Below are 115,343 nucleotides of genomic sequence, written 5' to 3'. Positions count from 1 at the left end.
ACAAACTGTTGGAATCGATGTGACTACTATCAAAGATATCACACCACTTCCTCACAACGGTTGTCGTCCTCCAAAACGTAGAAGAGTTTAATTAGGTTAAAGATAAGATTCATTAGCTAAAGGCTAATAGATACTTTAAGAGAAAAAAAATGGCTAGATATACAGGACCTAAGTCCAAAATTGCCCGTAAATTTAGAGAGCCGATTTTCGGCCCAGATAAAGCGTTAGAAAAAAAGAATTATCCTCCTGGACAACATGGAGCATCTAAACGCAGAGGTAAACAATCTGAATACGCTATTCAGTTGTTAGAAAAGCAAAAAGCAAAATACACTTACGGGGTGTTAGAGCGTCAATTCGCTAATTTGTTTGTTAAAGCTGCCTCAAAACAAGGTATTACAGGGGAGATCTTCTTGAAATTATTAGAAGCTCGTTTAGATAACACGGTATACCGTTTAGGTATTGCCCCTACTCGTTCTGCTGCACGTCAGTTAGTATCGCACAAGCACATTACTGTTAACGGAGAATTAGTTAACATTCCATCATATAGCTTACGTCCAGGTGATGTAATCGCTGTTCGTGAGCGTTCTCAAACTCTTGAAACAATCACTGATTCAGTTGCTGGTAGAATCATCAACAAATACTCATGGTTGGAGTGGAATGCAAAAGAACTTACAGGTACTTTTTTAAGTTTCCCTGAGAGATCTGACATTCCTGAGAATATCAAAGAGAACTTAATCGTAGAGTTATACTCTAAATAATAAATAAAGTAGCAATATGCATAGTCCATTATGGATTATGCATATTCTATTGTATTGCAAGTATTATTACAAAAACTTTAAAAAGAAATAAATGGCAATTTTAGCATTTCAAAGACCGGATAAAGTTATCATGCAAAAATCTACAGATTTTGATGGTACGTTCGAATTTCGTCCATTGGAGCCTGGTTTTGGTGTAACCATTGGTAATGCTTTGCGCCGTATTTTATTGTCCTCATTAGAAGGATATGCAATTACGTCGATAAGGTTTTCAGGCGTTTCGCACGAATTTTCAACTATCAAAGGTGTAGTTGAAGACGTTACGGAGATCATTTTGAATTTGAAACAAGTTCGTTTTCAAAAAACTGGTGATCAAGGTGATAGCGAAAAGATATTTGTAGTAATCAATGGTCAAGAGCAATTCTCAGCTGGTGATATCACAAAATTCTCAAACAACTTTACAGTATTAAATCCTGATTTGGTTATCTGTAACATGGATAGCTCGGTTACAATTGAAGTAGAATTGAGCGTAGCTAAAGGTCGTGGTTATGTAAATGCTGATGAGAATAAAGTCGTTGATGGTCCTGTAGGATTAATCGCGATTGATTCGATCTTTACTCCGATTAAGAATGTTAAATTTACCATTGAGAACTACCGTGTAGAACAAAAAACTGACTACGAGAAATTGTTGTTAGATATTTCTACAGATGGTTCGATTCATCCAGAAGAAGCTTTAAAAGAAGCTGCTAAAATCTTAATTCAACACTTTATCTTATTCTCTGATGAGAATATGCTTCTTGAGTCTCAGACTAAAGAGGAAACTAAAGTTGTTGATGAAGAAATTTTACATATGCGTAAAATTTTGAAAATGGAATTAGTTGACTTAGATCTATCAGTTCGCGCATTGAACTGTTTGAAAGCTGCTGATATTCGCTCACTATCTGAATTAGTTACTTATGACGTAGCAGATATGTTGAAATTCAGAAACTTCGGTAAAAAATCATTAAGCGAAATCCAAGAATTGGTTAAATCGAAAGGTTTATCATTTGGAATGAACTTGTCTAAATATAAGTTAGACGAAGATTAATATATTAATAAGCGGCTTGTATATAATTCCCTCTGTGAAGAGACGGTATATACATTAAAATTAAATTAAAAATGAGACACGGAAAAAAAGTAAATCACTTAGGTCGTACTGACAGCCATAGAAAGGCAATGTTAGCTAACATGGCAACGTCATTAGTAAAACATAAACGTATTACAACAACTTTAGCAAAAGCTAAAGCGTTACGTAAATATGTTGAGCCTTTGATTACTAAATCTAAAAACGATACGACTCACTCTCGTCGTACTGTTTTCGCTTACTTAAAAGATAAAGAGGCTGTTACTATCTTGTTCCGTGAAATTTCGGAAAAAGTAGCTAATCGTCCAGGTGGTTATACACGTATTATCAAAATGGAAAATCGTTTAGGTGATAACGCTGAAATGGCATTTATCGAATTGGTAGACTATAATGAAATTTACGGTGCTAAAGCTGCTACTGAGAAAAAAGCAACTCGTCGTCGTGGTACTTCTAAGAAGAAAGCTGATACAACTGAAGAAGCTCCAGCTGAAACGGATGTTACTACTGCGTCTACAGAAGAAGAAAACAAAGACTAGTTCTTTAATTTTTTTAGATATAAAGCCTATCATGAAAATGATAGGCTTTTTTATTTTTAACGGATTTTTAGGAAGACTTAGCTATATTTGCAATGCATATCGGACTTATGTTTCTCATTTAATTATTTATTCATTATCAATGGACTTATTTAACGTTTATCCCATTAATCCAATCAATATTGTAAGAGCACAGGGCTCAACGGTGTGGGATGCCGAAGAAAATCCTTACTTGGATTTATATGGTGGTCATGCTGTGATTTCAATTGGTCATACGCATCCAAATTATGTTCAACGTATCACAGAACAATTAAATCAAATTGGATTTTATTCGAATTCTGTGGAGATTCCTATTCAGCGTGAATTAGCTCAATTATTAGGTAAAGTTTCTGGGAAAGAGGATTATCATTTGTTTTTATGTAATTCAGGTGCAGAGGCAAATGAAAATGCGTTAAAGTTGGCTTCTTTTTATAATTCAAGAAAAAAAGTGATTGCTTTTTCAAAGGCATTTCACGGTCGTACATCTTTGGCAGTAGCTTGTACTGATAATCCAAATATTATTGCTCCTGTCAATGAGACTGATAACGTCATTTTCTTACCTTTTAATGATGAAGATGCTATATCTAATGCTTTCAAAAATTATGGCGAGGAAATTTCATCGGTGATTATTGAAGGTATACAGGGTGTTGGTGGCATAAGGGAAGCGTCTGTTTCATTTCTTCGTCTGATACGCACACTCTGCGATCAATATGCTTCTGTATTTATCGCTGATTCAGTACAGTGTGGTTATGGCCGTTCTGGTTTGTTTTATTCTCATGATTATTCTGGGATAGAAGCTGATATTTATACTATGGCAAAAGGTATGGGTAATGGTTTTCCTATCGGTGCAATTAGCATCGCTCCAAAATTTGTGGCATCATACGGTATGCTGGGAACTACTTTTGGGGGAAATCATTTGGCTTGTGCAGCCGCTGTTGCTGTCTTAGAAGTTATTCAACAGGATAGTTTAATTCAAAATGCAGCGACTGTTGGATCTTATTTAATTGAAGAATTACGCAAGTTTGATCAAATTTCTGAAGTAAGAGGAAGAGGACTGATGATAGGTATTGATTTACCTAGTGAATTAGCGCATGTAAGGAAAGATCTGTTGGAAAAGCATAGAATATTTACAGGTGAAGCAAAGCCTACTGTAATACGCTTATTGCCCGCATTAAATACAACAAAAGAAATGGCCGATCAATTTTTAACGGCTTTTACAGAAATTTTGGAAGGTTAGTTTTTTGAATAAGATAAATATATGAAAAAGTTTTTTTCAGTTAAAGATGTTGCTAGTGTTTCTGAAATAGTTAAAGAAGCAATGGAGTTGAAAGCTAACCCTAACACTTTGGAAAGTTTGGGCAAATACAAAACATTGGGTCTGGTATTTTTAAACCCAAGTTTGCGCACACGTTTAAGTACTCAAAAAGCAGCTATGAATTTAGGAATGAATGTCATGGTTATGAATATGGATAAAGATGGCTGGGCATTGGAGACTCAAGATGGTGTCGTAATGAACGGAACTACTGTTGAACATATCCGTGAGGCCGCAGCGGTAATGGGTGAGTATTGTGATATTTTGGGCTTACGTTCTTTTCCTAAATTGAAAAATAGGGATGAGGATTACTCTGAAGATTTATTTAATAAGTTTATCGAATATTGTGGTGTTCCAGTTGTGTCTTTGGAAAGTGCAACCCGCCATCCTTTACAGAGTTTAACTGATATTATAACAATAAGTGAATATAAAGTCACAGAAAAACCAAAGGTTGTTTTAGCGTGGGCACCACATGTAAAAGCTTTGCCACAAGCGGTACCAAATTCTTTTTCAGAGTGGATGTGTCAAGCGCAGGTTGAAGGCTTGGTCGATTTCACTATAGCACATCCAGAGGGATATCAATTGTCTGAAGAGTTTACTGAGGGTGCGAAGATTTCAAATGATCTAGATCAGAGTCTCAAAAATGCAGATTTTGTTTATGTTAAGAATTGGTCTTCTTATGAGGAATATGGTGAAGTATATCCAGTTATTGAAAATTGGTTAATTGATAATGAGAAATTAGCGTTAACAAATGACGCAAAGGTTATGCATTGCTTACCAGTAAGACGTGATTTAGAATTATCCGCAGAGGTACTTGATGGGCCTAATTCTTTGGTCATTAAGGAAGCTGGTAATCGTGTATGGGCTGCACAGGTTGTTTTAAAACGTATGCTTGAAAGCTTAGAAAAAAATAAATAGGTCTGTAAATAAATTATTTTGGAAGATTTAGAGAGAAAGATGTCAAATAGTGGCCTTAATATTATAAAAATTGGTGGCAATATTATCGATGATGAAGTATTGTTAGACTCATTTTTGGAAAAATTTGCGGCTTTGCCTGGCAAAAAAATCTTAGTGCATGGAGGAGGAAAGATTGCGACACGTATTGCAACAGATTTGGGAATTGAAGCTAAGATGGTGGAAGGCAGAAGAATTACAGATGAAGCAATGTTGCGGGTTGTTACAATGGTGTATGCGGGTTTAACTAATAAGAATATTGTTGCAAAGCTTCAAGTTTTACAATGTGATGCTATTGGTTTAAGTGGTGCAGATGGAGGTACAATTAAAGCAATAAAGCGACCTGTTAAAGATATTGATTACGGCTTTGTCGGGGATATTTTGCACGATTCTGTCAATACTGCTTCTATTAAGAAATTTTTGGAAGCGGGATTTGTTCCTGTATTTTCTGCAATAACTCATAATGGTTTAGGACAACTTTTAAATACCAATGCAGATACGATCGCATCAGCTTTAGCTGTTGGGCTGTCATCATTATATGATACATCTCTAGTATATTGTTTTGAAAAAAATGGTGTACTTAAAGATATCAATGATGAACAGTCTGTAATTAATTCAATCCGTGCCGACGAATTTTTACAGTTAAAGGAAGACGGTGTTATTCATGATGGAATGGTACCAAAATTGCAAAATGCATTCGATGCTATACAAAAAGGTGTTCGGAATGTGTATATTGGTCATGCCAATAATTTGCACTTATTCCAACAGGGCCAATTTGGCACTTGTTTGACCTTAAAATAGAATTTTAATCATGAAAAGAATTACCATTATCGGAACGGGGAATATTGGTTTGTCTCTTGCAAAAGGATTAGTAAAAAATCAGTTTTGTAATGCGGATCAAATCACTTTAACAAGACGTAATATTAAAGCCTTAAATCAAGAAAGGGAAGATGGTTTTGTTGTTACAGATAGTAATATCGAAGCAGTTAGAGATGCCGATATTATTGTCTTTGCAATTTTACCTCAACAATTACGAAAAGTTTTGGAAGAAATAGCTCCGATAGTTCAAGGTTCTAATCAGGTTTTTGTATCTGTTGTATCTGGGGTAAGTTGCGTTGATATAAAAGAAGTGCTTGGTGTAAATGCATTGGTCGTAAGGGCAATGCCAAATACAGCAATTGCAATTGGTCAGTCGATGACATGTATTGCAACTGATAATGCACCTTCAGATATTGTGAAGGATGTAGAAGTTATGTTTGAAACGGTGGGCGCAGTTGTAGTTATTAACGAAGATTTAATGACTTCTGCTACTGCATTATGTGCTTGTGGTATTGCTTTTTTCTTGAGAGCTATACGAGCAGCTTCACAGGGTGGAGTAGAAATTGGTTTTCATGCGCATGATGCTCTTAAAATGGCTGTTCAGACAGCAAAAGGTGCCGCAGATTTATTATTGCAAACTCAATCACATCCTGAAAGTGAAATTGATAAGGTGACTTCGCCTAAGGGGTGTACTATTGCAGGGCTTAATGAAATGGAACACCATGGTTTCAGTTCCGCATTTATTAAAGGAATAAAATTGTCTGCACAAAAAGCTGGAGGCCTCTACAATGAATAATCGAGTTGAGTTATTTGAAGAAAGTTTAGCCTTATTAAAGTCTTTAATACGTACCCCTTCTTTTAGTAGAGAGGAAGAAGAAACTGCAACGATAATAGCACAATTCTTTACTGCGAAAGGAATTGTTCCCTACAGAAAAGCAAATAATATTTGGGTTTATAATAAATGGTATAGTACCGATAAACCTACGATACTGTTGAACTCACATCATGACACTGTAAAACCAAACACTGGTTATACAAGAGATCCATTTTCTCCAGATATAGTAGATGGAAAGCTTTATGGATTAGGAAGTAATGATGCAGGTGGATGTTTGGTTTCTTTGATTGCAACTTTTCTACATTTTTATGAAGACAAAGATTTAAAATATAATTTTTGTTTAGCAGCTACTGCTGAAGAGGAAATCTCCGGTAAATGTGGAATTGAATCAATTGTTTCAGATTTAGGAACTTTAGATTTTGCTATAGTAGGAGAACCAACTTTAATGGATTTAGCGATCTCAGAAAAGGGCCTAATGGTATTAGATTGCACTGCTCATGGCATATCAGGCCATGCTGCACGAGATGAGGGAGAAAATGCTTTATATAATGCATTAGCAGATATCGAATGGTTTAGATCCTACCAGTTTGAGCGTGAATCAAATAAATTAGGACCCATTAAAATGTCCGTGACGATGATTCAGTGTGGTGTTCAACATAATGTTGTTCCCGCAACTTGCGATTATGTTGTCGATGTTAGAACAACAGATGCATACAGTAATGAAGAAACATTAGAAATAATAAAACTACATGTACAATCTGATGTCCATGCTCGTTCAACACGTTTAAATTCATCTTCTATTCCAGAAGATCATCCTCTTGTTTTGTCAGGTGTTAGTCTTGGAAAAAAGACTTATGGCTCTCCTACAATGAGTGATCAAGCATTGTTGCGGATACCTTCTGTGAAGTTAGGACCGGGCTTCTCCGGACGATCGCATATGGCCGATGAGTTTATTTTCTTGGATGAAATTAGGAAAGGCATTGACGATTATATTAATATTTTAGAAAAAATCGTATAAACAAAAAAGCACAAAATATATTTTGTGCTTTTTTGTTTATACGATTAATAATTTAGACTAGACTAAACTAATCTGTCTTTTTATACTCTCTTCAAGAGATATAATAGTCTCAGTACGCTGAATTCCTTGTACAGATTGTATATCTTCATTTAATACTTTACGCAGGTGTACAGTATCGCGACAGATTATTTTTGCAAAAATACTATATTGTCCCGTGCAGTAATGTAATTCAACGACTTCTTTAATTTCTTTTAATTGAGCAACAGCATCAGAGTATTGAGATCCTTTTTCAAGGTAAATCCCTAAGAAGGCAGTGATATCGAAACCAACTTTCTGAGGATTAATAATTAAGTTGGATCCTTTAATAATACCTAGTTCTTCCATTTTTTTCATGCGTACATGTATAGTGCCACCAGATACAATTAACTTTTTTGCTATTTCTGTATAAGGAATAGACGCATCATTCATCAAAATTGATAATATCTGAATATCAAGATTGTCTAAATCGTAATTAGAATAGTTGTTTTCCATTAAAAGTGCTGTTATTAATTAAGTTAACCCAAACCGATAATTTATTACCAAATAGTCGTATCGGATTAAATTTTTAAATTTTTCAAAAATACTAAGATTTGTTGGTTTATCTATGTAAATTTAGTAAAAATTTTATATACATATTGTTAATGTGATATTTAAATAACAAATTTTGTATAGATTTTTATTGCTATTGGCATTTGATTTTAAAAAGATATTTATGGAAATAGAAGATGTTAAAATTTCAAGGAAGAAACCCATTTTTGCAGTAGGAGAGGGATTACATAAATACTTGAGACTATATCAACGTGATGCAAAGCTTCCTATTACTTATAAGGATCTTTTATCTTTTACTGAAACTATACCTGTATTGGATAAATACGGTAACGACACTTTTTGGGAAACGCCATTATATCCACCATATCTGATTGATCATTTATATGAAGGTTTGAAAGTAATATATGCTAAATTAAAGGCATCGGGTAATACCCGTATTGTGCAACATAAGTATATTGATCGTGTTGAGTATTGTGCGTTTGGTAATACAAGGCCTTTTCGAATTCGTATTGTAAACCGACTGAATGATGTTTATGATTATTTTTATATTAAGCAAGCTGATGCATCTCGTATTTATGGCTTAGAATTGGAGGAAATCTTATCGCCAAATCAGGTAAATTATATGGTCGATAATGAAACTTTGGTTGAGGAACATATTGTTGGAATCCCTGGTGATACTTTTGCCAAGCAACGGATGTATACACCAGATTATAATCTAACACGTATTTCTAAGGAGTTTGTTAAATTTAACGAACGTTGCATAATTACTTTGTTAGGTGATATGCGCGCTTATAATTTCGTCGTACAAATAACTCCAGATTTTGACGATTTTCAATTCAGAATTCGAGCTATTGATTTTGACCAGCAATTTTATGAAGGCAATCCAAAAGTGTACATGCCACAATTTTTCAAAGAAAACTTTCCTTATGTGAAACTTTCAATGGAACATTTGACAGAAAAAACGGTTTCTCAATATCAACAAGAAGAGCGATCATCTATTGTACATCGTGTACGTAGTGAAAGGCATCGGATCGCTGACCTTAGGGACGCATCAAAAACCCAACAATTATCGACAGAGGAAAATATAAAACAATTGCGTGAAGCTTATGCAATTTCTCATTCAAGTGAACAGTATTTGAAGTGTAAATCGATGACTGATATTGTTGAATTAAATGTGAAAAATGTTATAAGGCAAGTACAGCTATAATTACTTGATTCTTTTTTCATTATCTTTTACAAATGCACTCCAACCACTGTAACTTTTGCCAGTTTCGGAGGTCGCATTTTTTTGAAAGGAATGACAAACAGCAACAGCTAATCCATCTGTTGCGTCTAAAAATTCAGGGCTTTCATTAAATTTTAATAATGATTTGAGCATGCCTGCTACTTGCTCTTTGGTTGCATTTCCATTTCCAGTTACTGATTGCTTTATTTTTCGTGGAGCATATTCAAATATAGGAATATCAAAATTTAATGCGGCGGCCATAGCGACACCTTGTGCTCTTCCTAGTTTCAACATTACTTGTATGTTTTTTCCATAAAATGGAGCTTCTAATGCAACACTGTCCGGTTTATATTCCTCTATTAAAGCAGTAGTTTTTTTAAATATACGTTGGAGTTTCAGAGCATGGTCATCAAGATGCCCCATTTTCACGACTCCCATAGTAATGAGACTGATATTGTTTCCTTGTTCACGTATGATTCCGTAACCTAGAACAGCTGTTCCGGGGTCAATACCTAAAATAATTCTCTCTTTTGCTTTCTCCTTCTGCATGTGCAATATTACATTTTTTATTTCGTAACGATTCAAAAATGAAGATGTAATGGATACTAATATTGCCATAAAATAACTTTAGCTTTGATTAATATTTAGTAACATTGTGTCCAAAATTGATAAATGCTAACAAAGGTTCAAAAAAAATATAGCGGGATATTGATAAAAATTGCGGTACTAGCTTTTGCTGGATGGTATATTTATCAACAATTATCCGATCCTAAAAATCTTCTGAAGTTTGAAACATTAATCGCAGGTATAGATCCTCATTATTTCTGGTTGACATTTAGCTTAATCGTGTTCTTGATGTTTGTTAATTGGATGCTTGAAGTTGTAAAATGGCAATATTTGGCTATTAGAATTGAAAGAATATCTTTTGAACGTGCATTTCAATCGGTATTTAGTGGATTAACATGGGCTATTTTTACTCCAAATAGGATTGGTGAATATGGAGGTCGTGTTTTGTTTTTGAAACCTGAAAATCGAGCAAAAGGTGCTATAGCAATGGGAGTTGGGTTATTTGCACAACTTGTATTAACCAGTATAGCTGGTGCTTTAAGTATTGCTTGGTTTGCATGTACTTATATGGATACTCCGGTTTCTATAGAGTTTGGAATTTGGTTATTAGCAATATTGTATGCGACAGGTTTTTTAGTACTTTATTTTAATGTGCATTGGATTGATTTATTGGTTGGTCGAATTAAATTTCTAGAACGTATCAAACCTTTCTTTTCTATTTTGGAAGAGTATACTTTTAAGGAATTGCTTGTTGTCATATTGATATCGTTGGCAAGATTTATCATTTTTACTTCTCAGTACATTATTTTAATGTTGGTCATTTTACCAGAATTACCATTCGTGGCAATGATTTTGATGATATTTATTCTTTTCTTTGTGCAGGCCGCATTACCGACATTGGATATTTTTGATTTTAGTGTAAGAAGTTTTGTTGCAGGTAATCTTTATAGTTATATCACAAATCAAGAACTAGCCGTGATGGCAATTGTTTCTTGTATTTGGTTCGTTAATTTGATACTTCCAGCTGTTTTAGGTTCTATTTTTGTTTTGAAAATAAATTTTTTTGGTGATTCTAAGTCTTAGTTTTATTACGATAATATTGGCGATTGTGTATATCGCTCTGGTTCTGTATATGCGGAAAGGTTGGTTTGAAATACCAACTGTAATATCGAACTGTTTACCGGTCAAACGTATTTCTATTATTATAGCCGCACGTAATGAAGAGAATGGTATAGCACGTACTATTGATGCTGTACTTAATCAAAAATTTCCACCTGAACAGTTTGAATTAATTGTAATCGATGACCATTCTACTGATCGGACAAGTGATGTTGTATTGTCCTACGCGCACAGAGGAGTACAATTAATTCAGTTGAATGAGAGCAATAAATTGAATTCATATAAAAAGCTTGCTATAGCGAAGGCTATTGATTTATGTACAGGAGAGATCATTGTTACAACTGACGCTGATTGTAGGATGGGTGAAAATTGGTTAATGACAATCATTAGCTATTTTGAAACTCAAGACTTATATCTTTTATCTTCTCCTGTAGTGTATTCAGAAGAGAAATCATTTTTTGAAAGACTTCAAACACTTGAGTTTTTATATTTAATAGGCTTAGGCGCAGCAGGTATTGGTAATAAAAATCCGACAACTTGCAACGGAGCAAATTTGGCATATCGAAAAGATATTTTTTATGAAATGGGTGGATTTGCCGGTATCGATGAATTAGCATCTGGTGATGATGAATTATTTTTGCATAAAGTTGCTGCAAAATATCCACATAAAATAGGATTCTGTAAATCTACAGATGCAGTGGTTTATACCGATGCTAAGCCTACAATTAGGTCATTTATAAGTCAGCGGAAGCGTTGGGCTTCTAAGAGTACAAAATATAAAAATAAAGCAATTGTGTTACTCGGAATCACAATTTGGTTATTCAACTTTTGTATGCTTACCTGTCTTATCGTAGGTTTATTTTATCATTATTCCTATCTTTTTACTTTTTTGGTAGTATTAATCGCTAAAATCATAGTTGAATATCTATTTATTCAACCCTTAACTCAGTTTTCTAAGAGAGAGGAGTTAATGCGGTATTTACCAATTCTTTCCTCGTTTCATATAATATACCTCGTGTATATTGGTATACTTGGTAATATCGGTAAATATGATTGGAAAGGTCGGCAGGTTAAATAATCTAACCATTTTTGACTTTTAAACGGATCTTCTGTTCAGCTTCTAATACTATTTCTTCCAAAGTTTTATCAGTTTTATCAATAGGATCTAAAACTTCCCAGCTCATTTTGACAAAGGGTGTAAGAGGAAATAAGCCATTTTTAGTCATTTCATATGAACCATTTATTGCGATAGGAACAATTAGTGCATCGGGATTTTTCTTTAATAATGTAGCTATTCCGCCAACATGAAAAGGCTTCATTTTACCATCTCGAGTGCGAGTACCTTCCGGGAAAATAAAAGCTGACCAGTTTTTGGTCTTCATATTATTTGCAAGTTTTAATATTTCACCGATAGACTGTTTTGAGTCCTTACGGTCAATATTTGCTGCCCCACCATGTTTCAAATTGAAGGAAATACTTGGAATTCCCTTCGCTAGTTCTATTTTTGAAATGAATTTTCCATGAAATCTTCGCAGAAAATAGATCATAGCCGGTATATCAAATGTACTTTGATGATTTGCAACGAAAATAATGGGCTGTCCGGTTGGAATGTTTTTATTATCAGTAAAAGATATCGTATTAAACAGCAAAATATTGCAATAGGTGAGAAAGAAATTAAGAATATCGACACTCTTTTTATGTGCTGTATATCCGCCAAACTTTAGGCTCAACCATTGTATAGGGTGAAAAACTAAAAGGCACAAGGCAAAAAAGAAATAAAAAATGGGTGTCAGAATAAATCCAATAATCTTCTTCATGTTTAAATCTAATAATTATTTACAGCAAATATAATTATTAATATACTTTACGAATAATTATTGATCGCTCATATTTTAAATTATGTTTAATAATACTTTTATAAAATTTATATTATTATTAATAATATTTATATTTATAGAAGAGATGAAAAAATTTCCAAACATATGCCCTAGCTGTGATACAAAATTAGAGGTCAGTAAATTAACTTGTTCTTCATGCAATACTGAGGTTAGCGGTAAATTTATGTTGCCAATTTGGACGCAATTAACTCTTGAGGAACAGGATTTTGTACTTGAGTTTTTATTAAAATCAGGAAGTCTGAAAGAGATGGCAAGTCAATTAGGCAAGAGTTATCCTACCGTAAGAAATAAGTTAGATGATCTTATTGATAAGTTATTGGGTTTAAAAAATAATGATTAGTATGGTTTTTAAAGAGAAACAGTCTTTTTGGAGTTGGTGGATGGTGATTTTGATCGTCTTTTTATTATTATCGACTTTAAATTATGAATGGAATGATATAAAAGATGGTAATTTCAAAGAATTAAGTGTAAATCCTGGGTTTTGGATTATTGCTGTTATTATTATTATATTTTCGTTCATTAAATTAAAAACAACAATAAACTCTCAAGGAATCATGATTCACTTCTTTCCCTTTCTATTGAAAAGTAAATTTATTCCTTGGTCAGAAGTAGCACAGGTTTCTGTAAAAGATTATAATCCTATATACGACTATGGAGGTTGGGGGGTATCGCATTGGAAGAAAAGGTAAAGCCTATAATACCAAAGGATCACATGGGTTGGAATTGATCTTTAAAAGCGGGTCTAGACTTTTGATAGGTACCCAAAAGAAATGCGAACTCAATACGATCATTTCTAAGGTTAATCAAGAAATTTTAAATAAGGACTATGAATAAAATACTTTTAAATCCATTTGATAATCTTTCGGAGACAAAACTTTTATCTATTGGTCTTATTTGATTTATAATCGGCACTTTTGTAGCTTGTTTTTAGGAGATTCCTTTCCTGGGATGATGAGTTTTAAATCCAACGAGGCTAGCTTTTTACAATTATTATATCACAATATCTTAACAACATCTTTATTTTCAATCATTATATTTCTACTTGGAAAAATATTGAATTCGAGTCTGAGATTTATAGATATGCTAATAACCGTATTGGTTGCAAGGTCTGTTATTTATGCTATGGCTTTATTAAATACAACTAAATGGCTAAACCCGATAGTAGATTTAATTTCCAGAATGTAGTAAATCCACTGGGTAACCAAAATGTTGATAAAGCAGATTGAATTATCCCTTTTTTGGTGTTATTCTCAGCCTTTGCTTGCTGATCTATTTCTTCTATTTACTTATTTAAAGGATTTCTTACTGTTATAAATAGAAAAAAATTATAATGGCTTGATTTTGGTACTTGTTGTAATGTTAATGGAAGCTTTATCTTCTTTATTCTCTTTTATTACATATAATGATTAAAAAAATAGTTGGTACATTTCTCCTGTTGTTTATAACAATAACTGCTTTTTCCCAAACTTTCGTAGGGGACTGGAAAGGTAATTTGCAAGTAGGACATTCCAGTTTGGTTTTTATAATTCATTTATCTCATGAAAATGGTGTATGGAAGGCAACAGCGGATAGTCCAGATCAGGGAGCCTTTGGCATTCCCGCGAAGGCAAACGTTAATGGTAACGGAATCGAAGTACTGATTGAAGGAGGAATTAGTTATATCGGGAAAATGGAACGGGATGATTTAATAGGTGGTGAGTTTCAACAAGGGACATTTCGAGCCAAGTTAGATCTTATGAAAATAAAGGTAACCCCTAATAATATCAAGACAATAAGATCTCAACGTGTTTTTCCTCCTTATTCATACGATACAGTAGATGTCAATTTTAGAAATAAATATGATGATGTCCTATTAAGTGGCACCTTAACCACACCTAGACAAAAAGGTAAATTCCCTGCAGTAGTTTTAGTGACAGGAAGCGGTCCCCAGGATCGCAATGAAACATTAATGGGACATGAACCTTTTCGAATATTATCAGATTTTTTAACAAAAAATAATATTGTTGTTCTTCGCTACGACGATCGGGGGGTCGGACTTTCAAAAGGAAGTTTTATAAATGCCTCAATTGAGAATTTCAGTAAAGACGCAATGGCAGCAATAGATTTTCTAAAGGAAAGACCAAATGTAGATCCCGGCAAAATTGGTATTATCGGGCATAGTGAGGGTGGTTTAATCGCAGAATTGTTGGCTGGACAAAAATTTCCGGCGCTTTCTTTTATTGTTTCTTTAGCAGGTCCAGCCATTCCTATCGACTCTCTAATGGTATCACAGCTATATCGCATTGGTAAAGTAGCAGGCATGTCAGAACTAGCATTATCACATGCCAAAGAGATTAATAAAAGGAATTTTGAGGTTGTTAAAAGTAATAGGCCGCATATGGAGGCTATGGCAATGATTCTTGATAATATGAAAATAGATCCAGCACAATTGAATTCATCGAGTAAATTGGAATTAGAGACACTCTTGTTGCCATCTTATAGATATTTCATGCGGATTGATCCCATTCCTTTTATTAAAAAAATTACAGTGCCGGTTTATGCCGCATTTGGGAATTTAGATGTTCAGGTTCCTGCTGACCAAAATCTAAAAAGTTTAAAGAATAATCTACCATATAATCCAAAAACAGTTCTAAAGAAATATGAAGGATTGAATCACTTATTTCAAAAATCGACAACTGGGGCTGTTTCAGAGTATGAGCATATTAGTGAAACCATGAATAGTGAAGTCTTGAATGATTTAGTTAAATGGATAAAAAGCTTATAATAGTAACCTGTAGTTAGTATTATTTAAGTGACATCATCTCTATTTTAGTAAAAGTACGATAACGTTGTAAATTGGTTTTCTGTGATGCAACAGCATTTTTTTGCTCAATATTAACTTCTATGTAGTTTTCTAGTAAAGTAAATTCTTCTTTGTAATACAATTAGGTTTATATCTTTGTTTTACACTCCATCATCATGTTTATGATGGATACTATTGAACAAAACCTTTATTTTATTATTATGAATTTCAAGGCAATCGTCACCTTATTTTTCTTAACAATTTTAACCTCAGTTTCCTTTTCTAGAGAAGTTATTTCTTTCAATCAAGATTGGGCTTTCAAAAAAGGCCCCTTTACTACAGATCTCTTACAGTATGGGAATGTTTTTTCTGGAACATGGAAATCTATAGCTGTTCCCCATACATGGAACTCAAAAGATATGCAAGTACGTAATGATCGATTTACATCTAATGAAAAATTTTATGTAGGAGATGCCTATTATCGTAAAACTTTTATTCCCGAATCTTCTTGGAATGGTAAGCGCATTTTTGTAAAATTTGAAGGTGTAAATACAAACACAGAAGTTTACATTAATAATTCACCGTTGCCTGCGAAGAAGGAAAAGGGAAATGTAGTTTATGATGCGTCAGCTATAAATGGTAATTATCAGATTGTGGGAAGACATCAAGGGGGCTATTCTGCATTCGTGTTGGAATTGACTAATATGTTGAAATTTGGAGTTGAGAATGAGATTCTTGTAAAAGTTAACAATGAAGCAACTCCACAAGTAATCCCAGTCAATCATACGCTATTCCCTATGTATGGTGGTATTTATCGTCCGGTTGAACTTATTGTGACGGATAAGATTAATATTGCAGTATCCGATTATGCTTCTTCAGGAGTATATATAAGTCAAAAGGACGTTAATAAAAAAAGTGCATCAATAAATTTAAAAGTGAAACTTGAAAATAAAAATCATGACGCAAGAGATTTACAGGTGGTGTCAACGATTTTTGAACAAAACGGTGCTGTGAAAGCCAAGAATATAAAAAAATATCGTTTACTTCCGCAGGGTAGACAAGAAGTAATGCAAGACTTTAATTTAACAAATCCACATTTATGGCAAGGTCTGGAGGACCCATATCTATATAAAGTAGTTACACAGCTTGTTGATGGAAATACTGTACTAGATGAAGTGATTCAGCCTCTAGGTTTACGAAAATTTGAATTAAGAACAGGAGAGGGATTCTTTTTGAATGATATTAAGTATCCAATGTATGGAGTAACAAGACATCAGGATCGATGGGGAAAGGGTTCCGCGTTATCAAATGCTGATCATGATGAAGATTTGGCTATCATCAAGGAAATTGGAGCAACTACTATTCGATTAGCTCACTATCAACAATCTGCATACTTCTATGAAAAATGCGATAGTATTGGATTTGTTGTTTGGGCAGAAATCCCATTTGTTAATCGTGTAACGACGTTAGAGGAAGCAAATGCAAAACAGCAATTGACAGAACTTATAAGACAAAACTATAATCATCCTTCTATTTATACATGGGGTCTCCATAATGAGGTTTATACGCCTAATGCGTACACAATCGAGTTAACGACAAAATTAAATGATTTAGCTAAAACCGAAGATCCATATCGCTATACGGTGCAAGTGAGCGGCTATAATGTCATTAACCATGCTGTAAATAATAATGCAGATATACAGGGGATCAATCATTATTTCGGATGGTATAATGGCGTTATTCGTGATGTTGATAAGTGGGCAGATCAAATCTCAAAAGATTTTAAAGATTATAAAATTATTTTTTCAGAGTATGGAGCCGAGGCTAATCCTAGTCATCAACAAGAGGTTGTTGGAGATGTAGGTAATCAATGGGCGAATCCAGCATTTTTTCCTGAAGAATTTTCAACAAAGTTCCATGAAATACATTGGGGAACGATAAAAAGACATCCGATCTTTTTAGCGTCTTATCTTTGGAACACATTTGACTTTGCGACTCCGATTACAGCACTCAATGTTGAGCCAAGGAATTATAAAGGATTGGTTACGTTTGATAGAAAACTCAAGAAAGATCCTTTTTATTGGTATAAAGCTAACTGGAGTAAAGAACCTGTATTATATCTGACACAAAGACGTGTTATTGAGAGAGTAAACGAGATTACTCCGGTGACAGTCTATTCTAATTTAGGTACACCTATTTTGTTGGTCAATGGTGTTGAAGAAAAGAACTTTGTTATCGGAGAAACTGATGTCCATTATATTTTTCAAAATGTTAAATTGAAAGAAGGGGATAATATTATCCAGGTAAAAGCATCAGGGAAAGGTCAACAATTTGAAGATAAGATTACTTGGCATTACTTGAAAGATAACCCAAAGGCAATCAGTAAAGATGGACCGAAATCCAATAAAAATGAACATATTGGTTTGTAAAAAAGCATCTTTGTGCAATGCCCCCGAAAAGTTAAACACTTTCTGGGGGCGCGCTACTTTTGAGACCTTTTTATTAAGGAGTTGTTAATGCTACAGGTAGAATTTTACCATTATAATATTGATGTCCATTTTGAGCAAATTCCGCAATATATCTTCCCATCTCAAAAGCGAGTTTACCAGCTTCTATTCCCGGAAAAGCTGCTTCAAACATTTCAGTTTGTGCAGATCCAAGAGCAAGACAATTTACGCGGATACCTTTATCCTTAAATTCTTCAGCCAAGCACTCTGTTAATACTGCCAAGGCTGCTTTACTAGAAGAATAAGCCGCTAAGCCACTAAACTTGGAAGAGCCTTGAAAACCGCCCATACTTCCTATATTGAGAATATGAGATCCTTCGGGCATTAAAGGGACGATATGTTGAATCATATTAGCATGTGCCAATACATTGGTTTGAAACATCGATGCAATTTCTTCCAATGAACTATCCATAAAAGGTTTATTGATAAGCACTCCTGCATTATTGATCAGGATATCTACCTGTTCAAATTTTGATTTGATAAATGGTAATAAAGTTTGATAATCATCATAAACAATATCAAACTGAGCTGGATATAAATTACCCCCGTCGAAATTCAAATCCTTAGCAATTTCGTGAAGGCGCTTTAGTTTATCTGCAGATCGAGCAAGTGCGATAACATTATTTTCTTTTTTTGCCGTGAGATCCAATACAGCTTCAAACCCAATTCCACTGCTTGCTCCTGTTATTATAATATTTGCCATGTTTATTTATTTAATCTTCCGTCTGAGATTCTTCTATTTCTTTAACAGATGGTAATTTTTCGGTCCCTAATGCAGAGGGATGAAATATGTAGTACGAACCAGTAAAGGCCATGAATGCCGATATAATATAAAATAGTAGACTAATCAAGACAGCTAAATGTGAATCAAGATGAAAAAAATTAGCTCCCCACATATAAACTAGCTCTCGCATACCCAATCCTCCAACGGAAAATGGAATTATTGCCACTAATGAAGAAGCGAGAAAGAGAAAGAGATAAGGAGAAAATTTTCCATCAAAGCCTAGGGCGTATAATATCATAATAGCAGCAATTACTTGCATTGACTGTACACCTATTGCTTTTAGATGTGTTTTGATGAAATTTGCCTTAAAATTATTGAAAAATTTGCCTACCAAAAAATAATAAAGCGTTGTACCCAAGATAAATCCTAAAATTGTTAAGTAATTAGGAATTCCAAGTTGAGGCATAAAAATGATTAATGCCGCAATTATTAAACATAGCGCCCACAGACCACTTAATCGGTCAAAGAATAATGCTCCAAGTAACTTTCGACCTTTAATACTATACTTTTTTCGAAGAAAGTATATTTTATATCCATCACCTCCAACACCTCCAGGCAAGAAAAGATTATAAAACAAGCCAAGCTGATAAAGTTTAAAATTATATCTCTCAGAAACATGAAGTCCGATTGCAGTTAAGAAGCTAAGTAAGCGAGAGGATGATATTAGAATTGAGATGGCATATGCTAAAAATGCGAATAAAAGGAACAGCGGATTTGATTTTAATAGAGCATCTTTTAGATCTTGGATAGAAACCTTACTAAATACCCAATAAAGAGCAGCAACGGTAACAACTACTTTCAGTATATTCTTAACAATTTTCCAAATTAGTTTTTTATTCATTAGATATTTAAGTCTATGTTTTGACTTTATTCATTAATTCTCAAAGATATTAATTTGATTAATGATATTGTATTTATTTGGATTATGCTATTAGGGGATATATACGGGAGTATAATAGAATTAAGTAGATCAATAGGAAAATCGTGCATAATGAGAATTGCCAATTAATATCGACTCTTAAATATTTGTTTTTTAACATGACAATCAGTAAAACTACAAAAATGATAAAGAGCAATGCAGGAGCAACTACTGCCATTTCATTTGGAAATGCAACGTGTTTAGCATCTAAATTAGACTGGGTTCCCTTATTCGATAATATAGGAACAGAAGCTAGTGCTAAAAGTAAAACGAAAAGACGCAATAGTGATTTTGCTACAATCTTACTAATGGTATGATTTTTGGATGTCTCAATCATGATTTGTTGTTATATTTACAGCAAAAATACAATAAGTAACTATAAAATTAATGAATATGAATCGAGTTCTTTTATCTATCACAACTCTCATGTTGAGTTTGTTTCTTTTTTCGGCTTGTAGTATGCAACCAAAAGGAACAGCATCTAGTTCTTCATCTACTGCGATGTCTACAGGGCCTAGTGCCTCTGACTGGAAAGGAGCTGTAAAAGGAACTTGGGTTTTAAACACTATTGATCGCGAGAATTTACCCGCATCTTATACCATTAAAAGTGTATTTGAAGAAGCACCTGCTGAATGCTTTATAGGAAGTACTTGGACATTGCCAGGTAATGGCAAAGGAAACATCTCATTTTCAGCAGACGGTAAATTATGTGCCCCTGGTGCTTCCAGAGATATTATATGGTCTATCTTCAATCCAGGAAAGAATAACGGACAGCCACAGTTTCAGTTTAAAAAGATTTATGCTGGCGATAAAGCTAAAAATGTTATTACAGGCTACCGTTTAGATTTATCATACTCAGACGCTAGTAAATTAGTTATGCGTATGCCGGTAACCATTACAAATGGCGAAGCATATTTAGTGTTCACTTTTTCAAGAGTAAATTAAGATATTCTTTTTGAAGATAGATAAAGCTATAGGAAACTATAGCTTTACTTGTTTAAAATTTTTTATTTAACAAATTTTCTAATTTTAGAAATAGTACTTTGATCGAAAAAAATATTGTACAAAAAATTATAAGGGAGGTGGTTCATATCGCTCTTGGTCTAGAAAATAGAATATATATCAAGGATTTATCTGCTCATTTATATTGGATGGAAAAATCTCAATTTAATTTTGGGGAGGAATATGTAGCCAAAGATATTACCATACGTGATTTAATAAGAATGAGCTTTGCCGAATTGGGGATAGAAATAGAATTCTGTGGAAGAGGAGAATTAGAGAAGGGTGTAATTATTGATATTGAGGAGGAACGATTGGACCTGTTGAAGATAGACAAAGAATATATAAAATTTGGACAAACTGTCGTTAAAATTGAAGATCAAACCTCTGTTTCAATTGATTTGAATGGAACAATAGAAAAACATTTAGTACAGCACTATATTGGTCATTTCGAAACGGAGATTCATTTTGATAGCTTTATTAAGGAATTGATTATGAGTAATTTAATGATTGTGAAAAAACAGTCCTAATTAAGCTTTGAGACGCTTTGAGCTTGAAATGTTCAAAAGTTGTCCTTAAGACTTAAGATATTATTCTTTTAATATTGTTAAAATTTAAATTTGGAATAATATTTGTTGTAGACATGTATCTACTATGACTTAATAAGTCAAATATAAATGGAATTCAAGGGTAATGGAAACTGAATTAGTAAAAGGTAATAAGCAGGAAGAGATTAAGAAAAATACATCAAAAGTTTATTTTTTTATAATAGCAATCGCGGCGCTTATTGTCACAAATGTTTATTTTTATGTTAAATTTAAGTCTTCAGGAGAGAAGGTCTATGCACTAACGGTTGAAAAAGAGAACCTTGAAGTGGAGATCGATCGTATTGAAGCAGAGCTCGATAAAATGAAAATTGAAAATATTCAATTATCTCCTCCTTTAATCGAGAAAGAACAAAATGCAAGAAAAAAAATCATAGACTTACGAACTAAATTAGCGCAGAAACAATTGTCACAGAGTGATATTGATCATGCACAGTCGACAATTACTTCGTTGAAAAGTGAAGTTGCATATTTTAGTTTGGATGTTAATAGACTTATTCAGGAAAATAAAATTCTAGCGGAGAAGAATAGCTTATTACAAAAGGAAGTCTCAGCTTCCTCCACTAAGATTAGTAATTTGGAAAGCTCAAATACAAATTTAGCGTCAAAGGTAAATGTCGCTGCAGCTATCAAAGTTTCTAATATTGCGGTTTATGGACTACAGGAAAAAAGAAACGATAAAGTTGAAGTAGAGGAAAGGGCAAAGAGAGTTGATAAATTAAGTATAAATTTTAATATCGCAGATAATACCCTTGCAAAAGTGGGGAAAAAAGATATTTTTGTACGTATTATTGATCCTCAAGGTAATCTTATTATCAATCAGGATGACAATACTTTTTATGCACATAGTGAAAAACTCCAATATACTTTTAAAAGCACAATAGACTTTACCAATCATGGTGAAGAATATTCATTATATTGGAAAGACGATAAAAAGTTCACTAAGGGAGCTTATACTGTTCTTTTGTATGCCGACAATGCAATCATGGGAAGATCAACTGTTGTATTAAAATAGTACTATATACATTGTTTATTACGAGCCATACGATAAAGAAATAAGGAGTTCAATTTGAACTCCTTATTTCTTTACCTCGCATTTTGTATATTGTTAATCTAAATTCCGCCCAATCATGACGAATATTTTGCTATGAACCTCTGTATTTCGGTACAGTAATTTGAAATGTCGTTCCCTGATCCTCTATAGAATCGAATTTTACAGTTCCACCCATGGCTTCAATTGTTTTCTTAACAAAAACTAACCCAAGTCCCGTTCCGGAGCTTTTAGTCGTAAAGTTAATTTCAAAGATTTTTGCCCGCATTTCTTGTGGAATACCTAGGCCGTTATCCTTTATTTTAATAATGTATGTATCATGTTCTCCATTTGAAATGCTGATATCAATTTTTATTTTCCTTTTTCCAAAACCTGCTTCAATAGCATTTTTCAGTAAGTTATTAAACGTTCTTAATAATTGATCCCGGTCAGCTTCTACAAATATAGAAGCCTGATTTGTTTGATTCATTAATTGAATCTGAGCATGCGGATTTTGACTATATACAGCAATTGATTTATTAATTTTTTCCACCAAATTGACCTTTTCATATTTAGTATCTGGTAATTTTGCAAAGGCTGAGAATTCTTTAGCTATATGGGTTAAACTATTGATTTGTTCAATAAAAGATGCAGTGATACGTTTAAAACGCTCCTCAAATTTTGCATCGTTATCATGATAAGATTTTGTCAATTGTTGGATCCCAAGTTTCATTGGTGTCAGTGGATTTTTGATCTCATGAGCAACTTGCTGTGCCATTTCTCGCCAAGTAGACTCCCTTTCATTATCCTTTATTTTATTTGCATAATCCTCAAGTTTTAATATCATTAAATTGTATTCTTTAATAAGCCCACCAATCTCATCATTGCGTTGCCAAAATAAAGGTTCATTTTGTTGTCCAAGATTTGTTTGGGCTATTTTTTTACTGATCAAATTTAATGGTTCTGTGATTTTATTGGCAACAAAAGCCGCGTAAAAACCAAATCCAATGATTATTAGAGAATAGATATTAATTAATGTGTTTAAAAGTAGGTTTTTATTTAAGTTATCATCTTTCTGTGCATTAAAATTTGGTATACCCAGATACGCTATAGTAGCATAGTTTTCATCTCTAATAGTTGCATAACTGGATTCGTACCTAAAATCACCAACGACCTCCTCTTCAATAGTCTCTGATTTTTTAAGAAGGGAGAGTTTTCTAAATGCACTCGGGTTAATAAACGTTGATAAAATATTTAAATCATAAATCTTGGGTTGTGAACTGAATAATAGACGGCCCGATTTTGAATAGAGTGAAAAATCTTTTGAAAGCGATTCTGATAATAATTTCAGATAATAGATCAATCTTTCTTCTTTTTCTTCAGCAGTAGACGCTGTACTAACTATACTTTCAAGTCTTTTACTAATATCTGTTACAGTCTTTTCTCTTTCCAAAGTATTATTATACGAAAGTTGCATACTTATACTTACGAAAGATATAATTCCAGAGATCAAAATTGCCAGCACGATGGAGGATATAAACAATGTTTGTATTCTGGAACTGTATTGTATACTATTTACTAAAAAAAGGAAATGGTACTTTATGCTTCTGATTTTGAATGATTTATTCTTTAAAATTTTAAAGCCATATCTAACACAGGAAGAGATAGAAAAAAAGATAAAAATAACCAGAAATAAAAATGATGCGGTAGCTAAATATTCCCATGGTGTCTCTTTTGGATAACTAACTAAAAAAGTAGTATAATTATTAGGCCTGTACATGATATGAAAATAATCATCCCTACTATCCAAATTAATATATTCTCCCAATTTCTTCGGATAACCATTGTCATGACTTGGGTAGTTATATTTTCCATATTGGGTCACTAAATTCCCATCTTTAAACAATGCGATGGAACTATTATTAAATGACTGTGCCTCCATTTTATTTAATCTGGAATCAACTAGTATGTCCGGATAAGGCAGGCTGTAATTAAATGATCTATTCTTTAGATTAAGGTATAGAGAGACAGTGTTTTGTTTATCAATTTGAATATTGATAATAGAAAAATACTCATGAGTTCCCAGTTCGCTGTTTAATCTGTAGAAATTATTACTAATCTTTAATGAGTTTTTAATAACTTTTTCTCTGTACTCATCTACTTTATTGTTTTTGTAAGGAGCAAGCTCCTTATTGTTATTGTAGTAAAATCCCAAAAATTCATATCTAGAAAGATACCCACTAAGATATTTTTTTTCAATGTATTCACTTATGGTTTGTGTATTGGTGTTTGGTAAACTTATTTTAAATAAATGTTTGAGTTGCTCGTCATTTAAAATATCTTTTTCAATTTCAGTATATAATGAAATAGCATTAATGTCATCTTCTGCTTCTAAATTGCTGATAAAAAGCTTCATGTTCTCCAGTTTTTTCATTTTGAAGAAATGTCCATGGTAAATGGAAAAGATTGTAGATAAAAGAATGATAACGATGATATGTGTAGCTAGTCTGAACTTCTTTTTTAGAAACGAATTGAATGATCTTATTAATATTATAAGTGCAAGTAGGATATTAACGAGCCCATTATTTTCACTTAATGAAGTCCCGATCAAAATAAATAAGATGAGACAACTCAAGTGTATATTAATTAATACCGTATCTGATATCTGTAATTTTTTTATATTAGAAATAACCAGATCGATATATAATATTAATGTGACGAGACTTACGCACATAATAAAAAGGTCGATCCATGTAAATATATTTAGCTCAACAAGTTTTGTGAAATCTACCACAGTTGTAGTGGAGTGTGTAATGAGTGTCCCTAAAGTTCTGTAAAGAATAGTAAAGAAGAAATAGACACTTAGGATGGAAAGAACTGCAAAGATTATTTTCGAGCCTTTCTTTTTCAGATACTTCTCAATTGAAAATGAGTCTTTGATATTATATAGAAATAATATGAAAAGAAATATGAAAAAGACTGTAATAAGTAGTCCCCAGATATTTGGAAAAAGGTAGTTATAGGCATAATTTTTAGGATTAAATATGCCCAAATTAGCATGGATATTCAACCAATTAGAATTAAGGTCTAGATAACGTAATACAATTAATGCTGTAAGATAGAGTAAAATTCCAGGTATTATTTTTTCCTTATTTACGAGTAGTTTCGCGAGATTATGTATTAAAGTGATAAAACATGTTGCAGCGAGTATCCAGCAGAGTGTTTGAAGGATACTAAAAATATTTTGTACCTGACCAGATTTTAGTTTAATAGAAAATAAGTAAGTTTTGTCTTTGCTGTAAATATTTTTGATGCTTACATTATCATCATAATCAGCAATTTCGATGTTTGTACTCTTTGTTATTAAAGGAGAAAATGCTTTAGTGAAATATTCGTTATTAATGTTGAAATACTTTTTAACCATAACATAGGCTAAAACTGTCGTATTTCCGATCTCCTTCTTTTTAACAACAAATGAGCGATCATTAGTCGCTATATAGTTGACCGGATTTTTGAGTCCAGCATCAGTTAGCGGTACAAATAGGTTTGTACTCCAGAGTAGAAGTTCATGGTTTTTAAAAATAAAAAGTGCGATTCCCTCATCTTTATTATACTTTTCAAGTATATGATATGACTGCTCAGGATATTTTTCTGCATTTTTGAATGTTTTTAAAATAATTGGATCCGCAAATAATTCATCAATTACTTCTTCTTTTTCATGAATTTTAGATTCTAGATTGGCGGTTTCAAAATTTAAGATATCTTTACTAGTAATAGACTTTTGTAAAGTAATAGCAGTAACGATAAAGCTTAGCGTCAGCAGTATAAGTAAAATTCTTATTTTGGAGGATATCGGCACTTTATTATCTATTTATTGAGATTGAATATATAAATATATAAAAAAAGTCCTTACAAAAAGATTGTAAGGACTTATCTATAAAGTGATGTTCTTTTATCCGTGGATATCCTCTTCTCTGAAAAGCTTAGCACCTAGGTACTCGCGATTCATTCGAGCGATATTAGTCAATTTGATACCTTTAGGACACTCCGCTTCGCAAGCGCCAGTATTAGTACAGTTACCAAATCCTTCCGCATCCATTTGATCAACCATCGCCTGAGCACGCTCATAACGTTCTGTTTGACCTTGAGGTAATAACGCGAATTGAGATATTTTAGCAGAAACAAAAAGCATTGCTGAAGCATTTTTACAAGCTGCAACACAAGCCCCACAACCGATACATGTCGCAGACTCGAAAGCCTCATCCGCAATACGTTTTGGAATCAAAATGTTATTTGCATCTTGTGCACCACCCGTATTTACGTTTGTATAACCACCCGCTTGTTGGATACGGTCAAATGATGTACGATCTACCGCTAAATCTTTTAAAACTGGAAAAGCAGCTGCTCTCCAAGGCTCAATAACAATTGTTTGTCCATCGTGGAATGAACGCATGTGTAATTGACAAGTAGTGATACCATATTTTGGTCCGTGTGGACGTCCGTTGATCACTAATGAACACATTCCGCAAATACCTTCGCGACAGTCATGATCAAAGTAAATAGGATCTTCTCCCTTGCGAGTCAATTCATCATTTACGATATCAAGCATTTCTAAGAATGACATATCATCGGCGATATCATTTGCTTGTACAGTTACGAATTGACCTTTAGATTTATCGTTTTTTTGACGCCAAACTTTTAGCGTTAAATTCATATGTGCACTCATAATAATAATATTGAGTCATCAATTGACTACTAATAAAGTAGTCAATTGATATTATTTATAACTTCTTTGTGTTAATTTAACGTTTTCGAAAACTAACTCTTCTTTATGAAGAACTTCTGGTTGATTTTCACCTTTGAATTCCCAAGCAGATACGTAAGTAAACTCTTCGTCAATACGTAAAGCTTCACCTTCTTCAGTTTGAGATTCTAAGCGGAAGTGACCACCACAAGATTCTCTGCGGTTCAATGCATCATCAACCATTAATTCGCCCAATTCGATGAAATCAGCAACACGGCCAGCTTTTTCAAGAGACATGTTTAACTCTTCATTTTCACCTAATACCTTGGCATTAGACCAGAATTCTTTTTTCAGGTTTTGGATCAATCCTTTAGCTTTAGTTAATCCTTCAGCTGTACGGGCCATACCACAGTATTCCCACATGATCAAACCTAATTCTTTATGAAGATCATCAACAGTTTTAGTACCATTCAAGGCTAATAGCGCATTGATTCTAGTTTCAACCTCTTTACGAGTTTCTTCGAAAGCAGGATGATTTTTATCAATAGGGGCAAAAGAACCTAAGTTTGCTAAGTAATCTCCAACAGTATAAGGAATAACAAAGTAACCATCCGATAATCCTTGCATTAAAGCAGAAGCTCCTAAACGGTTAGCTCCGTGATCAGAGAAATTACATTCTCCTAACGCATATAATCCAGGGACAGTTGTCATTAAGTTATAATCAACCCATACACCACCCATAGTGTAGTGAACAGCAGGGTAGATACGCATAGGTTGTTTGTACGGGTTTTCGTCTGTAATCTGGTAGTACATGTCGAATAAGTTACCATATTTTTCACGTACAGTATCTTCTCCCAAACGACCGATTGCTTCCGCAAAGTCTAAGAATACAGCAACACCTGTTTTACCAACACCACGTCCCTCATCCACTGCTTCTTTAGCATTACGAGAAGCCACATCACGAGGTACCAAGTTACCAAAAGATGGGTACTTACGCTCTAAGAAATAATCTCTATCTTCCTCTTTGATATCAACAGCTTTCAGTTCTCCTTTTTGAAGTTTTTGTGCCAATTCAACTGTTCTCGGAACCCATACACGACCATCATTACGCAATGATTCTGACATCAAAGTTAATTTTGATTGGTGATCACCGGTAACAGGAATACAAGTTGGGTGAATTTGAGTATAACAAGGATTTGCAAATAAAGCACCACGTTTGTGAGCTCTCCAAGCAGCAGTTACATTACATCCCATTGCATTAGTCGAAAGGAAGAAAACGTTACCGTATCCACCAGTACACAATAATACAGCATGACCTTCATGTGATTCGATTTTACCTGTAACTAGGTCACGAGTAATGATACCACGAGCTTGTCCATCAATTTTAACAAGGTCAAGCATTTCATGACGAGTGTATGATTTTACTTTACCTTTATGAATTTGACGGTTTAAAGCCGAATATGCGCCTAATAATAATTGTTGTCCTGTTTGACCACGCGCGTAGAATGTACGTGATACTTGGGCACCACCGAATGAGCGGTTATCTAATAAACCACCATATTCACGAGCAAAAGGAACACCTTGAGCCACACATTGATCGATGATGTTAGTCGATACTTCTGCTAAACGATAAACGTTTGCCTCACGAGCACGGTAATCACCACCTTTAATAGTATCATAAAATAAGCGGAAAACAGAGTCACCGTCATTTTGATAATCTTTTGCAGCATTAATACCACCTTGTGCCGCGATTGAGTGCGCACGACGAGGTGAATCTTGATAACAGAAAGTCTTTACATTGTAACCTAATTCTGCTAAAGAAGCAGCTGCAGAAGCTCCTGCCAATCCTGTCCCAACAACGATAATTGTGAATTTACGTTTGTTAGCAGGGTTAACCAGCTTCATTTCAAATTTATGTTTTGACCATTTTTGGGCCAATGGCCCCGCAGGTACTTTTGAATCTAACATATCTTATATTTTATTTATTAGATCGTGCCTTATAGCACCATCCTAAAATATTGTTAACGGAAATAGAAATATAATGGCATCGCTGCGAAAAGAATTGGAATAACTACTCCAAATACCCATACTCCAATAAATTGAACCAATCCAATGTATCTTTTGTGATTGAATCCAACTGTTTGGAAAGCAGATTGAAAACCGTGAATCAAGTGGAATGCTAAAGCAGCCATTGCAATTACGTATAATGCTACTAGAGCAACGTTTTTAAAAGCAAAGTCTACCTGCTTATACAAGTCACGTGCTTTTACGATTTCAACACCATTTTCAACAACGACTGAGTAATCATGAAAATCTGACGCTTGGATCTCTTGATGAGTCGTTACACCATTCGACAGATCGGTACGATATTCGATATAAGGTGTTTGATCATTATGGTATTTCCACCAAAAATTTGACATGTGCGTCGCCAAGAATACTAAGATAACAGTACCTAAAATACCCATATTACGTGAGTTCCATTTGCTGTTTGCGCTTCCATCATAAGATGCATATCCAATAGGACGAGCAGCCTTATTTTTTAATGAAATCACGATTGCATAGATCACGTGAATAATCACCGAAGCATACAATAAATAAGACACAACCTTGATAGGTGTAAAATGCGTCATGAAATAGGCGTACTTGTTGAACGCTAAACCCGCGTCATCTTTAAATAACTGCAAGTTTCCAATCAAGTGAACAATTAGGAACGTACATAAGAAAAGTCCCGTTAAGCTCATGATTAGCTTCTTCCCGATTGAAGAACTTAAAACTGGCTTTGATTTACTCATTATTCTTTGTAATTTAATTTAATTAGGCAAATCTACTATTTGATATTAAATATGATACAATTTTGACAAGAAAAAGAAGTAATTTAGAACTATTCTAAACCGCTAATGAAAAAGGCTCGCTATTTTTGATAACGAGCCTTTTATAATTTGATTGAAAAGTACTATAAACTAAATAAACGATAGCCTAATCCTATACTCCACATATTAATTTTTGGATTTGCTTGACTGCTGTTGTTGATTTTGCTTAGTCCCATTTCATAACGTAGATCAACACGAAGACTTGAAACATCAGCACCCACACCAAATGCCCAAGATGTACCGTTCTTTTTGTAGCTATTTGGATCTAAACTAGGAATTATCTTATCTTGTTTATCATCTACTTTAAAAGAAAATATTGGTCCAGTTTGGATTCTTGCTCCAATTGGTCCTAAACCAAAACGTTTTCCTAATAATACCGGGATGTCGATTGTGGTTAATTTTACATCTGTTGTTTCTCCTCCTTCAGCTTTAATCGTAGTATTTTTGCCTGTAAGGTAAATCTCCGGTTGCACATGGAAACCTAATACACCAACACGCCCATACAAACCTGCTTGATATCCTGCTTTGTTGTCTGAATTGAAATACTTACCATCACTTTTAAATTTAGAAAAGTTTAAGGCACCCTTTAAACCAATTTCTACTCCTGGTAACAATTGTGCATTTGCAGTAGCAACACTACCACAAATTAATAGTAATGCAGGTAAAATTTTTTTCATAACTTTTATTTTCTATATAAATTGTATCTTTAACTAAACTTTGAACAAGTTTCAAATATAACAGCAAATTTTATACCTAAAAAATGATGGGACTTAAAATAACAACATTTGATTGGATTACAGCAAAAGAAAAAATAAAAAGAAAATATAATCATCTAAGTGATGAAGATTTAGTTTTCGAAGAAAATCAAGAAGAAAAATTGATTAACCATTTGATGGCAAAATTACACCGCGATCGAGAATATGTTTTATTTACACTGGCCAAGTCATTAAGTAGTATCGAAAGTAATCGTTTGTAATGGAAGAAATATCTTGGAATGATTTTGAAAAAGTGGATATGCGTGTGGGTACAATACTAAATGTTGTCGATTTTCCAAAAGCAAGAAAACCAGCTTATCAGTTAACGATTGATTTTGGTGATGAATTGGGAATAAAACAAAGTAGTGCTCAGATCACGGTGCATTACAGTAAAGAAGAATTATTAGGTAAGCAAATTGTTGCTATTGTTAATTTCCCCAAGAAGCAGATCGCAAATTTTTTCTCGGAATGTTTAGTTACCGGTTTTGCTGATGACAACGGGGATATCATTTTAACAACTGTAGAAAAAAAAGTGCCTAATGGTGCAAAATTAATGTAAAATGCGGTATATCGATTTTGAAGGAACATCTGTAGACAATGCTGACGATTTTTTTATGCAGCAAGCATTGAAGGAAGCAAAATTAGCATTAGCCGCAGGGGAGGTGCCCATAGGGGCGGTAATTGTGCATAAAGGTAATATTATCGGTAGGGGGCACAATCTGACACAGCGTCTAAATGATGTAACAGCCCATGCCGAGATGCAAGCCTTTACGGCTGCTGCAAATCATTTGGGAGGTAAATATTTGGTCGACTGCACACTTTATGTGACTGTAGAACCATGCGTAATGTGTGCAGGTGCAGCTTATTGGACACATATCAGCCGAATTGTATATGGAGCTCAAGATGAAAAAAGAGGATATTCTCAATTTCATGATAAAATTTTACATCCCAAAACAATTGTAGAGCATGGTAAGTTGGGGGAAGAATGTGCTGAACTTGTTAAATCATTTTTTCGTCAAAAACGTTAAAAGCTTAGTGATTATTTAATCGCAAAACGAAACATAAAGGTATATTAAACGTTATATTTGCATAGAAACAATCTTTAAATAAACATAAAAAATAATAATTATGGCATTTGTATTAGAAGCGCTACCATACGCGTCAGACGCATTAGAACCACATATTGATAAAGCTACTATGGAAATCCACCATGATAGACATCATCAAGCATATGTAGATAATTTAAATAAGGCAATTGCTGGAACAGAAGCTGAGAACTTATCTTTAGAAGATATCGTTAAAAATATCAGTAAATATCCTGCAGCAGTACGTAATAATGGTGGTGGTCACTATAACCACAAATTATTTTGGACAGTATTAGGTCCAAATGCTGGTGGTGAGCCAACTGGTGAATTGGCAACGGCAATCAATGAAACATTTGGTTCTTTTGCAGAATTGAAAACACAATTGCAAAATGCAGGAGCTACACGTTTTGGTTCTGGCTGGTCTTGGTTAATTGTAAATGCAGAAGGTAAATTACAAGTAACATCGACACCTAATCAAGATAATCCATTGATGGATGTGGCTGAAGTTAAAGGTACACCTATTTTAGGTATTGATGTTTGGGAACATGCATATTACTTAAAATTTCAAAATAAACGTCCTGCATATTTAGAAGAGATCTTCAATGTCATCAACTGGGATGCAGTAGCGAAAAATTATGCTGCCGCTAAATAGTTTTTAATTTTAGTAGCGAAATAAAAGCGGTAGAATGATAACATTTTACCGCTTTTTTAATTTAAGGGTTATTGAGATGGTACATAAATATATCGCTATGCTTGTACTTTTGGTAACAAGCATAGCATTGTTATCCTGTAAATCTAATATTGCTAAAAAGGAACCGCAATCATTTGAACAGTTGCCAGATCATCAGAATGGTCTGGTAGATACTGCAACATTTGCAGCAGGTTGTTTTTGGTGTGTTGAAGCTCAATTTAAAACACTTGATGGTGTACAGCAAGTTATTTCAGGCTATGCTGGAGGAGAAACGAAGGATCCATCATATAGCCAAGTCAGTACAGGGAATACAGGACATGCTGAAGTGATCAATGTTTTGTATGACCCCAAGAAAATAACATTCGATACCTTGTTAGAAGCTTTTTTTATCGCACATGATCCTACACAATTGAATAGGCAAGGTAATGATATTGGTACGCAATACCGCTCTGCAATTTTTGTTCATGATCAAGAACAATTAGAAAAAGTTAATTTTTATCTAAAAAAAATGAAAGAAGAACGGTTGTATGACCGTCCTATCGTGACAGAAATTAATCCATTTACTACTTTCTATAAAGCTGAAGATTATCATCAAAATTACTATGCGAATAATAAGGAAGATCGATATTGTCAATACGTGATTAAACCAAAATTGGAAAAGTTTAAACATATTTTTACCAGTACTGTTAAAGACTAATCCAATAATTGGAACACGGATTAAAATCTTGTAAATTTATGTTGAATTCTATGAATTCATTGAAATTCAGCTTTTTGAAAATATAAAATTATTACTATGATAAAAGGATTTTTTAATGTACCGACACCTACAAATGAGCCAGTGTACTCATATGCTGTTGGAACAAAAGAACGCAAATTATTAAAAGCGGCGATTGATGAAGCTCGTGCTAAGCAAGTTGACATACCTATGTATATAGGCGGAAAGGAAGTCCGTACTGATAATAAAGTATCTATCAATCCTCCACACGATCACCAACATGTTTTGGGACAATATAGTCAAGGTACTAAAAGTCATGTCACTGATGCCATTAATGCCGCCTTGGCTGCTAAAGGTGATTGGGAGAATTTGACATGGGAAGACCGTGCAGCAATCTTCTTGAAAGCAGCAGAACTAGCATCGACCAAATATCGTTATAAGTTGAATGCTGCTACCATGTTAGCGCAGTCAAAAAACCCTTATCAGGCAGAAATTGATGCAGCTTGTGAGTTTACGGATTTCTTACGTTTCAACGTACAGTACATGACAGAAATCTATGCACAGCAACCACCAGTATCGGGAAAAGGTGTATGGAATCGCGTGGAGCAACGTCCTTTGGAAGGTTTTGTATTCGCTTTGACACCATTCAATTTTACAGCTATTGCTGGGAATTTACCATCATGTGTTGCTATGATGGGAAATGTTGTCGTATGGAAGCCATCTAATGCTCAGATTTATTCTGCGCAAGTGTTAATGGAGATTTTTATTGAAGCAGGTTTGCCGGCAGGTGTTATTAACTTAGTATATGTATCTGGACCGGATGCAGGTGATGTAATTTTTAAACATCCTGATTTTGCTGGTATCCACTTCACAGGTTCTACAGGAGTTTTCCAAGATATTTGGAAAACAATCGGAGAGAATATCCATCTTTACAAGACATATCCAAGAATAGTTGGTGAAACTGGAGGTAAAGATTTTATTTTAGTTCATCCAACAGCAGATTTGCAAGTAACTAATACAGCATTAGTTCGCGGTGCATTTGAATATCAAGGACAAAAATGTTCAGCTGCTTCACGTGCTTATGTTCCTGCATCGATGTGGCCAGCATTGAAAGATGCTATGACTACAGATGTGAATTCATTCAAAATTGGTGGAACAGAAGATTTTACAAATTTCATCAATGCAGTTATTGATGAGAAATCATTTGATAAGATTTCAAAATATATTGATCGTGCAAAAGAATCTGCTGATGCTGAAGTTGTAATCGGTGGAACATACGATAAATCTAAAGGTTACTTCATTTCTCCAACTGTTATTGTGGCTAAAAAATCAGATTATGAAACGATGTCAGAAGAATTGTTCGGGCCAGTTTTGACAATTTTTGTTTATGAAGATGAGAAATGGGAAGAAACATTAGAAATCGTTGATAAAACCTCTATTTATGCTTTAACAGGATCAGTTATCGCTAAAGATCGCTATGCAATCGCACAGGCAACACTTGCATTGCGTAATGCAGCAGGTAATTTCTATGTTAATGATAAGTGTACAGGTGCCGTAGTAGGGCAACAGCCATTCGGTGGTGCACGTGGTTCTGGTACAAATGATAAAGCCGGATCAATGATCAACTTATTGCGTTGGGTATCTCCACGTACGATTAAAGAAACCTTTAATCCAGATACAAACTATAAATACCCTTTCTTAGAAGAAGGAGAATAATCAGAGTGATTATTGCACATAAAAAAGGCGTTTACATAGTAAACGCCTTTTTTATGTGCAATAATTAGTAATAATTATGCCTTTTTAAGATGACCTAATACATCGCCATTATCTTTGATCATTTTTATATCTAACGATTTCTTATCACCATTCACATCTATTATTGTACGTTCTCCAACCTTTGGACCGCCACCGATGAAGATCGTATAATTATGATCTTTGTCAGGCGGATAATACCCATATTTGTGCGTATGTCCTGTAATCATCGCATCAATTTTATACTTTTGAAATAATGGATGAAAGCTTGAGCGGTTATGTAATGTTCCGTGCCAGTCATCAGAGTGAAAAATAGGAATGTGGCTGACAACAACGGTATGCTGAGAGGCCTTTCTTTCTTTCGATTGCAAAACTTTATCTAACCAAATAGCCTGTTCTTTACGGTAATTGTCATAATCTACAGTTCCTCCATACACCTCATGTGTATCTGGTTTATCCTCCCCACTGTCTAATAGAATCCAGTAAATAGGGCCCAATTTGAAGGATTGATAAAATTTATTTTCAGGATAGCCAAATAACTTTTTGAAAAGACGAGAAAATGAACCCCTTGTTTCGTGATTACCGCGATTCATGATAAAAGGCCTGCTGGTTTCAAAAAATGAAAAGGGTTGAAGCAGTTTTTCTGTTATATCTTTTTGGTTTGTAACATAATGAAAAGAATCGCCATTTAGAATAGAAAAATCATATGCTTCTATATTATGGCTTGGAACTAAATCCTTATATGTATCTTTCGCTTCGTGTACATCATTATATATCAAACATCTAATTTTATCCTGATCTTTTTCAGCTAATTTGGCCGAAAAAATGTTGGTTTTAATTTCCTCTCCATAAACAATTTTATAAGCTTCAAATTTAAGAACTTCTTTAGCTACTATTCTATATTTAAAGACCCTAGGCGCTTCCTGTATAGTAAATTTAAATAAGTCAGTATTAGCCTCTAACATACCATCTTCGCTTTGATATATCTTGTCAATTACCTCGTTGTTGTCGTCCAAGATCTCCAACCATGCAAATGCAGGTTTGCTTAAAATGGAAAAGATACTTATACTCTTATTGATTTGATTTTGCAAATATGCTGGTACGATAAAATCAAATTTTTCGTTGTCGCTAAGTTCTTTTTTTTCCTCAGCCAAACCGATGCTTGGTAATGTTATGCCCGCTAAGGTTAAGGCCTCTATAAATTTTCTTCTATTGATACTCATTAGCTATTATTGGGCATTAATTTCAACATATACAGGTCTATGATCACTTGCATAAGTTTCAGATAAAACACGATGATTTTTAAATTTAAACTGACTTCCTTTATTTATCATGATAAAATCAATTTCGCGATCAGGATTTACTTCAGGTATTGTAAATCCATTTTTGATTTGACTGCGTGTAAATATTTGCTCTAAATTACGGATTGGTTGTTCTGCAGGTGTTGCATTTAGATCACCGACTAGAATAACAAGGCTTTTATCATTCTTAAATTTGTCAATGATAAAAGCCGTTTGCGCAAGCCTATTTTCATTTTTCAAATCAAGGTGCGTATTAGCAAACTTGACTACTTTTCCTTTTATATTTATATGGATTATGCCTAAACTTCTCTTCTCACTTTCAATTGGTGATGGAAGTTCGAAACGTTCACTTTTAACAATAGGGTATTTCGAAAGGATCACAGTCCCATACTCACCCGCATCTAGATTAATTCCTTTAGAAAAGAAGTAGTGCAAACCTGTGAGTTGAGCTAATTTCTTTGCCTGATCAATATTTTGGGATCGATCTAAGTTAACATCAATTTCCTGTAGACCAACTAGATCTGCATTTGTTTTTTTGATAATGGATGCGATCGTATCTAGATTGATAACGTCGGCACTTTCACTAGGAGGGTTAGCATGATGGATATTGTATGTTAATATCTTTAATTGTTGTGCCGAAAGTAGAAGCGAGCTGCAACATAAAATCGAAAGAATAAAATAAGAAAGGATATACTTTTTCATTAGCATAGGTTTTAGTAAATAAATATAGCCATTCTTTTGGAATGGCTATATTAAAAATCTATATGTAACGAAAAAATTAACCTTCTTCTAAAACGAGATTTGGATCTACGCCAGCAACTTCAGCTCTGATTTTTGCTTCTAGTTCATCTGCCAAATCCGGGTTGTCAAGTAATAATGATTTTACAGCATCACGACCTTGTCCCAATTTTGTCTCTCCATAGCTAAACCATGAACCAGCTTTCTTAATTATATTGTATTCAACACCTAAGTCGATGATTTCACCAACTTTTGAAATACCCTCTCCGAACATGATATCAAATTCGGCGATTCGGAATGGAGGAGCTACTTTATTCTTAACAATTTTTACTTTTATGCGGTTACCAGATACTTCATCAGAATCTTTGATCTGAGAAGTACGACGGATATCAAGACGTACAGATGCATAGAATTTTAATGCATTACCACCTGTCGTTGTTTCAGGGTTACCAAACATAACACCGATTTTTTCACGGAGCTGGTTGATGAAAATACAACAGCAGTTTGTTTTGGAAATTGTACCTGTTAATTTACGTAAAGCTTGAGACATTAAACGTGCTTGAAGTCCCATTTTGGAATCCCCCATCTCACCTTCAATTTCTGCTTTAGGTACTAAAGCAGCGACGGAGTCAATGACAATAATATCAATAGCTCCAGAGCGGATTAGATTATCGGCAATTTCTAAAGCCTGTTCGCCATTATCGGGTTGTGCAATTAATAAGTTCTCAACATCAACACCTAATTTCTGCGCGTAGTATTTGTCAAAAGCATGTTCAGCATCAATAAAAGCAGCTATACCGCCTGATTTTTGAGCCTCAGCAATGATATGCGTTGCAAGGGTTGTTTTACCAGAAGACTCAGGACCGTAAATCTCAATGATACGACCTTTAGGAACGCCTCCGATACCTAATGCGATATCAAGACCTAAAGAACCTGTAGAGATTGATTCAATGGGATCAACAGTAGTATCTCCTAATTTCATAATGGCGCCTTTGCCATATGATTTCTCTAATTTATCTAATGTAAGCTGTAATGCTTTTAATTTATCTGGGTTGCTCATATTCTTAGTATTGTTAAGTCAAAAGTAAGGAATAGTTTTTAATTTGCAAAATATTTTTACTAAAAAAATTAGTCTACTGTTTTTAACTAACTTTTTCTTTGATTTCTTTCACTTGGTGCGTTTTTTCAAAATATTTACACATGTAAGTAATGGCACATTTGTCACATTGAGGTTTTCGGGCTAAGCAAATGTAGCGACCATGTAATATAAGCCAATGATGAGCAATAGCGATGGTTTCAACAGGCAGATATTTGACCAGTTGTTTTTCCACAGCAAGTGGAGTTGTAGCTTTACTCGTGAGACCAAGCCGGTTACTAACGCGAAATACATGTGTATCAACAGCCATTGCAGGTTGATTGTAAACCACTGAAGAGATGACGTTTGCCGTTTTCCTGCCGACACCGGGTAGTTTTATCAAATCTTCTATTTTTTCAGGAACTGTAGAATCAAATACATCAACCAGCATTTTGGCCATTCCAACCAAATGTTTTGCTTTATTATTCGGATAGCTCACTGAACGGATATACGTGAATATTTCCTCAGCACTACTATTCGCCAAAGTTTCGGCAGTTGGAAATTGTTGGAAAAGTTTAGGGGTCACCAGATTGATTCGTTTATCTGTGCATTGTGCAGACAATATTACAGCGACCAATAATTCATAAGGATTACTATAATTTAATTCTGTTTGTGCATCTGGGATATTTTTAGAAAAATATTCTACAAAGGCTTTATATCTATCTTTTTTCAACATATCTACCAAAGATAGTTAAGTTTTTAAAATATAGAAAAGGCTTAATCTCCCGACTAAGCCTTTTTGTTGACTACAGATTTTGAGTAATTCAAAATTCTATCAATACAGGAATCACTTGGATTCATCATGATTTTTGGTAGCTGAAGTTTTAATTGTTGTTCCACATCCTCATCAGAGATTTTTACTTCTGTTTCGATGTTTTTAACTTCATTTTCTGTTGTAAAGTTTTCGACCATACGCAATCTTTGTTGTTACTGTTAAATTTATTAGTAAAACGTAAAACAAGATGCAAATATTATGTCAATATTTTATTTTTTCTTTTTAATGAGATATTCATTTGCTTTTTGCACAGCCATGTAAGCATTAACTATACCGCCTGAAATAGAAATATCAGCTAATTTGACTGTCTTATAAGAACCATCTTCCAGTTTAATTCGAACCGAATCATCTAACTTTGTAACAGAGTTCATGATAATCTCTTTTGTTTCAAGAGCTGATAACTGCGGGTAGTAAGAACGTAACATACCAGCAAGACCGGCAACTACAGGTGCAGCCATACTTGTACCCTGCTCTTCTTTGTATTCAGAGTGTGGAGCAGTTGAATTGATATATAATCCTGGAGCAAATACATCCACGGAAGCTTTACCATAGTTTGAAAAACTTGCCAGCAGCTCATCATCTTTCCGAGGCCCTGTCGCACCAACAGTAATCCATGCATCTGCAACGCCTGTTATAGCACCTAAGCTATCTGTATAAAATTTATTCGGATAATTAGGTGAAATATCATTATCCTCACTGTCGTTACCTGCAGCATGAATAAGTAAAACGTCTTTTGACATAGCATATTTTACTGCCTCATCTACCGTATTTTTATTATAAGCGTATCCTTTTCCGAAACTCATGTTAATAACCTTAGCGCCATTATCAACAGCATAGCGGATGCCATTTGCGACATCTTTGTCACGCTCATCTCCATCTGGCACTAGGCGAACTGAAAGTATTTTTACATCGTTAGCGACCCCTTTAATGCCAATATTATTTTTGCGATCAGCTGCAATGATACCGGCTACGTGTGTTCCGTGAAGTGCATCAGGACCTGTAACATCCGAGTTTCCATAATGATATTCACGTGCATCATCGTAGTTATCACCAACAATAGAACGTGAATCATATTCTTTATTAAGATGATAGGCGACTTGATTTCCGAAGTAATTTGCGCCTTCAGTTAAATCATCATAAAACTTTTCAAATCCGCCTGCTTTCTCAATTTCTTCTTTCGCAATTCTAATCGCAATCTTTTGACGGTTGCCCGGAGGATTGAGACTATCTAGATCTGCTGTTGTTATCGCAGACTTATCTTTATTGATGCTTTTGACAAGATTATCGACGTTCTCTTTCAATGCAACATAATTTAGTGCACCATATTTTGCTTCATCCAATTTCTCATTATAGGCATCTACCATTTTTAAATAAGCATTGTAAGCACGTTTTTCTTGGTCGGTCATAACGGTCGAAGCCGTTACTCCATCATATTTTGGAGCATGTTTACGGATCAGTCTTGTTAATTCCAAATTATCAAAATGCACGTTTTCACCAGTTGCGTTACCAATGAAATTCCAGCCATATTTATCATTAATGAATCCATTTTTGTCGTTATCAACTCCATTCGAGATACTGTCTTTCAAATTAATCCAGACTATGTTTTTTAAATCCTCATGATTGACATCAACACCGCCATCCAGAACGGCTACAATAACAGGTGTAGATTTTTTACCTTTTAGTAAACTCTCGTAAGTTCTTTCTGTACTTATGCCCAGTACACCATCTTTTTCATAATCCAGATTAAACCAGTTTTCAGGTACACTTTTATTCTCCTGAGCGTAGCCCAAAATGGGGGTTAATCCAATAGCAAATACATACAGTAATCTTTTTAAATTCATCTTTTGATATTTTGATGTGGTTACGATCTGCAAATATAATGCTAGTATGATGCTTAAAATGTTAATTTTTACTAAATAATACTGATACATCCGTATTTTTACCTTTACATAATTCTGAATTCTTTGGTTAATTCAGTCTTTTGATCATTACGAAAATTAGAAATATGATTATTTTAAGCGCTATAATAGGAACAGCACGAGCAGAGCAATATACTTCAGAACAATTAAATACAAAAGGTATTCAAGCTCCCTTAGCGGTGATTAAACCACATAAGAGAGACATTCACAACGATCAAGTGATCGATGATTATTATTGGATGAATGATTTCTTTAAGGAGGGGCCTGACGCTGAATTGGTAATTGATTATTTAAAAAAAGAAAATGATTATACGAATGCTGTGCTAAAGCCAACGGAAAAATTGCAGGAGCAATTGTTTCAGGAAATGAAAGCACGGATTAGAGAAAAAGATGAATCTGTTCCTTATCTTAAAAATGGATATTATTACTATACCCGTACAGAAGATGGGCAGCAGTATTTTAAGTTTTGTAGAAAAAAGGATGAGCTTAATGCGAGCGAAGAGATTCTGCTCGATATTGATGCCATGGCAGTAGGTTATGCGTATTACGCTGCTACAGGGTTTTCGGTAAGCCCCGATAACAACTTAATGTCTTTTGGTGTCGACACCGTATCACGAAGAGAATATACCATTTTCATTAAAAATCTACTTACGGGTGAAATCTATAAAGACGAAATACCAAAAACATCAGGAAACTCTACTTGGGCTAAGGATAATAAAACGCTTTACTATACGGCAAAAAATCCAGTTACATTATTAAGTGAAAAAATTAATAGACATACATTAGGAACCCTTGTAGATGATGATGTAACCGTTTATGAAGAAATTGATAATACCAATTACATAGGTGTCGGAAAATCAAAGAATGGTGAATACATATTTATTGAATCAGAAGGAACGCTTTCATCAGAAGTTTTTTATCTGAAATCTGATGACCCAGCTGGAAATTTTCAGGTGTTTCAACCAAGAATGAAAAATGTGCTGTACCATGTTACAGCTTTGGAAGATCGCTTTCTCATTGTAACAAATGACGAAGCAAAAAATTTCAAGGTTATGCAGTGTCAGCTTGGTATGACTAGTAGAGAACATTGGAGAGCATTTATTCCACATCGAGAAGATGTATTAGTAAGTGAGGTAGATGAATTCAAAGACTATTTGGTCGTTACCGAAAGGAAAAATGGATTGTCTCAAATAGCTATACACAACTTACACAATGAAGAACAGTATTATCTTGATTTTGGAGAAGTAGCTTATACAGTTTATCCCAGTACTAATGTTGAATACGATACACAAAAATTACGTTTCGGCTATACCTCGCTTGTAACACCTTTATCGACTTATGAGTACGATATGGTGACTAGGGAAAAAATCTTATTGAAGCAACAAGAGGTTGTTGGGGGCTATGATACGCATGCATATAGTACGGAACGGATTTTTGCAAAAGCAAGTGATGGTACTGCTATTCCCATTTCTCTTGTCTATAAAAATGGTATTAAGAAAGATGGTTCGGCACCTTTGCTATTATATGCATATGGTTCGTACGGATACGCGATAGATCCTACATTTAATAGTGCTCGATTGAGTTTGTTAGATCGCGGTTTTGTATATGCAATAGCACATATCCGAGGAGGTGAGGAGATGGGGAGACAATGGTATGAAGAAGGTAAAATGATGAATAAGATCAATACATTTACAGATTTTATTTCTTGTGGTCATTATTTAATTGATCAGAAATTTACAAGCTTGGGACATCTTTATGCACAAGGAGGAAGTGCAGGTGGACTTTTAATGGGAGCGATAGCCAATATGGAACCAAATCTATGGAATGGTATTATTGCACAAGTTCCTTTTGTGGATGTCGTGAATACGATGTTGGACGAAGGCATTCCATTAACAACCAATGAATATGACGAATGGGGAAATCCTAATGAAAAGGAAGCTTACTATTATATGAAGAGCTATTCCCCATATGAAAATATAGAAGGAAAGGAATATCCAAATATATTAGTCACAACAGGATTGCACGATAGTCAGGTTCAATATTTTGAGCCGGCAAAGTGGGTCGCGAAATTAAGAAAGATGAAAACTGATAATCATGTGTTACTGCTTAAAACGGATATGGAGTACGGTCATGGTGGGGCATCCGGACGATTTGACTATCTCAAAGATATTGCTTTAAGCTATGCATTTCTATTTGCTTTAGAGCATATAGAGAAGTAAATCATAAATAAAAAAAGCGCCTTTCAGGCGCTTTTTTTATTTATGATTTAAACTATCGATTTTTTCATCATGTTCGATTTGTCTAGAATCAATTTGATGTTGTTGATAATTATCCATCGCAACCTTGCTCGCCTTTTGCGAAACATATATTGCGAGAACAGCAATTACTGTGATAAGTGCAATTCCCCAAGCATATTTTTGTTTATCTTGTTTAACTAACCAATACATAAAAATAAAGTAAGGGATCCCGAAAATGCAATAAAAAATGATACTAGGAGTGTCCATATGCTGTTGTGTACTAATGGCGAACTTTATAAGATCACCGATGAAGCACAAAATTATCTAATTTTAATGAGAATACTAAAAGTTTCTATTTCTTTATTTTTTTTAGTATTGATAGCAAGTTATTAATGATTCTAGACATTTGTTACCAGATTGGTTTTTTTATTCATCAGTTATTCATTAAAATAAAATGATTTAAGTGATTGATTTATAAGTTGTAAGTTGAGTGGTTTTAAGTTTTTGTGGTTTTTTGTCATTTTATAAAAAATGCGTGCTATTATTGCAGAAAAGAAAAAAATTATTTTATACATTTGCAACGTCCTTTAAGAAGACGATAACTAGAAATGAAGAATAACAATACATTAAAATTCTCTTTGCTACATGCTTTTAAAAAGTTTGTTGGTAAGAGGTATTGTTCTTTTATTTTTAGGCAGATTCCAGTTCTTCGCTTTCGACGACCCATACTACCTCGGGCTTGATATGAGGTAGTGATCTTTCTTTTCAGTAATATCATCAGGTCCGATGATGGCGCTCCACGATTTTATTAATTGTTTTTTCATAACAAAACGCAATTTCGGTTGTTAGTTTTATTATTTGGGTCGTAAGTCAATGACTATTTCAGAATTTTTAATTATTCCCGCAAAACCTGAGCATGTTGCATATGCTGAGCAGATTTGCAATGAAATGTTCGAGTCTGCAAAAGCTCGAGGTACTGGTATTGCACGTCGCAAGCCAGAATATGTTGCTAATAAAATGATTGAGGGTAAAGCCGTTATTGCTTTACACAAGGATGGAAGATGGGCTGGGTTTGTCTATATTGAAACCTGGGGGCATGGTGATTATGTTGCCAATTCTGGTTTAATTGTCAATCCTGAATTTCGTAAAGTAGGTTTAGCCAAAGCAATTAAAAAAAGAGTCTTCGATTTATCTCGCGAAAAGTATCCACATGCAAAGATTTTTGGTTTAACGACAGGTTTGGCGGTTATGAAAATTAATTCAGAACTAGGTTATGAACCTGTGACCTATTCCGAGCTCACACAAGATGAAGAATTTTGGAAAGGATGCCAAAGTTGTGTGAATTACGATATCCTATTAAGTAAGGATCGTAAAAACTGTATGTGTACAGCTATGCTTTGGGACCCTGTTGATAAGGAACGCGAATTGAAAGAAAAAATTCAGCGAAAAGCAGAAGCAAAAGAAAGATTAGAGCGTATTACGCAGAAACAATCGTTGTTGAAACGTATAGAAGCAAAATTATGGAAATCAGCAAAGAAGTTTGTTGCAGCTAATTTCCATAAGAGTAAAAAAGTAGTTAAGGAGTTTTAAGTTTTTTATATTTTTGTTTAAGTCTCATTCCGAGGTTTATCAATGAATTAATCCAAAAAAATGAAAAAAGTAGTTTTAGCATTCAGTGGTGGGTTAGATACATCATTTTGTTGTATTTATCTAACACAAGATTTAGGTTTAGAAGTTCACTCAGTAGTAGTTAACACAGGAGGTTTTTCCGATGAGGAATTAAAACAGATTGAAGAGCGAGCTTATGCTTTAGGCGTAAAGTCGCATACAGCTATTGATGAAACAGAAGACTATTACCGCGAAACTATTAAATATTTGATTTTTGGTAATGTATTGAAAAATGCAACTTATCCATTATCAGTATCTGCTGAGCGAGTTTGTCAAGCGACTGCTATTGCCAATTATGCTAAGAAAATTGGAGCAGAATGTGTAGCGCATGGATCTACAGGTGCCGGCAATGATCAGGTACGTTTTGATATGATTTTTCATACCTTAATTCCAGGAGTGGAAATTATTACGCCAATCCGTGATTTGCAATTATCACGCGAGGATGAAATAGAATATTTAAATAAACATGGTGTTGAATATTCAGCTGAGAAAGCTAAATACTCGATTAATAAAGGTCTTTGGGGTACTTCAGTAGGAGGAGCAGAGACATTAACATCCAATCAGTATTTACCAGAATCCGCTTGGCCAACACCAGTAACTTCTACAGAACCTCAGCAGATTACGATTGATTTTGTAAAAGGTGAACCAACAGCATTGAATGGAAAAGCATTAGATGCGGTACGTGTAATTCAAGAATTACAAGCATTGGCACAACCTTATGGTATCGGTCGTGATATCCACGTAGGAGATACCATTATTGGTATTAAAGGCCGTGTAGGATTTGAGGCAGCTGCATCCGTTATTTTGATAAAAGCACACCATGCTTTAGAAAAACATACGTTGACAAAATGGCAATTATCTTGGAAGGATCAGATTGCAGGGTTTTATGGCAATTATATGCACGAAGGACAAATGCACGACCCTGTAATGCGTGATATCGAGGCATTTTTACAATCTACTCAGGAAACTGTAACAGGAAAAGTGATTATCGAGTTACACCCTTACCGCTTTGTCGTTATTGGTATCGAATCGGAATATGATTTAATGTCTAATAAATTTGGAACATACGGTGAAATGAACGCTGGATATACAGGTGACGATGTAAAAGGATTCTCTAAAATATTTGGTAATCAAACCATTATTTGGCATAAAGTTAACGGAAAGTAAGCATTGTTGTAATTCGTTTAATTCGAATTCGGCACTTATTTCTTTGTTAAAATACAATGGATCCCATGCTCACCATTTGAGATAGGGATCCATTTTTTACATACATTGGATCGATAGATGTGTCACTGGATATTCTAAATTAGTAGTCCATCCATCGTATCGTAGTACAATTAAAATCTAAATACTAAAAAATGATAAAAGTAGGAATAGTAGGATCAGCAGGGTATACTGGAGGAGAATTATTACGCGTGTTGATTTATCATCCGGAAGTTGAAATTGTATTTGCCAATAGTGCCTCCAATGCAGGCAATAAAATCTATGAAGTACACAATGATCTATTTGGTGATACGGAATTAACATTCTCTTCAGATTTTCATTCAGATATAGATGTATTATTCTTATGTGTAGGTCACGGAGATGCTCGTAAGTTTTTGGATAAAAATCCAATTGATCCTTCTGTGAAGATAATTGATCTATCTCAAGATTACCGTTTGAAAGCGAATACGGCGTACAACGGTAAGAATTTTGTATATGGTTTACCTGAACTGAATAGAGATAAAATTAAAACAGCTCACTATATTGCAAACCCGGGTTGCTTTGCAACAAATATTCAATTGGCTCTTTTGCCATTGGCAGATAAGGGTTTATTACCGAGTCAGATTCACGTGAATGCAACGACAGGATCTACAGGAGCAGGACAGAAACCTGGCGCAACTACACACTTCTCGTGGCGCAATAATAACCTATCAGCTTATAAATCTTTTGAACACCAGCACTTGCAGGAAATATCGGAATCCTTAGCACAATTGCAGGATGGATTCCTTCCTCAGTCAGATCAATCCTTACTAGAAAGAGCTGCAGAGAGAATCAATTTTGTTCCGCAACGAGGTGATTTTGCAAGAGGGATATTTTCAGTTATATACGTCGATTCAGATTTATCTGAAGAACAGGCTTATGAACTTTACGAAGCTTATTATGAGGGACATCCCTTTACCCATGTGAGTCGTAAAAATATTGATTTAAAGCAAGTTGTCAATACAAATAAAAGTATTGTTCATATAGAAAAACACGGTAACAAATTATTAATCTTAAATGCAACAGATAATTTGTTGAAAGGCGCATCAGGACAAGCCGTACAAAATATGAATTTAATGTTTGATCTAGATGAAAGAGCAGGGTTAAATTTGAAGAGTGTAGGGTTTTAAACATAATATATTGTTCATAAAAAAGGCTTCAAGATTATTCTTGAAGCCTTTTTTATAATGCTATTAGCTTTTATTGTGCTAATAATTTGATATCTCTTTCTACAGAAACATTATCACCAGTGATGGCATTACCATCTTTATCCACTAGTGTCAATTTTACTTTCACATCCCCTAAAGGTAAGCCATTGATTTCATATGGTCCCCATTTATCCAATGTGAACTGTTTCCCATTCACATCCGCTAATACTTTATTGCCGTCAGCTGCTAAAGTCGTGTTGACCAAGAAAAAGTCTAACAATAATACTTTCGTATCTTCACCCTTATATTCACCTTTTGGACGGCTATAGAATAATGATGGAGCTGTAACTGCTGCATCTTGAACTACTTTTCCATCCTTGTCAATCTTAAATTTAACCAATTTAGAAGCCTCAGTTGTCTTAATTGATTCATGGTAGGAGCGAGATAAGAATGACATCAGATAATGCTCTGAATTCAGCGCTAAAGTAACCGTGTTTTCTGGTTTATATAGAGCTGCATAAGGTTTATTGTCTAGTATAAAGTGAATGTGTTGACCATCATGAGAATTTGCCATATGATGCTCATGGGCAGTTTGTTCAGTAAGTTTAAAATTACTAACAGCATACTTTACAGTTACTTTTGCCGAATCCGTTCCAACCTTTTCAGATGTAATAGAGGCAATTTTCAAGTCAGCACCAGGAAATGCTTTCGAGTCCGAGACTGGTGTTACCGTGATTTCAGTACCAGCAACTGTATCAGTAGAAACAGTAGAATCCTGTCCCGTTGTTGTTTTAGTTGCGGTATTTTGACAAGAAGCTAATGTTCCTGTGATAGCCAAAACAGCAGCAACAGACTTTAAGATATTTTTTTTCATAATTATTATTGATTGATCATTCAATAAATATAAACAGATTATTTATGAAAAAGTTCACGATTACCCGAAAACTAAATCCAATGCCGCGAAAATATGTCTTTTAGCCGTAATTAAATCTTCATCTGTATGCGCATGCGAGATAAAGCCGACCTCATAACCAGAAGGGCCAAAGTATATACCACGATTCAGCAATTCACGATGCATCAATTTATATAATTCCATCGAATTTGGATCAATTTCGCTCGCTTTCAAAATCGCCTCTTGATCTGTAAAAGCAAACCAGAAGATCGAAGCAATCGTAAAGATTTTTACTTCATAATCCTTTTCTTCAATATAGTTTCGTATTTCAGAAACGAATGACTCCGTTTTTGCATTCAGGTTTTTATAGAAATCGGGCTGTGTTAAGACTTTACATGTGGCGATTCCGGCAGCCATTGCAACTGGATTACCTGATAATGTTCCCGCTTGGTAAACAGAACCATCAGGAGAAATACAGCTCATCAATTCTTTAGATGCTCCGTAAGCTCCAACCGGCATACCACCTCCGATAATTTTTCCATAGGTAATGATATCAGGTTGCACATCATAATAAGCGGCAGCACCTTCAAAACCTAATCGGAAACCAGTGATCACCTCATCAAAGATAAGTAAGGCTCCATTTTGTGTTGTTATCTCTCTTAAATAATGAATGTATTCTTTTGTCTGGAGTAAAAGACCATTATTGGCAGGAACCCCTTCAATAATAACAGCAGCAATTTGATCTTTAAATTGATCAAAAACTGCGGCCAACGCCGCTTTATCATTTAATGCAATGACAATGGTTTCATCAGCAAATGCTTTAGGAACGCCAGCAGAAGAAGTTTCACCAAAAGTAACCAATCCAGATCCTGCCTTTACCAAAAGAGAATCCGAATGTCCATGATAGCAACCCTCAAACTTAACAATCTTATCACGTTTTGTGTACCCTCTAGCCAAGCGGATAGCCGACATGACAGCTTCAGTACCTGAGCTTACAAAACGGATTTTTTCAATAAATCGATTGTTAGAAATAATCAATTCAGCCAGCTCATTTTCGAGAGCAGTAGGTGCTCCAAAACTTAAACCTTTGCTTAATTGTGCCGTTACTGCCTCACGAATCTGATCGTTGTTATGACCTAAAATAAGTGGACCCCAAGAACAACAAAAATCGATAAACTCATTTTCATCCGCATCCCAGATATGAGCTTTATCTCCTCTTTCAATAAATAAAGGGGTGCCATAAACAGATTTAAAGGCACGTACTGGTGAATTTACGCCACCAGGAAAATATTGTTTCGCTTTTTCAAAAAGTTGTGCCGACTTCTCCCTAGAAATATCAGCAGTTTTCGTGTGAGCGCTATTTTGTTGTGTCATATTGATTATAATTTACAGGACAAAAGTATCCAATTATTTACTAAAATCTCTCATTTCAGTGTAAGGAATAGCATTATACAAAACACCATCTAGATGTTATCACGATGAGGACTTAGCTATAACAGATGAAGCCCAAGGATTATCCTTGGGCTTCATCTGTTATTTAATAAGTTGTTTATTTAATCCAACCTTTTTCTATAGCTTCTTTAGCATGGTACGTTAAGATTGCAGTAGCACCTGCACGACGGAAACTCATTAGAGTCTCCAATATAGCGGTTTCTTGTAACCATCCATTACCAATAGCAGCTTTGATCATCGCATATTCGCCGGAGACATTGTACGCAGCAATAGGCAAATCAAAATTATCATGTAATGATTTAATGATGTCCAAATAAGGTAGACCCGGTTTTACCATTAAAAAATCAGCACCTTCTTCCAGATCTAATTGCGCTTCGATTAATGCCTCTCTGCTGTTAGCATAACTCATTTGATAACTCTTTTTGTCACCTTTTTTAGGAGCAGAACCTAAAGCATCACGAAAAGGACCATAGAATGAAGAAGCATATTTTGCCGTGTAGGACATCAATGACACATTGGTGAAACCATTTTCATCTAGAATATTACGGATAAAACCAATACGGCCATCCATCATATCCGAAGGAGCGATAATATCCGCACCAGCATGCGCATGTGCTAAAGCCATTTTACCCAGAACAACTAAAGTCTCATCATTTAGGATTTCTCCATTCTCTACAATACCATCATGTCCATCCGAACTATAAGGGTCCATAGCAACATCGGTAATGACACAAGCTTCAGGGAAATTTTTCTTGACCTCTTCGATTGCTTGAAGATATAGCGTACCTTTTCTGTAGCTTTCAGTTGCGAATTTATCTTTCAAAGATTCTTCGACAGCAGGAAATAAATCAAATGAATTTAATCCAAGTTTTAAACAGCTTTCAATTTCACGCAATAAGTTGTCAATCGAATAACGAAAGATACCTGGCATAGATGAAATTTCAGTTTTTTGATTTTGACCTTCTACAATAAAGAGTGGAAAGATCAAATTAGCGGTACTTAAGCGGTTTTCTTGAATCATATCGCGAATCACAGCAGATTTACGATTTCTTCTCGGACGTTGTAACATGTTATATGTATTAAAAAAGATTGGAAGAATGTTAAATCCTTCCAATCGTATTATGATTTATAGTCTAATCCAAAAATGGCCTCAGCTAAGCCAATTTCATCTGGTGAATAAGGCAACGTATAGGAAAGACCCATTTCATCAAAAATAGCAGCCGTAGAGCGTCCAATACAGATCACCTGTTGCTCAGGTTCAATTAAGTTATTCACAAAATAAGCCTCAGCATTGCTCGGGCTTGTAAATATTAAGACCTCAGCACTTGTTGCATTGACATTATCCTCAAGCACAGTTTCATATACAGGCATATTGATCACCTTGGTTTCTGGACTAAGCGCTTTCTGAATTGTTTCCAAAGAACCTTTTGCTCGAGGAATTAAAACCGTACCACCATTTGCCAGTGCTGCAAAGTTAGCCCCGATTTCTTCCATGTTAATTCCGGACTGTTCGCCAGAAAAATCAGCAACACGGTCAAATTTGCGCAAAGTCTCCTCAGATCCACGTCCAACTACTGCAATTTTAGTCTTTTTACTTAGTCGTGGCTCCAAGCTAAAGAAATGTTCAATTCCATTTTTACTGCCGAAGAAAATCCAGTCCACATGCTTTAAAATAAACGGATCCAATTTATTTATTATTGGAAATATTTTGATTAAAGAGCGTGCATCAGCTTGAATATTATGCTTTGCAAAGAAGCGGGATAAATAAGAATGTTCATCCAGATCCCGGCTTATAAAGACAGATTTTGGTAATACCCGATCTTTCGCATACTTAGAGAAAATTATTTCAGGTAATAGTGCCGGATCAGTTCCTTTCACATAAAAACGGTCAGGAAAATCATCACTGGTATCTGCGATAGAAGTCCATGCTTCGTACGTATCACCCACTTTACGGCAATAAGCACCAAGAGGGGCATGACAGCCAGCGTCAAATAGATTCAATACTTTACGTTCAACGGCGATGGTCTTCTGAACCTCCTCATTATTAATTGGCTGAAGAGCTTGAAATAATTCTGTATCAATTTCGCGGATCTGAATAGCCAGTACACCTTGAGCAGGAGCAGGAACTAATTCAACAGGAGGAATTTCCTCAATATGGAAATCCGAGATGTCCATATCGATTCTCGAAATACCAGCCTTTGCTAACATGATGGCATCATACTGCTCATCACGAAGTTTCTGCATACGGGTCTGTAAATTACCCCGTAAGTCTGTAAATTCAAGATCAGGTCTTATAGAAGATAGTTGTGCTTTACGTCTGTTAGATGATGTACCCACAGTGGCATTATGTTTTAAAGAAAGACGTTTCTTAATATCTACACAATCTTTATGAATAATCAATAGTTCTGCAGGGTTTTCGCGTTCAGATACTGCGGCAATGATTAATCCAGGAGGATTCACAGTAGGTAAATCTTTATGAGAGTGAACAGCTAGATCAATGGTTCCCAAAAGTAATTCTTCTTCCAATTCTTTGGTAAAAAAACCTTTTCCTTCGAGTTTATCTAAACGGAGATGTTGAATGATATCACCTTGAGTTTTGATGATTTTTAATTCAGATTCAATGCCAATTTCAGCCAGCCGATCTTTGATGAAGTTTGCTTGCCATAAAGCAAGTGCACTTCCACGAGTACCAATGATAAGTTTTCTATTCACAATCTATATACTTTACCTTATTTTAATAATTAAGATAGGCAAAAATAAATAAATAGTATTGATTTGTTGACACGTTACTGTCAGAATAAATCCAAATGCAGTGTGAAAAAGAGTTTTAGGACGCTCTTAATTAATTAACACCATTTTCGTTTACTTTGACTAAAATCTCTTTAGCCATTACCATAGGAACTTTGATGTATTTTTTTTCCATGTAATTAATAATCTTTTCCAATACATCACGCGCTTCCGGATCTAAGGCCTGAACCTCCGAAGCAAAAACTTCATTTAATGCAAAAGATTTGATTTCTTTAATTTTTTGTGGAACCTGACGCATAGCAACTTCAACGCGTCGCTGTTTAATGATAGGTAAAAATTCCTGAATATTGTCTGAAATAATCTTTTCAGCATTAGACAGTTCACTATAACGTTCTTCAATATTTTTGTTGGCAATCGCTTGTAGAGAACTTACCTCAATATAGTGGACCGCATTATTGGCTAAAACTTCAGCATCAATATCATTTGGAATGGCAAGATCAATAATGATTTTCTTATCCATTTCTCCATTTAATAAAGATTGATATAGGGTATTATCAATGATGGCCGTTGTCGCACCTGTACAGGTAATTAGAATATCAAATCCACCTTTATAGTTGATCAATTCCGATAAAGGATAGGCTTCAGCATTAAGTTCAGTAGCTAATTTCTGCGCATTTTCAACCGTACGGTTAAAAATTACAAAATTGCTGGATTGTTTTTTCTGAAAATACTTTGCTAAATTTTGATTGGTTTCCCCAGATCCGATAATCAGAATTCTTGGGTTCTCAACAGATTTAATTTCTTTTAATTTGCGGTATGCTAAAGAAACAACAGAAATTGGGTTTCTGGATATTTTAGTGTGGGTGTAGACCTCTTTTGCCGTTTTTACCAGACGGTCCATTAGCATGCGTAGGAAGTCACCGGTAAATCCAGCCTCTCGACATCTTTCGTATGCCCGACGGACCTGTGCTAAGATCTCCTTCTCACCAACAACCAAACTTTCAAGAGAACATGACATACGAAGAAGATGATTTAACGCATCCATACCCTCATATTTATTCACCTGACCTAAATAACATTGCAATCTTTCCTGAGGGACACAGAAATTGAGTTTCTCCATAAATTGTGCAATGAATTCATTTGTTAAGTCATGAGCACCATAAAACACAAATTCAACACGGTTACAAGTGCCAATATAGAATACTTCAGGAATATCCATGTTATGTTTTAGATTCATTAGTCTACTTTCTAACTCCTCATTACAAATAACTAGATTACCTAAATCTTTAAGTTCTACGTGTTTATGTGTGAATGCTAATACCTTAAGATTCTTCAAAGCAATACCCTCGATTAATTTTAACTCTGCAAATGTAGTTTAAAAGCTTTTGCTATATGTCAAAAATCTGTCAAACAGATGAATTTAGAATGATTACAAATAGTGTTAAATTAATGTTAAATTGGTGATTTTTAAATACTTGAATGTGAGTGCTGTAACTTATGTGACCAATATCATATTCAATATACAAATATATGAGCACGGTCACATATATTACACGCTATAACCATGATTAGACTACTTCCTAAAACCTGTTTAAAGAGTCCAATGATTTAGCATAGTTGATCATATGGATTAACCAAATTTGTCTTTAAATAGAGATGAAATAATCTCTTTATAGCAGTAAGAATTATCTTCGGTAATAGGAAATGTATAGTATGTATAAAATTACACCAAGTATATGAAGTAAACGGGTTTATAAGGATTTATTTTTTAATAAAAATAAATATCAAAACTCATCAGGCAGATGATTATTTTTGCGCCATATTAATTTGGATATTATGATTATCATCAGAAAAAGCTTAGCCTTATCAGGTTTGATTCTCTGCCTCTTAGCAGGGATGTTGCCGATGTTAAAGGTACCGATTAAGGGAAATTGGAACCTCTATCAAACAGATGCTGCATTGTTTTTTATTACCTATATGATTATAGGAATAACAGCCCTACTTTTCTTTGTAAGGCAATTAACAGGATATCGCTTGATGACTCGGGTAGCAGCAGTTTGGTACCTGATCAGTATTTCTGCCGTATTTTTTAAGATCAATAATTATTTCGGATGGGGATTTGCAGATCGGCTATTATCCAAATCAATACATATGCGTTGGGGGTGGATTGTCTACTTAGTCGGTATTGCACTTTTATTACTGAGTGTGAAAAAAGTTAAACAGATTGAAGAATAAAAAATAAGCTTGGAAATTTTCCAAGCTTATTTTTTATTCGGACGATGTGAAATAAAATGAGACTTCAGTTTATCTAAGCCTAAATCCTCTTCTTCTTTATCCAGTTCATATATCCATACTTTTTCGCCAAGGATATCGTTGATCTCCTTTGGATTCGTTAAATCGACAGGACGTACACGCTGTTCTTTTACAATTGGATTTTGGATCGCTTGCAAACTGTTGGCATGTCTGATAATCTGAAAACGGAATGTTGGCCATTTACCCACAGTAGCAAAATTTCCAGAGTAGAATTGAACAGAATCATGTTTACTGATTTTTTCAGCAAATATGCCTTTAGCCTTATTGACATTGGTATCCGCAATGCTAACCAGTAATTCATAAGAAGTTTGATTCACGAGATGCAATTTCGCTAATCCATCTTTATGATCACCAGAAATTGCCAGTAAAATACCCTTCTCAATAAATTTTGAAGGTATTTCTTCAGCTTGCTCATTAAGCTCATCATCATCACGGCGCATATTTCCATGCACTAAAGTCAATTTACTTGCCTGTACAGGTATTTCAAATCCAGTATCATCTGTTACACCGATGAGGTCATTGGATTGAAAGGAGGTGATATGTCCCTCGATTGGTTCATCTACAAACCGTACTAAATCGCCTATTTTGAAACCCATGTTATTTTAAAATTTTAGTATCAATAATTCTTAATAATTTTTCTAAATCTGTTTCATCATTATAAAGATGAAATCCGATTCTTATACCATTACCACGTGGAAAGCATTTGATATTGTTTTCCATTAATATATTAAAGTGCCCTTGATCAATCTGCAAATTAAAGATTGTACTTGTTTCAGCTCTGTTAATAGCCACTTCGGTTAATATTTTCCGTTTACCCAATTCCTGTTTGGCAAGCTTTACTAATTGTTGCGTATAAGCAGCGGTGTGTTCCAAACCGAGTTCGGACAAAAACTCCAGACCCTTTTGTAATGTTCCGTGAGATAAAGTATCTAGATGTCCGGGCTCAAAATAAAGCTGATCGATACCTTTTCCTGCCCACATTTTGTCAATTTCGACGTTTTGTGTGGCCAAGTTTGGAAACAAGATCTGTTTTCCATAATCACTAACAAGAAGGAAACCGTTGCCATAACCACCTAAAAGCCATTTATAACCGCTGGCACCAACAACATCAAATCCCGACTGGGAGAAGTCAAAAACTTCAGTTCCCAAAAACTGAGTACCATCACCAATTATAAGCAATTCCGGAAATTTCTCTTTCAATTGTTTAATAAATTCAAGATTGATTTTGATACCAGAAATGTATTGCACGATACTAAATATAAAAACAGTCGGTTCGTGTTTTTTAATAGCATGGGTAATATGCTCTTCCAACTTTTCATCAACAGGGGTTGTCACATGTTCAAAACCCCTAGAAATAACAGGAAAATTAACAGAAGGATAGTCTCCTTCAAACAATAAAATTTTTGAATCCTTTGGCAAGCGGTCCAACAAAGCATTGAATCCTGTTGAAAAATTAGCGGTGTTATAAACATTGTGAATAGCAGTTGTGAAGAACTTTCCGATACTCTTTTTTACCGCGAGATTAAATTCACCCTGTTTTTCACGCAGATCTGTTGCTGTTGAAAAAAAATCAGCATCTCTTTTCAGACGCCATTCCTTAGATGAGATGGGAATTAAGCCGGAACCTGGTGTAGTTAAATAAGAAACGTCCTCAGGGATATCAAAGTAAGATTTATAAGGTGTTTGCATTTTGTTCTTTTAATATAGACAGATATTCTTGTTGCGAAATACTTGTACCGCCCATAGAAGCCAAATGTGGCGTATGGAATTGACAATCTACAAATTTCAAGTTGAAATGAGTAGTTAAATATATGAGAGCAGCTTTTGAAGCATTAGATACGGTGGAAAACATACTTTCACCACAAAACACCTGATTGATATAAATACCATATAAACCACCTACTAATTTTTCATTCTCCCACACTTCTATGGAATGCGCATAATTGATCCGATGTAGTTCCTGATAAGCATCGATCATATCAGAAGTAATCCAGGTTCCGTCTTGATCTTTACGTTCAATCTTAGCACAGCTGTGGATGACTTCGGTGAAAGCCTTGTCGACAGTAATCGAAAATTTATCAGTTTTTAAGATTTGAAGCATACTTTTGCTGATTTTTAAATGCTCTGGAAAGATGACAAACCGTTCATGTGGAGCATACCAAAGTATAGAAGAATCTTCGCTAAACCAAGGAAATATACCATTCTCATAGGCTAAGATCAGTCTATCCGCACTCAAATCACCACCAACTGCCAGTAAACCATCTTCATCAGCAAGTTCAGGATGTGGAAAGCTAATACTATCAGGATCTAAGTTGAAAACCATTTTTAAAAATAGACAAAAAAACCAGATTGTTTAATCTGGTTGTCTCGTTTCTTTACTAATTTCTTCAAATATTTTATCCATATGCTCTACATATTCATTGGTGTCATCCAAGAAGAAATCCAGTTGTGGAACAATCCGAACTTGATTTTTAATTTTAGAGCCTAATTTGTAGCGAATTTCTGTTGTTTTAGTGCGGATTGCTTTTAAATCCTCAGGAGCTGTTTTGGTATTTAAAAAACTTAAATAAACTCTTGCTATAGCTAAGTCCGGTGTTACACGTACACGCGTAACCGTAATAAATGCCCCAGGAGCCCAACTATTACCTTCGCGTTGCAGTAATTCAGCTAAGTCCTGCTGTAATACACCTGCAAAACGTTGTTGTCTTTTGCTTTCTGTTCCCATCGTTTTAGTTTTTGTTTCGTGAAAATTCACCCTATTATAGGTACAAAGATAAATATAAAAAAGAATAAAGGCATATCTTGGAGGGATATGCCTGTATAATTTTGGTTTATAATTAGTTAGGGTTCAATTTCTTAAAGTTTAGAGACGTTATGGTCTATCATAGTTTGGTTTTTTTACGGTTTTAAAAGTAAGTGTTTGCTAACTTTAAAACGTATATTTTTATATTTCACTCTCCCTTATGATACAAACATATAAAAATTAAATTGTTGTCACAATGGGTGAATTAAAAACAAAGTAATCGCTCACTCACTATCGCTGTTTACTGAGTTTTAACAAACATTTAACATAAAAATATTTTTAATTAATATAAAATCATACCCACATTACTGTAAAACAATCGATCGAATTCGATCAATTGTCACATCGATCCATAGTATGAGCTGAACTTCAATTGTTTTATTTGTTTTCAAATGGTATTTTTGTCAAGTATATAAATAGCGTACTAAAAAAATGAAAATCTGGCAAAAAAATATAGATGTTGATTCATTTGTCGAATCTTTTACTGTAGGTAATGATCGAGTAATGGATTTGCAGTTAGCAGCCGCTGATGTTTTGGGATCTTTGGCCCATACTCGTATGCTGAATAGTATCAACTTGATGACCGATGAAGACCTTGCTATTGTACAGCAGGAACTGAAAAATATTTATCATGAAATTAGTGCCGGAGAATTTGAAATAGAGGATTCTGTTGAAGACGTACACTCACAAGTAGAGATGTTATTAACACAGCGGATCGGAGAAGCAGGAAAGAAAATTCATTCCGGACGCTCAAGAAATGATCAGGTACTCGTTGATTTGAAACTGTATTTCAGAACCGAAATCCAAAACATGGTCGGTAATACAGAGATTTTCTTTCAGCAATTGATTAAATTAAGTGAACAATATAAAGATATCCTGATTCCAGGTTATACACATTTGCAGATCGCTATGCCATCCTCATTTGGATTGTGGTTCGGAGCATATGCAGAAAGTTTAGTCGATGATTTGGAATTGATGAAAGCAGCATGGAAAGTATGTAATAAAAATCCTTTAGGATCTGCTGCAGGCTACGGATCTTCTTTTCCTTTAAACCGGACAATGACAACAAATCTATTGGGATTTGATGATTTAAATTATAATGTAGTCTATGCACAAATGGGCAGAGGTAAGACAGAACGTATCTTAGCACAGGCGATGAGTTCCATCGCGGCTACTTTAGCAAAATTTGCCATGGATGTCACCCTATACATCAATCAAAATTTTGGTTTCATTTCATTCCCTGCACATTTAACAACAGGCTCTAGTATTATGCCACATAAGAAGAACCCTGATGTTTTTGAATTGATCCGTTCACGTTGCAACAAAATTCAAGCATTACCCAATGAGATCGCATTGATGACAACTAATCTTCCTTCTGGATATCACCGTGATTTACAATTGCTAAAAGAAAACCTTTTCCCTGCATTTAAGTCATTGAATGATTGTTTAGAAATTGCAACGTTTATGCTAGAACATATTTCAGTGAAAAAAGATGTTTTAGATGATCCAAAATACGATTATCTATTCTCAGTTGAAGTTGTCAATAATGAAGTTCTAAAAGGTGTTCCTTTCCGTGAAGCCTATAAAAATATTGGTATTGCGATTGATGCAGGAGAATTCCAGCCATCAAAAGAAGTGAACCATACCCATGAAGGAAGTATCGGTAATTTAGGTAATGATCAGATACAACGTATGTTTAAAGAAGTAATCGCCGCATTTGGATTTGACAAAGTGGAAAATGCTTTGAGCCAGTTGGTGAAATAGTAACCAATTAGTCGGTTAGAAAGTTAGTGTGAAAAGTAATCTAACTTTCTAACCAATTCATGCTATTTTTCAAGAGAGAATTTAAAATGAGTTTCCGATATAAACTCTTCTCCCGCTTTTAAAACTGTGGAAGGAAAGTCCGGTTGATTGGGACTATCCGGAAAATGTTGTGTTTCTAAACAGAAACCTGCATAGGGCAGATAAACATTTCCTGATTTACCGGTGTCATTTCCCGTCATCCAGTTGCCTGTATACAATTGTACCCCTGGTTCACTAGTAAAAACATCTAAGCGTATACCCGATTTCGGAGCGTATGCCGTAGCGCAAGCTGTAGAAATAGGGCTGTTGTTGACAAAACAATGATCATATCCTTTGGCAGCAATCAGCTGTTCGTCATTAGCAGTAATATCCTGCGCAATGGATTTAAATTCTTTAAAGTTGAAAGGCGTTCCTTCTACCGGAACTGTTGCAATCGGAATTTGGTTCTCATCGACAGCAAGGTAAGCATCGGAGTTTATTTTTAACTGATGACTTAGAATATCTCCGGATCCCTCTCCATTTAGATTGAAATAAGTATGATTGGTCAAATTGATCACGGTATCCTCATCGCTGTCTGCTCTGTATTTGATAATGATTTCATTGTCATTTGTTAACGTATATGTAACCGAAACATTCAAATTTCCAGGAAACCCTTCTTCGCCATCTTTAGAAACGAGGTAAAATTCAGCCTGTGATTCATAACTGACACGACGATCCCATATTTTTTTATGAAAACCCTCAGGTCCACCGTGTAAACAATTGATGCCATTATTTATAGGAAGCTGATACTCTTTACCATTTAATTCGAACCTTCCATTTGCGATACGATTTGCAAATCTTCCTGCTGTGACACCGTGATATTGTTCATCAGCGCGATAGTAAAGACCAATATTGCTAAAACCCAAAGCAACATCAGTAAGTTTCCCTTTGTTGTCAGGGACAAGGATACTGACTATTCGAGCACCATAATCACTAAGGGCAACCTGCATCCCGCGCGTATTTTTTAAAATAATAAGGTGCGTGTTCTTCTCGTTAACAGTGCTGGTAAAATTATGGATAGACGGCAAATGATAGTTACTCATGATGATGGTTGTTTTGATTCCTTGTTAAAGATAAAGATTATAAACTTTTTAAAAAACGATTCTTGCTATTTATAAAAAATCAATTTCGAAAAAGCCAACGCACTTAGAAAATCAAAAAATGTATATTTGCAATATGTCTGTAAATACAAGTATGAATTGGAAACAATTACTATCCGCTAAACGCTGGGGGTATGAACATCGTGTCAGTGATAGTCATTTAATAGCACGTTCAGAATTTCAACGTGATTACGATAGATTGATTTTTTCTTCTCCATTTAGAAGATTGCAGAATAAAACGCAGGTATTCCCGTTGCCAGGAGCAGTATTTGTTCACAATAGACTTACCCATAGTCTAGAAGTAGCTAGCGTCGGAAGATCATTGGGACGTTTGTTTTACACAAAGATGAAAGACGCAGATTCAGAGATTGATGAATTATATCCCTATCTACAAGAAGTCGGCAATATGGTATCTGCCGCATGTCTCTCTCATGATCTGGGAAATCCGGCATTTGGACATTCCGGTGAAGCTGCCATTTCGACTTATTTTACAGAGGGTGATGGTCGTAAATATCAAGAACAGGTAACGAAGGAAGAATGGGCAGATCTGACACATTTCGAAGGTAATGCCAATGCATTGCGAATACTGACACATCCTTTCAACGGAAAAGATGATAAAGGATTTGCTTTAACCTATACATCTTTAGCGTCAATTGTTAAATATCCTTGTGCCGCGATTGATGGTCATATCAAGAAAAATCACCACCGTAAAAAATATGGATACTTTGCATCGGAAAGAGAAACCTTTGAAACGATAGCTGCAGAGTTAGGATTGTTGGAAGACCCAACGAATCCTAAGGGGTATTTACGGCATCCATTAGTCTATCTCGTAGAGGCTGCAGATGATATTTGCTATAATATTATCGATTTAGAAGACGCACATCATTTAAAAATTTTATCTTATCCCGAAGTTGAAGATTTACTATTACCACTATGTGGAGGAGAAGATTTAAGAGCCCGTTTGGATTCTCTTTACGATACCGCCAGCCGAGTAGCACTGTTACGAGCAAAAGCAATCAATACGTTGACAAAAGCATGTGTTGATGTATTTTATAATGAGCAGGAACAATTTTTAAAAGGTACTTTTCCATCTGCACTGATGGATGCTCTAGACGCTGATATCGTAGCACATCTCAAAAGAATTAATAAAATATCAGTAGCGAAGATTTATAACGCGCCTACGGTTGTGCAGATTGAGGTAGCGGGCTATAAAGTGATGAACGCGCTCTTGGCCGAGTTTGTTCCAGCTTATCTAAAAAAGAATAAAAATAGTTACGATGAAAAATTAGTAGCACTAATTCCACATCAATTTTATACAGACCAAGAAGATTCTTATTCTAAAATTAGATCCGTTTTGGATTTTGTTTCAGGAATGACAGATGTCTATGCCATCGATCTATATCGCAAGATAACAGGTATGATTATTCCTTCAATAGATTAAGCTTAAGAATATACAATATTAAAAATTTCGGGATTGTGAAAAGACACCTTTTCGCGATCGTGTATTTTATCTAAATAAAAAATATGAAAGTCGTTATTGCCGAAAAACCATCCGTTGCACGAGATTTGGCCCGAGTTATGGGTGCAAAAGAAACCAATGATGGTTACATTTCAGGAAATGGATATGCTTTCACCTATGCTTTTGGGCATTTGGTTCAACTGTGTACACCACAAGCGTACGGATTTCATAATTGGTCAATCGCAAATTTGCCCATTATTCCCACAGAATTTAAACTGGAATCAAAAAAGTTAAAGCGTGATGGCAAGCAAATTGATGATGCTGGTGCACTAAAGCAATTGAATACGATTAAGTATTTGTTAGATAAAGCAGAAGAAGTAATCGTCGCAACCGATGCTGGGCGAGAAGGAGAATTGATCTTTCGAAACATTTACTACTACCTGGGAGCAAAAGTTCCTTTTAAACGCTTGTGGATATCCTCGCAAACGGACAAAGCAATTAAAGAAGGATTTGCAAATCTCAAAGAAGGAACAGAATACGACAGTTTATATATGTCAGCGCGTTCCCGTTCTGAATCCGATTGGCTTATTGGAATCAATGCAACACAGGCTATCACCTTGGCCGCTGGTAATAGAGGTTTATTATCACTTGGTCGAGTACAGACTCCTACATTGGCCATGATTTGTTCTCGATATTTAGAAAACAAAGATTTCAAACCCCAGACTTTCTATAAAATTCAGGCCGGTTTTGAAAAAGAGAATATCAAATTCAAAGCTACTTCCGAAAAAATAGATAAAAAGGATGTTGCAGAAGAAGCTATTGCTAAGATTACCATTGGCTCGGAGGCCACAGTAACTAAAGTTGAAGCAAAAGAAACGAAAGAACAACCGCCATTATTATTTGATTTGACTTCCCTACAGCAGGATGCCAATAAGAAATACGGATATTCTGCCGATCAGACCTTAAATATAGCACAGACACTTTATGAGAAAAAAGTCATCACCTATCCCCGTACAGGTTCTCGTTATATTGGAGAAGATGTATTCGAACAGATTGAAGCATTATTTCAACATTTAGCCGATACAGCAGAAGAAGGTATAGCGACGATTTCACGTAATCTAATCGGAGCAAAACTCAATAAAAGATCTGTAGACGAGAAGAAGGTAACCGATCACCACGCACTGTTAGTGACAGATGAAAAGCCGGGAGCTTTGCTTCAGGAGCAGCGCAATATCTACAATATGATTGCTAAACGTATGGTAGAAAGTTTTTCCGATGTCTGTTTAAAAGATATTACCACGGTTGTGATCAATGCAGGAGGTGTCGAATTAATTGCAAAAGGAACAGTTATCAAGCAGTATGGGTGGCGCCTATCAGCAGATCAAGTTGAACTACCTGATGAAGATAAAAATACCGAAGATCATGATAATGAAAATGCCCAATTACCTAAATTGACAGCAGAAGAGTTATTGGAAATCTTATCGTTAGAACTATCCGAAAGATTTACCAAGGCAAAGCCGATACACACTGAAGCATCATTGTTAAAAGCAATGGAAACTTCGGGAAAAGAAATCGATGACGATGAAATGCGCCAGGCTATGAAAGACTGTGGATTGGGAACTCCAGCTACGCGGGCAGCAACTATTGAAACGCTGTTTCAAAGAGATTATATTAAGCGCGATAAAAAGAAACTCATTCCCACAGATAAAGGGTTGACCGTCTATAACCTGGTCAAAGACCGCTCCATAGCCAAAGTAACGCTAACGGGTAAATGGGAACAGAAACTGGAAGAAATGCGGGCCAATAAAGTTTCGTATGAGGTCTTTATGAAGCATATCAAAGACTACACCGAACGCATTACAAAAGAACTGTTGCAATTAAGAATTTCTATTGCCCATGAAGAAATCAAACCGTTGCAGAAAGGAAAGATAAAATGTCCAAAATGTGCAGCAGGGCAAATTCAGTTATTTGACAAAGTCGCACAATGTGACCATTATGCAAGAGGGTGTGATTTCAAAATATGGCGCACCTTGAATGGCATTATGCTGGAAGAAAAAGAGATGAAAAACCTGCTTGAAAAAGGAAAGACATCAACTTTAAAAGGTGTGAAGACAAAAGAGGGAAATACAGTAGATGCTGTCTTGACATTTGAAAATTTTAAAGTAGGAGTAGCGTAAATCGCTTATCTCAATAAAAAAGGGTATTTCCACAAGAGATACCCTTTTTTATGTACATGAGATTAAAACAAACAATATTAATTAGTCAAATTTGACCGTTTTAAAAAACGCATCAAATTTTGGTTCATTCTGGGTATAAGTTCCTGGGGTGGCGGTGAAATTTACAATATATCCAGTCCCATTTTTATAGAAAAAATATTGCTTAGAAACGTAGGATCTAAATTTTATAATAGAACTTGTTATGAAACATACGTATTCCGTTGAATTGATTTTTGTTCTATCAACTTTCATGGCAAAAGCGCTTACTCTTTTATATTCTTTTTCGGCGAGCTCGGCCGCATCTTTAATGCTACTGGATTTGATCGCAGTTATGGAAACTGAATTTTCAATTTCTTCTTTCTCCATTTCAGAATATAATTTTGGCATTCCCCAAGCTATAATCATGTAATTCGAACTGGGAGGAGGAGTTTCTTTGTAAACGGACCAATCTTTAGGGATTTCTGCCTCGAAACCAAATTCTTTATTTTTGTAAATTTCTTGACAGAGAGCCACATTGCAAATAAAATATAAAAGTACTGCTGGTACTAACTGGGCTAGTTTCATTTTGTAATTTAGATAATTAATTGTCTATCAATTTTAATTGGGACATATGTATCCTGAATATCGATACGATGGTTTATGTAAGAAAGATAATTATTTTAATTTATATTAAAGGATCTGAATTTTTATTTTGTGATGACTTTACTTTTTATAAAACGTGTACCTTTGTGCTCTATATGTCAACATCACTATACAATCCATTTAAAACATTTAAGTTTGATAACCAAACCTGCTTCCTGACAGGGAAGGAGCTTTCATCTGTGGACGAACAAATTCAGGTTTTTCCAGTATGGATGATGCGTGCCTTTGATTTAGAAGAAAAACCTTTTAAGATGTTAGACGAGTCTCTCGTCACTTATAAAAGTCTAAAACTTCCTTGTTCCGTAGAGGCCGCATTGGTAATTGAAAAAATGGAATCTGAGGTAGAACGTGCATTTGCACTAGGTTTTGATGCTGTAAGCGAATTACCGCAGATCACACTATTTCAGTGGATGTCTAAAATACTGTATGGTGTTGTATTTAATGAAATTCAGACCGGTATTCGCCAACAGACCCTAACAGGCGAAGAGATGAATTTCTCTCAGGTGCTCGTTCAGAAGTTCAAAAACTTGCATGCGATGTTGCAGTCCTTACTGCAACCAATGGAATTTGAAGGAACCAATCCATTTTCAATTTTTATCAGTAAAGTAGATAACCCTGCGGAAACGTTTAATTATCGCGATGAAATCAATACCCTGATTTTTTCTTTGAGAATGAATGACTTTGGAATTGTTGCCTGTTTACAAGATAATGCAACGAATAATATCTACCATGAAGATGTTTTAAAAATGGTAGAAGGAAAAACACTGCACCCAGTTCAATTTGAAGAAATAGCAGCACGTTATTTTTATTCTGTATACCTCTTCAACCGTCTTCCAGAATATACCTATCTCAATACCCCCAAAATGATATATGTCGAACCGATGCCTTTGGCAGATATGTCCATGAAGCCCATTTTTGACCACTGGCAGGTAAAGGTTTACGGTCAGGTATTGGAAAATTTCTGGAAACCTTGGGGTTTCATTTTATTTGAGATTATTAAGGATCCGGATAGTCCGATGAGTTTCATAACGGATGATAGCGGAAATTTCGTTCCACGTGAAGCAATTGAGCTACCACTTGGATAAAAAAAAAAGCCCTTAAATATTATTTACGGGCTTTTTTCTTTTTTTGTACAGGAGAGCTTCTTTTCTTAATATCTGCTAGATCGATCTCTTTTTTCTTCTTGTTTACAATCAAGATAAGCCCAAAGGGACCTAATATAGGAACGCACATGCCCAATATTGATAGTATAACAAAGCCCCCGGTTACATCTTTGAGCCTAAATAATCTGAATAATGCGATGGCCATTAATACAAAATGGATAATAGTCACCAATTGAACCAACGCTAATTTACTTGCATCCATATTTTATCTTGATAATAAAGGCAAATGTAACGAGATTCATTTGAAATAGGGAATCTATACAAATAAGATGCTATAAGATCCCTTCCATGATCGTAAATGCTTCATTGATTTCGTTCATCTGAATATTCAGATGCGGTCTAAAACGAATCGTCCTTTCTCCACAACCCAGTAAAATCAGTTTCTTTGCAAAAGCGTCCTTAATAAACTTGTCTCTTTCCTGCTCATTGGGAAAATCAAAAGCGATAAACAATCCTTTTCCTCTTATATTGCTTATCTGTCCATGCTTACTTGCTAAAGCTTCCAGTTTTTGAATAAAATGTTCACCCTTCTTAGGGATCTGTTCAATTAATTTTTCCTGCTCTATCACTTCTAAAATAAGTTTAAAGCGCATCATATCGGTAAAATCACCTCCAAAAGTCGAATTGATACGGGATGATTCTTTAAAAACATGTTTTTCTACGCGGTCAAACTTTGCTTTGTTGGCAAGCAAACCACAGACCTGAGTCTTCTTTCCAAATGCGATTAAATCGGGAACAACTCCAATCGTTTGATAAGCCCACATCGTTCCTGTTAAACCAATTCCAGTTTGTACCTCATCAAAAATCAATAAAATATCATGCTCATCACAGATATCGCGCAGAGCCTGTAGAAATTCTTTTCTGAAATGATTGTCTCCCCCTTCTGCCTGAATTGGTTCTATAATAATACAGGCGATATCATTCGGATGATTGTCAAGTGCATTTCTGATTTCTCGAATGGCTGTTTTTTCCTTTTCAATAACTGCCTTTAAAACAATTTCCGTGATCGGGAATGTTAGTTTTGGATTGCTGATGCGCGGCCAGTTAAATTTAGGGAAATACATGTGTTTTCTAGGATCCTTCGTATTGGTCAACGAAAGTGTATAACCAGATCTCCCATGAAATGCCTCTTTGAAATGAATGACCTGAGAAGCTTCCTTTTCAATTCCTGAAGCAAAATTTAAACGTGTCTTCCAGTCAAAAGCAGCTTTTAAAGTGTTTTCCACGGCTAAAGTTCCTCCTGCAATAAAAAAACAATACTGCAGTTCCTTTGGTAGCGCTACGCGTTCGAAGACTTGCATAAAATCAGCAAATTCTTTGGGGTAAATATCCGATAAAGCAGGTTTGTTAATCGCCATTTTACCTAAAAAATCTTGATGCTTTAGGAGATAGGGATGGTTATAACCGATAGCAACAGATGCAAACATGCTGAATAAATCCAGATAAGCATCTCCATTTTGATCGACTAGATAAGAGCCATGTGATTTTTCTATATCCATCACAATTGGAAAACCATCTGCGAGCAAATGTTTAGATAATATTTCGTGAACTGTACTCATGTCGTTGTCATTTAAAGGTTAAAGGTTATTCCTTGTGCCAAAGGAAGTTCGGTGCTGTAATTAATGGTATTGGTTTGTCTCCGCATGTAGGCTTTCCAGGCATCCGAACCAGATTCGCGTCCACCACCAGTTTCTTTTTCACCTCCAAAAGCACCACCGATCTCTGCCCCCGATGTTCCGATGTTGATATTAGCAATTCCACAATCTGATCCTTGTGCACTGAGGAATAATTCCGCCTCGCGCAGATTATTCGTCATAATAGCCGAAGACAGCCCTTGTTTCACATCATTTTGGATAGTGATTGCTTCCATGACATCACCTTGATATTTTATTAAATAAAGAATTGGAGCAAAAGTCTCCTGTTGAACTATATCATAATGGTTTTCCACTTCAGCAATCGCAGGTTTTACGTAACAACCGCTTTCAAATCCCTTTCCAGTGAGTAAACCACCGGTGACAATCAGCTTACCCCCTTGTTTCTCAATTTCAGATAGGGCATCTAAATAATGTGCGACTGCCTTTTGATCGATCAGTGGACCTACATGATTTTCTGGAAGTAGAGGATCTCCGATCTGTAGTTGAGCATATGCTTTTATCAATGATGCTTTGACTTGTTCATACACACTTTCATGAATGATTAATCTACGCGTTGAAGTACAGCGCTGACCGGCCGTACCTACAGCGCCAAATACAGCACCAATCGTCGTCATCTTCAAGTCCGCATCCGGTGTAATAATGATCGCATTATTTCCGCCAAGTTCTAAAATAGACCTGCCAAGGCGAGCAGCAACATGTTGTGCTACTGTTTTTCCCATTGCAGTTGAGCCTGTAGCAGATATTAAAGGAATATTAGTATCATTTACTAACCATTCACCCGCAGTCTTATCTCCAATTATCAAATTAGAGATGCCTTCTGGTAATTCTTTCTGTTTTAATATACCCGCCAAAATCTGTTGACAAGCTATGGCACATAAAGGAGTTTTTTCACTCGGTTTCCAGATTACGACATCCCCACATACCAATGCTAGTGCTGTATTCCATGCCCAAACAGCCACAGGAAAGTTGAATGCAGAAATAACACCAACAACACCTAAAGGATGATATTGATCGTACATACGATGGGAGGGACGTTCCGAATGAATGGTTGAACCATAAAGCTGACGGGATAAACCAACTGCAAAATCACAGATATCAATCATTTCTTGCACCTCGCCCATGCCTTCCTGTAGTGATTTTCCCATTTCATAAGAAACAAGCTTTCCGAGCGTAGGTTTTAATGACCTTAATTTATCCCCGAATAACCGAATCACTTCACCTCTTTGCGGAGCAGGAACAAGTCGCCAGATCGCATATGCTTTTTTCGCCTGAGCGCAGATATCTTTATAATCATTATGGGAAGAGCAAGTCACTGTAGCAATTACCTGACCATCAACGGGAGAACTGGAAGTAATATCCGCACCAGTTGCAAACCAATTTTGTCCCGTAGAAGAACCTAAATTGGTCGCTAGAATGCCCAATTCTTTTAATTCTTGTTTTATCATAATGGTTTATATTATTCGTTTATATTTTAAATATAATGAATTATATTCTAAATATTGGCTATATTTAGATATTAAATTATGACAGATATGAATTCAACATGTGATTATTTTAATATAGATGCGCTATTGTCTGATGAAAATAAGCTCATCCGACAATCCATTCGTGATTTTGTCACTACGGAAATAAAGCCAGTTATAGACCATGCCGCTCAACATCATGAGGATATTCCCAATCTGATGTTAAAATTAGGAGCTCTTGGAGCTTTGGGGCCTTATATACCAGTAGAATATGGTGGTGCAGGATTAGATCATATCGCTTATGGTATTATTATGCAAGAGCTAGAAGCAGGAGACTCCGCCATCCGGTCAGCAGCTTCCGTACAGTCATCATTAGTCATGTATCCCATTTTTACATTTGGAAGTGAAGAACAAAAAAAACAATACCTTCCCAAGCTGGCCTCAGGAGAATATATCGGTAGTTTCGGTTTAACAGAACCGAACCATGGTTCAGACCCAGCAGCCATGGAAACCCGTTTGTTAAAAAAAGACGGCCAATATATCCTTAATGGAGCAAAGATGTGGATTACCAATGCCCCGATATGTGATATAGCAATAGTGTGGGCAAGGGATGAACAAGATAAAATAAGAGGATGCATAGTAGAACGAGGTATGGATGGCTTCTCCACTCCTGAAACACTAAACAAATGGTCACTACGCGCTTCCAAAACCGGAGAGCTGATCTTTCAAAACGTAGCAATTCCCGCAGAAAATATTCTTCCAGAAGTAAATTCGCTCCGTGGACCTTTTTCATGCTTGAACTCCGCGCGGTACGGCATATCTTGGGGAGCAATCGGAGCTGCAATAGACTGTTACCAAACGGCAGTCAAATATGCGTTAGAACGAGAACAGTTCGGAAAACCGATCGCATCCTATCAATTACAACAAAAGAAATTAGCAGAATTCCTCACAGAAATTACAAAAGCTCAATTATTGTCGTGGCGCTTAGGCGTACTGAAAAATGAAGGAAAAGCAACCCCAGCACAGATTTCAATGGCAAAACGTAATAATGTACACATGGCATTAGAAATCGCTAGAGAATCAAGACAGATATTAGGGGCCATGGGAATTGTAGGAGATTTTCCGATGATGCGTCACATGATGAACTTAGAATCTGTGATAACCTACGAAGGTACCCATGATATTCACCTGTTGATAACAGGTAACGATATTACAGGAATTAGTGCCTTTTAATTTGCTCGAGGACTTGAGGTATTGACCGATGGTTTACTTTGAAATAAAAACATGAAGGGAAATCTGAAACCATATATCTCAGCTTTCTTCTACAATAGGAAGGGGAGAGGAGCTAAAAGAAACATTAAGAATGTGCAATTAGGCTTTGAAACAAATTAAAATAAGCCCTTACCATTTTATCCCAGCTGTAATGTCCTAAAGAATATGCTTGAAATTCTTCGCTTCTGTTCTTGAGAAGCGAAGGATGTTCAAGCGTATTTTTAATTTCAGAAATCCAACAATTCTCCTGCTCAGGAGGTAGAAGAACTCCATTCTTCTGATGGATGATCGCATCACTGATCCCTTCAATATCCGAAGCAAATACAGTCGCCCCACAGATACTAGCTTCCAGGCAAACCAAACCAAAACCCTCCATATCGCCTGCGACTTTGATGTTAGGCATAATGAATAATCCCGCGTGGCGTAACAAGCATTGCAAATCAGTCGTAGGAATTTTTCCGATATGCTGTAACCGATCTTTGAAATTAGGATCCCGTAAATAATGACGTATAGATTTTTGATCGGATGGAAATCCTAAGAACAACATCGTTAGATGCCGTAGAGAAGATGGGAGAGCATAAAGCAATTTCTCTTTCCTTGTTGAGGTTGGAGAAAAAGGACCTATTAAGATCAGCTTATAATCTGATGGAAGTTGAGGTAGCACATGTTTAATAAACCAGGAAATGCCTTTTCGTTTCACAGGTCTGCCTAGGGCGATGATGAGATGCTCGGCCTTTGTAGCAATTCCATATTTCGTTAAGACAGGTTCAATAGCCAGAGTGTTATCCAAGACAAGACTATGGTCTACACCATTTTGAATCACTTCAATCTTATCGGGATGAATACCACGATCGATGGAAGCCTCTCTTGTAGCAGTACTTACAGCTATTATTTTGTCAAATTTGTTGAATTGAGGAATAATTTTACGTTGAAAATAGGCTAAAGGAAAAACCACATCAAGGCCGTGAACAGTAACCACCCGTTTTAACTGTTCATAACCCTTATGTCTTAAAGACACAGCCGCAATCAGACCATCATTAAAATGAATAACCTTTATATTAGGATGTAATAAGAGCAACGCTAGAATCCGCTTATTTAAAAGGTAAAAAAATTTGATAATAGATTCATCCCCCTGATAAACTATTTTATGTACAGTTGTATAGGGAGCCAATCCGTTAATAAGCTCAAAGCTTTGTTTTTCCATCCCTCCGATAGTGGGCGGAAATTTATGACTTACACAAAGAATTTCCATATTAGGATAGTATCCCCCCTTTTTTAATTCCGAAATAAGCTAAAAAACCAAATGCAATCCAAAAAACTTGTCTAGAACGTCTTATTAAAGCGATGATCAACCAGATTTGAACCGTATAGATACCAGCACTGGTCAGTAAAATTTTATTCCCGAATTCCTCCACCCCAATTTGAGCAGGAATAAAAGCGCCAAAGCTTTTGATTATAATTATACCCATGTCCATAAATTGACTCAGGATAATCGGAATCGTAATACCTGAAAAGTATAGGATGAGGAAAAGCTCCAAAGCACCAACAGTCCAGTGTAAGAAAAAATAAAAATATGCACGATAACATTTGCACGGCTGATTTTGATGAAAAGTTAGTACCGCATTTAGGATCGTCTGAATACGTATACTTAGTTTTCGGAGTGTTTTCCAGGATAGCGTAGAAGCCACTTGTAGTTCTTTGGATTTCTTGAGAATAATAAAAATAATCAGTGGAATACAAAAAAATGTAATCACTAATATCCACAGTACCGCTATCAGCTGTTTAGGAATATTTTGATTAAAAGAGCTCATTAAAAACCAAAAACCAGAAATTCCAAATAATGAAAATTGCGTGATAATGGTCAAAAAACGCGATATGAAAACTGAATTTAAAATTTCTTGTTCAGATGTACCCGTCGGTTTCAGCAAGACTGTTTTTATATAATCGCCCCCAATTATGCTAGTGGGATTGAATAGTCCTATTGTTTCCCCGATATGTCGGATGCAGAATAGCTGCCATAAGGAAGTCCGTTTCGGTTTTTCGATGAAGCAATTTTGCCATCCCGCTGTAGCCAATACATAGGCTAAACCCGTAATGACTATAATCCAGAGGAGATTCCACCCTATGTTAGTAACTTCTTTTAATACTGCCTTAAGATCAATGTGACTGATAAAGACAAGCAATGAAGAGAGTACGACAAGACTAATTGTAATTTTGAAAATTTTTTTACGCATTAACCAACCTGAAATTTAATGATTGAATCATTAGCGGTTCTGTTCATTTGTTCTAAGTCTTCAAAATAGGTGTTAGCTAAAGAACTCCAGTCTATTGATTTGCTGAATTGTAATCCCGCATGTCCAATCTCCTTTCTTAATCTATTATCCTGTAGTAAGTATATAATGCGATTAACAAAAGCTGCCGCATCCTGCGGTTTACATTTAAAACCTGTTACACTTTCGGTTATTAAATCTGCAGAACCTCCGCCATCTGCAATAATGCAAGGTAACGCTGATGCCATGGCTTCAATAACGACATTACCATAAGTCTCGGAATGTGAAGGAAAGACAAATAAGGTTGAAGAAGCATACAACTTGGCAAGGTCATGATGATTCAATTTGCCTAGAAAGATAGCTTCAGGCATCTGCTGTCGACAAGAGTCCATTGCAGAACCGTCTCCAGCGACTATAAAATTGAAAAGAATGTTCTGTTGCTTTAATAAGCTGTAGATCGCGATCAGGGTTTTTAAATTCTTCTCCCAAACCAGCCTACTGGCAAATAATATCGTCGGATGCCTGTTTCCTGTTATTTCTTGTAGCCAATTGTGATCTTTTTTGTCTGGAGAAAATAGACTGTTGTCAATTCCACGTTTCCAGATCTGCATCAAGCTTGGGTTAATGCCCATTTTTGTAAGTTCGCAAACGATGCTATTTGTTGGAATATAGATTTTATCACAGTTATTATAGAATTTATTCTGTGTCTGGATAATTCTTTTCTTTGTAGGGCCAACCAAAAAAGTAAAATGCTTGAGATAGTAGTCAATATAGCTGACAAAGTGTGTATGGTAGATGCTGATGACCGGTATTTGATTTTTTAATGCATATCGCTGCCCGTAGAAACCTAAAAGAGAAGGTGTAGCAATATGAATAATATCGGGATTAAAATCCTGGAGTTTCTTTTTTAAGCGTTGATCTGCTAGCGCTGGAATCGCCATACTATAGTTCTGTTGTATCGGAATGCTTAAAGATGGAATTTTCAAGGACTCGAAATCTTGTACTTGATCTGGCCCTGTTCCATATATGAACAAAAATTCAAACCGTTTTTTATCGATGCGGTCGACAAGTTGAAAAATTGTTCGTGAAGCTCCGTCAAAGTCAGGAATCATTATCTCCGCAAAAAAAGCAACTCTTATCATCATGAATCATTTTTTCAAAGTAAGGAGCTCTATGTTTCCTTATGAATAAGGACATGTGAATAAATGATGTTTTTTACATTATCCCGGTATTATGGAAATATGAGTATAATATTGTTCTTACTTTTTTGAGGAGAGCAGAGTTAAGATCAATTAGTATTACGATACCTTCAACCTATGTTTAAATGAATGTATAGTGATGGTCTAATGAAAATTCCTCTTAGTAGAAGTTTTGGTAGAAATCTTGGATAATCATCCTATTCATATAGCCAATAGTAAGAGTGATTTTTTGTTCGATGTCCATAAACAGTTTTTGATTTAGAAAAAGATGTGATGCGGGCCATATTGCTAGAAAACTAAAGTTGTTATCAGGATCATACCATATTATAACCAGCTAGGAATCATGTTTAGATATAATAGAGGTATAACAGGGGGATAAGAGGGGGTTTATAGGGGGGTAGTAGGGGTGAATCCCTATAAACCCCCTATAAAATCCAAGTAATCTCTCTATAAATCCCTGCTTATGTAATAATCAGTTCCCTCTCAGATCCGGATCAGGTTATAATATGCCTTATTCCTGAGTATCTGTACGGGGGATAGCTGGCTATTGCAAAACAGCAGCACTTCTCAGGATCCCTTTTGTAGTATATACTATATGGTATAAAGTAAAGATGTCGGCCCTGCGAAAAGCATGAACAGGAATGAATCACATTATCAGCTATAGTAATAGTAATAGTAATAGTAATAGTAATAGTAATAGTAATAGTAATAGTAATAGTGTCGATGATGCCGCTGTACTGAAAAAGATATAATTTCTGCGGAACCATTCCCTAAAAGCATACTGCATCCATAAAAGACGGCCCAGGACGAACAATCCGCCCGCTACCCCTTTTTATAGTTCAAAGCCAGGATTGTCCGTTTCTCAGCCCCTGTAATAGGTCATGGGTAAATTTATCGGTCAGGTTATAAGCTGTTTACCGGTTCACGGTAAACTATTTCCGGAAAAGATTAGGAAGTGATTATAAAAAGTCGCTATCTTTGCACCACTCCGCAAGGGAGGAACGTCTGATCCGAAAGGATAGGCACTGAAAAAAGAAGGGTTTAATTCAGGTTAAACGCAGAAACAGCAGGAAAACAAAAAAAATAAATTTTCACATTTATTTTGGAGAAACCAAAAAGATTTCTACCTTTGCAGTCCCAACGGAAACGAAGGGAAACAGAAACAAGATCGATACCGGCGCAATGCCGACATCATAAAAGCCGAAGCGAGATGCGGAAGCGACAGAAGTTCTTTAAAAATATAATCATGTAACGTAACGAGTAGTGTTGAGAAACAACGAAAGTTAAAAAAATCAACCTGTTCAATTTTAGAATTAGAAATTAAAATACAAGACAATTCTATTTATTATAAATAGTCTTGATCTTACACTTCATTTTACAATGGAGAGTTTGATCCTGGCTCAGGATGAACGCTAGCGGCAGGCCTAATACATGCAAGTCGGACGGGATTCAGGGAGTAGCTTGCTACGAACTGATGAGAGTGGCGCACGGGTGCGTAACGCGTGAGCAACCTACCCATATCAGGGGGATAGCCTCTCGAAAGAGAGATTAACACCGCATAACATCATTTACCGGCATCGGTTTTTGATCAAATATTTATAGGATATGGATGGGCTCGCGTGACATTAGCTAGTTGGAGAGGTAACGGCTCACCAAGGCTACGATGTCTAGGGGCTCTGAGAGGAGAATCCCCCACACTGGTACTGAGACACGGACCAGACTCCTACGGGAGGCAGCAGTAAGGAATATTGGTCAATGGAGGCAACTCTGAACCAGCCATGCCGCGTGCAGGATGACTGCCCTATGGGTTGTAAACTGCTTTTGTCAGGGAATAAACCTTTCTACGTGTAGAAAGCTGAATGTACCTGAAGAATAAGGATCGGCTAACTCCGTGCCAGCAGCCGCGGTAATACGGAGGATCCAAGCGTTATCCGGATTTATTGGGTTTAAAGGGTGCGTAGGCGGTCCTATAAGTCAGTGGTGAAAGACGGCAGCTTAACTGTCGCAGTGCCTTTGATACTGTAGGACTTGAATCTATTTGAAGTGGGCGGAATAAGACAAGTAGCGGTGAAATGCATAGATATGTCTTAGAACTCCGATTGCGAAGGCAGCTCACTAAGTTAGTATTGACGCTGATGCACGAAAGCGTGGGGATCAAACAGGATTAGATACCCTGGTAGTCCACGCCCTAAACGATGATAACTCGATGTTTGCGATACACAGTAAGCGTCCAAGCGAAAGCGTTAAGTTATCCACCTGGGGAGTACGGTCGCAAGATTGAAACTCAAAGGAATTGACGGGGGCCCGCACAAGCGGAGGAGCATGTGGTTTAATTCGATGATACGCGAGGAACCTTACCCGGGCTTGAAAGTTAGTGAATGATCCAGAGACGGATCAGTCCTTCGGGACACGAAACTAGGTGCTGCATGGCTGTCGTCAGCTCGTGCCGTGAGGTGTTGGGTTAAGTCCCGCAACGAGCGCAACCCCTATGTTTAGTTGCCAGCATGTAATGATGGGGACTCTAAACAGACTGCCAGCGTAAGCTGTGAGGAAGGTGGGGACGACGTCAAGTCATCATGGCCCTTACGTCCGGGGCTACACACGTGCTACAATGGACGGTACAGCGGGCAGCTACATAGCAATATGATGCTAATCTCTAAAAGCCGTTCACAGTTCGGATTGAGGTCTGCAACTCGACCTCATGAAGTTGGATTCGCTAGTAATCGCGTATCAGCAATGACGCGGTGAATACGTTCCCGGGCCTTGTACACACCGCCCGTCAAGCCATGAAAGTTGGGGGTACCTAAAGCATGTAACCGCAAGGAGCGTGTTAGGGTAAAACCGATAATTGGGGCTAAGTCGTAACAAGGTAGCCGTACCGGAAGGTGCGGCTGGAATACCTCCTTTCTAGAGCATTCGGAATTGAAGCTCGTTACGGATACACATGATTTATATAAGAAACAGAAACATTTGAAGAAATGTGCCCATCCCTGAAAATGGATGGTCCAGAGAGATAGAATGATAAGCTAGTCCCGTAGCTCAGTTGGTTAGAGCACTACACTGATAATGTAGGGGTCAGCAGTTCAAATCTGCTCGGGACTACCATAAATACCACGGGGAATTAGCTCAGCTGGCTAGAGCACCTGCCTTGCACGCAGGGGGTCATCGGTTCGACTCCGATATTCTCCACATCCTTAGACGTGGGACACAAGATAAGAGACATTAGACACTTTATAGTTTCTGATATCTCAGATCTGATATCTCCGATCTAAAAGAAGAGTTCTTTGACATATTGAAAGAAAAAAAATTACAAGAGAAGACAACAGTAGAGACAATACTGTGATGTGCTCGATGTATTATGAAGACCCTCGGTCAAGGCCGAACGGATTAATGCGTAGCATCACGGTTATATATCAAAAAGCAACCCATAGTAGCAAAAGGGCTATGAGGTGAAGAAAGTAAATAAGGGCACACGGGGGATGCCTAGGCTCTCAGAGGCGATGAAGGACGTGATAAGCTGCGATAAGCTTCGGGGATTAGCAAATGTGAGTTTGATCCGAAGATTTCCGAATGGGGCAACCTAGCATACTGAAGGTATGTTGTAAAATACGCGAACGCGCTGAACTGAAACATCTAAGTAGGCGTAGGAGAAGAAAATAATAATGATTTCCCAAGTAGTGGCGAGCGAACGGGAAAGAGCCCAAACCAATAATGTTACGGCATTTTTGGGGTTGTAGGGCTGCGATATGGCATTAGCAAACAGAAGTGGAATGGGATGGGAAGCCCAGCGATACACGGTGATAGCCCTGTACACGTATAGAATGCTAGCCTAGCAGTACCCTGAGTACCGCGGGGTCGGAGACGCCCTGTGGGAATCTGTCAGCACCATCTGATAAGGCTAAATACTCCTGAGAGACCGATAGTGAACTAGTACCGTGAGGGAAAGGTGAAAAGAACCTCGAACAGAGGAGTGAAAAGAACCTGAAACCGTGTGCTTACAAGCGGTCGGAGCTGGCAGGTCCAGTGACGGCGTGCCTTTTGCATAATGAGCCTACGAGTTACTCTTGTCTGGCAAGGTTAAGTGGTTCAGCCACGCAGCCGAAGCGAAAGCGAGTCTTAATAGGGCGCATAGTCAGATGAGGTAGACGCGAAACCTTGTGATCTACCCTTGGGCAGGTTGAAGTTGCAGTAACATGTAATGGAGGACCGAACCGATAAACGTTGAAAAGTTTCCGGATGACCTGAGGGTAGGGGTGAAAGGCTAATCAAACTGGGAAATAGCTCGTACTCCCCGAAATGTTTTTAGGAACAGCGTCGGCATGGAGTCTTATAGAGGTAGAGCTACCGATTGGGTGCGGGGGAGTCAAATCCTACCAAATCCAGACGAACTCCGAATGCTATAAGATATGGCCGGCAGTGAGGCTTTGGGTGCTAAGGTCCAAGGCCGAGAGGGAAAGAACCCAGACCATCAGCTAAGGTCCCTAAATATACGCTAAGTTGAACTAACGAGGTCCGACTGCACAGACAGCTAGGATGTTGGCTTGGAAGCAGCCATTCATTTAAAGAGTGCGTAACAGCTCACTAGTCGAGCGGTCGGGCGTGGATAATAAACGGGCATCAAGTGTATTACCGAAGCTATGGATTCATGCATTATATGTATGTCTGGTAGGGGAGCATTCTATTTACGGAGAAGCGGTCTGGTAATGGGCCGTGGAGTTGATAGAAAAGCAAATGTAGGCATAAGTAACGATAAGGCGGGTGAGAAACCCGCCCACCGAAAGACTAAGGTTTCCTGATCAACGCTAATCGGATCAGGGTTAGTCGGGGCCTAAGGCGCATCCGAAGGGAGTAAGCCGATGGACAACTGGTTAATATTCCAGTACTTTTTATAACTGCGATGTGGTGACGGAGTAGTGACACTGCCGCGAACTGACGGAATAGTTCGTTAAAAGGCGTAGGTATAGGGACGGTAGGCAAATCCGCCGACCCTGCTGAAACCCAATAGTACAGCAAAGCTTCGGCGGCGCTGATAGAGCAGGTAAACAGACTTCCAAGAAAACCCGCTAAGCTTCAGGTTATAAAAACCCGTACCGTAAACCGACACAGGTAGTCGAGGAGAGAATCCTAAGGTGCTCGAGTGAATCATGGCTAAGGAACTCGGCAAAATGGCCCTGTAACTTCGGGAGAAGGGGCGCTTCCTCCAGCGATGGAGAAGCCGCAGTGAAAAGGCCCAGGCGACTGTTTAACAAAAACATATGGCTTTGCAAAATCGAAAGATGAAGTATAAGGCCTGACACCTGCCCGGTGCTGGAAGGTTAAGAGGGGATGTCATCGCAAGAGAAGCATTGAATCGAAGCCCCAGTAAACGGCGGCCGTAACTATAACGGTCCTAAGGTAGCGAAATTCCTTGTCGGGTAAGTTCCGACCTGCACGAATGGTGTAACGATCTGGGCGCTGTCTCAGCCATGAGCTCGGTGAAATTGTGGTATCGGTGAAGACGCCGATTACCCGCAACGGGACGGAAAGACCCCATGCACCTTCACTATAGCTTAACATTGAAATTGGGTACAGGATGTGTAGGATAGGCGGGAGATGTTGAAGTGGCTTCGCCAGGAGTCATGGAATCAACCTTGAAATACCGCCCTTTCTGTATTCGGTTTCTAACTCGGTTATGCCGAGGACATTGTTTGGTGGGTAGTTTGACTGGGGTGGTCGCCTCCAAAAAGGTAACGGAGGCTTTCAAAGGTAAGCTCAGTACGCTTGGTAACCGTACGAGGAGTGCAATGGCATAAGCTTGCTTGACTGTGAGACCAACAAGTCGAACAGGGTCGAAAGACGGACATAGTGATCCGGTGGTTCTGTATGGAAGGGCCATCGCTCAAAGGATAAAAGGTACGCTGGGGATAACAGGCTGATCTCCCCCAAGAGCTCATATCGACGGGGAGGTTTGGCACCTCGATGTCGGCTCGTCACATCCTGGGGCTGGAGAAGGTCCCAAGGGTTGGGCTGTTCGCCCATTAAAGTGGCACGCGAGCTGGGTTCAGAACGTCGCGAGACAGTTCGGTCCCTATCTGTTGTGGGCGTTGGAAGTTTGAGTGGATCTGTCCTTAGTACGAGAGGACCGGGATGGACTGACCGCTGGTAAACCAGTTATGCCGCCAGGTGTACGGCTGGGTAGCTACGTCGGGAATAGATAAGCGCTGAAAGCATCTAAGTGCGAAACTAGCCACGAGATGAGACTTCCTTATAGGGCCGTAGTAGACTACTACGTTGATAGGTTGCAGGTGTAAAGGTAGAAATACCATAGCTGAGCAATACTAATCACCCGAAGCTTTCTCAAGCAACGCAGACACTGTTGTCTTCCTCTTTTAGTTTTTCTTTCAATTGTCTATAGATTACAGGAGTATTTAGTATTTAGTACATAGTATTTAGAGAAGTCTAACTACTACTATCTAATTACTGCTGATCTAATAAAAACATTTTAGGTGCCTATATCGGCGGTGTCTACCTCTTCCCATTCCGAACAGAGAAGTCAAGCCCGCCAGAGCCGATGGTATTGCCGTAACAGGTGGGAGAGTAGGTCGGTGCCTTTTTTTATACAGAAGCCTTTGCTATACAGCAGAGGCTTTTTTGTGTTTATACCTTTTTTATGCTGAGAGCATAGCTATTCCTGTTCTTTCGGTAACTTCTGCAGACCCGTCATGCTCATCATTTAACCTATTCAGCTTCTACATCTTCTTCCTATCGGACAAACATAATGGCAGCTTCTGCTTATTCTTCTTTACTTAGTAAAGAGCACTTTTCCCGCCAAAAAACTTCTTGTTATTGAACTATTTTCTTTTTTCGGATAGTTGCTTAGAGGATTTGGTGAAAAGATACAGTACCACCCTTGCTTGACAAACTGAATTAGTTTCAGAATCATAGAAGACTACTCTGTTTATAAATAAGTAATTAACTGCCTATTGAAAGAAGGATTTAAGTTTTCTAATTTAAATTGTAACCACGATTTTACCAGCTCCTTTAATCATTCGCATAGAGACATGTGCTTGTAAATTCATCATATTATTTATTATAATTAGGATGTAATTCACTTTTCTAAGTATAAATGAATTATTTTTTAATCTAAAAAGCTGTTCGATGCTGCCTATTAGATATTGAGATAAAGTGTATTGAACTCATTTTTTGTTGCTATTATAACATAATCCTAGAATTTTGTATAGTGAATAACAAGAAAATAATTGAAATCTACATAAAAATAGATAAGGAATTGTTGTTATTTTTTGATGAGTTGACAATAATCTATATGCAATAGGTACAAAAATGCGCTGATGATGGGTGGGCGAATTGTATTTTTAACCAGGTATTTTAGACTTGTTGATGCATTAAGAAAGCATTGACATGATATAATACCCGTATAATATGGATATATGCTGTGGGATATGGGAAGAAAATGTATCCTTATCACTTCTTTTCAAAAAAAGTATTTTGATTTTTTGCAGGAATTTATTTTCTAAATGCAAGTTTATGATGTGTATTTATTAAGAAAATCCGATTCTTTTAAGAATCGGAATGAGTAATTGCTGTAAAGTATCATCCTTATAGGAATAAAAAGATAGATATTAGGCTAGAATCTTTTATACTGCTTAAGTACATTGAAGACTTCAGATTCGTAATTATTATGATTTTGAAGTCTTCAATGTAGCTACGCCTACAAATGAATCATCCAATGTTACAGTTAGTTAACCTTATTATGGAGAAATAAGCGAAAAAAGATTAGGAAGTGATTATAAAAAGTCCCTATCTTTGCACCACTCCGCAAGGGAGGAACGGCTGATCCGAAAGGATGGGCACTGAAAAAAGAAGGGTTTAATGAAGATTGAACGCAGAAACAGGAGGAAGACAAAAAAATAAATTTTCACATTTATTTTGGAGAAACCAAAAAGATTTCTACCTTTGCAGTCCCAACGGAAACGAAGGGAAACAGAAACAAGATCGATAACGGCGCAATGCCGACATCATAAAAGCCGAAGCGAGATGCGGAAGCGACAGAAGTTCTTTAAAAATATAATCATGTAACGTAACGAGTAGTGTTGAGAAACGACGAAAGTTAAAAAAATCAACCTGTTCAATTTTAGAATTAGAAATTAAAATACAAGACAATTCTATTTATTATAAATAGTCTTGATCTTACACTTCATTTTACAATGGAGAGTTTGATCCTGGCTCAGGATGAACGCTAGCGGCAGGCCTAATACATGCAAGTCGGACGGGATTCAGGGAGTAGCTTGCTACGAACTGATGAGAGTGGCGCACGGGTGCGTAACGCGTGAGCAACCTACCCATATCAGGGGGATAGCCTCTCGAAAGAGAGATTAACACCGCATAACATCATTTACCGGCATCGGTTTTTGATCAAATATTTATAGGATATGGATGGGCTCGCGTGACATTAGCTAGTTGGAGAGGTAACGGCTCACCAAGGCTACGATGTCTAGGGGCTCTGAGAGGAGAATCCCCCACACTGGTACTGAGACACGGACCAGACTCCTACGGGAGGCAGCAGTAAGGAATATTGGTCAATGGAGGCAACTCTGAACCAGCCATGCCGCGTGCAGGATGACTGCCCTATGGGTTGTAAACTGCTTTTGTCAGGGAATAAACCTTTCTACGTGTAGAAAGCTGAATGTACCTGAAGAATAAGGATCGGCTAACTCCGTGCCAGCAGCCGCGGTAATACGGAGGATCCAAGCGTTATCCGGATTTATTGGGTTTAAAGGGTGCGTAGGCGGTCCTATAAGTCAGTGGTGAAAGACGGCAGCTTAACTGTCGCAGTGCCTTTGATACTGTAGGACTTGAATCTATTTGAAGTGGGCGGAATAAGACAAGTAGCGGTGAAATGCATAGATATGTCTTAGAACTCCGATTGCGAAGGCAGCTCACTAAGTTAGTATTGACGCTGATGCACGAAAGCGTGGGGATCAAACAGGATTAGATACCCTGGTAGTCCACGCCCTAAACGATGATAACTCGATGTTTGCGATACACAGTAAGCGTCCAAGCGAAAGCGTTAAGTTATCCACCTGGGGAGTACGGTCGCAAGATTGAAACTCAAAGGAATTGACGGGGGCCCGCACAAGCGGAGGAGCATGTGGTTTAATTCGATGATACGCGAGGAACCTTACCCGGGCTTGAAAGTTAGTGAATGATCCAGAGACGGATCAGTCCTTCGGGACACGAAACTAGGTGCTGCATGGCTGTCGTCAGCTCGTGCCGTGAGGTGTTGGGTTAAGTCCCGCAACGAGCGCAACCCCTATGTTTAGTTGCCAGCATGTAATGATGGGGACTCTAAACAGACTGCCAGCGTAAGCTGTGAGGAAGGTGGGGACGACGTCAAGTCATCATGGCCCTTACGTCCGGGGCTACACACGTGCTACAATGGACGGTACAGCGGGCAGCTACATAGCAATATGATGCTAATCTCTAAAAGCCGTTCACAGTTCGGATTGAGGTCTGCAACTCGACCTCATGAAGTTGGATTCGCTAGTAATCGCGTATCAGCAATGACGCGGTGAATACGTTCCCGGGCCTTGTACACACCGCCCGTCAAGCCATGAAAGTTGGGGGTACCTAAAGCATGTAACCGCAAGGAGCGTGTTAGGGTAAAACCGATAATTGGGGCTAAGTCGTAACAAGGTAGCCGTACCGGAAGGTGCGGCTGGAATACCTCCTTTCTAGAGCATTCGGAATTGAAGCTCGTTACGGATACACATGATTTATATAAGAAACAGAAACATTTGAAGAAATGTGCCCATCCCTGAAAATGGATGGTCCAGAGAGATAGAATGATAAGCTAGTCCCGTAGCTCAGTTGGTTAGAGCACTACACTGATAATGTAGGGGTCAGCAGTTCAAATCTGCTCGGGACTACCATCTAGATTTGAGATGACAGATATGAGATCTGAGACGTAAAGTCTGCTTTCTCTGTTCCGGAATCTATAATCTACACCACGGGGAATTAGCTCAGCTGGCTAGAGCACCTGCCTTGCACGCAGGGGGTCATCGGTTCGACTCCGATATTCTCCACATCCTTAGACGTGGGACACAGGATAAGAGACATTAGACACTTTATAGTTTCTGATATCTCAGATCTGATATCTCCGATCTAAAAGAAGAGTTCTTTGACATATTGAAAGAAAAAAAATTACAAGAGAAGACAACAGTAGAGACAATACTGTGATGTGCTCGATGTATTATGAAGACCCTCGGTCAAGGCCGAACGGATTAATGCGTAGCATCACGGTTATATATCAAAAAGCAACCCATAGTAGCAAAAGGGCTATGAGGTGAAGAAAGTAAATAAGGGCACACGGGGGATGCCTAGGCTCTCAGAGGCGATGAAGGACGTGATAAGCTGCGATAAGCTTCGGGGATTAGCAAATGTGAGTTTGATCCGAAGATTTCCGAATGGGGCAACCTAGCATACTGAAGGTATGTTGTAAAATACGCGAACGCGCTGAACTGAAACATCTAAGTAGGCGTAGGAGAAGAAAATAATAATGATTTCCCAAGTAGTGGCGAGCGAACGGGAAAGAGCCCAAACCAATAATGTTACGGCATTTTTGGGGTTGTAGGGCTGCGATATGGCATTAGCAAACAGAAGTGGAATGGGATGGGAAGCCCAGCGATACACGGTGATAGCCCTGTACACGTATAGAATGCTAGCCTAGCAGTACCCTGAGTACCGCGGGGTCGGAGACGCCCTGTGGGAATCTGTCAGCACCATCTGATAAGGCTAAATACTCCTGAGAGACCGATAGTGAACTAGTACCGTGAGGGAAAGGTGAAAAGAACCTCGAACAGAGGAGTGAAAAGAACCTGAAACCGTGTGCTTACAAGCGGTCGGAGCTGGCAGGTCCAGTGACGGCGTGCCTTTTGCATAATGAGCCTACGAGTTACTCTTGTCTGGCAAGGTTAAGTGGTTCAGCCACGCAGCCGAAGCGAAAGCGAGTCTTAATAGGGCGCATAGTCAGATGAGGTAGACGCGAAACCTTGTGATCTACCCTTGGGCAGGTTGAAGTTGCAGTAACATGTAATGGAGGACCGAACCGATAAACGTTGAAAAGTTTCCGGATGACCTGAGGGTAGGGGTGAAAGGCTAATCAAACTGGGAAATAGCTCGTACTCCCCGAAATGTTTTTAGGAACAGCGTCGGCATGGAGTCTTATAGAGGTAGAGCTACCGATTGGGTGCGGGGGAGTCAAATCCTACCAAATCCAGACGAACTCCGAATGCTATAAGATATGGCCGGCAGTGAGGCTTTGGGTGCTAAGGTCCAAGGCCGAGAGGGAAAGAACCCAGACCATCAGCTAAGGTCCCTAAATATACGCTAAGTTGAACTAACGAGGTCCGACTGCACAGACAGCTAGGATGTTGGCTTGGAAGCAGCCATTCATTTAAAGAGTGCGTAACAGCTCACTAGTCGAGCGGTCGGGCGTGGATAATAAACGGGCATCAAGTGTATTACCGAAGCTATGGATTCATGCATTATATGTATGTCTGGTAGGGGAGCATTCTATTTACGGAGAAGCGGTCTGGTAATGGGCCGTGGAGTTGATAGAAAAGCAAATGTAGGCATAAGTAACGATAAGGCGGGTGAGAAACCCGCCCACCGAAAGACTAAGGTTTCCTGATCAACGCTAATCGGATCAGGGTTAGTCGGGGCCTAAGGCGCATCCGAAGGGAGTAAGCCGATGGACAACTGGTTAATATTCCAGTACTTTTTATAACTGCGATGTGGTGACGGAGTAGTGACACTGCCGCGAACTGACGGAATAGTTCGTTAAAAGGCGTAGGTATAGGGACGGTAGGCAAATCCGCCGACCCTGCTGAAACCCAATAGTACAGCAAAGCTTCGGCGGCGCTGATAGAGCAGGTAAACAGACTTCCAAGAAAACCCGCTAAGCTTCAGGTTATAAAAACCCGTACCGTAAACCGACACAGGTAGTCGAGGAGAGAATCCTAAGGTGCTCGAGTGAATCATGGCTAAGGAACTCGGCAAAATGGCCCTGTAACTTCGGGAGAAGGGGCGCTTCCTCCAGCGATGGAGAAGCCGCAGTGAAAAGGCCCAGGCGACTGTTTAACAAAAACATATGGCTTTGCAAAATCGAAAGATGAAGTATAAGGCCTGACACCTGCCCGGTGCTGGAAGGTTAAGAGGGGATGTCATCGCAAGAGAAGCATTGAATCGAAGCCCCAGTAAACGGCGGCCGTAACTATAACGGTCCTAAGGTAGCGAAATTCCTTGTCGGGTAAGTTCCGACCTGCACGAATGGTGTAACGATCTGGGCGCTGTCTCAGCCATGAGCTCGGTGAAATTGTGGTATCGGTGAAGACGCCGATTACCCGCAACGGGACGGAAAGACCCCATGCACCTTCACTATAGCTTAACATTGAAATTGGGTACAGGATGTGTAGGATAGGCGGGAGATGTTGAAGTGGCTTCGCCAGGAGTCATGGAATCAACCTTGAAATACCGCCCTTTCTGTATTCGGTTTCTAACTCGGTTATGCCGAGGACATTGTTTGGTGGGTAGTTTGACTGGGGTGGTCGCCTCCAAAAAGGTAACGGAGGCTTTCAAAGGTAAGCTCAGTACGCTTGGTAACCGTACGAGGAGTGCAATGGCATAAGCTTGCTTGACTGTGAGACCAACAAGTCGAACAGGGTCGAAAGACGGACATAGTGATCCGGTGGTTCTGTATGGAAGGGCCATCGCTCAAAGGATAAAAGGTACGCTGGGGATAACAGGCTGATCTCCCCCAAGAGCTCATATCGACGGGGAGGTTTGGCACCTCGATGTCGGCTCGTCACATCCTGGGGCTGGAGAAGGTCCCAAGGGTTGGGCTGTTCGCCCATTAAAGTGGCACGCGAGCTGGGTTCAGAACGTCGCGAGACAGTTCGGTCCCTATCTGTTGTGGGCGTTGGAAGTTTGAGTGGATCTGTCCTTAGTACGAGAGGACCGGGATGGACTGACCGCTGGTAAACCAGTTATGCCGCCAGGTGTACGGCTGGGTAGCTACGTCGGGAATAGATAAGCGCTGAAAGCATCTAAGTGCGAAACTAGCCACGAGATGAGACTTCCTTATAGGGCCGTAGTAGACTACTACGTTGATAGGTTGCAGGTGTAAAGGTAGAAATACCATAGCTGAGCAATACTAATCACCCGAAGCTTTCTCAAGCAACGCAAACACTGTTGTCTTCCTCTTTTAGTTTTTCTTTCAATTGTCTATAGATAATGCTTTTTAAAGAGCATATATCACATAAAAACATTTTAGGTGCCTATATCGGCGGTGTCTACCTCTTCCCATTCCGAACAGAGAAGTCAAGCCCGCCAGAGCCGATGGTATTGCCGTAACAGGTGGGAGAGTAGGTCGGTGCCTTTTTTTATACAGAAGCCTTTGCTATACAGCAGAGGCTTTTTTGTGTTTATACCTTTTTTATGCTGAGAGCATAGCTATTCCTGTTCTTTCGGTAACTTCTGCAGACCCGTCATGCTCATCATTTAACCTATTCAGCTTCTACATCTTCTTCCTATCGGACAAACATAATGGCAGCTTCTGCTTTTATGATATACATACCCATGCTTATAACCCCATTAGTTTCAGAATCCATAATTATTACTTATTGATTGCTCCTCATAGTGGCATTAGATTCTTTTAATATGTTGATTGATTCTTCAACATATTACTAGGATTGTGTTCAGTTTGATAACACATTATTATTTCATAGTATATTTTAATAATTCATAAGATATGCCAACGAGCTCTTCAGATTGAGGTTTATTAATCCAAAAGAAGGACTTCAGAAATGATTTTTATTTTAATAACAGATACACGTCTCTGCGTTTCATGATAAGAGAATTCAGGATGCTATAAATTATAATTCAGAAGTTTCTTCATTTAATTATGAACAAGATTATTAGATGTAACTAATTGGTTACTAGAATTTGAGAAATATCTGAATGCTGGATGTCACTTTGCAAACGGTTGTTTATTTTAAGCAAACGATTGCTTTGTTTTTTTATTTTTAATTACCGATTTTCTAGTGTATTCTTGTTATAGAAAAGGTCTACGGCTGATTCTATAACTAATTATTGAACGACTGTTATCATTAAGTTTGATAATCATTTCAAAGACTGTTTAGTTTGTTTTAAAATAGGTGATTTTAGAGGGGCTTTCTATGGCCCCTTTAATTTTGTATGTAAATTAATCTATCAAAATATGAATTCTAATAGAAGAGATTTCTTAAAGAAAGCGGGTATCTTATCATCTGTAGCGGTGACATTACCAACTTTAAATTCCAATGTATTGGCCGCAACAAAATTCAACATGTCCGGTCATGCGGCCCCTAAGATTGATAAAGTGCGTGCAGCAGTTATTGGTTTAGGAATGCGTGGTCCTGGTGCTGTGGATCGTTTGTCTTACATTGATGGTGTTGAGATCGTTGCGTTATGTGATAAACATGCAGATCGTGTAGAACGGGCTCAAGGTATCCTGCGTAAGAAATCGCTGAAAGATGCAAAATCTTATTCTGGTGAAGAGGGATGGAAAGACATGCTGAAAAATGAGAAATTGGATTTAGTTTATATCTGTTCTCCATGGGACTATCATACTCCCATGAGTATCGGCGCAATGAAAGCTGGTGCGCATGTTGCGTGTGAAGTGCCGATTGCCTTAACTCTTAAAGACTGTTGGGAAGTGGTTCGCGTATCAGAAGAAACGAAAAAACATTGTATGATGTTGGAGAACTGTTGCTATGATTTCTTTGAAATGCTAACATTAAACATGACGCGTCAAGGTCTATTTGGTGAGCTGTTACATGGCGAAGGAGCATATATTCACGATTTATTGGACTTAAATTTTGCGAAAAATGGTTACGATAATATGTGGAGATTGCGTGAAAATATTAAGTTAAATGGTAACTTATATCCAACACATGGTTTAGGTCCGGTTGCGCAATGTATGAATATAAACCGTGGTGATAAAATGAATCATTTAGTTGCTATGTCTACAAATGATTTCCAAATGGGCGCTAAAGCGAAAGAATTGGCAGCAAAAGATTCTTTTTATCAAGAATTTGTTGGTAAGAACTTCCGTGGTAATATGAATACAACTTTAATCCGTACAGAATTGGGTAAGACAATTATGTTGCAACATGATGTGACTTCGCCAAGACCATATTCTAGATTACATACATTAAGCGGTACAAAAGGTTATGCGCAGAAATATCCTGATGAAAATATTGCGTTTGGACATGAATTTATCTCTAAAGATAAAATGAAAGAACTGTATGCTAAATATACACCTGAACTAGTGAAATTTATTGGTGAGCAGGCAAAACAGGTAGGTGGTCATGGTGGAATGGATTTCATGATGGACTGGAGATTAATAGATTGTTTGCGCAATGGTTTACCATTGGATCAAGATGTTTATGATGCAGCTTCTTGGAGTTGTATCGTTCCTTTAAGTTTTGATTCTGTAAAAAACAACTCTAGAACGGTCAATATTCCTGATTTTACTAAAGGTGCATGGAAAACGAATAAGCCTGTAGATATCACTTTAAATGGTGGTGGTACAACGAAAATACGTTCAAAAGAAGGTAAAGTAAGCGGTGTTCAATTAGACGTATAATCTTTTTGTTAACTATTAGAAAGGGAGAGCGGTTATTGTTCTCCCTTTTTTATTGACGATCGTTTCACTTCTTGTTTAAAAATATCTAAATTGTAACTTTATTTGTTATCGACCGACCTATGTACAGGAATATATTCTTTTGTGTCCCATGTTTTGTCTTATTGACTTCATGCTTCAGTAACAGTAAGCCGAAAGGTAATACTGCCGATCTCTTTGTTTCGCAGGATTCTTCCCGCTGTTATATGGCAACAAATATTCCCTCTCGATTTTCGAATTTAGATACTGCGCATCATATCGTTGAAGGGGCTGGTATTGATCAAGTTAAAATGGTCAAGGTTACAGGTGGATATTTTATGATGGGTTCGGATCAGTTTGTTGATGCTAAACCAGTTCATGAAGTTAAAATCAATGATTTTTTAATTGATGAACATGAAGTAACAAATGGTCAATTTGAAGCATTTGTAAAAGCGACCGGTTATGTAACTGTGGCTGAAAGACCGTTAGATCCAAAGGAATTTCCAGGTGTAGATCCGGCGATGTTAAAGCCAGGTTCTGCTATTTTTTCACCACCAAAAGAGGTTCAAGGTTTAACCAATCATCTGCAGTGGTGGTCTTATGTCGTAGGGGCTAATTGGAAGCATCCTGAAGGTCCAAATACCAGTATTGAGGGTAAAGAGGACTTTCCTGTTGTACACATTGCTTATCAAGATGCTGAAGCCTATGCAAAGTGGGCAGGAAAACGTTTACCAACAGAAGCCGAATGGGAATACGCAGCACGTGCTCGTACATCAAATCCGATGACCTATTATTGGGGAAATGAATTGTTGGATAATGATCGTTATTTGGCTAATATTTTTCAAGGACAGTTTCCTGTTCTCAATACGAAGTTAGATGGTTACATCGGTACGTCGCCAGTTAAAGCTTTTCCTGCAAATTCAATCGGTCTGTATGATATGGAAGGGAATGTTTGGGAATGGTGCGCTGACTTTTATCGTCCTGATTATTATGCAAAAAGTACTGCCGATAATCCTAAAGGTCCAACTGATGCATATGATCCCGATGAACCGGGGGCTGTAAAACGAGTACAACGGGGTGGATCGTTTCTCTGCAATGATCAATATTGTGAGCGTTATAAAGCAGGTAGCCGGGGAAAGGGTGAGATTAATAGTCCGACAAACAATGTAGGATTTAGATGCGTTAAAGACATTTAACTCGTGAACAAATATGATCCTATAAAAAAAGCCTTCTTAAATAAATAAGAAGGCTTTTTTATGCAATAAGAGTTTAAGCTTATTTCGATAAGAACATCGATTTTTTAGCAACTAAATCTCTAAAGTAAGGGTCATTTAAATCTTTGATGAAACGGATAGCTTCACCTGTAGACTTCATTTCTGGACCTAACTGTTTATCAACTTCAGGGAATTTAGAGAACGAGAATACAGGTTCTTTGATTGCCCAACCTTGTAATTTGCGCTCGATTTTGAAATCTTTCAATTTGTTTACGCCTAACATGATTTTTGTTGCGATGTTGATGTAAGGTACATCGTATGCTTTAGCGATAAAAGGAACTGTACGAGATGCACGTGGGTTTGCTTCGATTACATATACATTTTCACCTTTCACGGCGAATTGAATATTTAATAGCCCTCTTACATCTAATGCTTTCGCTAATTTGATCGAATACTCTGCCATTTTATCTTGTACAGCTTGTGATAAGCTAAATGGAGGTAGTACTGCGTAAGAGTCACCAGAGTGGATACCTGCAGGTTCGATGTGTTCCATCATACCAATGATGTGTACATCTTCACCATCACAGATGGAATCAGATTCTGCTTCTTCAGCACGATCCAAGAAGTGGTCAATTAGGACACGGTTTCCAGGAAGGTTTTTCAATAAGTTAACAACTGCTTTCTCTAAGTCATCATCGTTGATCACGATGCTCATTCCTTGACCACCTAGTACATATGATGGACGAACAAGAACTGGATATCCAACTTCGTTCGCAACTTTGATTGCTTCTTCTGCCGACTCAGCTACACCATACTTAGGATAAGGAATATCCAAAGATTTCAATAGATCTGAGAAACGACCGCGATCTTCAGCTAAATCCATATTTTGGAAATCTGTTCCGATGATCTTAACACCAAGTGCTTCTAATTGATCAGCCATTTTAAGAGCTGTCTGACCACCTAATTGAACGATAACACCTACTGGTTTCTCTAATTCAATAATTTCGCGAACATGTTCCCAGAATACTGGCTCAAAGTATAATTTATCAGCCATGTTGAAGTCCGTTGAAACCGTCTCTGGGTTACAGTTAACCATGATTGCTTCGAATCCTGCTTCTTTAGCAGCTAATAAACCGTGTACACAAGAGTAATCAAATTCGATACCTTGACCGATACGGTTAGGACCTGAACCTAATACAACAATTTTTTTCTTATCAGAAGCTACTGATTCGTTTTCTTCTTCAAAAGTAGAGTAGTAGTATGGTGTTTGCGCAGGGAATTCCGCAGCACAAGTATCAACCATTTTATAAACACGGCTAATGCCTAATGCCTTACGACGGTCATATACTTCATCTTCCGTTACATTTCCTAATAACCAAGAGATTTGGATATCTGAATAACCTTTTTGTTTCAAGGTCATGAAGAAGTCTTTTGGAATATTGTTCAATTGGTAGCGGCGAAGTTCTGTTTCTAAGGCTACTAATTCTTGAATTTGTACTAAGTACCATTTATCGATACGGGTTGCTTTGCGGATAGATTCCAATGGAACACCCAATTCAAACGCATCTTTGATATGAAACAGACGATCACCACTTGGATGCTCAAGGCTATGCATGATCTCTTCTAAATTGCGTAATTGACGACCATCAGCTCCTAAACCTGCGCGGTTTGTTTCTAATGATTGACATGCTTTTTGAAGTGCTTCGATAAAAGTACGGCCGATTGCCATTACTTCACCTACCGCTTTCATCTGCAAACCTAATTCCGTATTTGCTCCTTTGAATTTATCAAAGTTGAAACGAGGTACTTTTACGATTACATAATCTAAAGTTGGCTCGAAGTAAGCTGACGTTGTTTTTGTGATTTGGTTTTGTAATTCATCCAAATTGTAACCAATCGCTAATTTAGCAGCAATTTTTGCAATGGGGTAACCCGTTGCTTTAGATGCTAATGCTGAAGAGCGAGATACACGAGGGTTGATTTCGATTGCGATGATGTCTTCATCCTCCGGATTAACAGAGAACTGTACGTTACAACCTCCTGCAAAGTTACCAATAGAACGCATCATCAGGATTGCTTGATTACGCATGTCTTGGTAGCATTTGTCGGATAAAGTCATCCCTGGAGCAACCGTGATTGAGTCACCTGTATGGATTCCCATCGGATCAAAGTTCTCAATAGTACAGATGATAATTACGTTATCATTGGTATCACGTAATAACTCTAATTCGAATTCTTTCCAGCCTAATACTGCTTTTTCAACTAATACTTCGTGAGTAGGAGAAGCACTTAAACCTCTACTAAGAGCTGCGTCGAATTCATCTTTCGAGTGTACAAATCCGCCACCAGTACCAGCTAAGGTATAAGAAGGACGAATCACTAATGGATAACCAATTTCTTGCGCTGCTTCTTTACCTTCTAAGAAAGAGTTAGCGATTTTCGAAGGTGCTACACCTACACCGATATCAATCATTAATTGACGGAACTCTTCACGGTTTTCTGTTTTTTCAATTGCAGCAACATCAACACCGATAACTTTAACGTCGTATTTTTCCCATAGTCCGATGTTTGAAGCTTCGATACATAAGTTTAACGCTGTTTGGCCACCCATAGTAGGTAGAACGGCGTCAATCTTTTGTTCTTTAAGAATTTCTTCAATACTTTCTACAGTTAAAGGAAGTAAATAAACGTGGTCTGCAATGACTTTATCAGTCATAATCGTTGCAGGGTTCGAGTTGATGATGGAAACTTCAATGCCTTCTTCTTTTAGAGAAAGGGCTGCTTGAGATCCCGAATAATCAAATTCACAGGCTTGACCAATTACAATTGGACCTGATCCAATGATTAAAACCGATTTAATGGAGGTGTTTCTTGGCATTATATCTAGTTCAAAAAATAAAATTTCAAAGTATGAACAAAGACAATCAAAAATGCGCTTCGAGAAGGGTATATTCCGACCGCTTTGTCGGAGTGCAAAATTACATTATTTTATTTGATTTTCCGATATTTATTTTCAGATAAATCATTTATGTACGGGAAGATAGTCAAAAAGAGAGCAACAGCACATTTTTGTAATACCGCTGCTCTCTGTAAAGAATGCATTATTTAATAGACAATCAGCTCATCCGCAAATAGAAATCCTTTTTTCGGATTTGTTGCTACGACACGTACAAAACGTGCTTGTTGAGGCTTCGCTAATTTCAATTCAAACCGTTTGAAAGTTAAGGTTGGGTCTTGATCAGAAACGTCGTTCTGTACGATACCGACCTCTCTGAAAGTTCGACCATTTTCGGATAATAAAACTTTAAATTCTCCAGGCATATATACGCCAGGACCTGTAATCTGCATGAAATTCATGGCAACACTATTGATCTCTTCACGTCGCTCGAAATCAACAACAACATCAAGATCTTTTAAAAATCCTTGCCATTGCCCATCTTGGTATGTTAACCCGCCTTTAACACCGTTTGTTAATGTCAGTTCTTTCTGTGCAGGATATCCATCGTCCCATTTATTTGTATAAGAAACAGCTTTTCCTATTGCTTTATGAACATCCAGTTGGATCGTTTCGATGGGTCCGACCTGAGTTGAATCTAAAAAGTAAGCTGCTTTAACAATCGTAGGAACAGAGAGATCAAATGAATTGTTATAAGGGGTTGCTTGATAAGTGGGTTTTGATCCATCTATCGTAAATCGGATATTATCTGCATGTAATTGTTCGGTCGTTAATGTTACCGTATTTGAGGCCTTCTTTGCATCAAAATCTACGGAAGCTTTTACATTGTACGATGGTCGATAATAATTGATATCGAAGTGCTGTAAAATTTTATAGTGTGATTGCAGTCTTTTATGGAAGTTCGGCCAATTTTTTAGATCAGCTTTTGTCCAGACAACTTCAGCTAAAGCTAATGTTCTTGGAAAAGCCATGTATTCTAATTGTTGATAATTAGGCATGTATTCTGCCCATAAATTTGCCTGAGCACCTAAAACATGCTTAATTTTATCTTGCTGAATAGCAGCTGGAATAGGGTTGTATTCATAGACTTTATTGATAGGAAGGTATCCGCCAATTGTTTCAGGTTGCGTTCTAGGGTCCGTTTGGTATGAATCAAAATAAAGGTGGGATCCTGGGGTCATGATGACATCGTGTCCTGCATTAGCCGAATTGATACCTCCTGATTCGCCTCTCCAGCTCATCACAGTAGCACCTTTTGTCAATCCTCCTTCTAAGATTTCGTCCCAGCCGATAATTTTACGACCTTTAGATTGGACATATTCATCCATCTGTTTAATCAAGTAACTTTGAAGTTCTTCTTCAGATTTTAAACCTTCTTTTGCTTTTAAAGCTTGACATTTAGGACAGGTTTTCCAATGTTTCTTATCGGCCTCATCTCCTCCAATATGAATGTAAGGTGAAGGAAATATGGCAATAACTTCATCCAGTACATTTTTTAAAAACTCATAAGTTTTCTCATTACCGACACAGAATTCAGATTGTGTATACGGTTTACCGGAGCAGGATAATTCGGGGTAAATGGCTAAAACTTCTTCAGAGTGTCCAGGCATTTCAACTTCAGGAATGACATTAATCCCCCGTTGCGCGGCATAGGCTACGAGTTCTCGGGCTTGATCCTGTGTATAGAATCCACCACTTGCATTTGGAGTTCCTGCATCCACATATTGACGGCCATTGTTCCACCAGTCTTTCCATTTTACATGCGTGCGCCACGCCGCTTTATTGGTTAATTCTGGGTATTTCTTAATCTCTAATCTCCATCCCGCTCCATCAGTCAAATGCCAGTGCAGATTATTCAATTTGTAGAGAGCCATAACATCTACAAATTTCTTCATAATAGGGAAAGGAATAAAATGACGTGAAGGATCTAAATGTAATCCGCGATATGAAAAACTTGGTTGATCTTCGATATCCACAGCATTTATCTGAGCAGGATCGTCCTGTAAGTAGCCGAGTTGAACAAGTGTGTAAATGGCATTGATGACAGGGGCAACTTCATGAGCTAAGATAACAATTCCTTTATCAGTAATACCGATGCGATAGGCTGCTTTATCTAGTTTATCTGTTTCCTCAGCTTTTAAGATGCGAATTCCTTCTTTGGGGGCTTTCTTTATCTTTTTTACAATTTCGGTCGTAATAGATGTTATAGCCGGATGTTCCGTTAGTAACTGACTGGCATTTATGAATTCTTCTGAAACATAAACTTTTGGAAAAGCTGGAATTTGATAAGAACCAACTGCTAGTGTAAGACTGCTGGGTTTCGGTATTAAGTCAAAATTTTGCTGAGCAAATATTTTTAGGGGTAAAAGTCCCGCTAAAAGTACCAAAGTTACTGAATGGCTAAATCGCATGTGAATTGGTATTTAATATGATGTTTTACAAATATCATAAAAAAAACAATACGTTCAACTGTATGATATGTGGTGACAATGGTTATTATGATAGTATTCAAACAAAATGTCGATAAAAAATTACATTTATAATCATTAACTTTGCATCATGATTGAACTTCCAGTTATCCCTGCAACACAAACACAGCGTAAGCCAGATTGGTTGCGTGTAAAATTGCCAGTTGGTAAAGAATATAGACATGTAAGAGGACTAGTAGACGAGCATAAGCTACATACGATCTGTGAGAGTGGAAACTGTCCTAATATGGGTGAGTGTTGGGGTGCAGGAACTGCTACATTCATGATTTTAGGCAATATTTGTACACGTTCGTGTTCGTTTTGCGCTGTATCAACGGGGCGTCCCAAAGCTGTTGAACTGGATGAACCAGCGCGAGTTGCTAATTCGGTTAAACTGATGCAGGTGAAACATTGTGTCATTACTTCTGTCGATCGTGATGACTTGAAAGATGGGGGGTCTATCATTTGGGCAGAAACAATCAATGCTATTCGTCAAGAAAGTCCTACTACCACTTTAGAGACTTTGATTCCTGATTTTAAAGGACAATGGGAAAATCTTGATCGCGTGCTTGCTGTTCGTCCAGAGGTTGTATCTCACAATATTGAAACCGTAAGACGTTTGACTCGTGAAGTGCGTATTCAAGCAAAATATGATCGTTCATTAGAATGTCTTCGTCGTATTTCTGAAGCCGGTCTGCGTACCAAATCGGGTATTATGCTTGGTTTTGGAGAGACTGAGGAAGATGTTATTGAGACAATGCAAGATTTATTTAATGTAGGGGTTGATATTTTAACAATAGGTCAATACTTACAGCCGACTAAGGCTCATCACCCTGTAGTGGAGTGGGTTACACCTGCGCAGTTTGATAAATATAAAGAAATAGGTTTAAAAATGGGATTCAAATATGTTGAATCTGGTCCATTAGTGAGATCTTCTTATCATGCAGAAAAACATTTGTTTGATATGCAATAGAAGAAAAAATATATGTTAGAAAAGCCCTTACTATAAATAGTAAGGGCTTTTTTTTGTGGTTTTTTGATTTAAAATTGGCATATTTAATTTATGACTGCATTGGAACATTTCAAAACCTTATATCTTATTGATGACGACTTAATGTTGTTGTTTTCTCAGATTATTGAAACAAAGGAATTTTATAAAGGAGATATAATTTTTGAACCTGATAGCTACTTAAAATATATTTATTTTGTAGAATCTGGCTTAACACGGATCTTCTACTATAAGAATGGTAAGGATATTACACATTATTTCTTTGGACCCAATACATTTAGTACAGGTATAGAGAGTGTTTTCTATCAAAAACCCTCTTTATTTGGTTTTCAAGCCTTGACCACATGTAAAATTTCATTCATACCTTTTCAACATATTTTGGAATTAGCAAAGACTCACATTGTCGTGAATCAGATCATTCAAAAAGTTTTACTCGATTCGGTGATCAGTTTCTCCAATCGGTTTTATAATATGCAGTTTCAAACGGCTATGGAACGATACCAATTATTATTAACAGAAAATTCGGAACTTCTTAAAAATGCTTCTCTAGGACATATTGCCTCATATTTAGGGATGTCGCAACAGACTTTATCGGTAATAAGAGGACAACTTGATTAATTTTTTCCTTTTTAAGATATCTTAAAAATTAAATCGTAAAACATACGCATCTTTGTATTGTTACTTAATATACTAATCGACCCTTATGCGAGTTATGAATATGTTAGTTAAAAAGATTTCATGCTTTATATTTTTAATGCCTTTTCTGTTTCAAAATACAACGTTTGGACAGCAAGGTATTAGTCCCCAGCTAAAAGAATTTATTCAAAAGGCAATTCAGAATAATAGCGATATTAAGAATAGTTATTTAGAAAATCAGAAAACCCTTTTAGATAAGAATTCTGTGAGCGGAAAGTTATTACCCCACATATCTGCTATGGGTATGTATGGATATCTCAATGCTAGTGGTGAATTGGATCTTCCAACAAAAACTCTTCCGATCTTGGGACTGAATCTTTTTGAAGGTGCACAAAAATTTAATACCTCTTCTCAGGTTGGCTTTGCAGGTGTAAATGCGACACAGGTTATCTTTAGTGGTCTACAGATTACGAATGGGAAAAAAGCTTTGGATGAAAAGTATAAAGCACAGCAGCTGATGACCGAGGCCGGTTATGAGGGCCTTGCTCAGGAAGTGGTGCAGACTTTCGACCAGATCATGTTATTGAAAGAAGTTGATGCCTTGATTGCTGATTCGGAGAAAAGATTGAATAAGGAGCATCTTAAAGTAGTAAAAGCGATCGAGAATGGTTTGGCTATACCTTACGATCGTGATAAAATTAAATTGGCTATGCTGGAGTTAGAAAGCAAGAAAGCCGAATCGACCAATAGTCGTGAACTCTTATATTTTAAATTGGAGGAATTGACTAAAATGCCTCTAGATAGTCTTAAGACAGTGAGCTATCCATTGGAACTAGCGATTGTAGATCCGGTACAACCTGCTGTAGAGAACAGGAAGGAAATGCAAGCTTTGGCGAGTTCTCAACGTGCGTACGAGTATGTACTGAAAAAAGAAAAGGGTGCAAAATTACCACAGATTTTTGCTTTTGGTAGTGCTTTTTATTTCAACGCCTTTGACACAAAGTTCAAATTCAAAGATGTACCGCTTGCCGGTGATCTTAATTTAAGTGCTAATCATTTTCAGATGGCACCGGGTTTTGCTGTAGGGGTTGGTGTTAAGTGGGATGTATTTGATGGAAATCAACATCGAAATAATATCAAAAAAGCAAATCTGGATCTGGTTATGAATCAGAATAAATGGAATGATACGCGGGATAAACTAATGTTGCTGCAACGTAAGACAAATTCGGATTACCAGTTGTCGATGAAAAAAATGGCGGTGCATGAACAGCAGATAAAAATTGCAAATAATAATCTTTCATTGGCATCAAAGCAATTTGAAGCTGGATTAATAGATGTAACGGAAAGGTTAAGTGCAGAAAATGAGCTTTACAAGCAGTCACTTAGTTTTTATAATCAACTTTTATTACAGCGTACTGCTGTTTTAGAATTATTAAAATCACAAGGAAGTCTTTATCAATCATTAGTGAAATAATTATGAGAAAATATATATCTATACTTGGAATCGCGGCATTAATGCAAAGCTGTAGCAATGAAGCTCCTCTTAAAAATACTTTTGAGGGAAAGATTGAGCGGGATCAGATTGCTGTAACGACCAAGATTCCTGGCAAAATACATCAGATTTTAGTGAGTGAGGGCGATGTTGTGCAGGCTGGTGACACCTTGATGATTTTGGAGTTTCCAGAGGTTGAAGCCAAATCTATTCAGGCTAAAGGGGCTCTTGAGTCTGCTGAGGCGCAATATAAAATGGCTGTAAAAGGAGCAACAGATAATCAGTTGAAGCAATTGCGAGCGAAGCGTGATGGGTTGCGTGAGCAATTTGAATTTGCACAAAAATCACTGAATAGAATGCAAAACCTCATTAAGGACTCTTTGGTTGCTCAACAGCAATACGATGAAGTTTATATGAAATTTCAAGGAGCAAAGAATCAATATTTAGCTGTTCAGGCCGAACTTGCGGATGCTGAAAACGGTGCCCGAATAGAACAGCAGAAAATGGCGCTGGGACAAAAGGAGAGAGCAATAGGGGCAGTATCCGAAGTGGATGTTGCAACGAAGGAACGTTTTATCATCGCGCCTCAAAATATGACAATTGAAACCATAAATTTAAAAGTCGGGGAACTTGCTTTGGCGGGATATAGCTTAATTTCTGGTTACTTGGTGGATGGTACCTATTTTCGGGTTACAATTCCTGAAAAGCAGTTACATAACCTGACGGTAGGAAGTAAGCAGCAACTTTCATTTCCATATTTAGAGAATAAAAAAATAGAAGCTGAGGTGGTTTCCATTAAAACATTGAGTTCTTATGCGAATATTGCTACGGCTTATCCTGATTTTGAACAGCAGGAATCTTTGTTTGAGGTAAAATTGAAACCTGTGCAAAAAGATGGTTCGGATAAATTATTGACTAAGGCGACGTTTATTCTTCATCTTGATAACACAAAATAAGTATTATGCGCACATTCGTATCCTTATTAAAACGAGAATTTAGGCTCTTTTTTCAAAATAAAGTGTTATTGATGCTTTTTGTGGGCGCACCTATTTTATATGGGGTGTTAATTGGGGCAGTTTATCAAAAGGGTAAAGTGACTCATCTACCTATTATCGTTGTAGATCAAGACAGAAGTCCGCTAAGCAAGCAACTGATCACTATGTTTAATGAGAGTGAGGTGATTTATGTTGCAGCAGTTTTGCCAGATGCTTTTAATGCAAAACAAGAGGCATTGAAACATGAAGCAACGGTTGTGGTACAGATTCCGAAGAATTTTGATTCGGATGTGAACTATAACCGTTCTACGGAGTTGACGCTCTTTGTCAATGCAGCCAATACATTAACTTCTAATTATGCGAGCATGGCGGCGAATGTCTGTGCAGCAACATTAAAAGCTGGTATTCAGATTAAAGCACAGCAGAAGAAAGGTGTCCCAGGGTACGTAGCCAATCAGCAATATGAACCTTTTAAAACTACAATCATTAAACAGCATATTAAAAGCGGAAACTATTTATATTTCATGCTTCCGGGCGTGCTATTAACTGTATTACAACAAGTGATGATGTTAGCTTTGGCATTAAGTTTTGCATCAGAGTTTGAAAAGGGAACATTTAAGGAGTTAGTATCTAAATCGTCTAATGTGCTGCTCCTGATTTTAGTGAAAATAGCGCCTTTTTTGATCATGTCCGTAGGTATTTATTTTCTTTATTATGGTTTTTCACTTTTTTATAGAATGCCTCTTGAAATACCAATTGGTCCGTTTTTATTAGGAACTGTATTCTTCTTACTCGCAGTTAGTTTTATCGGTATACTGGTGAGTATTATTATTCCGAGTCAACTTAAAGCAACCGAGATACTCATGGTTATCGCTACACCAAGCTTTATCTTGAGCGGCTTTACTTGGCCTTTGAGCCAGATGCCTGATTGGGTAGTCTATATATCTAAATTGATTCCGCTGACACATTATTTAGAGATCTTCCGGGTGTTAGTGATAGAACAGGGGGCAGTTGCAAATGTGAAGTCCTCGATCTTAGCGCTGGCTTTGACAACAGTTGTTTGTTTTATTCTTTCATTTATTCTATTGTATTTAAAAGTTCGAAAAATAAAGAAGGAGAATACACCAGTTGTTAAGGAGATTGAATGATGTGTATGAATATAAGGATATGTGCATGAAGGTTAAAACATACAGTTTTAATATTTTACAAATTTCAGTTTAAAAATAATTTCATTACCTGTAATCATAATTATTATAATACAATAATAAATGATTTTTGATTTTAATTTATTGTAAGTAAGTGTGTTAAATAATTTTGGGATTGTTTTGTGGCACTTGGTTTGAGCGATTCTTATCAAAATAAACTAACGCTATCTTCAATTATGAAAGCAATAAAATTTTCAGGAATAACTGCAGCTATCGTTGCCTCTTTATTGGTTTATGGAGCAGCCTCAGTATCTGCGCAACAGACGCATCCTGTGAAAAAATCGGAACCAAAGGTGAAGCCAGCAGCACCGGTTAAAGAAAATCCTGAGGCGGCAAAGGATTCAACTGCAGGAAAAAAGACTCCTGACAGAAAGGGTAATAAAATGATGCCTAAAGCTAAGCCACCAGGTAAATAAAGAACCAGATTAAAGGGTTTTATGACTGATCTCATAAAACCCTTTTTTTATTAACCATTAGTAACGTTAAATATCTGTTAACGTGCTTGTTGTTAAGGTGTTTTGGCATTTGTTTTGATTTTTAAAACTAGTTTTACACTTAAATATATTGGGTTATGAATACCTTAAATTATTTTAAAAAAATGGCAGCATTAGCTGCATTTGTTTCTGTGTTTGGTATTACCATGAGTACTGCACAAGAAACTACTCCAAACAAGGCTGTTAAAAAAACAGAGAAAGCGGTGAAGGATAATACCGTAAAAGCAAAAGAGACAGCTAAAAAGGAGAAGGTTTCCGCAAGTAAAACGGTAAAAGCTTCGGAAAAAGTAAAGGAGAATGCTGCAAGTACAAAACAGGTCGCTGAAAAAGAAAGTAAGGTCGCTAAATCAGATGCCGTTAAAGCTACTAAAGCTGCCGGAAAAGCGAAGGATGAAGCAATAAAAGCGAAGGAAGTAAATAAGCAATCAGTTAAGAACGAAAGCGCTTTATCAAAAGCGGAATCTGAAAAAGCGATTAAATCAACTGAGAAAGCTAAAAGTAATGTGACAGCTTCAACAAATAAGGTGAAAAAATCGACTGCAACTCCTACTAAAGCAACTGCAGGCAAGTTATCTTCAGAGAAGTATAATGGTCATGATGTATATATTGGCCCAGAAGGTGGCAAATATTATATCAATAGTAATGGTAATAAGACTTATATTCCAAGAAATTAATTTGAATCTGCAAGGCTCATTTGAGCAAAGCAAATGATTTGATAATATCAAAAAAGGCTATTCGAATAACTCGAACAGCCTTTTTCTTTTTCAAAAATCAAAATAAATGATTAACAGTACTCGTCAAATGCAGCTGCTAAATTATCAGCGATCATTTGGGCAGAGCGACCTTCAATCATATGTCTTTCTATCATGTGAACTAATTTGCCATCTTTGAATAATGCCATAGCAGGGGAAGATGGAGGATAAGGCAACATATAGTTTCTAGCTTTATCAACAGCTTCTTTTTCCATACCAGCAAAAACAGTAACAAATTTAGTTGGATGTTTTTCATTTTTTACTGCCGCTTTAGCAGCAGGACGAGCATTTGCTGCTGCACAACCACATACTGAGTTTACAACCACAAATACAGTTCCTTCTGTAGCAATAGCCGCATCAACTTGCTCAGCAGTTTTTAATTCTTCGAAACCTACATCTGTAAGCTCTTTACGCATTGGTTCTACTAAATATTCTGGATACATAATCTTCTTTTTTAAATTTAATCATACAAATATAAGTGTTGTTAGGAGCTAAGTCAAGACGTTAGTCTCAAAACAATGTCAGAATTTTACAGCTTTCAAATTCAACGTTTTGATTTAAAGGTATTGAATGGTATTTTTGCTAATAAATTTAAAACTTAAAAAGAATAATATATGTCATCAGTAGAAAGTACGTACGTACCATACAAAGTTAAGGACATCACCCTTGCTGAATGGGGCCGTAAAGAAATAGAATTAGCGGAAGCTGAAATGCCGGGTTTAATGAGCCTTCGTGCTGAGTTTGGTGCTGCAAAACCTTTAAAAGGTGCGCGTATTGCGGGTTGTCTTCACATGACTATTCAGACAGCTGTTTTAATTGAAACTTTGGTTGAACTGGGTGCTGATGTGACTTGGTCATCTTGTAATATCTTTTCTACACAAGACCACGCCGCTGCTGCCATTGCAGCTGCTGGGATTCCCGTATATGCTTGGAAAGGTATGAACGAAGAAGAATTCAATTGGTGTATTGAGCAAACATTATTCTTTGGTGAAGAGCGTCAACCGTTGAATATGATCTTAGACGATGGTGGTGATTTAACAAATATGGTGTTTGATAAATATCCAGAATTGATCGCTGAAATCAAAGGTTTGTCTGAAGAAACAACTACTGGTGTTCACCGTTTATACGAACGTATGAAGAACGGGACATTACATTTACCAGCTATCAATGTTAATGATTCTGTTACAAAATCTAAATTTGATAATAAATATGGTTGCCGCGAATCTTTAGTGGATGCTATCCGTCGTGCAACAGATTTGATGTTGGCAGGTAAAGTTGCTGTCGTAGCGGGTTACGGTGATGTAGGAAAAGGTTCTGCAGAGTCTTTACGTTCTGCTGGTGTTCGTGTTATCGTTACTGAAATCGATCCTATCTGTGCTTTACAGGCTGCTATGGAAGGATTTGAAGTGAAAAAATTTGCTGATGCTGTTAAAGAAGCTAATATCGTTGTTACGACTACAGGTAATAAAGATATTGTTCGTCCTGAGCATTTCAAATCAATGAAAGACAAAACGGTCGTTTGTAATATCGGTCACTTTGATAATGAAATTGATGTTGCCTGGTTAAATGAAAACTATGGTAATACAAAAATTGAAATTAAACCTCAGGTTGATAAATATACGATTGACGGTGTTGATATCATTTTATTAGCAGAAGGTAGATTAGTGAATTTAGGCTGTGCTACGGGACATCCTTCATTCGTAATGTCAAATTCATTCACAAACCAAACGTTAGCGCAATTGGAATTATGGACGAATACGGCTGCTTATGAGAATAAAGTGTACACACTTCCAAAATATTTGGATGAGAAAGTTGCTCGTTTACATTTAGCGCATATCGGTGTTGAACTGGATGTGTTGACTGAAGAGCAGGCTTCTTATATTGGTGTTACAGTTGACGGTCCGTTTAAAGCGGAAGCTTACCGTTACTAGTATTCACTTTGTTAAAAATAAGAAAGGCGATCTCTAATCAAGATCGCCTTTCTTATTTTTATCTCATTTCTTTTGCCATTCCAAAGCTTTTGTGACATTAGGATGGATAACTATTGATTTTTGTAGCTCTTCTCTAGCCTATTTTAGGTTAAAATACGATTTATTTTGCGGTGCTACCAAGATAAAATCTTTTTTATGATCAATATTACTTTTGACATTTCTATAATCGGAGTCTATGAATTATAAACGAGCTTAGATATCAGTTTAATACAAATGGCAAAAAAGCTATTTGCTTTTAATCGCCTTAAGTGCATTTTCAAAACGTTCAGCTCCTAATCCGGAAATAATGGCATATCGCGCATTGAGTTGATTTAATTCCTGTTTCCACACTTCCATAAAGTGTTCACGTTGCTCCGGAAAATCGCGTAATGGATCTTCCTCCCATGGTAGGTCGATATCCATGAGTAGGAAAAGGTCATATGGTCGTTGTTGTATTTCGTTTTTTACTTCCTGAGGTGTATCACCAAAGAGATGATCACACCAGATTTTGACAGTCAATATCGTTGTATCACATATCAACATATTATTATGAGCTAAAGGTATTAAAGTGTCTTCAAGCGCGATTTGTCCATAATACATATTAACTTCATCTTGCAGCGTGTATTCATTATGCAAGTTTTTACAATATTCACGTGCAAATTCAGGAACGCAAACCGTGTTGAAATGTCTTGCTATAGCCTGAGCAATCGTTGATTTACCTGTTGATTCAGGTCCAACGACAGCGATCTTCATTAATTCTGGATTTGATGTACTCATTTGTGCGCATAAAGTTAGGCATCTTGTTTGGACATTATTGCATAAAAGTACGATAAGTGGACTTCCAGTCTCTATAACCTCCCCAAGCAATCACGGCAAATACAAAATATAGAATCGCCGTTAGCAATAAACCTTTATGTAGGTAAAGTGGAATATAACAGATATCTACAAAAACCCACAGTAGCCAGTTCTGCAGTACTTTTCGTGTCATTAAAAATTGTGCAACAAAGCTTACGGCAGTGCAAAAACCATCTGCATATGGAACGTCTGAATCGGTCAGCTTTTGTAGAAAAGTGCCAAGCAAAGCAGTCAGGATTCCGATAGTAATTATCGTGAACAGCATTTCACGTTTTGTAAAGGAGACAATAGGCTTATCGTTTTCTCTGATTTTCTTTGACCAATAATACCAGCCATAAATGGCTGTACCTAAAAAATAGAGTTGTAATACAGCGTCCCCATATAATTTACTATGATAGAAAATATAGCCATAGGTCACCACACTGATTACGCTAATGGGCCAATTAAGGATATGTTGTTTAGTGGCGAGATAGACACATAAAAAACCGGTGATGGTACCGATCCATTCAAGCATGGTCGTCTGGGCAAATTGTTGTATAATCTGCTGTATAATTGCTGGCATAGCTCTCGTGTCTTTAGAAGTAAAGATACGAATTTAGCAAAACCGTTCATTTGTCCAAAAGTAATTTTAGGACATCAACACTTTAAGATGAATTGCGCACTATTAGAGCTATCGTATCGAACGATCTTTAAGGTGCTCAGTCACTATTTTCATTTATTGTACTTGCTTGTTTGCACAAGTCGTACTGGCAAATGATTCTGGTTTTGCCTTAAACACAAAACCCATTCCCATAATGTAACCCATGGCTTCTTTTAATGCGACATTAGATTGAAAATTAGGGTTGGTATTAATGTCTGCATGGACTTCCAAATCGACTTGGTATTGCTCTAGGAGTGGACAAAGTGCGTAAGCAACGTCGATGGATTTTTGAACTTCGAGGAGCATCCGTTCTTTAATGCCCATCAGGTGATTTCTTTTATCTTTATGTACGAACATAAATCCGCCTCGGTGTTCTCGGAGGAAAACAATAACGGTTGCAAAATCAATAGTTCCTCTTTTAATCTGTGAATCTGTCCCGATATAGACTTTGAGCTTATTGCCTAGATCTATTTCTTTTAAGATGTTGGTTTCAACAGCATCCCATATGGATGTCTTGATGCTTTCGCCATTGTATTTTTGCCAAGTCATATAAAGATAAGTTAGTTTGTGTATGTGCGTATTTCATTTTGTTGTTTAAATTTACTGATATATAATGTGTTAAGAGCGATGCTCTGTATTAAGTTTTTACTACTAAATTATTAAAAGACTAATGCTTATTTCCAAAAGCAAGGTCTCCCGCATCGCCTAAACCGGGTACAATGTACGCTTTGCTTGTCAGTTCATTATCTACTGCTCCGACCCATATTGTCGCTTTGGGTAAGAATGCCTGCACATGTCTAATACCTTCTTCGGAAGCGATGGCAATAACAATATGTAATTCTCTAATTGCATAATCATTTAAAAGATCCTTACAGCATAGTACGGCGCTTTTTCCGGTGGCGAGCATCGGATCGGCAACAATGACAATTTTGTTATCCAGATTTGGGGTGTTTACATATTCTTTATGGATTTCAAATTCACCACTTTTCTTGGTGTGACGATAGGCCGCAATAAATGCACTGTCCGAGTGATCGAAAACATTCAACAAACCTTGATGTAAGGGTAATCCTGCTCGCAGAATAGTTGCCAAAACGGGTTGATCAAGGAGCATCTGCGTATTTGCAACACCCAATGGAGTTTCTACATCTACAGGTGCATAAGTCAGTGTTTTACTGATTTCATAGGCAAATATTTCCCCAAGGCGTTCTAGATTGCGCCGGAAGCGCATGCGGTCTTTCTGAATGTTGACATCACGTAGTTCGGCAATGTATTGATTTGCGATGCTGTTCTGTGTGCTGAGGATATTGAGCATATCGTGTAGATTTTAGTGATTATACCAATTTACACAAATATTATTACTTATTGTTTGTTTAAACGGAAAAATAGTTGTGAATAGCAGACTCATTGAATAATATAAATGCCTCATTTATTTTGATTAAATTTGTATTACTTGAATAAGATTTTATGAAGTTCCAACTTACGTCTGAATATAAGCCTACTGGAGATCAACCTACTGCAATCAAAGAATTGGTGCAGGGTTTAAACGAAGGAGAACAATACCAAACACTCTTAGGGGTGACTGGATCTGGAAAAACGTTTACAGTGGCGAATGTGATTCAGCAAACACAGAAACCGACTTTAATACTCAGCCATAATAAAACATTAGCAGCTCAGCTTTACGGAGAGTTTAAGCAGTTTTTTCCTGACAATGCTGTCAATTATTTTGTCTCTTACTACGATTACTATCAGCCGGAAGCTTTTATCGCTTCATCGAATACGTATATTGAGAAAGATCTAGCGATCAATGAAGAGATTGAGAAATTACGTCTTGCTACTACAACGGCACTGATGTCGGGAAGGCGTGATGTTATTGTTGTATCTTCTGTTTCCTGTATTTATGGTATGGGTAATCCTGAAGATTTCTCCAAGTCGATTTTTCGATTTGCTGTTGGGACAGTGATTTCCCGTAACGCATTTTTGCATCGCTTGGTTGAGATCTTGTATGCGCGTACGACGACTGAATTTAAGAGAGGTACTTTTCGTGTGAAGGGAGATACAGTAGATATTTTCCCAGCCTATTTGGATTTTGCCATTCGCGTATCATTTTTTGGTGATGAGATTGATGAGTTGAGTGAAATCGATCCGGTAACAGGAAAGACCTTAAGTAGAATGGAAGATCTAGCTCTTTTTCCTGCAACACTCTTTGTAACACCAAAGGAAAAGTTTACTTCAACGATCTGGGCAATTCAAGAAGAGATGGTGCAACGTAGGACACAGTTGGAAGAGGAAGGAAAGATGTTGGAAGCGAAACGTCTGGAAGAACGTGTTAATTACGATCTGGAGATGATGCGAGAGCTTGGCTATTGTTCCGGAATTGAAAATTATTCGCGGTTTTTTGATGGTCGTGAGCCTGGGATGCGTCCTTTCTGTTTACTGGATTATTTTCCCGAAGATTATTTACTTGTTATAGACGAAAGTCATGTAACGATTCCGCAATTACGTGCCATGTATGGTGGAGACCGTTCCAGAAAAATTGCTTTGGTAGAACATGGTTTTAGGTTACCGGCAGCGCTTGACAATAGGCCTTTGAATTTCCCTGAATTTGAATCTTTGACGAATCAGACGATTTATGTTTCTGCAACACCGGGAGATTACGAGTTACAGCAGACGGAAGGTGTTTTTGTTGAGCAAGTTATACGGCCGACAGGGTTGTTAGATCCGATTATTGAAGTTCATCCTGCGATTAATCAGGTGGATGATTTCCTTGAGGAAGCAGATAAGGCCATTAAAGCCGGTGGACGTGTGTTAGCGACAACGTTGACGAAGCGTATGGCAGAAGAGTTAACCAAATATATGACTAAGCTGCATATAAAAGTTAGGTATATTCACTCTGAGGTAAAGACATTGGAACGGGTCGAAATTTTAAGAGGATTGCGTCTTGGTGAATTTGATGTTCTGGTAGGGGTCAACTTATTGAGGGAAGGTCTTGATTTACCTGAAGTAACATTAGTCGCGATATTGGATGCTGATAAGGAAGGTTTTTTGCGTTCTCAGAGATCATTGATTCAGACAATCGGTCGTGCTGCGCGTAATGACAAAGGGCGTGTGATCATGTATGCAGATCGGATGACAGATAGTATGGCTGCTACTATTGATGAGACTACCCGCCGTCGTGAGAAACAAATGAAATATAACGAAGAACATCATATTACGCCTCGAACTGTCGGAAAAACTAAAGAGGAGATTATGGAGCAAACCTCGGTCGCTGATTTCAATGGACTGGAGCCGAAGATATATGTTGAGCCAGATCCTTCGGTAGCCATTGCCGCAGATCCGGTGTTACAATACCTAGGTGAGAAAGAGCTTAAAAAAGCGATCGATACAGTTCGTAAGAAAATGGAAAAGGCAGCCAAAGAAATGGACTTCTTAGAGGCCGCTAAACTTAGAGATGAGATGTTCTCCCTAGAGAAAATATTTGATGAACGATTTAAATAAAAAAAGGGCTTAAGCCCTTTTTTTATTCTTTTTCTTTATATAAAGTTTTGTCGCCTTTAATTAATGTCCAGCAATGCTGATCCTGAATTAACTTGTAATCCTGATTTTCATATGCATATTCTTTGACGTGTTTCAAGACAATGCTTTCTGGGCTTTCTTTTAGAAAAACCTCTGCGGCATGTTTCTTATCATCAATAATCAGAAATGCCGCTGTTTCATAGCTATCTGAATTATTAACGATATCCAATTGTATCTGTTCAAAAGGCCTAACACAGCTATCTTTTAAAGTTGACCAAGTGTATCCTGCACTGGCGATACAGCCGTGCTTGTCTTTATCACCGCCCACTGTCGCTGTTTCTTTGGATTGGGCAGCCTCCTTGTTCTTTTGTTGGCATGAAACGAACAAAAGCGAAGCAACCATGATACTGTTAAGTAAACGATTCATATATGATGGTGTTTTGAATTGAGAGTATTCCTACACAAATTGTACCATATAAAATATACCTTTTTGGTAGATAATTTTTCATAAACCTTTCTTTTGTCAAAACGCTTCTTTATTTTTATAAGAATAAGTAATTACCTAAACAAAATAAACACAAAAAAATATATGAAAAAGCCAATTGTTGTTATCAAGTTTGGCTCAGCTTCTATTACGACAGCGGACGGGGAGGTAGATGAACGGATCGTATTGGAGATTGCAAGACAGGTTGCTCAAATACAACAAAAATATAACGTCGTTCTGGTTTCTTCAGGAGCAGTTGCGGCAGGGAAAAAGTTTTTGACACGGTATTCGGGGACTTTGTCAGAAAGAAAGGCTGCAGCAGCTATTGGTAATCCTTTGTTATTGCAAATTTATAGTACTTATTTTCGACCCTTTAAAATTGCTTTAGCTCAAAGTTTATGTGAGCGTCAGCATTTTGCAAATAGGAATCAATTTGTGCAATTGAAGAATACTTATGAAACTTTATGGAAAAATAACATTATTCCTATTGCCAATGAAAATGATGTAGTGAGTAATAAAGAATTGAAATTTTCTGATAATGATGAGTTGGCGACTTTGATTGCAGTTGGCTTTGGTGCTGAGCAAATTTTATTTACAACTTCGGTACCTGGAGTTATGGATTCGGAAGGAATAGTTATCCCCGAATTAAAAGTGATCGATAAGGCCGCACTTTCTTTAGCAAGAACAGATAAGTCTTCTGTCGGTCTTGGTGGTATGACGTCAAAATTAAATTTTGCACGGTTGGCTAATCAGATGGGGATACGGGCTGTTATTTTTAGCATGCAAACTGAAAATGCCTTGCTGAAAGCGATCGAAGGTCAAACGGGTACGATCTGCATGGCACAGCCTAAAAAGGTTTCTTCCCGCAATAAATGGTTAGCAAGTGGAAGTTTAATTAAGGGTAAAGTAATTATTGATAGAGGTGCTGTAGAGGCACTTTTGCAACGAAAAAGTCTCTTACTTGTTGGTGTTAAAACCTGTGTTGAACAGTTTGAGGAAGGTGAAGTGTTCCATATTTTTGACGAAGATGATCAAATCATTGCTGTTGCTAAATCTAAGTGGGATATGGGCGATTTAATGAAGAATGTAAAACGTAAAGATATCATTTTAGCACATGCTGATGATATCGTATTGTTATAATATGGAAAATATCACAGAGCAATTAGAGGCAGCATTGGCTGCAACAAGGGATATAAATCAATTGGATTCAGATACAAAAGCGCATATTTTAACTGATCTGGCAGAGGCATTGCGAGCACAGGTTACTGCTATTCTATTTGAAAATGAAAAAGATCTGAAATTATTAGATGCAGATGATCCGAAAAGGGATCGTTTGGTTTTGAATACCGAAAGGATGGAGGCTTTAGCAAAAAGTGTGTTGGATGTTGCTAAACTTCCTGATCCTTCCGGAAAGTTATTAAACCAGCAGGTTTTGGATAATGGTTTATTGTTGGAAAAGAAAGCAGTTCCTTTGGGGGTAGTCGCGGTTATATATGAGTCTAGACCGAATGTGACTATTGATGTGGCTGCATTATGTATTCGATCGGGCAATGTTTGTCTGTTGCGGGGTGGCACGGATGCTTTTCATACAAATCAGATATTGGTTGAGATCATTCAAAAAGTTTTGATTCAGAATCATTTAAATCCAAATATTGTTCAATTACTGCCAACAGACCGGAAATTTGTACAAGAATTACTTACGGCAACAAAATTTGTGGATATTATTATCCCCCGAGGTTCGCAATCATTGATTGATTTTGTTCGTGCGCATGCTAAAGTACCCGTTATTGAAACAGGTGCTGGGGTGTGTCATACCTATGTAGAGCAATCAGCAACAATCGATAAGGCAGTTGCTATTGTTGCTAACGCAAAAATATCCCGACCTTCTGTTTGCAATGCATTGGATACGATATTATTAGATGAAGAGATTGCTGATTCATTTTTAGATGGAATTATCGTTCCCTTTGAAAAGGAGCGGGTGGAAGTTTTTGCTGATGAACGGAGTTATGCTATTTTAGAGCGATTGGGATACCCTTATTTGCAACAAGCAAATGAAGTTGATTTTGGGCGTGAATTTTTAGATCTTAAATGTTCAATTAAAATATTAAACGGACTGGAACAGGCTTTGACGCACATTGCTACTTATTCCTCCCGTCATTCAGAATGTATTGTTTCCAATGATTCGGAAAAATTGGAACGATTTATGAATGCTGTGGATGCCGCTGCGGTGTATGCCAATGCCTCCACGCGATTTACAGATGGTGGAGAATTTGGTTTAGGAGCTGAGATCGGTATTTCTACACAAAAGCTTCACGCTAGAGGACCTTTTGCCTTAGAAAAATTAGTGACTGAAAAATGGTATGTAACGGGTAATGGACAAATAAGATAGTATTTAGTATGGGAATTAGATTTGAAAGTAATTCATTGTTGAATTGGACAAATGAAATGGGTAAGTTTTTGAGATTGCTTGTCGATGAACAGCATGTTTTTGATGAACCGTGTTCAGTTGTTTTTGATAGAGCTTATGTTGAATTTTTTAAGACTAATCGTGATAATTTCCTTAAAATAAGTGGGATAGAGTTATTGCAATATGCGAAAGAAGATTTGGAAGTGGAACAGATAAGGCCACTAGCCTTGGTACTGATGCACGATGGTTTGAAAAGTAAGGATCTTCAAGAACAGCAAACCTTACTTTTAAAATCTAAGTTATTATTAAATTATGTAATGAAAGAAACCTCTAGCTTTGCATTTGAAGATTATGGCTATTTAGCAACAATAGATGGTAAGCTTGTTTAATGGCAGATAAAATTTGATCACTTTTTAATCTGCTATCCTTAAAATAGAGGAAAATTTACAGATTCACAGGGCATGATCGGTTACCCTGTGAATCTTTTTATTTTAGTATCTCTCTAGCGATGACTAATCGCTGTATCTCAGAAGTTCCTTCATAAATCTGTGTGATCTTTGCGTCACGCATCAATCTTTCTACATGGTACTCTTTTACATAGCCATATCCACCATGGATCTGAACGGCTTCAATACTTGTTTTCATCGCAACTTCGGAAGCATGTAGTTTGGCCATTGCCGCTTCTTTGCTGTAGGGCAACCCCTGATCTTTTGTCCATGCTGCTTTATATGTCAATAGTCTTGCGGCTTCTATTTCAACTTCCATATCTGCGAGTTTAAATTGAATAGCCTGATGCTCTGCAATTGGTTTTCCAAAGGTTTTTCGCTCTTTTGCATAAGCAAGAGCAAATTCATAAGCACCTGCGGCGATACCTAATGCTTGGGCCGCAATACCAATTCTACCTCCATCTAATGTTTTCATGGCAAATTTGAATCCAAATCCATCTTCACCTATGCGGTTTTCTTTAGGGACTTTAACATCAGTAAATAAGAGTGAGTGGGTATCTGAGCTTCTGATGCCAAGTTTATTCTCTTTTGGTCCAATTGTAAAACCAGGCATCCCTTTTTCTACAATCAGTACATTTATGCCGCGATGTGCTTTTTCGGGATGCGTCTGTGCAATGATGAGGCAAATATCGGCATTACCGCCATTTGTGATCCAGTTTTTAGTGCCATTTAAAAGGTAATGATCTCCTTGATCTATTGCTGTTGTGTGCTGGGATGTTGCATCTGAACCCGCTTCAGGTTCGGATAGGGCAAAAGCGCCTAGCTTTTCTCCAGAAGCTAAAGGTCTTAAGTACTTTTCTTTTTGCTCTTCGGAGCCGAAAGCTTCTAAGCCGTAGCATACAAGAGAATTATTAACAGACATGATCACTGCAGCTGATGCGTCGATTTTAGCAATTTCTTCCAAGACCAAGGTATAAGCTAATGCATCAAGCCCTGCACCTCCATACTTACTGTCGACCATCATGCCCATAAATCCTAATTCACCCATTTTCTTCACCTGGTCGTAAGGGAATAGTGCTTTCTCATCCCGTTCTATGACACCCGGTTTTAAATCCTGCTGCGCGAAATCTCGGGCAGCTTCCTGAATCATGCTATATTCTTCGTTTAATTCAAAATTCATAATGTGTACATTGGTAATGGTTTGTAAGTAAATATACTTATTTTATTATTATGCTTGCATAATAAAGTTTAATAATTTTTAACAGGTTTTTGTAAAAAACAAAGCTTAGATTTTGTTATGAATAAAAATCTACTATATTTGTAGAGTATATAGTGTATTACGAATTTAAAAAAGAAAGATATGAGTTTAAGATTAGGAGATGAAGCGCCAAATTTTAAAGCGCAGACGACGATAGGAGATATTGATTTCCATGAGTTTATTAAAGATAGCTGGGTTGTGTTTTTTTCGCACCCTTCTGATTATACACCTGTTTGTACAACTGAACTTGGACGGACAGCGAAATTAAAATCGGAGTTTGATAAAAGGGGCGTGAAAGCAATCGCTCTAAGTGTTGATCCTGTTCAAGATCATTTGGATTGGATACAGGATATCAACGAAACCCAGAATACTACTGTTAATTTTCCGATTATTGCTGACGAAGATCGTCATGTATCCGAATTGTATGATATGATTCACCCCAATGCTTCTGCAACGGTAACAGTACGTTCAGTATTTATTATAGGGCCAGATAAAAAAATTAAATTAACACTAACGTACCCCGCATCTACCGGTCGTAATTTTGATGAAATATTACGTGTTATTGATTCTTTACAGTTGACTGCCGATTATTCTGTAGCTACACCTGCGGACTGGAAACATGGAGAGGATGTGATTGTGGTTCCTGCTATCAAAACAGAGGACATCCCTGCAAAGTTCCCGAAAGGCTTTAAAGAAATCAAACCTTACTTAAGAACAACTCCACAGCCTAATTTATAATTAGGAGTATATTATTCATAAAAAAAGGCATCAATTTGAATTGATGCCTTTTTTTATGGGTCTTAAATGTGATTAATATACTTTCACCATGTATATATAATCTTGCATTCTTTTTATTTGCTCTGTTCTTGAAAGACCAGAGAGCATATTTTTCTTATTTAATTTTACTTGCCCTTGCAATGAATCGGCAGGTATTTCATCTAATGCTTTCAATATCGATTTTGTTTTGATTGCAAAACCGGCACCATCAATCCCTCTTTGTTTACCGGAGATAATACCGATAACATTTCCTTTGGTGTCCATTACTGGACCACCGCTGTTACCCGGGTTAACAGGGATTGAAATTTGATAAGCGATTGTATCACCGGCATATCCTGTCGATGAACTCAAATATCCTTGCCCGTACACGGCCTCATCCCGTGGGAAACCTATCGTA

The 115,343-nt window shown here is 37.0% G+C and carries 95 protein-coding genes, 4 tRNA genes and 6 rRNA genes (2 of these 105 only partly in view); 60 read left to right on the top strand and 45 right to left on the bottom strand.

Annotation, left to right across the window (positions count from 1 at the left end):
- The 9 genes from rpsK to M2265_RS14270 all read left to right on the top strand — a co-directional run.
- A protein-coding gene (gene rpsK / locus M2265_RS14310; RefSeq protein WP_021190946.1) for a 30S ribosomal protein S11 crosses the window boundary here: on the top strand, positions 1-91 show its final stretch. It extends 299 nt beyond the left edge of the window; only the last 91 of its 390 coding nucleotides appear in the window; its start codon lies beyond the left edge, outside the window; the stop codon is at positions 89-91.
- Positions 92-149: 58 nt separating this feature from the next.
- Positions 150-758 carry a 30S ribosomal protein S4 gene (gene rpsD / locus M2265_RS14305; protein WP_021190947.1) on the top strand — a complete coding sequence of 203 codons (609 nt, stop codon included), beginning with the start codon at positions 150-152 and terminating at the stop codon, positions 756-758.
- Positions 759-849: 91 nt separating this feature from the next.
- The gene (locus tag M2265_RS14300; protein ID WP_108159147.1) at positions 850-1,842 is read left to right on the top strand and encodes a DNA-directed RNA polymerase subunit alpha; all 993 of its coding nucleotides are present in this window, start codon (positions 850-852) and stop codon (positions 1,840-1,842) included.
- 71 nt (positions 1,843-1,913) lie between these two features.
- Positions 1,914-2,414: a 50S ribosomal protein L17 gene (gene rplQ / locus M2265_RS14295; RefSeq protein WP_132771533.1), complete on the top strand. Its 501-nt coding sequence runs from the start codon at positions 1,914-1,916 to the stop codon at positions 2,412-2,414.
- A gap of 139 nt (positions 2,415-2,553) precedes the next feature.
- Entirely contained in the window at positions 2,554-3,687 is a 1,134-nt protein-coding gene (locus M2265_RS14290) for an aspartate aminotransferase family protein (RefSeq protein WP_132771798.1), read from the top strand.
- A 21-nt stretch (positions 3,688-3,708) separates the two neighbouring features.
- Entirely contained in the window at positions 3,709-4,680 is a 972-nt protein-coding gene (locus M2265_RS14285) for an acetylornithine carbamoyltransferase (protein WP_021190950.1), read from the top strand.
- A gap of 39 nt (positions 4,681-4,719) precedes the next feature.
- Positions 4,720-5,517 (top strand): acetylglutamate kinase, encoded by a 798-nt coding sequence (argB, locus tag M2265_RS14280; protein WP_132771797.1) that lies wholly within the window; start codon positions 4,720-4,722, stop codon positions 5,515-5,517.
- Positions 5,518-5,527: 10 nt separating this feature from the next.
- A complete protein-coding gene (gene proC / locus M2265_RS14275) occupies positions 5,528-6,331 on the top strand; it encodes a pyrroline-5-carboxylate reductase (RefSeq protein WP_021190952.1) in 804 nt (267 codons plus the stop codon).
- On the top strand, positions 6,324-7,388 hold the full coding sequence (locus M2265_RS14270) for a M20 family metallo-hydrolase (RefSeq protein ID WP_132771532.1): 1,065 nt from the start codon (positions 6,324-6,326) through the stop codon (positions 7,386-7,388). The genes proC and M2265_RS14270 overlap by 8 nt, the downstream gene beginning before the upstream one ends.
- Positions 7,389-7,445: 57 nt before the next feature.
- Here M2265_RS14270 and M2265_RS14265 read toward each other — a convergent pair whose 3' ends face one another.
- On the bottom strand, positions 7,446-7,919 hold the full coding sequence (locus M2265_RS14265; protein ID WP_021189698.1) for an Lrp/AsnC ligand binding domain-containing protein: 474 nt from the start codon (positions 7,917-7,919) through the stop codon (positions 7,446-7,448).
- Positions 7,920-8,139: 220 nt separating this feature from the next.
- On the opposite strand from M2265_RS14265, the gene M2265_RS14260 reads away from it, so the two are divergent.
- The gene (locus M2265_RS14260) at positions 8,140-9,183 is read left to right on the top strand and encodes a hypothetical protein (RefSeq protein ID WP_132771531.1); all 1,044 of its coding nucleotides are present in this window, start codon (positions 8,140-8,142) and stop codon (positions 9,181-9,183) included.
- Here the strand turns inward: M2265_RS14260 and ruvC are convergent, their stop codons facing one another.
- Positions 9,184-9,750, bottom strand: coding sequence for a crossover junction endodeoxyribonuclease RuvC (gene ruvC / locus M2265_RS14255; protein WP_132771796.1), 567 nt, complete (start codon positions 9,748-9,750; stop codon positions 9,184-9,186).
- 123 nt (positions 9,751-9,873) lie between these two features.
- Here ruvC and M2265_RS14250 point away from each other — a divergent pair, with 123 nt between their 5' ends.
- Both M2265_RS14250 and M2265_RS14245 read left to right on the top strand, forming a co-directional pair.
- The gene (locus M2265_RS14250; RefSeq protein WP_132771530.1) at positions 9,874-10,851 is read left to right on the top strand and encodes a lysylphosphatidylglycerol synthase domain-containing protein; all 978 of its coding nucleotides are present in this window, start codon (positions 9,874-9,876) and stop codon (positions 10,849-10,851) included.
- 25 nt (positions 10,852-10,876) lie between these two features.
- Positions 10,877-11,965, top strand: coding sequence for a glycosyltransferase family 2 protein (locus tag M2265_RS14245; RefSeq protein WP_317126555.1), 1,089 nt, complete (start codon positions 10,877-10,879; stop codon positions 11,963-11,965).
- Between the two features lies 1 nt (position 11,966).
- On the opposite strand, the gene M2265_RS14240 is transcribed toward M2265_RS14245, so the two are convergent.
- Positions 11,967-12,704, bottom strand: a complete 738-nt coding sequence (locus M2265_RS14240) for a lysophospholipid acyltransferase family protein (RefSeq protein WP_021189694.1) — start codon at positions 12,702-12,704, stop codon at positions 11,967-11,969.
- An 82-nt stretch (positions 12,705-12,786) separates the two neighbouring features.
- Here M2265_RS14240 and M2265_RS14235 point away from each other — a divergent pair, with 82 nt between their 5' ends.
- The 4 genes from M2265_RS14235 (at position 12,787) to M2265_RS14220 (ending at position 17,996) form a co-directional block, all read left to right on the top strand.
- Positions 12,787-13,125, top strand: coding sequence for a DUF2089 family protein (locus tag M2265_RS14235; protein WP_243655456.1), 339 nt, complete (start codon positions 12,787-12,789; stop codon positions 13,123-13,125).
- A gap of 1 nt (position 13,126) precedes the next feature.
- Positions 13,127-13,474, top strand: coding sequence for a hypothetical protein (locus M2265_RS14230; protein ID WP_132771529.1), 348 nt, complete (start codon positions 13,127-13,129; stop codon positions 13,472-13,474).
- A 713-nt stretch (positions 13,475-14,187) separates the two neighbouring features.
- Positions 14,188-15,549, top strand: coding sequence for an alpha/beta hydrolase family protein (locus M2265_RS14225; protein ID WP_132771528.1), 1,362 nt, complete (start codon positions 14,188-14,190; stop codon positions 15,547-15,549).
- A 239-nt stretch (positions 15,550-15,788) separates the two neighbouring features.
- Positions 15,789-17,996 carry a glycoside hydrolase family 2 protein gene (locus tag M2265_RS14220; RefSeq protein ID WP_132771527.1) on the top strand — a complete coding sequence of 736 codons (2,208 nt, stop codon included), beginning with the start codon at positions 15,789-15,791 and terminating at the stop codon, positions 17,994-17,996.
- A gap of 73 nt (positions 17,997-18,069) precedes the next feature.
- Here the strand turns inward: M2265_RS14220 and M2265_RS14215 are convergent, their stop codons facing one another.
- The 3 genes from M2265_RS14215 to M2265_RS14205 all read right to left on the bottom strand — a co-directional run bounded on the left by M2265_RS14215 (position 18,070) and on the right by M2265_RS14205 (position 20,114).
- Positions 18,070-18,777: an SDR family NAD(P)-dependent oxidoreductase gene (locus tag M2265_RS14215; protein ID WP_132771526.1), complete on the bottom strand. Its 708-nt coding sequence runs from the start codon at positions 18,775-18,777 to the stop codon at positions 18,070-18,072.
- 10 nt (positions 18,778-18,787) lie between these two features.
- Positions 18,788-19,699, bottom strand: a complete 912-nt coding sequence (locus tag M2265_RS14210; RefSeq protein WP_132771525.1) for a lysylphosphatidylglycerol synthase transmembrane domain-containing protein — start codon at positions 19,697-19,699, stop codon at positions 18,788-18,790.
- Positions 19,700-19,781: 82 nt separating this feature from the next.
- A complete protein-coding gene (locus M2265_RS14205; protein ID WP_084825409.1) occupies positions 19,782-20,114 on the bottom strand; it encodes a hypothetical protein in 333 nt (110 codons plus the stop codon).
- Positions 20,115-20,170: 56 nt separating this feature from the next.
- On the opposite strand from M2265_RS14205, the gene M2265_RS14200 reads away from it, so the two are divergent.
- The 3 genes from M2265_RS14200 to M2265_RS14190 all read left to right on the top strand — a co-directional run bounded on the left by M2265_RS14200 (position 20,171) and on the right by M2265_RS14190 (position 22,396).
- Entirely contained in the window at positions 20,171-20,722 is a 552-nt protein-coding gene (locus M2265_RS14200; RefSeq protein WP_132771524.1) for a lipocalin family protein, read from the top strand.
- Positions 20,723-20,820: 98 nt separating this feature from the next.
- A complete protein-coding gene (locus M2265_RS14195; RefSeq protein WP_132771523.1) occupies positions 20,821-21,306 on the top strand; it encodes a hypothetical protein in 486 nt (161 codons plus the stop codon).
- 163 nt (positions 21,307-21,469) lie between these two features.
- On the top strand, positions 21,470-22,396 hold the full coding sequence (locus tag M2265_RS14190) for a hypothetical protein (protein ID WP_132771522.1): 927 nt from the start codon (positions 21,470-21,472) through the stop codon (positions 22,394-22,396).
- 130 nt (positions 22,397-22,526) lie between these two features.
- Here M2265_RS14190 and M2265_RS14185 read toward each other — a convergent pair whose 3' ends face one another.
- The 5 genes from M2265_RS14185 to M2265_RS14165 all read right to left on the bottom strand — a co-directional run bounded on the left by M2265_RS14185 (position 22,527) and on the right by M2265_RS14165 (position 30,702).
- Positions 22,527-26,270, bottom strand: coding sequence for a sensor histidine kinase (locus M2265_RS14185; RefSeq protein WP_243655455.1), 3,744 nt, complete (start codon positions 26,268-26,270; stop codon positions 22,527-22,529).
- A gap of 93 nt (positions 26,271-26,363) precedes the next feature.
- Positions 26,364-27,137: a succinate dehydrogenase/fumarate reductase iron-sulfur subunit gene (locus M2265_RS14180; protein ID WP_021191913.1), complete on the bottom strand. Its 774-nt coding sequence runs from the start codon at positions 27,135-27,137 to the stop codon at positions 26,364-26,366.
- 51 nt (positions 27,138-27,188) lie between these two features.
- A complete protein-coding gene (locus M2265_RS14175; RefSeq protein WP_132771521.1) occupies positions 27,189-29,123 on the bottom strand; it encodes a fumarate reductase/succinate dehydrogenase flavoprotein subunit in 1,935 nt (644 codons plus the stop codon).
- A 53-nt stretch (positions 29,124-29,176) separates the two neighbouring features.
- Positions 29,177-29,947 (bottom strand): succinate dehydrogenase cytochrome b subunit, encoded by a 771-nt coding sequence (locus M2265_RS14170; protein ID WP_021191914.1) that lies wholly within the window; start codon positions 29,945-29,947, stop codon positions 29,177-29,179.
- A gap of 161 nt (positions 29,948-30,108) precedes the next feature.
- Entirely contained in the window at positions 30,109-30,702 is a 594-nt protein-coding gene (locus M2265_RS14165; protein WP_132771520.1) for a porin family protein, read from the bottom strand.
- A gap of 83 nt (positions 30,703-30,785) precedes the next feature.
- Here M2265_RS14165 and M2265_RS14160 point away from each other — a divergent pair, with 83 nt between their 5' ends.
- From M2265_RS14160 to pruA, 6 genes are all read left to right on the top strand, one after another.
- Positions 30,786-31,001: a hypothetical protein gene (locus M2265_RS14160; RefSeq protein ID WP_132771519.1), complete on the top strand. Its 216-nt coding sequence runs from the start codon at positions 30,786-30,788 to the stop codon at positions 30,999-31,001.
- Positions 31,001-31,339, top strand: a complete 339-nt coding sequence (locus tag M2265_RS14155) for a tRNA-binding protein (protein WP_132771518.1) — start codon at positions 31,001-31,003, stop codon at positions 31,337-31,339. Before M2265_RS14160 ends, M2265_RS14155 begins: the two co-directional genes overlap by 1 nt.
- 1 nt (position 31,340) lies before the next feature.
- The gene (locus tag M2265_RS14150; RefSeq protein ID WP_132771517.1) at positions 31,341-31,808 is read left to right on the top strand and encodes a nucleoside deaminase; all 468 of its coding nucleotides are present in this window, start codon (positions 31,341-31,343) and stop codon (positions 31,806-31,808) included.
- Positions 31,809-31,908: 100 nt separating this feature from the next.
- Positions 31,909-32,517, top strand: a complete 609-nt coding sequence (locus M2265_RS14145) for a superoxide dismutase (RefSeq protein ID WP_021191919.1) — start codon at positions 31,909-31,911, stop codon at positions 32,515-32,517.
- 34 nt (positions 32,518-32,551) lie between these two features.
- The gene (gene msrA / locus M2265_RS14140) at positions 32,552-33,253 is read left to right on the top strand and encodes a peptide-methionine (S)-S-oxide reductase MsrA (RefSeq protein WP_243655454.1); all 702 of its coding nucleotides are present in this window, start codon (positions 32,552-32,554) and stop codon (positions 33,251-33,253) included.
- Positions 33,254-33,349: 96 nt separating this feature from the next.
- Positions 33,350-34,987 (top strand): L-glutamate gamma-semialdehyde dehydrogenase, encoded by a 1,638-nt coding sequence (gene pruA, locus M2265_RS14135; RefSeq protein WP_132771516.1) that lies wholly within the window; start codon positions 33,350-33,352, stop codon positions 34,985-34,987.
- A 74-nt stretch (positions 34,988-35,061) separates the two neighbouring features.
- On the opposite strand, the gene M2265_RS14130 is transcribed toward pruA, so the two are convergent.
- From M2265_RS14130 to M2265_RS14105, 6 genes are all read right to left on the bottom strand, one after another.
- Positions 35,062-36,246 carry a metallophosphoesterase family protein gene (locus tag M2265_RS14130; RefSeq protein WP_132771515.1) on the bottom strand — a complete coding sequence of 395 codons (1,185 nt, stop codon included), beginning with the start codon at positions 36,244-36,246 and terminating at the stop codon, positions 35,062-35,064.
- Positions 36,247-36,252: 6 nt separating this feature from the next.
- On the bottom strand, positions 36,253-37,026 hold the full coding sequence (locus tag M2265_RS14125) for an endonuclease/exonuclease/phosphatase family protein (protein ID WP_132771514.1): 774 nt from the start codon (positions 37,024-37,026) through the stop codon (positions 36,253-36,255).
- 76 nt (positions 37,027-37,102) lie between these two features.
- Positions 37,103-38,122 carry a recombinase RecA gene (gene recA / locus M2265_RS14120; protein WP_021191922.1) on the bottom strand — a complete coding sequence of 340 codons (1,020 nt, stop codon included), beginning with the start codon at positions 38,120-38,122 and terminating at the stop codon, positions 37,103-37,105.
- 82 nt (positions 38,123-38,204) lie between these two features.
- Positions 38,205-38,873, bottom strand: coding sequence for an endonuclease III (gene nth, locus M2265_RS14115; RefSeq protein ID WP_132771513.1), 669 nt, complete (start codon positions 38,871-38,873; stop codon positions 38,205-38,207).
- 53 nt (positions 38,874-38,926) lie between these two features.
- Entirely contained in the window at positions 38,927-39,109 is a 183-nt protein-coding gene (locus M2265_RS14110; RefSeq protein ID WP_132771512.1) for a hypothetical protein, read from the bottom strand.
- Positions 39,110-39,181: 72 nt separating this feature from the next.
- Positions 39,182-40,813: a S8 family serine peptidase gene (locus M2265_RS14105; RefSeq protein ID WP_132771511.1), complete on the bottom strand. Its 1,632-nt coding sequence runs from the start codon at positions 40,811-40,813 to the stop codon at positions 39,182-39,184.
- Positions 40,814-40,977: 164 nt separating this feature from the next.
- On the opposite strand from M2265_RS14105, the gene M2265_RS14100 reads away from it, so the two are divergent.
- Entirely contained in the window at positions 40,978-43,110 is a 2,133-nt protein-coding gene (locus tag M2265_RS14100; protein WP_132771510.1) for a S9 family peptidase, read from the top strand.
- Between the two features lie 36 nt (positions 43,111-43,146).
- On the opposite strand, the gene M2265_RS14095 is transcribed toward M2265_RS14100, so the two are convergent.
- Positions 43,147-43,338 carry a hypothetical protein gene (locus tag M2265_RS14095; RefSeq protein WP_243655453.1) on the bottom strand — a complete coding sequence of 64 codons (192 nt, stop codon included), beginning with the start codon at positions 43,336-43,338 and terminating at the stop codon, positions 43,147-43,149.
- A gap of 663 nt (positions 43,339-44,001) precedes the next feature.
- Between M2265_RS14095 and M2265_RS14090 the strand changes: the two genes are divergently transcribed.
- The 3 genes from M2265_RS14090 to argC all read left to right on the top strand — a co-directional run bounded on the left by M2265_RS14090 (position 44,002) and on the right by argC (position 47,168).
- Positions 44,002-44,718: an N-acetyltransferase gene (locus M2265_RS14090; protein ID WP_021191927.1), complete on the top strand. Its 717-nt coding sequence runs from the start codon at positions 44,002-44,004 to the stop codon at positions 44,716-44,718.
- Positions 44,719-44,778: 60 nt separating this feature from the next.
- Positions 44,779-45,963 (top strand): argininosuccinate synthase, encoded by a 1,185-nt coding sequence (argG, locus tag M2265_RS14085; RefSeq protein WP_132771508.1) that lies wholly within the window; start codon positions 44,779-44,781, stop codon positions 45,961-45,963.
- 191 nt (positions 45,964-46,154) lie between these two features.
- Complete coding sequence (gene argC / locus M2265_RS14080) at positions 46,155-47,168, top strand: N-acetyl-gamma-glutamyl-phosphate reductase (RefSeq protein WP_132771507.1); 1,014 nt, start codon at positions 46,155-46,157, stop codon at positions 47,166-47,168.
- Between the two features lie 70 nt (positions 47,169-47,238).
- On the opposite strand, the gene M2265_RS14075 is transcribed toward argC, so the two are convergent.
- From M2265_RS14075 to hemA, 5 genes are all read right to left on the bottom strand, one after another.
- Complete coding sequence (locus M2265_RS14075; protein ID WP_132771506.1) at positions 47,239-48,060, bottom strand: hypothetical protein; 822 nt, start codon at positions 48,058-48,060, stop codon at positions 47,239-47,241.
- A 60-nt stretch (positions 48,061-48,120) separates the two neighbouring features.
- Positions 48,121-49,452, bottom strand: a complete 1,332-nt coding sequence (hemL, locus tag M2265_RS14070; protein WP_132771505.1) for a glutamate-1-semialdehyde 2,1-aminomutase — start codon at positions 49,450-49,452, stop codon at positions 48,121-48,123.
- Between the two features lie 175 nt (positions 49,453-49,627).
- On the bottom strand, positions 49,628-50,599 hold the full coding sequence (gene hemB, locus M2265_RS14065; protein ID WP_132771504.1) for a porphobilinogen synthase: 972 nt from the start codon (positions 50,597-50,599) through the stop codon (positions 49,628-49,630).
- Positions 50,600-50,649: 50 nt separating this feature from the next.
- A complete protein-coding gene (gene hemC, locus M2265_RS14060) occupies positions 50,650-52,242 on the bottom strand; it encodes a hydroxymethylbilane synthase (protein ID WP_132771503.1) in 1,593 nt (530 codons plus the stop codon).
- Positions 52,243-52,372: 130 nt separating this feature from the next.
- A complete protein-coding gene (gene hemA / locus M2265_RS14055; protein WP_132771502.1) occupies positions 52,373-53,614 on the bottom strand; it encodes a glutamyl-tRNA reductase in 1,242 nt (413 codons plus the stop codon).
- Positions 53,615-54,114: 500 nt separating this feature from the next.
- Between hemA and M2265_RS14050 the strand changes: the two genes are divergently transcribed.
- Positions 54,115-54,513 (top strand): hypothetical protein, encoded by a 399-nt coding sequence (locus M2265_RS14050; protein ID WP_021189576.1) that lies wholly within the window; start codon positions 54,115-54,117, stop codon positions 54,511-54,513.
- A 26-nt stretch (positions 54,514-54,539) separates the two neighbouring features.
- On the opposite strand, the gene M2265_RS14045 is transcribed toward M2265_RS14050, so the two are convergent.
- From M2265_RS14045 to rbfA, 4 genes are read right to left on the bottom strand one after another with little or no spacing between them, the layout of a single operon-like run.
- Positions 54,540-55,187, bottom strand: coding sequence for a hypothetical protein (locus M2265_RS14045; RefSeq protein ID WP_132771501.1), 648 nt, complete (start codon positions 55,185-55,187; stop codon positions 54,540-54,542).
- A gap of 1 nt (position 55,188) precedes the next feature.
- Positions 55,189-56,280 carry an aminotransferase class V-fold PLP-dependent enzyme gene (locus M2265_RS14040; protein WP_132771500.1) on the bottom strand — a complete coding sequence of 364 codons (1,092 nt, stop codon included), beginning with the start codon at positions 56,278-56,280 and terminating at the stop codon, positions 55,189-55,191.
- The gene (gene aat, locus M2265_RS14035; protein WP_132771499.1) at positions 56,264-56,914 is read right to left on the bottom strand and encodes a leucyl/phenylalanyl-tRNA--protein transferase; all 651 of its coding nucleotides are present in this window, start codon (positions 56,912-56,914) and stop codon (positions 56,264-56,266) included. Before aat ends, M2265_RS14040 begins: the two co-directional genes overlap by 17 nt.
- Positions 56,915-56,944: 30 nt before the next feature.
- Positions 56,945-57,316, bottom strand: coding sequence for a 30S ribosome-binding factor RbfA (gene rbfA / locus M2265_RS14030; protein ID WP_132771498.1), 372 nt, complete (start codon positions 57,314-57,316; stop codon positions 56,945-56,947).
- A gap of 510 nt (positions 57,317-57,826) precedes the next feature.
- On the opposite strand from rbfA, the gene argH reads away from it, so the two are divergent.
- Positions 57,827-59,158, top strand: a complete 1,332-nt coding sequence (gene argH / locus M2265_RS14025; RefSeq protein WP_132771497.1) for an argininosuccinate lyase — start codon at positions 57,827-57,829, stop codon at positions 59,156-59,158.
- A 62-nt stretch (positions 59,159-59,220) separates the two neighbouring features.
- On the opposite strand, the gene M2265_RS14020 is transcribed toward argH, so the two are convergent.
- Entirely contained in the window at positions 59,221-60,279 is a 1,059-nt protein-coding gene (locus M2265_RS14020; protein ID WP_132771496.1) for an aldose epimerase family protein, read from the bottom strand.
- Positions 60,280-60,412: 133 nt separating this feature from the next.
- Here M2265_RS14020 and M2265_RS14015 point away from each other — a divergent pair, with 133 nt between their 5' ends.
- Together M2265_RS14015 and M2265_RS14010 are read left to right on the top strand one after the other, a co-directional pair.
- Positions 60,413-61,777 carry a deoxyguanosinetriphosphate triphosphohydrolase gene (locus M2265_RS14015; protein WP_132771495.1) on the top strand — a complete coding sequence of 455 codons (1,365 nt, stop codon included), beginning with the start codon at positions 60,413-60,415 and terminating at the stop codon, positions 61,775-61,777.
- A gap of 83 nt (positions 61,778-61,860) precedes the next feature.
- Positions 61,861-63,972 carry a type IA DNA topoisomerase gene (locus M2265_RS14010; protein WP_132771494.1) on the top strand — a complete coding sequence of 704 codons (2,112 nt, stop codon included), beginning with the start codon at positions 61,861-61,863 and terminating at the stop codon, positions 63,970-63,972.
- Positions 63,973-64,053: 81 nt separating this feature from the next.
- On the opposite strand, the gene M2265_RS14005 is transcribed toward M2265_RS14010, so the two are convergent.
- Positions 64,054-64,575 carry a hypothetical protein gene (locus M2265_RS14005; protein WP_132771493.1) on the bottom strand — a complete coding sequence of 174 codons (522 nt, stop codon included), beginning with the start codon at positions 64,573-64,575 and terminating at the stop codon, positions 64,054-64,056.
- A gap of 173 nt (positions 64,576-64,748) precedes the next feature.
- Between M2265_RS14005 and M2265_RS14000 the strand changes: the two genes are divergently transcribed.
- Positions 64,749-65,738 (top strand): hypothetical protein, encoded by a 990-nt coding sequence (locus M2265_RS14000; RefSeq protein WP_021190585.1) that lies wholly within the window; start codon positions 64,749-64,751, stop codon positions 65,736-65,738.
- Between the two features lie 19 nt (positions 65,739-65,757).
- Here M2265_RS14000 and M2265_RS13995 read toward each other — a convergent pair whose 3' ends face one another.
- From M2265_RS13995 to M2265_RS13985, 3 genes are all read right to left on the bottom strand, one after another.
- Complete coding sequence (locus tag M2265_RS13995; protein WP_132771492.1) at positions 65,758-66,018, bottom strand: hypothetical protein; 261 nt, start codon at positions 66,016-66,018, stop codon at positions 65,758-65,760.
- A gap of 70 nt (positions 66,019-66,088) precedes the next feature.
- Positions 66,089-67,375, bottom strand: a complete 1,287-nt coding sequence (lat, locus tag M2265_RS13990; RefSeq protein ID WP_132771491.1) for an L-lysine 6-transaminase — start codon at positions 67,373-67,375, stop codon at positions 66,089-66,091.
- A gap of 11 nt (positions 67,376-67,386) precedes the next feature.
- Positions 67,387-68,916, bottom strand: coding sequence for an aldehyde dehydrogenase family protein (locus M2265_RS13985; protein ID WP_132771490.1), 1,530 nt, complete (start codon positions 68,914-68,916; stop codon positions 67,387-67,389).
- Between the two features lie 78 nt (positions 68,917-68,994).
- Here M2265_RS13985 and M2265_RS13980 point away from each other — a divergent pair, with 78 nt between their 5' ends.
- Positions 68,995-70,167, top strand: a complete 1,173-nt coding sequence (locus M2265_RS13980; RefSeq protein WP_132771489.1) for an acyl-CoA dehydrogenase family protein — start codon at positions 68,995-68,997, stop codon at positions 70,165-70,167.
- 124 nt (positions 70,168-70,291) lie between these two features.
- Here the strand turns inward: M2265_RS13980 and M2265_RS13975 are convergent, their stop codons facing one another.
- The 3 genes from M2265_RS13975 to M2265_RS13965 are packed head-to-tail and all read right to left on the bottom strand — an operon-like array spanning position 70,292 to position 73,621.
- Complete coding sequence (locus tag M2265_RS13975) at positions 70,292-71,458, bottom strand: glycosyltransferase family 4 protein (RefSeq protein WP_132771488.1); 1,167 nt, start codon at positions 71,456-71,458, stop codon at positions 70,292-70,294.
- A gap of 1 nt (position 71,459) precedes the next feature.
- Positions 71,460-72,440, bottom strand: coding sequence for a lysylphosphatidylglycerol synthase domain-containing protein (locus M2265_RS13970; RefSeq protein ID WP_132771487.1), 981 nt, complete (start codon positions 72,438-72,440; stop codon positions 71,460-71,462).
- Positions 72,440-73,621 (bottom strand): glycosyltransferase family 4 protein, encoded by a 1,182-nt coding sequence (locus M2265_RS13965; protein ID WP_243655451.1) that lies wholly within the window; start codon positions 73,619-73,621, stop codon positions 72,440-72,442. Before M2265_RS13965 ends, M2265_RS13970 begins: the two co-directional genes overlap by 1 nt.
- Before the next feature lie 1,431 nt (positions 73,622-75,052).
- Between M2265_RS13965 and M2265_RS13960 the strand changes: the two genes are divergently transcribed.
- The 12 genes from M2265_RS13960 to M2265_RS13905 all read left to right on the top strand — a co-directional run bounded on the left by M2265_RS13960 (position 75,053) and on the right by M2265_RS13905 (position 90,571).
- Positions 75,053-76,582 (top strand): 16S ribosomal RNA (locus M2265_RS13960).
- 121 nt (positions 76,583-76,703) lie between these two features.
- Positions 76,704-76,780: transfer RNA gene (locus M2265_RS13955), tRNA-Ile, on the top strand.
- A 10-nt stretch (positions 76,781-76,790) separates the two neighbouring features.
- Positions 76,791-76,864: transfer RNA gene (locus M2265_RS13950), tRNA-Ala, on the top strand.
- A gap of 263 nt (positions 76,865-77,127) precedes the next feature.
- Positions 77,128-80,015 (top strand): 23S ribosomal RNA (locus M2265_RS13945).
- Positions 80,016-80,156: 141 nt separating this feature from the next.
- Positions 80,157-80,268, top strand: a 5S ribosomal RNA gene (rrf, locus tag M2265_RS13940).
- A 1,608-nt stretch (positions 80,269-81,876) separates the two neighbouring features.
- Positions 81,877-83,406, top strand: a 16S ribosomal RNA gene (locus M2265_RS13935).
- Between the two features lie 121 nt (positions 83,407-83,527).
- Positions 83,528-83,604 (top strand) — tRNA-Ile (locus M2265_RS13930).
- A 79-nt stretch (positions 83,605-83,683) separates the two neighbouring features.
- A tRNA-Ala gene (locus M2265_RS13925) sits at positions 83,684-83,757 on the top strand.
- A gap of 263 nt (positions 83,758-84,020) precedes the next feature.
- Positions 84,021-86,908: ribosomal RNA gene (locus M2265_RS13920) — 23S ribosomal RNA — on the top strand.
- Positions 86,909-87,001: 93 nt separating this feature from the next.
- Positions 87,002-87,113, top strand: a 5S ribosomal RNA gene (rrf, locus tag M2265_RS13915).
- Together the 16S, 23S and 5S rRNA genes with 4 tRNA genes alongside form the textbook arrangement of a ribosomal RNA operon.
- Before the next feature lie 837 nt (positions 87,114-87,950).
- The gene (locus tag M2265_RS13910) at positions 87,951-89,360 is read left to right on the top strand and encodes a Gfo/Idh/MocA family protein (protein ID WP_132772552.1); all 1,410 of its coding nucleotides are present in this window, start codon (positions 87,951-87,953) and stop codon (positions 89,358-89,360) included.
- Positions 89,361-89,602: 242 nt separating this feature from the next.
- On the top strand, positions 89,603-90,571 hold the full coding sequence (locus M2265_RS13905) for a formylglycine-generating enzyme family protein (RefSeq protein ID WP_132772550.1): 969 nt from the start codon (positions 89,603-89,605) through the stop codon (positions 90,569-90,571).
- 79 nt (positions 90,572-90,650) lie between these two features.
- On the opposite strand, the gene carB is transcribed toward M2265_RS13905, so the two are convergent.
- Positions 90,651-93,467 carry a carbamoyl-phosphate synthase large subunit gene (gene carB, locus M2265_RS13900; RefSeq protein WP_132772548.1) on the bottom strand — a complete coding sequence of 939 codons (2,817 nt, stop codon included), beginning with the start codon at positions 93,465-93,467 and terminating at the stop codon, positions 90,651-90,653.
- A 227-nt stretch (positions 93,468-93,694) separates the two neighbouring features.
- Positions 93,695-95,956: a family 20 glycosylhydrolase gene (locus M2265_RS13895; protein ID WP_132772546.1), complete on the bottom strand. Its 2,262-nt coding sequence runs from the start codon at positions 95,954-95,956 to the stop codon at positions 93,695-93,697.
- A gap of 148 nt (positions 95,957-96,104) precedes the next feature.
- Between M2265_RS13895 and lipA the strand changes: the two genes are divergently transcribed.
- The 7 genes from lipA to M2265_RS13860 all read left to right on the top strand — a co-directional run bounded on the left by lipA (position 96,105) and on the right by M2265_RS13860 (position 102,518).
- A complete protein-coding gene (lipA, locus tag M2265_RS13890; protein ID WP_021190648.1) occupies positions 96,105-96,986 on the top strand; it encodes a lipoyl synthase in 882 nt (293 codons plus the stop codon).
- Positions 96,987-97,076: 90 nt separating this feature from the next.
- Positions 97,077-97,640, top strand: coding sequence for a Crp/Fnr family transcriptional regulator (locus M2265_RS13885; protein ID WP_132772544.1), 564 nt, complete (start codon positions 97,077-97,079; stop codon positions 97,638-97,640).
- A 100-nt stretch (positions 97,641-97,740) separates the two neighbouring features.
- Positions 97,741-99,132: a TolC family protein gene (locus tag M2265_RS13880; protein WP_132772542.1), complete on the top strand. Its 1,392-nt coding sequence runs from the start codon at positions 97,741-97,743 to the stop codon at positions 99,130-99,132.
- 2 nt (positions 99,133-99,134) lie between these two features.
- Positions 99,135-100,106: an HlyD family secretion protein gene (locus M2265_RS13875; protein ID WP_132772540.1), complete on the top strand. Its 972-nt coding sequence runs from the start codon at positions 99,135-99,137 to the stop codon at positions 100,104-100,106.
- 5 nt (positions 100,107-100,111) lie between these two features.
- Positions 100,112-101,293, top strand: a complete 1,182-nt coding sequence (locus M2265_RS13870) for an ABC transporter permease (protein ID WP_132772538.1) — start codon at positions 100,112-100,114, stop codon at positions 101,291-101,293.
- A gap of 233 nt (positions 101,294-101,526) precedes the next feature.
- Positions 101,527-101,766, top strand: coding sequence for a hypothetical protein (locus tag M2265_RS13865; protein ID WP_132772536.1), 240 nt, complete (start codon positions 101,527-101,529; stop codon positions 101,764-101,766).
- A 182-nt stretch (positions 101,767-101,948) separates the two neighbouring features.
- Positions 101,949-102,518 carry a hypothetical protein gene (locus M2265_RS13860; RefSeq protein ID WP_231577323.1) on the top strand — a complete coding sequence of 190 codons (570 nt, stop codon included), beginning with the start codon at positions 101,949-101,951 and terminating at the stop codon, positions 102,516-102,518.
- Between the two features lie 110 nt (positions 102,519-102,628).
- Here M2265_RS13860 and M2265_RS13855 read toward each other — a convergent pair whose 3' ends face one another.
- Positions 102,629-103,039 (bottom strand): BrxA/BrxB family bacilliredoxin, encoded by a 411-nt coding sequence (locus tag M2265_RS13855; RefSeq protein WP_021190642.1) that lies wholly within the window; start codon positions 103,037-103,039, stop codon positions 102,629-102,631.
- Between the two features lie 171 nt (positions 103,040-103,210).
- Here M2265_RS13855 and ahcY point away from each other — a divergent pair, with 171 nt between their 5' ends.
- The gene (gene ahcY, locus M2265_RS13850; protein ID WP_021190641.1) at positions 103,211-104,527 is read left to right on the top strand and encodes an adenosylhomocysteinase; all 1,317 of its coding nucleotides are present in this window, start codon (positions 103,211-103,213) and stop codon (positions 104,525-104,527) included.
- Between the two features lie 285 nt (positions 104,528-104,812).
- Here the strand turns inward: ahcY and M2265_RS13845 are convergent, their stop codons facing one another.
- The 4 genes from M2265_RS13845 to upp form a co-directional block, all read right to left on the bottom strand.
- Complete coding sequence (locus tag M2265_RS13845; protein ID WP_132772535.1) at positions 104,813-105,343, bottom strand: AAA family ATPase; 531 nt, start codon at positions 105,341-105,343, stop codon at positions 104,813-104,815.
- 34 nt (positions 105,344-105,377) lie between these two features.
- A complete protein-coding gene (gene pnuC, locus M2265_RS13840) occupies positions 105,378-105,983 on the bottom strand; it encodes a nicotinamide riboside transporter PnuC (RefSeq protein ID WP_132772533.1) in 606 nt (201 codons plus the stop codon).
- Positions 105,984-106,136: 153 nt separating this feature from the next.
- Positions 106,137-106,610, bottom strand: a complete 474-nt coding sequence (locus M2265_RS13835; protein ID WP_021190635.1) for a ribonuclease H-like YkuK family protein — start codon at positions 106,608-106,610, stop codon at positions 106,137-106,139.
- Between the two features lie 118 nt (positions 106,611-106,728).
- On the bottom strand, positions 106,729-107,373 hold the full coding sequence (gene upp, locus M2265_RS13830; RefSeq protein WP_021190634.1) for a uracil phosphoribosyltransferase: 645 nt from the start codon (positions 107,371-107,373) through the stop codon (positions 106,729-106,731).
- 152 nt (positions 107,374-107,525) lie between these two features.
- Here upp and uvrB point away from each other — a divergent pair, with 152 nt between their 5' ends.
- A complete protein-coding gene (gene uvrB / locus M2265_RS13825; RefSeq protein WP_132772531.1) occupies positions 107,526-109,556 on the top strand; it encodes an excinuclease ABC subunit UvrB in 2,031 nt (676 codons plus the stop codon).
- Between the two features lie 22 nt (positions 109,557-109,578).
- On the opposite strand, the gene M2265_RS13820 is transcribed toward uvrB, so the two are convergent.
- The gene (locus tag M2265_RS13820; RefSeq protein WP_132772529.1) at positions 109,579-110,001 is read right to left on the bottom strand and encodes a hypothetical protein; all 423 of its coding nucleotides are present in this window, start codon (positions 109,999-110,001) and stop codon (positions 109,579-109,581) included.
- A gap of 162 nt (positions 110,002-110,163) precedes the next feature.
- On the opposite strand from M2265_RS13820, the gene proB reads away from it, so the two are divergent.
- Genes proB through M2265_RS13805 form a run of 3 tightly spaced genes read left to right on the top strand, consistent with a single transcriptional unit; the run spans position 110,164 to position 112,854 of the window.
- Positions 110,164-111,198 carry a glutamate 5-kinase gene (gene proB, locus M2265_RS13815; RefSeq protein WP_021192437.1) on the top strand — a complete coding sequence of 345 codons (1,035 nt, stop codon included), beginning with the start codon at positions 110,164-110,166 and terminating at the stop codon, positions 111,196-111,198.
- Position 111,199: 1 nt separating this feature from the next.
- Positions 111,200-112,447: a glutamate-5-semialdehyde dehydrogenase gene (locus M2265_RS13810; protein WP_165905969.1), complete on the top strand. Its 1,248-nt coding sequence runs from the start codon at positions 111,200-111,202 to the stop codon at positions 112,445-112,447.
- Positions 112,448-112,455: 8 nt separating this feature from the next.
- Positions 112,456-112,854: a hypothetical protein gene (locus M2265_RS13805; protein WP_132772525.1), complete on the top strand. Its 399-nt coding sequence runs from the start codon at positions 112,456-112,458 to the stop codon at positions 112,852-112,854.
- A 97-nt stretch (positions 112,855-112,951) separates the two neighbouring features.
- Here the strand turns inward: M2265_RS13805 and M2265_RS13800 are convergent, their stop codons facing one another.
- Positions 112,952-114,091 (bottom strand): acyl-CoA dehydrogenase, encoded by a 1,140-nt coding sequence (locus tag M2265_RS13800; RefSeq protein ID WP_132772523.1) that lies wholly within the window; start codon positions 114,089-114,091, stop codon positions 112,952-112,954.
- Between the two features lie 180 nt (positions 114,092-114,271).
- Between M2265_RS13800 and M2265_RS13795 the strand changes: the two genes are divergently transcribed.
- The gene (locus tag M2265_RS13795; RefSeq protein WP_132772521.1) at positions 114,272-114,907 is read left to right on the top strand and encodes a peroxiredoxin; all 636 of its coding nucleotides are present in this window, start codon (positions 114,272-114,274) and stop codon (positions 114,905-114,907) included.
- 72 nt (positions 114,908-114,979) lie between these two features.
- On the opposite strand, the gene M2265_RS13790 is transcribed toward M2265_RS13795, so the two are convergent.
- On the bottom strand, positions 114,980-115,343 hold the 3' end of the coding sequence (locus M2265_RS13790) for a trypsin-like peptidase domain-containing protein (RefSeq protein ID WP_243655489.1). The gene runs 749 nt beyond the window's last position; 364 of the gene's 1,113 nt are visible here — the last part of the coding sequence; its start codon lies beyond the right edge, outside the window — the gene reads right to left on this strand; it ends in the stop codon at positions 114,980-114,982.

It is taken from the genome of Sphingobacterium kitahiroshimense (assembly GCF_025961315.1).
In the GTDB taxonomy this organism is placed as follows: Bacteria; Bacteroidota; Bacteroidia; order Sphingobacteriales; family Sphingobacteriaceae; genus Sphingobacterium; species Sphingobacterium anhuiense.
This window is presented reverse-complemented; position numbering and strand designations above follow the sequence as displayed.

Bases quoted from the DNA above. Each gene is read 5' to 3' on its own strand.
- M2265_RS13855 (WP_021190642.1), bottom strand. From the start codon at position 103,039: ATGTATCCAGAATATTTAGTAGAACCAATGCGTAAAGAGCTTACAGAT.
- M2265_RS14200 (WP_132771524.1), top strand. From the start codon at position 20,171: ATGAATCGAGTTCTTTTATCTATCACAACTCTCATGTTGAGTTTGTTT.
- M2265_RS14240 (WP_021189694.1), bottom strand. From the start codon at position 12,704: ATGAAGAAGATTATTGGATTTATTCTGACACCCATTTTTTATTTCTTT.
- M2265_RS14175 (WP_132771521.1), bottom strand. From the start codon at position 29,123: ATGTTAGATTCAAAAGTACCTGCGGGGCCATTGGCCCAAAAATGGTCA.
- M2265_RS14020 (WP_132771496.1), bottom strand. From the start codon at position 60,279: ATGAGTAACTATCATTTGCCGTCTATCCATAATTTTACCAGCACTGTT.
- argC (WP_132771507.1), top strand. From the start codon at position 46,155: ATGATAAAAGTAGGAATAGTAGGATCAGCAGGGTATACTGGAGGAGAA.
- argH (WP_132771497.1), top strand. From the start codon at position 57,827: ATGAAAATCTGGCAAAAAAATATAGATGTTGATTCATTTGTCGAATCT.
- M2265_RS13870 (WP_132772538.1), top strand. From the start codon at position 100,112: ATGCGCACATTCGTATCCTTATTAAAACGAGAATTTAGGCTCTTTTTT.
- hemB (WP_132771504.1), bottom strand. From the start codon at position 50,599: ATGTTACAACGTCCGAGAAGAAATCGTAAATCTGCTGTGATTCGCGAT.
- ahcY (WP_021190641.1), top strand. From the start codon at position 103,211: ATGTCATCAGTAGAAAGTACGTACGTACCATACAAAGTTAAGGACATC.
- carB (WP_132772548.1), bottom strand. From the start codon at position 93,467: ATGCCAAGAAACACCTCCATTAAATCGGTTTTAATCATTGGATCAGGT.
- M2265_RS14050 (WP_021189576.1), top strand. From the start codon at position 54,115: ATGATTATCATCAGAAAAAGCTTAGCCTTATCAGGTTTGATTCTCTGC.
- M2265_RS14260 (WP_132771531.1), top strand. From the start codon at position 8,140: ATGGAAATAGAAGATGTTAAAATTTCAAGGAAGAAACCCATTTTTGCA.
- hemL (WP_132771505.1), bottom strand. From the start codon at position 49,452: ATGACACAACAAAATAGCGCTCACACGAAAACTGCTGATATTTCTAGG.
- M2265_RS13975 (WP_132771488.1), bottom strand. From the start codon at position 71,458: ATGGAAATTCTTTGTGTAAGTCATAAATTTCCGCCCACTATCGGAGGG.
- M2265_RS14015 (WP_132771495.1), top strand. From the start codon at position 60,413: ATGTCTGTAAATACAAGTATGAATTGGAAACAATTACTATCCGCTAAA.
- M2265_RS14205 (WP_084825409.1), bottom strand. From the start codon at position 20,114: ATGATTGAGACATCCAAAAATCATACCATTAGTAAGATTGTAGCAAAA.
- M2265_RS13805 (WP_132772525.1), top strand. From the start codon at position 112,456: ATGGGAATTAGATTTGAAAGTAATTCATTGTTGAATTGGACAAATGAA.
- M2265_RS13845 (WP_132772535.1), bottom strand. From the start codon at position 105,343: ATGAGTACATCAAATCCAGAATTAATGAAGATCGCTGTCGTTGGACCT.
- lat (WP_132771491.1), bottom strand. From the start codon at position 67,375: ATGAGTACAGTTCACGAAATATTATCTAAACATTTGCTCGCAGATGGT.
- M2265_RS13995 (WP_132771492.1), bottom strand. From the start codon at position 66,018: ATGGATGCAAGTAAATTAGCGTTGGTTCAATTGGTGACTATTATCCAT.
- rpsD (WP_021190947.1), top strand. From the start codon at position 150: ATGGCTAGATATACAGGACCTAAGTCCAAAATTGCCCGTAAATTTAGA.
- M2265_RS14005 (WP_132771493.1), bottom strand. From the start codon at position 64,575: ATGAAACTAGCCCAGTTAGTACCAGCAGTACTTTTATATTTTATTTGC.
- M2265_RS13885 (WP_132772544.1), top strand. From the start codon at position 97,077: ATGACTGCATTGGAACATTTCAAAACCTTATATCTTATTGATGACGAC.
- pnuC (WP_132772533.1), bottom strand. From the start codon at position 105,983: ATGCCAGCAATTATACAGCAGATTATACAACAATTTGCCCAGACGACC.
- M2265_RS14090 (WP_021191927.1), top strand. From the start codon at position 44,002: ATGACTATTTCAGAATTTTTAATTATTCCCGCAAAACCTGAGCATGTT.
- uvrB (WP_132772531.1), top strand. From the start codon at position 107,526: ATGAAGTTCCAACTTACGTCTGAATATAAGCCTACTGGAGATCAACCT.
- M2265_RS14210 (WP_132771525.1), bottom strand. From the start codon at position 19,699: ATGAATAAAAAACTAATTTGGAAAATTGTTAAGAATATACTGAAAGTA.
- M2265_RS14165 (WP_132771520.1), bottom strand. From the start codon at position 30,702: ATGAAAAAAATTTTACCTGCATTACTATTAATTTGTGGTAGTGTTGCT.
- M2265_RS13980 (WP_132771489.1), top strand. From the start codon at position 68,995: ATGACAGATATGAATTCAACATGTGATTATTTTAATATAGATGCGCTA.
- M2265_RS14235 (WP_243655456.1), top strand. From the start codon at position 12,787: ATGTTTAATAATACTTTTATAAAATTTATATTATTATTAATAATATTT.
- M2265_RS14100 (WP_132771510.1), top strand. From the start codon at position 40,978: ATGATTATTTTAAGCGCTATAATAGGAACAGCACGAGCAGAGCAATAT.
- M2265_RS14130 (WP_132771515.1), bottom strand. From the start codon at position 36,246: ATGAGTATCAATAGAAGAAAATTTATAGAGGCCTTAACCTTAGCGGGC.
- argB (WP_132771797.1), top strand. From the start codon at position 4,720: ATGTCAAATAGTGGCCTTAATATTATAAAAATTGGTGGCAATATTATC.
- M2265_RS14040 (WP_132771500.1), bottom strand. From the start codon at position 56,280: ATGCAAACACCTTATAAATCTTACTTTGATATCCCTGAGGACGTTTCT.
- upp (WP_021190634.1), bottom strand. From the start codon at position 107,373: ATGCTCAATATCCTCAGCACACAGAACAGCATCGCAAATCAATACATT.
- M2265_RS13800 (WP_132772523.1), bottom strand. From the start codon at position 114,091: ATGAATTTTGAATTAAACGAAGAATATAGCATGATTCAGGAAGCTGCC.
- M2265_RS14270 (WP_132771532.1), top strand. From the start codon at position 6,324: ATGAATAATCGAGTTGAGTTATTTGAAGAAAGTTTAGCCTTATTAAAG.
- M2265_RS14225 (WP_132771528.1), top strand. From the start codon at position 14,188: ATGATTAAAAAAATAGTTGGTACATTTCTCCTGTTGTTTATAACAATA.
- M2265_RS14075 (WP_132771506.1), bottom strand. From the start codon at position 48,060: ATGAAAAAAAATATCTTAAAGTCTGTTGCTGCTGTTTTGGCTATCACA.
- M2265_RS14265 (WP_021189698.1), bottom strand. From the start codon at position 7,919: ATGGAAAACAACTATTCTAATTACGATTTAGACAATCTTGATATTCAG.
- M2265_RS14125 (WP_132771514.1), bottom strand. From the start codon at position 37,026: ATGAAAAAGTATATCCTTTCTTATTTTATTCTTTCGATTTTATGTTGC.
- M2265_RS13965 (WP_243655451.1), bottom strand. From the start codon at position 73,621: ATGATGATAAGAGTTGCTTTTTTTGCGGAGATAATGATTCCTGACTTT.
- lipA (WP_021190648.1), top strand. From the start codon at position 96,105: ATGATTGAACTTCCAGTTATCCCTGCAACACAAACACAGCGTAAGCCA.
- M2265_RS13865 (WP_132772536.1), top strand. From the start codon at position 101,527: ATGAAAGCAATAAAATTTTCAGGAATAACTGCAGCTATCGTTGCCTCT.
- proB (WP_021192437.1), top strand. From the start codon at position 110,164: ATGAAAAAGCCAATTGTTGTTATCAAGTTTGGCTCAGCTTCTATTACG.
- M2265_RS13895 (WP_132772546.1), bottom strand. From the start codon at position 95,956: ATGCGATTTAGCCATTCAGTAACTTTGGTACTTTTAGCGGGACTTTTA.
- pruA (WP_132771516.1), top strand. From the start codon at position 33,350: ATGATAAAAGGATTTTTTAATGTACCGACACCTACAAATGAGCCAGTG.
- M2265_RS13875 (WP_132772540.1), top strand. From the start codon at position 99,135: ATGAGAAAATATATATCTATACTTGGAATCGCGGCATTAATGCAAAGC.
- M2265_RS13880 (WP_132772542.1), top strand. From the start codon at position 97,741: ATGTTAGTTAAAAAGATTTCATGCTTTATATTTTTAATGCCTTTTCTG.
- M2265_RS14095 (WP_243655453.1), bottom strand. From the start codon at position 43,338: ATGTATTGGTTAGTTAAACAAGATAAACAAAAATATGCTTGGGGAATT.
- M2265_RS14160 (WP_132771519.1), top strand. From the start codon at position 30,786: ATGATGGGACTTAAAATAACAACATTTGATTGGATTACAGCAAAAGAA.
- rplQ (WP_132771533.1), top strand. From the start codon at position 1,914: ATGAGACACGGAAAAAAAGTAAATCACTTAGGTCGTACTGACAGCCAT.
- recA (WP_021191922.1), bottom strand. From the start codon at position 38,122: ATGAGCAACCCAGATAAATTAAAAGCATTACAGCTTACATTAGATAAA.
- M2265_RS13970 (WP_132771487.1), bottom strand. From the start codon at position 72,440: ATGCGTAAAAAAATTTTCAAAATTACAATTAGTCTTGTCGTACTCTCT.
- M2265_RS14190 (WP_132771522.1), top strand. From the start codon at position 21,470: ATGGAAACTGAATTAGTAAAAGGTAATAAGCAGGAAGAGATTAAGAAA.
- rbfA (WP_132771498.1), bottom strand. From the start codon at position 57,316: ATGGGAACAGAAAGCAAAAGACAACAACGTTTTGCAGGTGTATTACAG.
- M2265_RS14300 (WP_108159147.1), top strand. From the start codon at position 850: ATGGCAATTTTAGCATTTCAAAGACCGGATAAAGTTATCATGCAAAAA.
- proC (WP_021190952.1), top strand. From the start codon at position 5,528: ATGAAAAGAATTACCATTATCGGAACGGGGAATATTGGTTTGTCTCTT.
- M2265_RS14000 (WP_021190585.1), top strand. From the start codon at position 64,749: ATGTCAACATCACTATACAATCCATTTAAAACATTTAAGTTTGATAAC.
- M2265_RS14220 (WP_132771527.1), top strand. From the start codon at position 15,789: ATGAATTTCAAGGCAATCGTCACCTTATTTTTCTTAACAATTTTAACC.
- M2265_RS14285 (WP_021190950.1), top strand. From the start codon at position 3,709: ATGAAAAAGTTTTTTTCAGTTAAAGATGTTGCTAGTGTTTCTGAAATA.
- M2265_RS14045 (WP_132771501.1), bottom strand. From the start codon at position 55,187: ATGGGTTTCAAAATAGGCGATTTAGTACGGTTTGTAGATGAACCAATC.
- M2265_RS13810 (WP_165905969.1), top strand. From the start codon at position 111,200: ATGGAAAATATCACAGAGCAATTAGAGGCAGCATTGGCTGCAACAAGG.
- M2265_RS14145 (WP_021191919.1), top strand. From the start codon at position 31,909: ATGGCATTTGTATTAGAAGCGCTACCATACGCGTCAGACGCATTAGAA.
- ruvC (WP_132771796.1), bottom strand. From the start codon at position 9,750: ATGCAGAAGGAGAAAGCAAAAGAGAGAATTATTTTAGGTATTGACCCC.
- M2265_RS13985 (WP_132771490.1), bottom strand. From the start codon at position 68,916: ATGATAAAACAAGAATTAAAAGAATTGGGCATTCTAGCGACCAATTTA.
- M2265_RS14230 (WP_132771529.1), top strand. From the start codon at position 13,127: ATGGTTTTTAAAGAGAAACAGTCTTTTTGGAGTTGGTGGATGGTGATT.
- M2265_RS14180 (WP_021191913.1), bottom strand. From the start codon at position 27,137: ATGAGTGCACATATGAATTTAACGCTAAAAGTTTGGCGTCAAAAAAAC.
- M2265_RS14110 (WP_132771512.1), bottom strand. From the start codon at position 39,109: ATGGTCGAAAACTTTACAACAGAAAATGAAGTTAAAAACATCGAAACA.
- nth (WP_132771513.1), bottom strand. From the start codon at position 38,873: ATGTTGAAAAAAGATAGATATAAAGCCTTTGTAGAATATTTTTCTAAA.
- M2265_RS14155 (WP_132771518.1), top strand. From the start codon at position 31,001: ATGGAAGAAATATCTTGGAATGATTTTGAAAAAGTGGATATGCGTGTG.
- aat (WP_132771499.1), bottom strand. From the start codon at position 56,914: ATGGTTTTCAACTTAGATCCTGATAGTATTAGCTTTCCACATCCTGAA.
- M2265_RS14290 (WP_132771798.1), top strand. From the start codon at position 2,554: ATGGACTTATTTAACGTTTATCCCATTAATCCAATCAATATTGTAAGA.
- M2265_RS13910 (WP_132772552.1), top strand. From the start codon at position 87,951: ATGAATTCTAATAGAAGAGATTTCTTAAAGAAAGCGGGTATCTTATCA.
- M2265_RS14150 (WP_132771517.1), top strand. From the start codon at position 31,341: ATGCGGTATATCGATTTTGAAGGAACATCTGTAGACAATGCTGACGAT.
- M2265_RS13820 (WP_132772529.1), bottom strand. From the start codon at position 110,001: ATGAATCGTTTACTTAACAGTATCATGGTTGCTTCGCTTTTGTTCGTT.
- M2265_RS13795 (WP_132772521.1), top strand. From the start codon at position 114,272: ATGAGTTTAAGATTAGGAGATGAAGCGCCAAATTTTAAAGCGCAGACG.
- M2265_RS13835 (WP_021190635.1), bottom strand. From the start codon at position 106,610: ATGACTTGGCAAAAATACAATGGCGAAAGCATCAAGACATCCATATGG.
- msrA (WP_243655454.1), top strand. From the start codon at position 32,552: ATGATAACATTTTACCGCTTTTTTAATTTAAGGGTTATTGAGATGGTA.
- M2265_RS14105 (WP_132771511.1), bottom strand. From the start codon at position 40,813: ATGAATTTAAAAAGATTACTGTATGTATTTGCTATTGGATTAACCCCC.
- M2265_RS14250 (WP_132771530.1), top strand. From the start codon at position 9,874: ATGCTAACAAAGGTTCAAAAAAAATATAGCGGGATATTGATAAAAATT.
- M2265_RS14010 (WP_132771494.1), top strand. From the start codon at position 61,861: ATGAAAGTCGTTATTGCCGAAAAACCATCCGTTGCACGAGATTTGGCC.
- M2265_RS13905 (WP_132772550.1), top strand. From the start codon at position 89,603: ATGGCAACAAATATTCCCTCTCGATTTTCGAATTTAGATACTGCGCAT.
- M2265_RS14170 (WP_021191914.1), bottom strand. From the start codon at position 29,947: ATGAGTAAATCAAAGCCAGTTTTAAGTTCTTCAATCGGGAAGAAGCTA.
- argG (WP_132771508.1), top strand. From the start codon at position 44,779: ATGAAAAAAGTAGTTTTAGCATTCAGTGGTGGGTTAGATACATCATTT.
- M2265_RS14215 (WP_132771526.1), bottom strand. From the start codon at position 18,777: ATGGCAAATATTATAATAACAGGAGCAAGCAGTGGAATTGGGTTTGAA.
- M2265_RS13860 (WP_231577323.1), top strand. From the start codon at position 101,949: ATGGCAGCATTAGCTGCATTTGTTTCTGTGTTTGGTATTACCATGAGT.